Here is a 115,343-nt window from a genome sequence, read left to right on the forward strand (position 1 = left end):
AACTAAACCATGAACCGACTTATCTCTATAGAACTTCAAAAAATCTGGAAAAATAAAGCCAGCAAAATATTGACTTTGGCTTATTTCATTCTGCTTTCTTTTATCGCATTAATTGCTTCAATAAAATTTGATATCGGGCCATTTAAATTTCATTTAGCCGAAATGGGAATTTTCAATTTTCCTTTTATCTGGCATTTCAACACTTATATAGCGGCTATTTTAAAATTGTTTCTTGCTATTGTAATTGTTTCGATGATGGCTAATGAATATAGCTACGGAACATTAAAACAGAATCTAATTGATGGATTAAGCAAAAAAGAATTTATCTGGTCAAAATTCCTGACGGTTGTGCTTCTTGCATTTGCTTCGACTGTTTTCGTTTTTATAATGAGCTTAATTCTCGGATTGTCTTTTTCATCTTACAATGAATTCGGAATTATCTTTTCTGATTTAGAATACCTTTTAGCATTCTTTGTAAAGCTTACAGGATTCTTTTCGTTCTGTTTGTTCTTGGGAATTTTGGTAAAGCGTTCTGCTTTTGCCTTAGGATTTCTTTTGGTTTGGAACATCGTAGAAGGAATTGCAAAAGGTCTTCTGATTTTCAAACTCTTTCCGAATAGTACTGTTGGCTTTACGATTATGAAATTTTTCCCTTTAGAAGCCATGTCAAATTTAATAATTGAACCTTTTACAAGATTATCGGTTATAAAAAGCATCGGGACACAAATTGGAGTTGAAAACACAAAAGATTACGGCGTACACTATTATTCGATTATTATCGTTTTAGTTTGGACATTTTTGTTCATTTACTTCTCGTATAAATTATTAAAAAAGCGAGATTTGTAGTATATTTGTTACGCTATGACTCATTTAAAGGTTTTTCTTTTCGTTATTGTTTTATGTTGCTCATCTATCAAAATGAATGCGCAATATATTACTATTGACGACCAAAGAACACCTAAACAACTGATTGAAAATGTTTTAATAAACAGTTCTTGTCTTTCAGTAAGTAACATTTCTGGTAAAGGAAATCCTGATATTTTCCATTACTCTTATGATTATTTTAATGCAGGAACAAGTGATTTTCCTTTTCCTGAAGGTATTGTATTATCTACATCAACCGCATTTGGAATACCCGGTCCTTATACGTCAACCATGGGAGGAGGAAATCCTCTTTTATGGTTTGGCGACGCAGATCTTGATCAAATTTTGGGAATACATTCAACAAATGCAACTTCCTTAGAATTTGATTTTGTAGCTCTGACAAATTTTATAAATTTTAATTACATATTTGCTTCAAATGAATATCAATTTGATTTTGCATGCAGTTATTCTGATGGCTTTGCTTTTTTGATTAAAGAAGCCGGAGCTAGCGATCCTTATCAAAACATCGCGGTAATTCCCGGCACTAATATACCTGTTTCATCGGTTGATATTCGCCCTACAATTGTTCCGGGAAAAAGCAGAAATGGCGATCCTTATTCTGGATGTCCAGAAAAAAATCCAAAATATTTCGATCGTTTATTAACTCCTGTTACAACCGGCACCCCAACTGCAGGCGCCATAGACTTTGCTGGTCAAACCGTAATAATGAATGCACAAGCAAATGTCACGATAGGAAAAAAATATCATATCAAGTTAGTCATAGGAGACGATAGAAATCAATATTATGACTCAGCTGTATTTTTGCAGGCTGGCAGTTTTACTTCACAAATTAATCTTGGACCTGATCAAACTGCTGCCAATGGCAACCCAGTATGTTTTGGAAGAACCGTTACACTAGATACAAAGCTTTCTTCCTCATATTCATTTAAATGGTTTAAAGACAATGTAGAAATTGTGGGAGCAACTTATCCATCCTACGATGCCACCGAAACTGGAAATTACAAAGTAGAAGTTGTAATGTCACCATCAACTTGTGCGGTTATGGGCCAAATTAAATTAGAATTTGCTCCAGAAATCTTATACACCAATACGCTCCTTTTGCAATGTGATGATAATACCGACGGTATTTCAATTTTCAACTTAAACAAAGCAAACAATCTTGTCAACAACAATGTTGCGACCAGCACTACCGAAGGATATTACTTAACCTTAACTGATGCTCAAAATAAAACCAATAAAATTCAAAACCAAGGCAACTACATCAATACCACAAACAATCAAATTGTTTATGCCCGTATAGAAAATCAATTTGGTTGCTTTAAAGTGGCTGAAGTTACATTGCAAATTACAAATACATCAATTGCAAATCCTAGCCCAATTGCAACTTGTGATCTTGATAATATTCAGGATGGCCTTTACCAATTTGATTTAAATTCAGAAGTTACTCCTAAAATTCTTATCGGACTTCCTGCTGGATTAACAGCAACTTATTATCTTACTTCTAATGATGCGGTGACAGAAACTAATCCTGTACCAAACGTTTTTAAAAATACAACCCCTTATAATCAAACCCTTTATGCGAGAGTTGTAAATGGCCCTGATTGTCATGACATTGTACCCGTTACACTTGTAGTAAACACTTTTGATCCGCCAAATTTTGAAGATGAATCAAAATACATCTGCAAAGATGGCGATGTCACTCTTTCTGTAGCAACTGGATTCAGTGGTTATGCATGGACTCCAGGAAACAGTACCTCAAATTCCATGACGGCAAATGCACCCGGCGATTATTCGGTAACTGTAACAGATGCCAACGGGTGCCAAAAAACGAAAAATTTCAAAGTAATTTCATCAGAACCAGCAACAATAACTGAAGTTGTAGTAAAAGATTTCTCGGGAGTTGACAATTCGGTTTTAATAAAATATACAGGTTCTGGAAACTACGAATTTTCACTAGATGGAACTGTTTTTCAAGATGACCCACAATTCACCGGAGTTGCACCAGGCGCATATTATGCCATAGCTAAAGACAAAAATGGTTGTGGACCATCAAATCGATTTTTATTTTATGTCTTAGATTATCCAAAATTCTTTACCCCAAATGGTGATGGATATAATGATTTATGGACAATCAAAAGCGTAGGTCAAATGCCCGATTATACCATAAGCATTTTTGACCGCTACGGGAAATTTTTAAAACAACTAAATCAAAACAGTCCAGGCTGGAACGGCATCTTTAATGGCGAACAATTGCCATCTGACGATTATTGGTTTACGCTTATTTTTGTGGATGGAAAAAGCGTCAAAGGGCATTTTAGCCTAAAAAGATAAAACTTTTAAAATTCCAATTAAAAAAATCCAAATTCCAAACCAAAAAAAACACTGAAAAAAAGAATCCCAAACTCCATATTGGAATTTGGGATTTTTATATTAAGATTTAAAATTTATTAGATTTTATATCTTTTTCTATCTGTTTCACTTAAGTAAATCTTTCTTAAACGAAGAGATTTTGGAGTAACTTCAACATACTCATCTTTTTGAATGTACTCTAAAGCTTCTTCTAATGAGAATTTGATAGCTGGAATAATTCTAGCTTTATCATCAGCTCCAGAAGAACGTACGTTAGAAAGTTTTTTCGTTTTAGTAACGTTAACAGTCATATCGTCGCTACGAGTGTTTTCTCCAATTACCTGACCTTCATAGATGTCCTCATTTGGATCAACGAAGAATTTACCACGATCTTGTAATTTATCGATAGAGTAAGGAATTGCTTTTCCGTTTTCCATAGAAATTAATGAACCGTTGTTACGTCCCGGAATTTCTCCTTTGTATGGTTCGTATCCAATGAAACGGTGCGCCATAATAGCCTCACCAGCAGTAGCAGTAAGCAATTGATTTCTTAAACCGATAATTCCACGAGATGGAATGTTGAATTTAATAATCATACGCTCACCTTTACCTTCCATAGAAAGCATTTCACCTTTACGGATAGTTACGAATTCAACCGCTCTACCTGAAAGGTTTTCTGGCAAATCGATAGTTAATTCCTCAATTGGCTCACATTTAACACCATCAACTTCTTTGATGATAACTTGTGGCTGACCAATTTGAAGCTCATACCCTTCCCTTCTCATTGTTTCAATAAGAACAGACAAGTGAAGTACACCACGACCAAAAACCATGAATTTATCAGCAGAATCAGTTTCACCAACTTTCATCGCTAAGTTTTTCTCTAACTCTTTTGTTAATCTCTCACGGATGTGTCTAGAAGTAACAAATTTACCTTCTTTACCAAAGAAAGGAGAATCGTTAATAGTAAACAACATACTCATTGTTGGCTCGTCAATAGCAATTGTTTGTAAAGCTTCAGGATTTTCAAAATCAGCGATAGTATCACCAATTTCAAAACCTTCAATACCTACAACAGCACAAATATCTCCAGCAACAACCTCTTCAACTTTTCTACGGCCTAAACCTTCGAAAGTATGCAATTCTTTAATTCTTGACTTGATCACTTTTCCGTCTCTTTTTACCAAAGAAATTGGAGAACCTTCTTTCAAAGTACCTCTTTCAAGACGACCAATAGCGATACGACCTGTAAAAGAAGAGAAATCTAAAGAAGTAATCAACATTTGTGGAGTTCCTTCAGCAACTTTTGGAGCAGGAACATTTTTGATAACCATATCCAATAATGGCTCAATGTTTTGTGTTTGAACTTTCCAGTCATCAGACATCCAGTTGTTTTTTGCCGAACCATAAACAGTTGGGAAATCCAATTGTTCTTCAGTAGCACCTAATTCAAACATTAAGTCAAAAACTTTTTCGTGAACTTCTTCTGGAGTACAGTTTTCTTTATCAACTTTATTGATAACTACACAAGGTTTCAAACCTAAATCAATAGCTTTTTGTAGCACGAAACGCGTTTGTGGCATTGGCCCTTCAAAAGCATCCACTAACAAACATACACCATCGGCCATGTTCAATACACGTTCAACTTCACCTCCAAAATCCGCGTGGCCTGGAGTGTCAATAATATTGATTTTTGTTCCTTTATATTGAACTGATACGTTTTTAGAAGTAATAGTAATACCTCTCTCACGCTCTAAATCATTATTATCTAGAATTAAATCACCTGTGTTTTCGTTTTCACGAAATAACTGACAGTGATACATAATTTTATCAACCAAAGTTGTTTTACCGTGATCGACGTGGGCAATAATTGCAATGTTTCTAATAGATTCCATCTGTGATTTTTAATGGCTGCAAAGGTACACTTTATTTTCTAAAAAAAAACGTTTCTAACATAGTTTGCGTATATACAATCAATTAGTTAATACAAAACATGAAAACACAGCGCTTAAATTGAACTTTACATATTGTTTAATTATAGTTAATTTAACTATATTTGAAGTAATGAAAAGTAAAACTCTCCAAATTACTCTAGTTTACATTCTAGTATCATTATTTATGGCGGTACTCTGTCATAAAATACTTACCACTTATTTTTCAGATGTTAAATATTTTTATCTTTTTTTCCTAAAGGACATTTTCTTCATTTTAACTACTGCATTGTTCTTCAAATACATAGTTTCAAAAAACGAAAAACACAATGTAACCGTTTTTAAGAAATTAAAAGAAACAAACGAAGAAATAAAAGAATCCAACGAAAAATATGACATTGTAGCAAAAGCAACAAGCGACACCATTTGGGATTGGAAAATTCAGGAAGACAGCATCAATTGGAACAAAGGAATTGAAGGGGTTTTTGGTTATAATCCAAATGAAGTTGGCAAAACATCTAAGTGGTGGTTTGACAAAATTCATCCTGAAGACAGCATCAGAATGTCTATAAAATTATATTCTTTTATTGAGCAAAAAACCGAAAAATGGCAAGATCAATACCGCTTTAGATGTGCCGACGGAAGTTACAAATATGTCTTGGACCGAGGTTTTTTATTGAAAGATGAAAATGGAAGAGCCATCAGAATGATCGGGGCCATTCAAGACATCACCAAACAAAAAGAAGAAGAACAGCGATTAAAATTACTAGAAACGGTAATCACGCAATCTAAAGATTCCATTTTAATTACCGAAGCAAATTCGCAGGCACGAAAAATTCCGAAAATTGTTTATGTAAACCCAGCATTTTCTCAAATGTCAGGTTATTTATCCAATGAAATAGTCGGCAAATCTCCAAATATTTTCAAGGGACCAAAATCAGATTCTGAAGAATTAAAAAAATTACTTCGAGCAATCAAAAACGAAGAAGAATGCTTGATCGAAACCATTAGCTACACCAAACAAAAAGAAGAATATTGGGTTCGTTTTTCTATGATTCCAATTTTCAACAACGAAGGATCGATTTCGCATTGGATTTCAATACAAAGAGATATTACCGAAGAAAAAAAGCTCGAAACCGAAAAAGAACATCTTATTCGAGAACTGACACAAAACAATAAGGATTTAAAGCAATTTTCATACATTACTTCGCACAACTTAAGAGCTCCTTTGTCAAATTTAATTGGACTTTTAAATTTAATTGAAGACATTCCGATCGAAAATCCGGAGCTGGAAGAAATTTTGTCTGGCTTTACCAAATCGACTCATTTACTGAACGAAACTATTAACGATCTTGTAAAAGTCATCATTATCAAAGACAATCCTTCTATGCAAAAAGAGGAAGTCTCTTTGAAAGAAGTCTTTGAAAATGTTTTCAGTCAATTATCTTTTCAAATCGAACTGCACAAACCAATAATAAAGCTTAAATTTGATCGCGTTCCGTTATTGAACACAAACAAGGCTTATATTGAAAGCATTTTACTTAATTTGCTCACCAATTCCATAAAATACAAATCGGAAAACAGAAAGCTAAAAATATCTATTATTGCAGAACAAATAGATAATAAAGCAATATTAACATTTAAGGACAACGGAATTGGCATTGATTTAGAAAGAAACCGCGACAAGGTTTTCGGCCTCTATCAAAGATTTCATAATTATCCAGACAGCAAAGGACTTGGCTTATATCTTGTAAAATCTCAAGTGGAAACTATGGGAGGAACAATTAGCATAGAAAGCGAAGTCAACAAAGGGACCACCTTTACAATAACATTTAAAAATTAACATCATGCTCGAGCAGATTTTATGCATTGACGACGACCCAATCACGTTGATGTTATGCAAAAAAGTAATTTCGAAGTCACAAATTTGCCATGAAATTATTACAGCTCAAAATGGCGAAGAAGCGCTTCATCACTTCAACACTTTAAAATACACCAACAACAGAAACAAAGACAATAAAAAACCTGAACTGATCTTTTTAGACCTCAACATGCCAGTCATGGGAGGCTGGGAATTTTTAGACCATTTTACCTCTACTGATTATAAAGAATTCAACACCGCAAATGTAATCGTCTTATCTTCTACAATAGACCCTGAAGATTTAGCCAAAGCAAAAAAATACCCTATAATCATAGATTTTCTTTCAAAGCCAATTACGCAACCAATGCTGGAGTACCTTAAGAAAAAAATAGATTTATAAATTAAATTTCAATATTAAAAATCCAAATTCCAACTTTAAAACTAATGGAGTTTGGATTTTTTATTTTTCAAAAACGAATTTGGAATTTGGAATTTGGTCCCGAAACCTCGGGATGGAATTTGGAATTTGATACAAAACAAAAAAGTCCTCTAAATGAGGACTTTTTTAATATCTATTAAATTGTATTAATTACAATTTAGCAACATGTTTCGTTAATTTAGACTTCAAGTTAGAAGCTTTATTATCGTGAATGATGTTCTTTTTAGCCAATTTATCAATCATAGAGATTACAGTTGATAATTTTGCAGTAGCATCAGATTTATCAGTAGCTAATCTTAATGCTTTGATCGCATTACGAGTAGTTTTATGTTGGTATCTGTTAAGAACTCTTCTTTTTTCGTTGCTTCTGATTCTTTTTAAAGCTGACTTATGATTTGCCATTTCTTTTAATTTTAGATGTAATAATTATTATAAATACTAGTTAAAAAAGAAAAACCTCCCACAATTGCAAAGCAATCACTTTGGTTTTAACTAATAAAACAAAAACCGAGACACCAATTTTTGTTTTACAAAACTTATTTACAACTAATTTTGTAGTCCGTAGGGGAATCGAACCCCTGTTACCAGGATGAAAACCTGGCGTCCTAACCCCTAGACGAACGGACCTAAATTCTCCTAAGTTGGAAATTATTCAATATGTAATATAACTTGTAGTCCGTGGGGGAATCGAACCCCCCTTACCAGGATGAAAACCTGGCGTCCTAACCGATAGACGAACGGACCGCGCTTCTGTATTGCGGATGCAAAGATACATCTATTTTTTATTTGCGCAACACCTAACGCAAAAAAATATATTATTTTTTAATATGCCTTAGCAAAGAGCACTCTTTTAGAAGAAGGATTCCCAGTAAACACGCAGGTTCCTGCCTCTTCAACAGCATCCAAAGGAATGCAACGAATCGTTGCTTTTGTCAAATCTTTTATCTTTTCTTCTGTCGCTGCAGTTCCGTCCCAGTGAGCAGAAATAAAACCTCCTTTTCCTTCTAAAACTTCCTTAAATTCTTCAAAATTATTTACTTGCGTAATATGTGTATTACGATAATCTAGCGCTCTAGTAAATAAGTCATTTTGAATCTGCTCTAACAAATCATTTACATAATCAACAATTTTCTCTGCCGCCACAACTTCTTTTGATAAATTATCACGTCTTGCAACCTCAAAAGTTCCATTTTCTAAATCTTTTGGACCAACTGCAATTCTAACAGGAACTCCTTTCAATTCCCATTCAGCAAATTTGAATCCTGGTTTTTGAGTGGTTCTATCATCGTATTTAACTGAGATTTTTAGTTTTCTCAATTTTGCCGTCAATTCATTTACCGCGGCAGTAATTTGAGCCAATTGCTCATCTGTTTTATGAATTGGCACAATTACAACTTGTATTGGCGCCAAATTTGGAGGCAACACCAATCCTTGATCATCAGAATGCGTCATGATCAAAGCTCCCATTAATCGGGTAGAAACTCCCCAAGATGTTCCCCAAACGTGCTCTTGCTTTCCTTCTGCATTAGCAAACTTAACATCAAATGCTTTTGCAAAGTTCTGCCCTAAAAAGTGAGAAGTCCCAGCTTGTAATGCTTTTCCATCTTGCATTAATGCTTCAATACAATAGGTTTCATCAGCACCTGCAAAACGTTCTGTCTCGGTTTTAAAACCTTTTACAACAGGAATCGCCATAAAGTTTTCTGCAAAATCAGCATAAACGTTCATCATTTTTTCAGACTCTTCGATTGCTTCTGCTTTTGTCGCGTGAGCCGTGTGCCCCTCTTGCCACAAAAACTCTGCAGTTCTTAAAAATAAACGTGTGCGCATTTCCCATCTAACCACGTTTGCCCATTGATTAATCAACAAAGGCAAATCCCTATATGACTGCACCCATCCTTTATATGTAGACCAAATGATCGCCTCACTTGTAGGACGAACAATTAACTCTTCTTCTAACTTTGCGTTTGGGTCAACCATAAGTTTCCCCGGTCTCTCCTCATCATTCTTTAATCTATAATGTGTTACAACAGCACATTCTTTTGCAAATCCTTCCGCATTTGTTTCTTCCGCTTCAAACATGCTCTTAGGCACGAATAAAGGAAAATAAGCATTCTGATGTCCCGTTTCTTTAAACATTCGATCTAGCTCAGCCTGCATTTTTTCCCAAATAGCATATCCGTATGGCTTGATTACCATACATCCTCTAACTCCTGAATTTTCTGCTAGGTCTGCTTTTACAACCAGTTCATTATACCATTTAGAATAATCTTCTGATCTTGTAGTAAGGTTCTTACTCATATTATATAGTTTGGCACAAATTTTGTTTTAATAATTTTAAATAAATAGTTTGACAAAACTAACTATTTTTGTAATGTGCAACAATAAAAAACACCACAGATATGAAAACTTATACTAATCTCCGCCAAAACTCAAGTTACTTTTACTTAATTGGACTACTGAGTTTTCTGCTTGCTTCGTGTGGCTCTTACCAAAACACTTCTTATTATGACAATGATGGAGTTTATGGAAAATCTACAAACACTTATGCACAAACGACCACTACAGGTGTTAACAACCAATATAAAGATTACTTTAAATCGCTTCAAGACGAAAATCAGCCAACTGAAATTTTTACTGATGTAGATAATTATGGCAATTATGCCGTAAACGACAGCACTCAAACAGCATCTGTTGCTTATCCTGCTTGGGGAAGCGGAACTACAGAAACTTCAGTAACTTATTACTCTAGCCCAACATGGTCTTTTGGAATCGGATTTGGATGGGGTTATCCTTATTACGGATACGGATGGGGATATCCATACTATGGCTGGGGTTATTATCCAGGATGGGGATATCCAGGTTGGGGTTACCCAGGTTGGGGATATCCAGGTTACGGATACTACGGCAATTATTCTTACAGCTACGGAAGAAGAGGATCAGCAGCATATTATGGATCTAGAGGATACGCATATAGAAACTCATCATACGCAGGAAGAAATTATGCTGGCAGAAGTTATGCCGGAAATAATTTCACAACAAGAAATTATGCAGGAAGAAGCAGCTACAGCACCAACAATGGCAGAAGCTACTCCGATTATAGAAGAAGTTCATCTGTAAACGGCAGAACATATTCAAGTCCAACTTTCACAGACAGAAGAGGCACTGTTCAAGGCCAAAGCAGTGGTTATGATTATGCCAACAGAAGATCAAGCGCAGGAGCAACCAACAGAAGCTATAGCACGCCAAACAGCAGTTCATCTAGAACTTACTCTCCTAGCCCATCTCGTTCTATGAACAGTGGTGGCGGAAGCATGAGAAGCAGTGGTGGCGGAGGCGGCTACAGTGGCGGTGGCGGCGGAGGAGGAAGATCCTACGGCGGTGGCGGTGGTGGAGGAAGAAGATAAAACCTCTTTCACCAAATCATTCAATCACTTAAATACCAAACCAGATGAAAAAAATATTCTTCCTTTTTACTATAGGACTATCTTTTAGCGCTCTACATTCACAAGAAGTATCTGATGCCGTACGTTATGCTCAAGACAACTTAACCGGAACAGCAAGATTTCGAGCCATGAGCGGCGCATTTGGAGCTGTTGGAGGAGATTTGTCAGCCCTAAATGTCAATCCGGCTGGATCTGCTGTATTCAACAACAATCAAATTGGGGTTTCTTTTAGTAATCAAACCAAGAAAAACAACTCCAATTATTTTGGAACTGAAACCAGCGACAAAGACAATTCATTTATCTTGAATCAAGCTGGAGGTGTTTTTGTTTTCCATGATCATAATCCAAATAATAATTGGAAAAAAATTGCCATCGGAACAACTTATGAAAACACCAACAATTTTAATAACAACATCTTTTCTGCTGGTACAAATCCTAGAAACTCAATTGACCAGTACTTTTTGACCTATGCAAACGGAATACCATTAGATGTAATTACTGGAGTACCATACCGAGATATGTATTATGACGAACAGCAAGCTTATTTCGGATACAAAGGATACATAATAGACCCCGTCAACCCTAATGACGGCAACAACACACAATATGTTTCTGCTGTTCCCGCTGGAGGAAATTATTATCAAGAAAATGAAGTTTACACCACGGGCTACAATAGCAAATTGACTTTCAACATTGCTACTTCATATAAGGACAGAATTTATTTTGGAGCCAACTTAAATGTACACATTACAGACTACAGAAGATCGAGCAGTTTTTATGAAGACAACAGCAATCCACTAGAAGCGCGCGAGACAATATCAAACTTACGTTTCAACAATGATTTATATACTTACGGAAATGGTTTTTCTTTTCAACTGGGAGCTATTGCCAAAGTTACTGACGGCTTAAGACTTGGTGTTGCATACGAATCAAATACTTGGTACGATCTTTATGATGAAGTTTCACAAAGCTTATCAACAACCAGACAAGCTGCAGGCGGTCCAGAAATACGTGAAAACGTTAATCCGAATTTGATTAATGTTTATGATCGATATACTTTGCAAACCCCTGATAAATTTACTTTCAGCGGTGCTTATGTTTTCGGAAAATCAGGCTTAATCAGTGTTGATTATTCTATTAAAAATTATGGAAACACTAAATACAAACCAACAAGCGATCCGGGATTCAGAGGATTGAACGCAGACATGAGCAATCAATTGACATCAAATGGCGAATTAAGAATTGGTGCTGAATACAAAATCCAAAGAGTAAGCCTTCGTGGCGGTTACCGTTTTGAAGGAAGCCCATACAACGACGGAAGAACAATCGGCGACTTAAACAGCTACTCAGGAGGTTTAGGATACAGCTTTGGTGGCACAAAATTAGATTTGGCCTATTCTTATATGGAGCGAAAATCAAATCAAGGATTTTTTGCAACAGGATTCACCGATGGAGCCAACATAACTTCAAAACTAAACAATGTAACGCTAACTTTATTATTTGAATTGTAATTAAAAATCAAAATAAATGATGAAGATTTCCGTCAAGTCCTTTTCTTGGCGGATTTTTTTTGTCTTAACGAAAAGAGTCACGATAGCCCTGGAAATTGCAAAAAAAATAGCAGACAGCAGGATTAGCTTCATAAAAAACACCTAAAAGAAACCGAAACAAGCGGTGATTGAATAAAAAAGTGTAATTTTGCACTCCAATTTATAAAAGTATGAGAACCAAGTCTTTAAAAAAGAACAAAATTAACGTAATCACTCTTGGGTGTTCAAAAAATGTTTATGACAGCGAAGTCCTTATGGGACAACTGCGCGCTAATGGAAAAGAAGTTGAACACGAGGCTCCAGCAGAAAAAGAAGGAAACATTATTGTAATTAACACTTGCGGTTTTATTGATAATGCAAAAGCCGAATCAGTAAACATGATTTTGGAATATGCAGATAAAAAAGACAAAGGCTTAGTTGACAAAGTTTTTGTAACCGGATGTTTATCTGAACGTTACAGACCAGATTTAGAAAAAGAGATCCCGAATGTAGATCAATATTTTGGAACAACTGAGTTGCCTCAATTATTAAAAGCCTTAGGCGCTGACTATAAACATGAATTATTAGGAGAACGTTTAACAACAACTCCAAAGAACTATGCCTACTTAAAAATTGCAGAAGGTTGCGATAGACCTTGTAGTTTTTGCGCTATTCCTTTAATGCGTGGTTCTCACGTTTCTCAGCCAATTGAAAAATTGGTCAAAGAAGCTGAAGGTTTGGCTAAAAATGGTGTTAAAGAATTAATTTTAATTGCTCAAGACTTAACTTATTACGGTGTTGACCTTTATAAAAAGAGAAATCTTGGAGAACTTTTAGAAGCATTGGTCAAAGTGGAAGGAATTGAATGGATTCGTTTGCATTATGCTTTCCCAACTGGCTTCCCAATGGATGTTTTGGAAATAATGAAACGCGAGCCTAAAATCTGTAATTATATTGATATTCCGCTGCAACATATTTCTGATTCTATCTTAAAATCAATGCGCCGTGGTACTACTCAAGCTAAAACAACTCAATTATTGAAAGATTTCCGCGCTTCGGTACCAGGAATGGCGATCAGAACGACTTTGATTGTTGGATATCCAGGTGAAACTCAAGAAGATTTTGAAATCCTTAAAGATTTTGTTCAAGAAATGAAATTTGACAGAATGGGATGTTTTGCTTATTCTCATGAAGAAAACACACATGCTTATTTATTGGAAGATGACATTCCGGATGATGTAAAACAAGCCAGAGCAAATGAAATAATGGAATTACAATCGCAAATTTCTTGGGATTTGAACCAAGAGAAAGTTGGCAAAGTTTTTAAATGCATTATTGACAGAAAAGAAGGAGCCCATTTTGTTGGCCGAACTGAGTTCGACAGCCCAGATGTTGACAACGAAGTCTTAATTGATGCATCTAAACATTATGTAAAAACTGGTGAATTTGTTAATATCAAGATAATTGAAGCAACAGAATTTGATTTATACGGAGAACCTGCTTAAATTTACGCTAACTATTATCAATTTAGATAAAAAACTAATTATGAAACCTACGAACATTTTTTTTCTTTTGATTTTTACTTTGTGTTGTGTTAATGCAGCATCAGCTCAATATGGCGGTTACAACAACGGCTACGGTGGAGGCTATGGAGGTTACGGACGCGGTGGCGGAATGGGAATGGACAGAAGCATGATGGCCGGCCCACAAAGCACTCCTAGCAAGCCAAAAGAAATTCCTGCAGAAGAAACTGCTGCCAAAATCGTTGAACAAATGAGACCTGAACTAAAACTTGATGATCTTCAGGCTATCGCTATAACTAACGCTTTAGCAGACAGCATTAGAGAACAAGGTGTACTTTTGAAAAATGAAAGTAGTAGTCAAGATCAAAAGATAGAACAAATCAATGCACTAAGAGAAAGTACTACCAAAAAGGTAAATGCATTTTTGAGTCCTGAGCAAATTGAAAAGTACAAAGAATTTATGGCTAATTTCAAAGGGGTTCAAAAAGAAAAATCAAAAAAGAAAAAAGATTCTAAAGAGCACAAAGAAGCAACCGAAGAAGAAAAAACAAAAAAAGCTGAAGAACAATAAAAAAACTTCATCTCAAAATGTAAATGACCATGATAAAAAAACATTTATGTTATTTGATTTTAGCAATTATAATAACTTCTTGCTCTACAAATCCATATAAAAGTACTGAGAAGGTTTACGATCAGCAACTTAAAAATTTGGAAAATCAAATTACAAGCAAAGATCCACAATCTATTCCAGCAATTAGCCCCGTTGTAATAGATACTACTTATGCTGCTCAGTTAGGTATTGTAAAAGATACTTTATCAAAAACAGGCTCGACTCATTTGGTAAATGGCATCACAACAGAATGGATTGGAACTGTGAATTTTAACTTAAGAAAACCAAGCTTCATCATCATTCATCACACAGCTCAGGATTCTCTTAAACAAACCATAAATACTTTTACAAAAACAAAAACACAAGTAAGCGCTCATTATATTATTTCGGAAAACGGAAAAGTGGTGCAAATGCTTAATGATTATTTAAGAGCATGGCACGCAGGAGCGTCAACTTGGGGAAAAAATACTGATATCAATTCAAGCTCAATCGGAATTGAATTGGACAATAATGGATTCAAACCTTTTACCGAAAGCCAAATCAGCAGTCTTGTTGCTCTTTTGACAAAATTAAAAAAAGACTACAATATTCCGACGCAAAACATATTAGGCCACTCTGATATTGCTCCAGGAAGAAAACAAGATCCGAGCGCCTTATTCCCATGGAAAACATTGGCAGAAAAAGGTTTCGGAATTTGGCCAGATGAAGTTTTAGAAGAGGCTCCTTTTGATTTCAAAATTGAACCAGCTCTAAGAATCATTGGTTACAATACAAAAAATCTTTCGGCGGCAATTATGGCTTTTAAGTTGCATTATATTCAAACTGATGTTACTCCGACGCTAGATCGAAAAACAATAGATACTATTTACTCGATTTATAAAAAACAAATTCAGTAATAATTAATTCCACACAAAATATAAAGAGGCTGTTTTATAACAAAAAACAGCCTCTTTTTTTATTTCCTTACTGGCTAACTGGCCCACAGATCAAACAAATTAAACAGATTATCACTGTTTTTTTATACCTGTGTAAATCTGTTTAATCTGTGTCATCTGCGTGCTATTTCAATGTATCTTATTCCGAAAACATATTTTACTAAAACGAAAAGACACATTTCAGTACGCTTCCACTCCAACAATAACAATAGTTAACAAGAACAATAGCAATAACAACAGCAAACTTGAAACTTGAAACTTGAAACTTGAAACTTGAAACTTGAAACTTGAAACTTGAAACCTAAAACGTACCCAAATAAAAAAGCTGCCAAAACATTAGTATGTCTCGACAGCTCCAAAAAAAAAAAAAATATCAATCTTTATCTCTAGAAAGAGTATGTTGTAGCAACCAGAGCAAAAATCGAACCGCCTGTTGGCATAGCATCTTTATCTAAAAAGATATCTTCTGATGCAGCATCGTATCTTAACTCAGGAATTATAGTTAGTTTTCCAACTTTGTAATTTAAAGAAACCGTGTTTGCAAAAACATTTGAACCTGTCAATGTCCCTAAACTTGGCGCAGCACTTTTAGCATCAAAATATTCCATTCTGTAAGCCAATAATAAAGACGGAGAGAATGAATAATTTGCGTATCCTACCAATGAGAACCATTCTCCATCATCTGCACTTACAAAATCATTTTTAGTTTTTGCATAAGTTGCATTAAATCCAAGAGCAAAACTGTCGCTTAATGTTTTTGAAGCAACCAAATCAAATTGCGTTTTATTTTCGTCTGATGCTGGATTTGAACTTCCTGATGTAAAATTCAAATAAGCACTTCCTGTTTCACCAATATATCCAACTTGTCCGATATATGTTTTTTGAGATGAACCTGCATCCATAGCCGATTTAAAGTCTGTTGGGTTGGTTATACCAAACATCGCTGTAAACTTTCCTGAAGTATATTGCGCTTTTAAACCTGTATTAAAGAACGGTCCATAAGAAAAGGCATACGACATACTGTAGTTTTTATTATCGACAGCATCTAAAACCTCGTATCCGATGTGAGTACCAAAACTACCCACAACAAATTTGAATTTTTCGGTAACTTGGTAAGTAAAAAATAATTGTTTAATTAAAAATTTCGCATTTATATCTTTATCTGTTGTTTCATTGTATGAAAATTCGCCGGCTCTTTTTCCGAATCCTAAATCTACAAATACAGAAGCTTTTCCGAAAGTATGCCCCGCTTCAACAGACGCCATTCCTAGTTCGAACGAATCCTGAGAGTTGGTAAAGCTCGTTAATCCATTCATTTGTTTCGAAAAATCGTATTTATAGTACGCATCCGCTGATCCGCCCCATGTCGTCGCTGGTGAAGTTGTTGTTTCTGTATCATCTTGAGCAAAGGCAAAAGAACTCGTTAACATCGCGGCAAAAATGTGTAATACTTTTTTCATGTTTTAATTGGTTTTTGGTTATTAATTGATTTTGGTTAGTTAATCTTTATATAGCTGTAATTAATAGTATATGTCAATCCAAAAAATCTTTCATCTTGCTCAAAAAACCTCTTCATTTTCATTAGCGAATTTATTAACTTTTGTATGAGTAGAACAATCCAAAAGTACTTTTTTGACGTTTTAGAAGCAGAATTATGGATTACAAAAATTAAACAAGCAATAATCGTTATTTGATATTTATACGGATTCATTTTTGAAAATTCAACAATGCTATTTTACCTTTTACACGCCTTAAATCGAGCAAAAAATGAAATACAAATAAAAAATACAACTATAATCCGGCAAAAAAATAGGCAAAAAACCAACAACCCCTATTTTTTTAGGGGGTATTTCAAAAATTGAAATAAAAATAGATTTCACCTTAAAAACCATCCCAATCAAAAATATTGATTTCCAAAAAATATAAATTCCTACAAAAACACCCCTACAAAAGCTCCCCTAAACCTTTTGATCTCTTAAGCCATTTTTTTGATTTTAAAACAAAAAAAAGCCTGTTCAAAAAATGAACAGGCCTATAAAGGAAACAGGATAATTATACTATTCCTGACTATTATATTTTCTTAAAAACTCCCTAACCTTGATTCCAGATTGTTTCAAATCTTCATCTTTCCATTTTCCTTCAGACTTTGCCGATTTCTTCAAAATAGAGCACGTTTCATCTTTATCAGAAACGGACCATGTAATCCAGCTAATCTTTCTGGTTTCCATCCAATCAATGTATTCTTGCCAAGCTTTCATATTTAACGGTCCGTCGCCTGAAGCTTCCATTCCGGCAGATTCTGAAACAAAAACAGGCAATCCTTTTTTTATTGCTGCATCAGTTCGATCTCTTAATTCCTTGCCGTGAGTCGCCGCGTAAAAATGCATGGTGTACATTATATTAGAGTATCCTACAATAGGATCATCTGCAGGAAGATTAATGTCTTGATCCCAGCGGGGGCAACCAACCAAAATAACATTATTAGGATCATTTTCCCTAATGATGCGTATGATCTCCTCAGCATAAGTTTTGACTTCCCACCAAGTTTCATAATCCGGCTCATTGAACACCTCATATATTATATTAGGGTATTTCGCATACTTTCTTGACATCTCTTCAAAAAAAACTGAAGCTTCCTTTAAATTAATATTGTGACTGTGCCAATCAATAACTACATAAATATCAGATTTGATCGCACCGTTTATAACTGCTTCTAGTTTTTCTTTTGCAAACTGCGGATCTTTCATATAGGACCACTCACCTAACTCAATTCCTACTGCCGCGCGAACAACATTACAATTGAAATCCTTTTTCAGCCAACTTACTGCTTTTTCATTATAAAATCTAGGCCACATGCTATGCCAGCCAAAACTCAAACCTCGCAAAACAATTGGCTCATTATTTTGATCCACTAACTGAGTTCCTTTCACACTCAACTGGCCATGCTTTTTAACAAACTGAGCCTGCAAATTGCCCATAATTAGCAACAAAACAAGAGTAAGAAGACAAGCTTTTGATTTCATAAATTTAAAATTTTAAGGAGTTAATCGAAGTGTAATTACATCATGTGAAGCAAGATCTGAAATAAAATTCTTTTTAGTTGTTCCGATTTCTTTGTTTTTCCAAAGATCTTTTATTTTATAAGTCACTTTATTAAAGTCGGCTTCATAGCCAAAATCGGCATCCTTAATAATATTCTTTTTAAAATCGAAATTAATCTTTTTAGCAACGTCGCTTCTGTTTAAAAAAGTAATTGCCCAATTTCCATCGGATAAAGGTTTAACCCAAACTTCTAGACCATCTTCTGCTGCATATTTAAATCCTTGAATTCCGAGTTTATCTTGATTCACTGCGATCAAGTTCTTATTCGTCAAAATTGCTAATGTTTCTTTCGACATTTTTCGATAATCGTTTCCTGAAAATAATGGCGATGACAACATGCACCACATCGCAAAATGTGCTTTGTCTTCGGTATCATTCATTTCGTTTCCAACTTCCATCATGTCAAAATCATTCCAATGATCTGGACCCGAATATTTACGGATATCTTTTCGCATTTCGGCAATTTTCATAAATCCCCAAGAGGACCAATTTTCCGGATGTTTGAATTCGCAATCAAAACAAGGATAAATATCCCCCGAAATCCTCCAAAGATTCCCGATAGGTTTCCCCCATTCCCATGGCTGATTGTCGCCCCATTCGCATAAACTAAAAACAATTGGCCTTCCAGCAGTCTTCAGAGCATTGCTCATTGTGGTATAAGCTTCGGGAGCGGTAATTCCTTTTGTATTGCACCAATCGTATTTCAAGAAATCGATTGCTAATTTAGCATAAAATCGAGCATCTTGATATTCATAACCACGAGTTCCTGGATATCCGGCACAAGTTTGAGTTCCGGCGCAATTGTATAAACCAAATTTCAAGCCTTTGCTATGAACATAATCAACAAGCGCTTTCATTCCGCTAGGAAATTTAACTGGATCAGGAACAAGATCACCATTTGCATCGCGCTCATGCGTCATCCAACCGTCATCCAAAACAATATAATTGTAACCAGCGGCAGCCAAACCTGACGAAACCATAATATCGGCCGTTTCTTTTACTAATTTTTCATTAATATCGGTTCCAAAAGTATTCCAAGAATTCCATCCCATTGGAGGCGTCATGGCTAAACCTTCGAATTTTCCTCCTGTTTGATTATGCGTATTTCCTTGTCCGAAACTTAATGTTGAAACAAATAAAACAAGTACTGAAATAATCTTTTTCATTTTAAGACTTTTAATTAATTATTTTAAAAAAAGTATTCCCTAACTGAGAAAATTAGGGAATACTTAAACCAAACTCAAAAGAAATTACTGCTTACTATTTCAAAACAAATCCCATGTCGTCCATAAGGATTGTGTTTCCACCAAAATTTCCTGATTCTTGAAGCGTTAACTGGTCAAAAGTTGTTGGATTTCCGATATCAGAAAACGGAATCTCAATTGTTGTCCATTGCGATGTTATTGTTTTTTTGATTTGATACGCCCATCCTCCAAAAACAAATATTACGCTCGCTCCAGTGTTAGTTGAAACACTCTTCACTTTTACTCTGAAAGCTTTATATTTTGAAACATCTCTCGAATTGAACTTCATATCGGCTCCATTCCATCCTCCAAAAACAAATTTAATTGCAGCTTCACCCTGAACTTTATCATCTTTGAAATTTGTATCAAATGTATCTCCGCCGCTCCACATCCAGTGTCCAGCATCTCCTTGCAAAACATCATCATACAAAGCTGATCCAACAGCTTCTTCAGAAGTTGTAGAACCTGAAATATTTGTTACAGTCACATATTTATCTGTAGCATTGGCTGGCATTTTAAATTTAATTTCTGTCAATGTTGAAGAAATAACTGGCACATCAATTGTTCCAACTTTTACTGTTGGATTCAAGAAATAATCACCATAAACCGTTACAATATCACCAGCTGCCGCATTAATGGAATTATAGCTATTGAATTTTGGCGTTGGTGGTGCCACTACAAAGTCGTATAAAACGGTCCCTTGTTTTGTAACCAATTTTAATTTATTGCTTGAATTTGCATAAGGTGTTTTTTCATCAATCAATACAAATATTGCAGTATCAGTCACTAATGTTGGATTGAAATACGTATCAAAGTCATTAAAATAGATTTTTGAAACAGTTGAAAGCCCAGTTCCTTGAATGATATAGTAATTTTTAGGATCACCCACCGTTACTGGAACCAAAGTCCCTTCTTTAGATAACGAAACACTTGTAATTACTGGCCCACCTCCGCTACTTGAAGCTTCATCATTACTACAAGATGAAAACACTCCCAGTACCATAAATGCCATAACAAAAGGCAAAAGGTATTTTATTTTTATATTTTTCATAGTTGTCAATTTTTTAGTAATTATTTAAAAGTATATGGAACTGGCGCTTGCAATAACTTAGGATTTTTAGCCACCTCATTATCCGGATAATCCATATAAAAATCATTTGTTGCATGATCTTGGCTGTAAACTGGCGTGTAATGACGTTCAGCATATCGGTCTCCTCTATTTTGAGCCGACATAATTGCGATTGCTTTGTTTTTGTCAATACGTCCTAGATCAAACCAATAATCACCTTCAAAACACAATTCTTTTCTTCTTTCTAAAAAGATGTCGTCAAAAGTAATTGATGTTAAATTTGCCAAACCAGCTCTCTTTCTTACAGCATTGATTGAGCTTAAAGCGCTAGCATCTGTAGTACTCGCATTTGTTCCTAAAACTGCTTCTGCATGAATCAGCAATAATTCAGCGTAACGCATTTTATAAGTATTGTTGTCCATCATTGCCCACGCATCGGCTTGACCGGTAGCACTTCCGTTTACAATACCAATACAGTATTTTTTAATTCCACCGCCAGATGCCTGAGCCAAATCTTTACCAGTTGGAACTGTAAAACCAATACCTTGTGTAGTTTTGATATTTGGGTAAGAATCTCCGCCTACCATAACTGTTTCATGCTTTCTCACATCTCCTGCTCCATATAGAGAAAGAAGCACTTCTTGGCTTGGGCCAAAAACTCCTGCATACGAAGCATTTGATGTAGATAATGTTCCGTCTTGAAATCCAAACTGTGTGTTACAGTTGTTTGCAGAACCATACGCTCCGTCACCTTTCCATTGAATGGCAAAAATAGATTCTTCGTTATTATTGTTTGGATAAGTAAACAAATCACCAAAACTCTTCGTTGGCAATTGATCTCCTCCTAACAATTTAAATTCTCCACTACTGATTACAGCTTCTGCCATAGCTTTTGCATTTGCATAATCTTTTTGGTACAAATACACTTTAGCCAACATTGCTCTTGCAGAACCTTTAGAAACGTGTCCATTATTTGCATAATTAGTTCCTCTTGTTTTAGCAGCTAATAATTCAATTGCTTTTAAATAATCCATTGTGATTAATTTATAAATATCAGCAACTGTATTTGTATTCACATAAGGATTACTTGTATAATCCAGCGGGTTTTCAATAATTGGCACCGGCCCCCAAAGCCTTACCAAATCAAAATAAGCCGTAGCTCTCATGAAGTAAGCTTCTCCGATTGTATTGTTCAAAACTGCTTTATCGACGTCTGGACCTACTCTGGCAGCCAAAAAGTTAATAATCATATTAGATTGCTGCACATTTGCCCATAATGACGACCAACCATTTACTAATTCAGGATCACTTCCGTTTAGTGAAAATGTTCTTAATCCGCTTACGTCAGGAGAACCTGAATACATGTTTCCTGAACCCACTTCAAGCGCCCACCAAAACTTGTTATACATTTGGAACCAAGTTCTGCTGTACATACCATTTGTAGCCGATGAAACCTGATCGTTTGTGCTGTAATATGAATCTAAACTTATTCCATCTTCAGAAGGTCTGTCTGTAAAATCATCTGAACATGAAGCAAAAGTCAGAAATGCCGTTGCTATCAAAAGCAAACTATATCGAGTTAAAAAAGATTTCTTTTTCATTTTTTTTTAATTTTTAAAATTCTAAGTTAAGACCAACTAAAAACGTTCTTGCAATTGGATATCTTCCGTTGTCAATTCCTGATAAAAGCACATTTTGATTAAATGAACCAATCTCTGGATCGTAACCTGAATATTTAGTAAACGTGTATAAATTTTGAGCAGATCCGTATAATCTTAATCTTGAAATTTTATATTTTGAAATAACATCCTGTGGCAAAGAATACCCTAACGTAACGTTTTGAATTCTCAAATAAGAACCATCCTCAACATAACGATCCGAAATCAGCAAGTTAGTATTTGAAGCATCAGCAAGTGGTCTTGGATTATTGCTTGCCGTATTTGTAGAAGAATAATAATCCATTGCATCAACTAACTGATTGTCATACAAAGAAGCATTTGTTGTTCCTGCTCTTTTCGTCAAGTTCATAACATCATTTCCGTATGATCCTTGAAGGAAAATAGAAAGATCTACATTTTTATACTTGAAATTATTTGTAAAACCGTAAGTGAATTTTGGATGCGGATTTCCGATGAACGTTTTATCAGCGGCATCAATTTTTCCGTCGCCATTTACATCAACATATTTCACATCTCCAAGTGAAGTTTCTCCAGCTCCAGTTCCAACAGCCTGACCAAATTGAAGCGGTGCTTTATCTAAAACTGCCTGATCTTTAAAAATTCCGTCTGTTTTATATCCGTAGAACAATCCAATTGGATTTCCAACTGTAGTATTAGTAACAACAACTGGCTGATATCCGTTTGTATTTACCTCTTGCGTCAACACAATTCCGTTTGCGATTTCATCCAAATTATTTTTGTAATGAGAAACCACCATTGAAGCATTCCAATTGAAATTTCCTGTAGATCTCAAGTCATAACCAAGAGTCAAATCAAAACCTTTGTTGCTCATTGTACCTAAATTAGAATAAGGTGCCGAAACTCCTCCGTATTGACCTCCACCTCCAGTTAAGTAAAGCGGCAATGGCACTTGGAATAAGAAACCTTCTGATTTTTTGTCATAAACATCAAAACTTGCAGAAAGTTTACTGTCAAACAAAGTAAAGTCGATACCAATATTGGTTTGGTTTAATGATTCCCAAACTAAATTTGGATTTGGATAATTTGACGGTAAAAATCCGCTTCCTAATCCTGAATTTTGAGTTCCTAACATTGCAGAGTAACTGTTGTTTGGAATTTGCTGATTTCCAGTTTCTCCGTAACCAATTCTAAATTTAATATTGTCAATATATTTGCGTGTTCCTTCCATGAAAGATTCATTAGACAATCTCCAAGAACCAGAAATCGCATTGAAAACACCTTTTTGATTGTCTGTAGTTGGGTCAAATTTAGACGAAACGTCCTGTCTGATCGAAGCCGTAATACTGTATTTATCATTGAAATCATAAATAATACGAGCAAAAAGAGACGAAAGTGATGCACTACCTTTATATTGAGTAACTGTATTATTATCTACATCAGCTAAATTTATTGTATGAATTGAATTGGTTTTGAAGCCTTGCGCTGATGCAATCAAACCTTCCCAATGAGAATCGTTAGCTTCCTGACCTGCTAAAACCGTGAATTTATGTTTCCCAATAGTTTTATCGTAAGTCAATAAATTTTTGATGTTTGTAGAATACCAATTTTGTCTTCTTACATCAAGATCTGCTAATAAATTGGTTTGGCTTCCCCATTTATAAGATGGTCTGAAATCGTCATTTTCAGAAAATTCAGTATTTGCAGCTAATTCGATACGGTATTTCAAGCCTTTAACAATTTCAGCCTCAGCATATACATTTCCAAGGAAATTTTTTCTAATCAATTTATTATCTCTAGTTAAAGCTTCAGCAACTGGATTATAATAGGTTACGCTCTGCTCTGATGTTGGTGGTCCGGCAAAAGTTCCATCTACATTTCTAACTGGGATATCAGGCGACTGTAATAAAGTGTTTGAAATCAAACCAGAGAAACTTTGGTTAACTGTAATTCTTTCATTTGTGATACCACCTGTAAGATTTCCTCCAACTCTCAACCAAGACTTGATTTTAGAATCCAAATTCAATCTAACTGTATATCTTTTTAAACCAGAATTGATGATCGTTCCTTCGTTATCTAAATAACTTCCAGACAAATAGTAGCTTGTTCCATCTTTAGCACCAGAAAAAGATAACTGATGGCTGTTTGAAATAGCTGTTCTATAAACCTCATCTTGCCAATTCGTTCCAGGCCCCAATAATTCAGGATGAGAAAATTCCTGACGTGTTTGGAAACCCCATAATTTTGCCAAATTAGTTTTCAAAGTTGCATATTCTGGCAAAGTCAAAACATCTAATTTATTGGCAACAGTTGCGAACGAAGTGTAGTTTTCATAAGATACTTTTCCTGTTCCTTTTTTACCTTGTTTTGTAGTAATAATGATAACACCATTTGCACCTCTAGATCCATAAATTGCTGTTGCAGAAGCATCTTTCAAGATATCCATAGATTCAATATCATTTGGATTGATCATAGAAAGCGGGCTCATCGCGTTGTTTCCGCTTCCTCCCGAAGAAGAAAAACCGTCTTTTCCTGCCAAAGTCTGGCCACTTGTAGATTTTCCAGTTGCGTCTCCAGAAATAGGCACACCATCAATTACATACAAAGGCTCGTTTGTCCCTGTAATAGAAGTAGTTCCACGAACTCTTACAGAAGCTGCACCTCCAGGCTGTCCAGAGTTGTTTGTTACCGAAACCCCAGCCGCTTTACCCTGAAGCATCTGATCGATAGAAACTTGCTTTAAATTTTCAATATCTGATGACTTTACCGAAGATATTGAACCGTTTACGTCTTTCTTTTTCTGAGTTCCGTAACCAATTACAACTACCTCTTTTAAATCTTCTGAGCTAGATTGCAGCGTAACATTGATTTTTGTTCTGCCGCCGACAGCTATTTTTTGAGAATCAAATCCAATAAATGAAACTAATAAAGTTCCGTTTGCAGGAGCATCGATCGTGTATTTACCATCAAAATCAGTTGAGGCAGTAGTTTTTGTGCCAACAACAGAAATGTTGGCTCCCGGAATGGTCAATCCCTTGTCATCAGAAACTACTCCTGATATTTTAACCTGAGCAGTAATAAAATTACTAGTCAGTAACAAGAATAAAATCAAAGGAACCGCTCTGTGGTTAGCATTCCAATGAATAAAGTTAGTCATTAGTTTTTTCATAATAAATGTTTGGTTAGTTTAAATTGTTTTACTCATAATTAAGCAATAAAAAGGGTGTGATTTATTTCCTAAATTATGTAACAAATCTATAACAGAACAAAACATCAAATCGATAGTATTATATCATTTAATGATAATATTTTTACTATATCAGTTAAAAAAAACACATATGAAAATAAAAACAGACTTTAATTACGTTTTTCACAATAACATCTCTTAAATCACCAGTTCTTATAAATAAAAATGAACGAATTTGCCAAAAGCAAACGATTTCGTTAAAAATAATATTTGTTTGTGAAAAAAAAGTATCACTATAAAATACGTTTCAATCCCGAAAATTCTTCGCGATATTGGCTAGGAGTGCAATTTTTGGTCGCTTTAAAACTACGATTAAAGTTGGCAATATTATTGAAACCAGATTTAAAAGCGACTTCAGAAACACTCATATCTTTCTCAACCAGCCAGCGTGCCGCATATCCTATTCGGATATCGTTAATATAGTTGACAAAAGTTTTTCCTGTGCGTTTTTTAATAAATCGATTAAAAGAAATTATAGACATGCTTGCCACATTTGCAGCATCTTCTAAAGTGATTTTATCAGCAAAGTTTTTCTGAACATATTCATAAACCAACTTCATTTTATCATAATCATCAAACGTATCATAATCTACCGTATAAGTAGAAAGCAAACGCTGATTTCTGGAATTTGCCAGATCATATAATAAGGAAGTAATTTCCAAAAAATAATCCATTCCGTCTAATTTAGACAGTCTTACAAGCCTTGGCGTCAATTCTTCGGCTGTTTTTTTTGAAAAAAGAATTCCATGGATCGATCTGTTAAACATATCTCGGATCGGATTCATGATTCGTCTTGAAAGCAACGATTCGTGAAATAAATCATTATGAAACTGTATTGTGATTTCATGAATTTTTTTGCTCGTGCATTTATTCAACTCCCAACCATGATATAAATTTGGCCCAATTAAAACCAATTCAACATTGTCGATTTCCTCAATATTATCTCCAACAACACGCTTCACTCCTTTTCCATTTAAGATAAAATTGATCTCAAACTCTGGATGATAATGAACAGGAAAATCAAAACTATCCTTAACTCTGTCAAAAACCAAAAAACTATCTCCAGCCGATAGCGGTGCGATTTCTCTATAAAAATTTTTAGCGTTGCTCATATCTTAAAAACTATTTCATGAAATAATAGGTCATTTTTTGTTTGCAATAATATGATATATAATTGATAAAATAATATTAATTACAGAATAAACATCCAATTATCTTTGAAAAATAGAATTATCAATTTTATAAAAACTGTATTAATAATAAACATTAATCATTTTTTCTAGAATATCTTTTTATAGTTTTAATAATTTTATCTAGAAAACCATGCTGAATTATCGATTGAAATTTACACTGTAAAAATCACGTGCTCAAGACCTAATTCTGTGCAGATTACATAAAAAAACCAAATGAAAAAAAACATACTTGCTATTTTTATAATCCTATTTATAGGAACTTCATGCTCTTCAAAAAGCATTGTAAGTGATACTAATTTGTCAATTTCAGATAAAAAAGCGACACCTGAAACTGTAGCACTTTATAAAAAACTAAATCAATTAATCCAGAAAGGATATCTTTTCGGGCATCAAGACGACCTTGCTTATGGCGTAAATTGGAAATATGAAAACGGCCGAAGCGATGTCAAAGAAACAGCAGGAGATTATCCAGCAGTTTATGGCTGGGATATCGCGGGTTTGGAAAAAGACGATTATAAAAATATCGACGGAGTTCCTTTTGATAAAATGAAGCAATACATAAAAGAAGCAAATGAACGTGGCGGAATTTCGACAATAAGCTGGCATTTTGACAATCCCGCAACCGGAAAAAATGCTTGGGACAACACCCCAAATACGATCAAAACAATTTTGCCTGGCGGCGAAAATCATAAAAAATTTACTTCTAGGCTTGATAAAGCTTCCGTTTTCTTTCTGTCTTTGAAAGATAAAAAAGGGAAAAACATTCCGATACTTTTCAGACCTTATCACGAACTTACTGGAGGCTGGTTTTGGTGGGGAAAAGGAAATTGTACGCCTGAAGAATTCAAAGCAATATGGAAATTCACCTTTGAATACCTTCAAAAAAAGGGCGTTCACAACCTAATTTATATTTACAATACTAGCAGTTTTGGCACAAAAGAAGATTTTCTCGCGAATTATCCTGGCGATAATTATGCCGATATTTTGAGCTTTGACAGTTATCAAAATAATGACGACAAAGACGGCAAAAAATTCATTGACGAAGTTCAGAAGCAACTTAAAATTATAAACGAAATTGGTTTAGAAAAACACAAATTAATCGCCATTGCCGAAGCAGGTTACGAAGCTGTTCCAGATCCAAAATGGTGGACAGGAACTTTAAACAAAGCGATTGGTGATTACAAAATATCTTATGTTTTGCTTTGGAGAAACCACGGCTGGCAAGAGAAGGAACAAAAAATGCATTATTACGCTCCGTTTTCAGGACAAGTCAGCGAAAAGGATTTTATCGATTTTTACAACCTCGATAAAACGCTCTTTGAAAAAGACATTCAAAAAGTTTTAAAATAACAACCAAATCTAAATTACAACCATTAAAAAGAACTCAATGCACGACAAAATTAATTTAAAAGAAAAAATCGGTTACGGTCTTGGAGACGCTGCATCATCCATGTTTTGGAAAATTTTCAGCATGTATCTTCTCTTTTTCTATACCGATGTTTTCGGATTAGCGCCGGCTGTCGTAGGAACCATGTTTTTAATTACAAGAATCTGGGATTCCTGTTTTGACCCTATCGTAGGAATCATTGCCGACAGAACAAAAACAAAATGGGGGAAATTCAGACCCTATTTGCTGTGGGTTGCCGTGCCTTTTGCCGTAATTGGAGTTTTGACTTTTTATACTCCAGACTTTGATGAAAAAGGAAAAATCATCTACGCATACGTGACTTATTCGCTAATGATGATGATTTATTCCTTAATCAATGTTCCTTATGCTTCACTTTTGGGCGTAATGTCGTCTGACCGAAAAGAAAGAACAACTTTATCTTCATACCGAATGGTTTTTGCTTTTGGAGGAAGTCTTTTGGCACTTTGGCTGATAGAACCTTTGGTGAACTATTTTGGTGGGAGCCTGAACTCTAAAACAGGCTGGTTAATCACAATTGCCGTTTTCGGATTTATTACAACAGCATTTTTCTGGGCTTGTTTTTTCTTTACCAAAGAAAGAGTAAAACCAATTGAAAACGAAGAATCAAATTTAAAAGAAGATCTAAAAGATTTACTTCAAAACCGTCCTTGGTGGATTTTATTAGGCGCAGGAATTGGGACTTTAGTTTTTAACTCTATCCGAGATGGTGCGGCCGTTTATTATTTCAAATATTATGTAAGCAGTTCTATCAACTTTGATTTTTCGCTTTTTGGAACTGATTTCCACATGACGCCAACTTCCATCTATTTGGTTTTGGGTCAAGCGGCAAATATTATCGGAGTGATTTTGGCAACTCCAATTGCGAACAAAATTGGGAAGAAAAAGACCTTTTTCGGAGCAATGGCTCTGGCTTCAATTTTAAGCATGATTTTCTATTTCTTCGGAAAAGAAGATGTTTTCCTAATTATGACTTTCCAACTTTTAATCAGTATTTGTGCGGGTTGTATTTTTCCATTAATCTGGTCAATGTATGCAGACAGCGCCGATTATTCGGAATGGAAACAAGGACGTCGTGCAACTGGATTAATATTTTCAGCTTCATCAATGTCACAAAAATTCGGATGGACAATTGGTGGTGCTGGCGCCGGATGGCTTTTGGGTTATTACGGTTTTCAAGCCAATGTTGAACAAACTGCCACAGCACAACACGGAATTCAGTTAATGTTAAGTATACTTCCTGCAATCGCAGCAGCAATATCAGTCGCTTTTATCTTATTCTATCCTTTATCTGAAGAAAAACTGCAAACGATCGAACAAGATTTAAACGAAAAAAGAGACCAAAAAATTTAAACATAAATCAGATACAGAAATAAAAATATATGACAACAATAGCATCTTCAGTTGGTTTTCAAGATCGAAAAGCAGCATTAGAAAAAGAACATAAAACACTCATTGAGCAAAAAAATGCTCCTGAAGAAAATGCAGGAAACGGAATCTATCAGCGTTATCAAAACCCTGTTGTTACTGCGGCTCACGTGCCTTTGAACTGGCGTTTTGATTTAAACGAAAAAACAAATCCGTTTTTGCAGGAAAGAATCGGGATGAATGCTGCTTTCAACGCTGGCGCAATGAAATGGAACAAGAAATATTTGCTTGCAGTACGTGTTGAAGGAATCGACAGAAAATCTTTTTTTGCTATTGCAGAAAGTCCAAACGGAATTGATAATTTCAAATTTTGGGAAAAACCATGTGTAATTCCGCAAACCGAAGAACCGGATACAAACGTTTATGATATGCGCTTGATTAACCACGAAGACGGCTGGGTTTATGGTATTTTTTGTACCGAAAGAAAAGATCCAAAAGCACCAAAAGGCGATACAAGTTCGGCTGTAGCCAATGCCGGAATCGTGCGTTCTAAGGATTTAGTAAGCTGGGAAAGACTTCCTGATTTGATCTCGAACACAGGACAACAACGAAATGTAGTATTGCATCCTGAATTCGTAAACGGAAAATACGCTTTATACACGCGTCCACAAGATGGTTTTATTGATGTAGGTTCAGGAGGTGGAATCGGTTTAGGATATGTTGACGACATGACAAATCCTATCGTGAAAGACGAAAAAATCATTTTCGGGAAACAATATCATACTATTTATGAACTCAAAAATGGTCTTGGCCCAGCTCCAATCAAAACAGAAAAAGGCTGGTTGCATTTGGCACATGGCGTTCGTAATACTGCGGCAGGTTTGCGTTATACACTTTATATGTTCATGACCGATTTAAATGATATCACAAAAGTAACGCACGTTCCAGCAGGCCATTTTATGGGTCCAGAAGGAATTGAAAGAGTTGGCGACGTATCAAATGTATTGTTTTCAAATGGATGGATCGAAGATACTGACGGAACAGTTTACATTTATTATGCATCATCAGATACGCGAATGCATGTTGCGGTTTCATCAGTTGCAAAACTAATTGATTACGTTACAAATACCCCAGAAGATACTTTTATTTCTGCAGGTTCTGTAAAAACAATCATCAGCCAAATCGATAAAAATAACGCAATATAATTCGTCGTGTCAGCAAAACTAAAGCAATTAAAATCTGAACTTTCAGCAGAACTTGACGCTATTTTAAAATATTGGTCAAAACATACGATCGATAATCAAAATGGCGGTTTTATTGGGCAAATTGATTTCAACGATCACATCCTCGCTAATTCTGAAAAAGGCTCGGTTTTAAATGCCCGAATTTTATGGTCTTTTTCTGCCAGTTATCAGGTAACTAAAAAAGAAGAGCATAAAGAATTGGCTAAAAGGGCTTTTGAATTTCTTTCAAAATATTTTTATGATACCGAATTTGGAGGTTTATTTTGGAGCATAAATGTAGACAAAACTCCGAAAGACACTAAAAATCAAATTTACGCTCTGGCTTTTGCGATTTATGGATTATCTGAATATTATGCTATTTCTAAAGATAATCAAGCTTTAGAAATAGCCATCAATTTATATTTAAAAATCCAGGAACACAGTTACGATTCTGAAAACAAAGGTTATTTTGAAGCCTTTACCCGAGATTGGCAAAATATTGATGATTTGCGTTTAAGCGAAAAAGACGCCAACGAGAAAAAAACAATGAATACGCATTTGCATATTGTAGAAGCTTATGCGAATTTGTTTAAAGTCTGGAAAGACAAAACGCTCCAAAGTGATATTATAGGATTGCTTGAAACTATTCACAAGTATTTCATCAACACTAAAACCGGGCATTTACGTTTGTTTTTTGATGAAAACTGGGTCGAAAAACCAGATGTAATTTCATACGGCCATGATGTTGAGGCCGCTTGGCTTTTATTACAATGCGCCGAAATATCTGAAGACAAAAGCTTGATTTCACGTTATCAAAAACACGCTGTTTTGATGGCCGAAGTTACGAAGGAAGGTTTAGATTCTGATGGTGGTTTGTGGTACGAATTTGATCCAAAAAACAATGAATTAGTTGCCGAAAAACATTGGTGGGTTCAGGCAGAAGCTTTAATTGGCTTTTATAATGCCTACCAATTAACAGATGACGAAACGTATTTAGATATTGTTTTTAAAAATTGGGATTTCATTAAAAAACATATTATTGACAAACAAAACGGCGAGTGGTTTTGGGGAATTTATCGTGATTATTCGTTAATCGAAAAAGACAAAGCAGGTTTCTGGAAATGTCCTTATCACAATAGCCGTGCATGTTTAGAGCTTATCAATCGAATAAAAACGCAAAAATGAAAACAACATTTCTTAAAATAGCATTTCTCAGCTTATCAATTTTAACCATTGTTAGTTGCTCTTCAGATAAAGAAGATTCCGGAGAAGTCATAATCGATCCGCCAACACAGGATGATCCTTTAACGACCACAAACGCACCAACCTATATGGTCGATGCAAATGCTACTAAAGAAACAGTTGCCTTATTTTACAATTTAAAAAGATTAGCGAAAACCAAAACTGCAATTGGTCAACAAGATGCTTTTAATAGTTTTTATCAAGATGTTGGAGGCGATTCAGATATCAAAAAAAACACGGGTTATGATCCTGCAATTTTAGGTTCGGATTTTATGTTTATTACCGATAAAAGCAATGATGGCACAGCAAATAATTGGTTTTATCAACAAGAACAAAAAATTGTTGCTGATGTAAAAGTCGCTTATTCAAAAGGAATGATAAATACATTTTGCTGGCATTTACGAGAACCAAACAAAGAAGAATCTTTTTATGCAGCCGATATGACATCGGACCAAAAAACTACTGCTTACAAAAGTATTTTGCCTGGCGGAACAAATAACGAATGGTACAAGAAAAAACTGGATAAAGTTGCCAGTGTTATCTCAAACTTAAAAGGGACAAACGGCGAATTGATTCCGATAATTTTTAGGCCTTTTCATGAATTTGATGGAAGCTGGTTTTGGTGGGGAGCAAGTTTTTCGACATCTGATGAATACAAAAAAGCCTATCAATTCACGGTTGATTACTTAAAAAACACAAAAGGTGTTCACAACATTTTATATGCTTTTTCTCCTGACAATTCGTACACTATTCTATCTGATTATTTGAGTCGTTATCCGGGTGATAATTATGTTGACATCATCGGGATGGATAATTATGGTGATTTTGATAATCAAGGACAAACGGGAGCTGACAGAGCTAATAGCAAACTGAAAATGCTGTCAGACTATGCAAAAACAAAAGTAAAAATCGCTGCTTTAACTGAAACAGGTTATCGCGTAACAAGTACAACACCTGCCATTACCGATTGGTTTTCGACACTTTTATACAGTGCATTAACTAAAAATGAAATTCAAATCAGTTATGTAATGTTTTGGAACAACAACAAAGACGGATATTATGTTCCAAATGGTTCGGTTTCAAATGCGACTGATTTTAAAACTTTTGCAACAAAATCAAAATCGGCATTAGTGAATTCTTTGCCGAAGATGTATGAAATGCCGAAATAACGCAAAGTTTGTCATTCCGAGGAACGAGGAATCTCCGCGAGTAACTCTTCTCCGAGAATCGCCAATCTTTGTCGCGCTTCTTGTGAAGATTCCTAGTTCCTCGAAATGACAAGATTGTGAGAAATTGAAAAACAAAAACATCTATTGAAACCACAAACCCTAGCCCTGATAGAAGTGGAAATCCTTTTATTTTTTTCTTTAAAAAATAAAAGATTGCAACGGATAGCAGGATTAGCTCCTAAAAAATATAATATGAAAAATATATTTCTCAAAACCCTCGCATTCACTTTATTTTTTGCTGCAATCGCTTGTCAGGCGCAGGAACGAATTACAGTAAAAGGAACGCAATTTTATAAGGGCGATAAACCGTACGCATACATTGGAACAAATTATTGGTACGGAAGTTTGCTGGCTTCTAAAAAAGTGGGTGATCGTAAAAGATTGCTTCAGGAACTCGATTTGATGCAAAAAAACGGAATCGATAATTTGAGAATTTTAGTTGGCGGAGACGGCGGAAAATATGATTTTACTGTTCGTCCGGCTTTACAATATGACCAAGGAAAATATGACGCAGATTTACTCGACGGATTAGATTTCCTGATCAATGAAATGCGCAAACGAAAAATGTATGCTGTTTTGTATTTGACCAATAATTGGGAATGGTCTGGTGGCATGTCGCAATATTTAGAATGGAACGGCAAAGGCCCGATTCCGGTTCCAGGAATTGCACCAAATACTTGGCCTCAATTTATGGCTTATACAGAACAATTTCATAGTTGCGAACCATGCATGAAAGCTTTAGAAAATCATGTAAAGTTTATTATGGGAAGAACAAACGCCTATTCTCACAAAAAATATACTGAAGACAACACAATTATGGCATGGCAAGTTGGGAATGAACCAAGGCTTTTTACGGTTGAAAATGAAGCAAAATTTACAGTTTGGCTTAACAATATTGTAAACTTAATGGACAGTTTAGACAAAAACCATTTGATTTCAACAGGTTCTGAAGGATTGAACAGCTCGAATGACGATATCGGAATTTTTGAAAGAACACATCAAAATCCGAATATTGATTATTTGACTATGCACATTTGGCCAAAAAACTGGGGTTGGTTTAAAGCTGATAATGCTGAAAAAACTTTGCCTCCGACACTGGAAAATGCTGGAAAATATATTGACAAACATGTGGCCGTTGCAAACCATTTAAAGCGACCAATTATTATTGAAGAATTTGGTTTGGGAAGAGAAAACGAAAGTTTGCTACCAACATCATCAGTAGCAAACAGAAACATTTTTTATAATTATATTTTTAGCCGAGTTGCAGAAAGCGTTAAAAACAACGGCGCCTTGCAAGGAGCAAATTTCTGGGGATTTGGTGGAGAAGGAAAAGCCATAAACGAATCTGGAAAATGGAGTCCCGGAGATCCTTTAACCACCGACCCGCCTCAAGAACCACAGGGTTTGAATTCTGTTTTTTCTTCAGATCAATCGACTTTGGGAATTGTGAGAAAATACAATTTACAATTCAAAAAATAAATGAAATCATATCAAATTGTATTCTTTGTTTTTTCTCGATGATTGATTAAAAAAAAATCTCTTAATAACTGGACTGAAGTCCAGCTCTACAATATGGATCGAGCCAAAGGCTCTTTTACGTTCCGAAGGAACAAATTATATTGTAGGGCTGGACTTCAGTCCAGTTTTGTTTAGATTATGTAATGCAAATTAAGCTAATATCTTCTCAATCGTATTCAATTCATCATGCGTAAATTCCGTATTTTGCAGACAATCAATATTATTACACAATTGTTTTACAGAACTTGCTCCAATTAAAACAGAGGTAATTCGTTTATCTTTCTGCAACCAAGCCAAAGCCATTTGTGCTAAAGATTGATTTCTGCTCTCTGCAATTTCATTCAACTGAATTAATTTCTGAATTCTTTCCTGCGTAACTTCATCTTCTCTCAAATGCCCGTTCGGATTATGCGCGCGTGAGTTTTCAGGAATTCCGTTTAAATATTTATCAGTCAAAAGGCCTTGTGCCAAAGGCGAAAACGCAATACAGCCTACTCCTTTTTCTTCTAAAACATCTAATAAACCATCTTCAACCCAACGTTGTAGCATTGAGTATTTAGCTTGGTGAATCAAACAGGGCGTTCCTAATTGTTTCAATACATCAACAGCAACTCGAGTTTGTTCTGCCGAATAATTGCTGATTCCGACATATAGAGCTTTTCCGCTTCTTACAGCGTGATCTAAAGCCAACATAGTTTCTTCGATTGGCGTTTCAGGGTCTGGACGATGTGAGTAGAAAATATCTACATAATCGATATTCATTCGTTTTAAACTCTGATCTAAACTCGAAAGCAAATATTTTCTCGAACCCCAATCTCCGTATGGTCCTTTCCACATTGTATAGCCTGCTTTGGTAGAAATTACGATTTCGTCACGTAGATTTCCTTGAAAATTATGCCATAATATTTTTCCAAAATTCTCTTCGGCAGACCCTGGAACCGGTCCGTAATTATTTGCTAAATCGAAGTGTGTTATTCCTTTATCAAAAGCCTCAATAGCAATACTTTCGGCATTTTCAAAATTATCAACTGAGCCGAAGTTATGCCATAATCCTAAGGAAATTTCAGGCAGTAATAGCCCGCTTTTTCCGCATCTGTTATATTTCATTATTTTAATTTAAGGTTGGTATTTTAATAGATTTTAAAAATACAAAAAAACTCCCGCAGATTTTGCAGATTCAGGAGATAAAAAAATTTGTCAAATTTATGAGCGTAAAATTAAAAATCGCCACGAATTCACGAATTTTCAAATAATTCATTCGTGAATTCGTGGCGAAAAAAAACTTTGCGCCTCTGCGACTTTGCGAGATTAAAACTTTTATTCTTTTATCTCAAAACCACTCTGCAAACCTTTATCAGAACTTCCTCCAACCATTATTTTAAAAGTCCCCGGTTCAACTAAATATTTCCCTTCATTATCATAAAATCCAAGTGCTGCATCTGTTAAAGTAAAATTTACTGTCTTAGTTTCACCTTTTTTCAAGTTTACCAATTCAAAACCTTTCAATTCTTTTATCGGACGAACGATGCTCGCATATTCATCATGAATGTATAATTGCACCACTTCTTTTCCATCATAATTTCCAGTATTTGTAACCTCAACGCTAACTTGAACCCTTTCTCCTTTTGCAAAAGAAGTTTTATTCAATTTCAAGTTTTTATAATCGAAAGTTGTGTAGCTCAAACCAAAACCAAACGGAAATTGAGGGGTTTTCTCCACATCCATATAATGCGACCAAAAAACATTTTTATCACTGTCAGTTGGTCTTCCCGTACTGTATTTATTGTAATAAATTGGCACTTGCCCAACATTTCTAGGGAAAGACATAGGTAATTTTCCGCTTGGGTTGTAATCTCCGTACAAAACCTGAGCCACCGCATTTCCTGTCTGAGTTCCTAATTGCCAAGCTTCCACAATTGCTGGAACATTCTCCGCAGCCCAAGGAATACTCAACGGACGGCCGTTATTTAAAACCAAAACTACATTTGGATTTACTTTATAAACTTCTTCCAATAATTCTTGCTGCAATCCAGGCAAATTCAAATCCGTTCTACTTCTTCCCTCACCACTTTGAAAACCGTATTCACCTAAAACCATTACGACAACATCAGCATTTTTTGCTGCTATTTTCGCCGCTTCGAATCCGCTTTTATCGGCTGTGTTGAAAATTGTTTCGGTTAAAAAAGTAGCTTTTTGTTTTAATAAATCAACACCTTTTTCAAAAGTCAGCTGATTGTCTTTGTATTGCTGCATTCCTTCTAAAACTGAAACCGCTGTATTATCATCAGCCGCAATTCTCCAGCTTCCTAGCGGACTGTTTTTATCATTTGCCAAAGCGCCAATCAAAGCGATTTTTTGTCCCGATTTCTTTAGCGGAAGCAAATTCTTCTCGTTTTTCAATAAAACGATCGATTTCTTCGCCATATCCAAAACACCATCATTATTAGCTTTGCTTCCAACAACTTCTTTTTCGCGTTTTTCATCACAATATCTATACGGATCATCAAATAATCCTAATTCAAACTTCACTCTTAAAATTCGGCGAACAGCATCATCGACCAAAGCTTCTTTTACTTTTCCTGATTTTACCAAATCAACCAATTTGGCCACATACAAATACGATTCCATATCCATATCAGAACCCGCAATCACGGCTTTTGCCGTTGCATCGGCTTCATCTTTTGCGTAACCGTGCGCAATCATTTCGCGAATTGAAGCATAATCCGAAATCACAAATCCGTCAAACTTCCATTTTCCCTTTAAAATATCTCTTTGTAAAAAGGCATTTCCAGTTGCCGGAACACCATTCAGCGTATTAAATGAATTCATAAACGTACGAACTCCAGCCTCAACAGTCGCTTCAAAAGGAGGCAAAACCGAATTGTACAATTTAGAATTACTGATATCCACAATATTATATTCCAATCCCGCTTCAACATAACCGTATGCCGCAAAATGTTTCGCGCAAGCCGCAATCGTATTTACTTTAGCCAAATCGGCAACCGTTTCTCCTTGAAAACCTTTTACTCTTGCATAAGCTACTTTACTTCCCAGATAAGGATCTTCTCCCGCACCTTCCATCACACGTCCCCAACGCGCATCATTCGCAACGTCAACATTTGGTCCAAAAGTCCAATTAATTCCAGATGCCGAAGCTTCATCTGCCGCAATCGCCGCCGACTTTTTAATCGCTTCCAAATCCCAACTCGCTGCTTCTGCAAGTGGAATTGGGCTTAACGTTTTATAGCCATGAATTACATCAAAACCAATAATAAGCGGAATTCCCAATCGCGTCTCCTCAACCGCAATTTTCTGTACGGCGCGAACCTCTTTCACACCGCGAACCGTCAGCATCGAACCAACTAATCCTTTTCTTAAATGCTCGTATTTTAATTCGGCTGTTCCTCCTTTTGGCGCTGGGCCTGTCACATCCCAAAAACCGTTATATTGGTTCATCTGTCCCACTTTTTCCTCCAAAGTCATTAAAGGCAAAAGCAAATCTATACGCTGTTCAACAGTTTTATTTTTATCCAGATATGGCTTTTTTTGTGCATTCATATTTCCAATGGTAAACAGGGACAAAACCCCAATAATAATTATTTTTTTATTTTTCATGGTTAGTTTTTTTTAAGGGGCTAAGGTTCTAAGATGCTGAGATCCTAAGTTTCTTTTTTTGGGCGCGAACTTGTCCCGATAGCTATCGGGAGGCTATCCGCTTCAAGTCCTCGCACTTCCTTCGTCAGGCTGTGGGCTTTACACTGCTATCCCTCACGCGAACGGTTTCATGAGAACTTTTTCGGTTTTTATTTTTCAATACAAAGTTTTGTCAGACTGAGCCGAGTCGAAGTCCACAAACAAAATCGCCAATCTTTGCGGGACTTCGACTCCGCTCAGTCTGACATAAAATGCAGAAAAATCTAAAATCTTTACTCTTTGTTCTTTCCTCTTTCTTCTAAAATCTCAATCTTCAGAACTAAAACAAGAAGCCGGCAAATTCACCTTATTAAACAAATCTGACTGAATTGTATTTCCCCAGGCAAATCTCACTTTTGCTGGTTGAGTGACTTTTTTACTCGTCAAGATCACCTTATTATCTTTTATCGAAGCTTCAGCAGGAAAGAAATTTCCATCGGCGCCAGCCACTTCAAACTGATTCGAAACTTTATCTTTGAAATATAATCCGTCAGCATAATCAAAAGAAACAACAACTTTATTTTTATCTATTTTAAAGTCTTTAAAAAGCGGACCGTTAACCAAATTAGAGTTGGTTTTGTAAACTTCGGCAAGCGCCAAATTAGCCAAACGAATTCCAACCGACTTTTTATTCTTTGGATGAATATCGATTGTATCAGAAATATCAGAAGTCAAAACCATTCCGATTTTAGAAACTTCTTTCAATAATTTTCTTTGAGAATTTCTTACAGTTACGTTTGAGAAATTATTGCTTCCTGTTTTAAAAGGCGCAATCTGTACATAATAAAACGGAAAATCATCGTTCCATTCCTTTCTCCATGAAGTAATCAACGCGCCTAGAGTCTTATCATAAACCAAAGAACCAACATTTGATTCTCCTTGATACCAAAGCGTTCCTGCAATTTTAAATCCAACCAATGGATAAATCATAGCGTTGTAAGCACGTCCAGGTTGTCTTGGGCCGTATTCTTGTTCGTTTAATTTTTTGGCATTTTCTAATAAAAGCGGATCGTTGTTTACGACTTCTTCCGGCATCCAAATTTCTGCAGGAGTTCCTCCCCAATTTGAAGAAATCAATCCAATTGGAACATTTTTCAAATCTTCGCGAAGGCGTTTGGCAAAAAAGTAGCCAATCGCACTGAAATATTTCATGGTTTCTGGAGTCGATTCTGTCCAATTTCCAAGCAAATTATTCTGCGGATTTGTAGCAGTTAATTTCGGAACCGTAAAAAACCGAATATTTGGATTTGTTGCGTTTTTAGCTTCTTCTTCGCCATCATCAATTCCCCAACTCGCAGACATTTCCATATTCGATTGCCCCGAACAAAGCCAAACCTCTCCAATCAAAATATTTTTCAAAATGACTTCATTATAACCTTTTATCGAAATCGTAAAAGGTCCGCCAGCTTCTGGAGTTTTAATCAACAATTCCCATTTTGCCTGATTGTTGGCAACCGTTTTATATTCCTGATTATTCCAGCTAGAAACTAATTTGATTTCTTCTTTCGGATTCGCCCAACCCCAAATTTTCACTTCGGAATTGCGTTGCAAAACCATATTGTCGCTAAAAATATTCGGAAGAGAAACGTTTGCCATCATGGTACTGGAAATCAACAGAAAGAAAGCAAACTTAAAAATATTATTTTTCATTTAACAGCTTTTTTAAAAAAGGACCATATTGATCTGCCATCACTTTTTGATCTGCAACATCCGGATGACCAAGACAGCCATTTGGCTTCATGGGTTTGAATTTGAAAATCAAAATTGGCTTGTGGGCTTTATCATCCGCGAAAGCGTTTTTAACTTTTTTCAGACAATCTTCAAAAACTACTGCTTTTTCACCTCCAACCATCGGACTATTTGTAATTACAATTTGTGCTTTTGGGTTATGCTGATAAAGCATTTTTATGAAATTGATATAATTCGAAACATATTTTTCTGCATTAAAAGGCAAGCGTTCTTTTTTTCCGTCTCCTCCCGAAAAATCATTGGTTCCCAAAGCAATACTGATAATATTGGGCTGAAAAGCAAAATCGTATTTAGGTTTCGAATTGTCTTTTGTCAAATATAAATTCTGATAGACATCTGGCATAATCGCTTCATCTTTGTTCTCATCGTTCCAGTTTCGATACATTCCAATTCCAGAAACAGAACTTGTCAAATAATCAACACCAATAGCTCTTGAAAGCGTTGGCCCATAAGCATAATATCCGTTATGATGATCCATATATTCACCTTTATCGCAATCCACAGCATCACTTGCGGCGGCACAGGTTATAGAATCTCCAATAAATTCGATTTTCTTTTTCTTTTTAAATGAAATTGTAGTCAGTTTTGCGGTTGTTCCTGCAAATAAAATGCCTCCGGTATGTGCTTCGGTATTTTTATAAATTTCCAGTGTATGTTCTTTTTTAGTCGAAGTGACTTTAATTGGGAAGGATTGCACAATGCCTTTTTCAATCCTTATTTTACCAATATATTTCCCATCCAAAACCAAGTCAACATAATTATGATGTTCATACGAATCAACGCTTTGAAGTGAAATCGAACATTCATTTCCAGTAAAATTGAATGAAACCGAAGAAGCTGTTCCAATCAGAACAACATTATCATTTTGAAGTTTTTCAACTCGGCCTTCGTATAAAAAAGTTTTGTTTTGATTTTGGGTTTGCGAAACACAGACGGCAGCAAACTGTAAAAACAAAATTAAAAAAGGTATTTTTTTGAGAAACATAATTTATTTGTTAAAATATAAATACAATTCACAAATATATTTGAAACTCTTGATTTGAAAAGATACTAAAATGTCAAAACGTAATAAAAAAACACCACAAATGTATCAAACTTCAAATTTCGCTGTAAAATCTTATAAATTTGACGTTTCCCTTTGAATTCAGGAAAGAACAATATACTTTTATGGATTAAATGTCATACTAAAAATGAAGTCATCCTTATATCTTTTTTTACTGTTAGTTATCTTATTTTCTTCTTTTAAAAATCACGAAAAAGAAAAACCAACTACTGTTTCTTTCAAAATAACTGAAAATCATGCTGACAGAGACTCACTTGTTGCCTACGCAAAAAAATATTTGGGAACTCCTTATGTATATTCTGGCAATGATCCAAAAAAAGGATTTGACTGCTCTGGTTTTGTGAGTTATGTTTTCAAAAACTATGGTGTGACTTTACCAAGAAGTTCCAGCGAATATAAAAATATCGGAATTAAATTAAATCCAGAAGAATTTAAAGTTGGTGATATTTTGATTTTTTATGGTTACAAAGATAAAACCATTATTGGCCACCTCGGAATTATTTGTGAAGCCAATGGCATGCAGTCAAAATTTATTCACGCCTCGTCAGGAAAGGCACAATGCGTAACAATCACTTCGCTCGATACAGAACATTATACGAACCGTTTTTATAAATGCATTGATGTTTTAAATAGATAATTTTTTGCCACGAATTTCACAAATTTTCACAAATTATTTTTTAGTCTTGAGTATAAAATTTGGGCGAATTTGTGTAATTCGTGGCGAACATAAATTTATTCTTCCGTCAATAATTTAAGCAGACTTTCGTCTCTTTGGTAAACATCTTTATAGAAATTCATCTGACCTTTTCTGTCAACCCACGCGGTGAAATATCCAATATAAACTGGAACTTTCTTTTTTAAGCTAACCCAATTTTCTTTTCCTGCATGCATTGCTTTATCAATTCGAGCTGGAGTCCATTGCGGATCATTTTTTAATAATTCGATCGCCAATTCACGAGGTTTTGCCACGCGCACACAACCGTGGCTGAACGCCCTGCTTTCTCTTTCAAATAAACTTTTTGCTGGCGTATCATGCAAATAGATATTGCTTGAATTTGGAAACAAAAACTTCACTAAACCCAATGAATTGTTTTTTCCCGGAAGCTGACGAACGGCGCCATTATTCCATTCTAGATTCTTCTTTTGCAAATAGTTTTTATCTCTTGCCATTCCCGGTTTGATTTCTGAATTGATAATACTCGTAGGAACATTCCAATACGGACTGAAAACAATATTATTCATCATCCCGCTAAAAATAACTGTTTTCGTCATCGCTTTTCCAACCACGACTGGCGAAATAAAAGCAATTTTTGCGTCTTCAATTATATACAATCTGAATTCAGGAATATTGACTTCGATGTATTTTTTTCCTTTTTCCAATTCAGGATCAATCCATCTGCAACGCTCCATATTGACAATAATGGTTTTGATTCGATCAGAAACCGGAACATTCATTTCTGCAATATGTTCTGGCAGGATTATATTTTTTGGAGTTAATCCGTGATGCAGTTCGTAGTTTTTCAATGCATTAATCAAAACTGTATCGCAAACTGCACTTTTATTATCTTCCTTGATATCTTTGGTAACAAAAAGCCTTTCTCTAATTTGAGCCACTATATTTGATGAATCGCCTAATTTCAAGCTTTTATAATCTTCGCCTGTTTCAATAGTTTTCCAGCCTCCATTTTTTTCAATATCCCGATATTGTTTTAAAACATCTCGAAGCTTATAATATTGACTGAACATTTTGCTTTTGTGGTCATCATTTATAGTCGATTTTTGAAAAATAGAATCGGTCAAGGCTCGGTAATTGAGCTTTTTTCTCGGCAAAAGCCATTCAAGCGAAATACTAGTTTTTTCGTCAACGCCCGAATATACTTTTTCAGCATAATAGAAATACAAATTTGAAATCATTAAATCTGTGCTTTCTTTAGAAAGTTTATTATCAGTATTACTTTCAAAAACAGCATTGATTTCTTTATAAGGAAAATTTGCTTTTAAGCCTTCTTCTTCCAAACCTTTGTATTTATTGAATAAAGTATGCGCAAACTCATCGATGCCCTTATTATCCTGCCATAATTGAGTTGATTTGTTTTTGTTGTATAAGGCAAAAACCTCATCTTGAAATTTGGCCAATTTCGGGTAAGTTGCATAAAAAGACGCAATTTTTGAACTATCAATTGTTAGATGAAGTTCAGGAATTTCAACTTTGGCTTTTATTTGATTTTCTTCTTTTTTATCCCCTTTTGAATTACATGAAACAATAGCAAAAAGGCTAACGGCGGCAATAAACTGATACCAGATTTTCATAATAAAATTTTTAATAAAAATAGAAAAGTTTTCATAAAAATAAACTTTTCCAAAATGATTTTTTTGACAAATCTCCAATCCAGAAACAAACAAAAAAAGCCCCAAATACAGCATGTATTTGAGGCTTACGATATAACCAACCTATTAAAATTCAATTAAATAACAGTTCCTTTTAAAGTCAGAACTTTTGGAGTTGTTTCAGCACTTGTTGTAACCGTCACCGTTTTTGTAAAAGCGCCTTTGTTTGCTGCATTATATGTTGCAGTAACTTTGGCTGTTTTTCCTGGTTGAATTGGCTCTTTTGTATAATCTGTCGCAGTACAACCGCAAGATCCTTGCACATTTGTGATTACAACTGCTGTTTTTCCTGTGTTTTTGAATTCGTAAACAATTGCTTTTGGAGTTCCTTGCGGAATTTGTCCAACATCGATTGTTTCAGCTTTCCAAACAATTGTTGAAGCTGTTTCTACAATTTTAGTTTCTGAAACTAATGATTTTACTGGCGCAACAGCTGAGAAAGACATTAAACCTAATGCCAAAGCTAACATGGAGATTTTGATCATTTTCATAGTTAAATATTTTTAGTGATTTATAGTTCTAAATTTGTATTTCAAAAGTATTTCAGAATAAATCAAATCGCTGTTAACCGCTTTCAAATCTTTGTTAACGACTTGTTAAGGAGTGTTTTTAAGCATAAATTTGATTAATATTACACTTTTAAAATGCCATTTTTCTTGAAAATAAACAGACTCAATAGTATCATCCTTCTCGGATTAATTGCCATTATTAGCATCTTGGTAGCGCAATTGCTTTGGACAAAAGAGGCTTTTACATTGGAACAAAAAAAGCTGAGCCAAAAGGCTCACATTGCCTTGCTTGAAGTTTCCCGCAAATTGTATGAAGGAACAGATCATGAACATTCTTGCCAAAATCCCGTCCAAAAAATTTCGAACGATTATTATATTGTCAACATCGAGAATGATTTTGAACCTGATATTTTAGAATTTTATCTGAAATCCGAATTCAAAAAAATGAACATCACAACCGATTTTGAATATGCGATGTACAATTGCCAGAGCGATGAAATGGTTTATGGCGATTATGTTTCTTTATCCAAAAAAGGAAAACAAAACAAAACCGTATATTTCCCGAAACATAAAAATCTGGTTTATTATTTCGCTGTTCGTTTCCCAAATGAAACGACGTATTTGTTTAGTTCAATGCGTTTTTGGTTTGTACTTTCTACAGCGCTAATTTTGATTTTGCTCATTTATGTGTATTCTATTTTCAAGCTTTTACAGCAAAAAAAATACTCCGAGCTTCAGAGAGATTTCATCAATAATATGACGCATGAATTTAAAACGCCATTGTCATCGATTTTGATTGCTTCGAAATATTTAATTGAGCAAAATCCAATCAAAGAAGATAAAAAACTACACACTTATACCGATATTATTATCAACCAGAGCAATAAACTGAATAGTCATATCGAAAAGATTTTGAATATTGCAAAGTCAGATTATGCGCCTTTGGAAATAAAAAAAGAAACTGTTTTAATTGTTCCGATTATCGAAGAAACGATTGAAAACATTCAATTAAAATATCCCGAAGCTTCTATTAAAATTGAAACGACTTCGGCAGATTATAAAATCGAAACAGACGTTTTCCATTTTAATAACTTGGTTTACAATTTGCTCGATAATGCCGTAAAATACTGTACAGACAAACCAGAAATTTTAGTTCAGATTACACAGCAAAACCAAACCCTAAAATTGGCTTTTATTGATAACGGAATTGGAATTCCTGTTAAAAACATTTCTTTTATCTTTGATAAATTTTATCGCGTAAAAAACGAGAAAAGTAATGAATTAAACGGTTTTGGACTTGGTTTATATTATGTAAAAGAAATCTGCAATCTTTTGAACTGGAAAATTAAAGCCGAAAACAATCAAGAAAAAGGCATCACTATAACTTTATCAATTCCTTATAAAAAATGAAACAATTCAAGATACTTTATACCGAAGATGATGAAACTTTAGCGTTTTTGACCAAAGACAATTTGGAACAAAACAACTATAATGTTGTGCATTGTTCTGACGGGCAATCTGGTTTGCAAAACTTCAAAAAAGAAAAATTCGACATTTGTATTTTTGATATCATGATGCCCAAAATGGACGGTTTTGATTTAGCCACCGAAGTCAGAAAATTAAATACTGATGTTCCGATTATTTTCCTTTCGGCAAAAACACTAAAAGAAGACCGAATCAAAGGCTTGCGTTTGGGCGCCGATGATTATTTGGTAAAGCCTTTCAGCATTGAAGAATTGCTTTTGAAAATTGAAATTTTCTTAAAGCGTTCGCAGAAAAATGTTCCGCTTGAAAAATCGGTTTATGAAATTGGAAAGTATAATTTTGACACCAACAATTTTATTCTTTTTAACGAAGATGAAAAAATAAGTCTGACGCAGCGCGAAGCTGAGTTGCTGAAACTTTTTCTGGACAACAAAAATTTAGTTTTAAAAAGAGAACAAATCTTGACCGCACTTTGGGGAACTGACGATTATTTTATGGGTCGAAGCCTGGATGTTTTTATTTCGCGCCTCCGCAAAATTTTGGTAAACGAAAAAGATATTTCTATTGAAAACCTGCACGGAATAGGGTTTCGTTTTTCTATTGCGTAGTAATCGTATCCTACCAAATTAACACCACAGAACGACAACGTTTTGTCATTCCGACGAAGGAGGAATCTCCGCGACGTTATTCCGCATAGTTTTCGCAATCTTTGGCGAGCTACTTGTGGAGATTCCTCCTTCGTCGGAATGACAATACTAACTGTTGAAACTTGGATAGCTTGAAATATCAAATCTTCCTAATATTCCAAAAAGTCTAAATTTGGATTCATTGTTTTTACCAATGCAATTTTCTTTTCTCTTCTCCATCCTTTTAATTCTTTTTCCCTGGCAATCGCTTCTTGAATCCACGTAAATTTTTCATAGTAAACCAAAAACTCTACATTGTATTTTGAGACAAATGTCTTTTTCTCCAACAAAATATTTTCTTTGTGTGTTAATAATCTTTTTTTAAGATTATTTGTAACATCGATATAAAAAACAGATTTCGCCTTGTTTGTAAGAATATAAATGAAATAAGTATGAAAACCTTCTTGTAAATACATAAACTCAAAAATAACAATTCCATTAAAAATAAAGAAAAATCTGTAAATGGATTTTGAAAAATCTTTGTATTTTTAAGTTCTAATTTTGTCAGATATGAAAATACATCATTTGCGAAATGCGACTTTAGTAATTGAAACAGAAAAACATGTAATTCTGGTTGACCCAATGTTGGGAAAAAGAAAAACAATCCCGCCATTTACCATCTTTCGTTATAAGCCAAAAAGAAATCCGCTGGTTGCATTGCCAAAAAACAGCAGAGAAATTTTGAGCAAAGTAACGCATTGCTTAATTACGCATTTACATCCAGATCATATTGACAAAGCCGGAGAGGTTTTTTTAAGACGAAAAAGCATAGCGGTTATTTGCAGCTCAAAAGACGAAAAAGAACTTTCAAAAAGAGGGCTAAATATTGTACAAACGCTTAATTATTGGGAACCTCAGCATTTTCTTGACGGAAGAATTATAGGAATTCCGGCGCTCCATGGTTACGGATTCATTGCAAAACTTATGGGTAGTGTAATGGGTTTTTATATTGAGCTTGCTGATGAAAAATCGGTTTACATAAGTTCTGACACTATTTTTACCAATGATGTTCAAAAAGCATTAATCGAACTTAAACCAGATATCGCAACCGTTGCCTGCGGAACCGCCAGACTTGATTTTGGACAGCCGTTATTAATGCGAATGAACGATATTTTGAAATTTGCTGCGCTTGCTCCAGGAAAAGTTTTTGCTAATCATCTGGAAGCCTTAAATCATTGCCCTACAACTCGTGAAGAATTAAAGAAAGCACTTTCGGAAAATGATTTGTTATCTAAAACTGCAATTCCAGCCGATGGAACTTTGGTTGAATATTAATTTGAAAATAAAAATCTCATTTTAGATTTCTTTATTTTGAGGATATCATTTTAATACTATATTTGGTTTGCGAACCAAATATAGTATTAAAATGGACGATTTTTTAAGAAAATTACAATTAATTAAAGACATTACGATTCAATTACCCATTTCAAAAATCGATTTTATTCAAAAATTCAGAAATCACGTTGATCAATCTGATTTAGGGTTTAGTCCTTTTGAAGTTTTTGAATCCAGCAGAAATGAATACAAAGGCAATATTTCCAACAACATCTTTGAACTTAAAAAAAGAAGGAAATTGTTTGATACCAATTATTCATTTGCAAAAGTAATTGGCCAGTTTTCTGAAAATAGCAATCATTTGAACATAAACGCCGAGATTCGTGGCTTTAGAAAAAGAATGCTTTTCTTGGTAGGGATGTTGCTGCTATTTTATTCTATTTTTATTATAGCTTCATTCTTTACTCCCAGTGGAGATTCTGGACCTGGAGCCTATTTTTTTCTTCCTTTTATTTTATTCCATATGTCTTTAATGTTAGGAATTCCCTATTTTATTATCAGACGAAGTGTAAAAAGAATGATTTATGATTTAGAAAGAGATCTTCATTATTGGGCAACCAAAAATTAATTGTTGCTTTTAAAGAACAAGCAATCCAAATTCTCTCAGCGTGTTTACAGGTTTTGAATACCAAAACAATTCAAAATCCTCTAATTGCATTTCAAAGTCATTTTTTACTTCCTGGAAAGTATAATTTTTGGAACCTGAAACCGAAATATTTGTCAAAATCGAAAGCAACCATTCGCCTTCATCTTTGCTGGTTTGAATGGTAAAGCTTTCTTTTTTGTCATGAAAAGTCAACGACATCATTTCCCAGCTTCTTCCTTTTTTTGATTTTGTGAAAATTTCTGCAGAAGGTTTTCCTCCCAACCAAACAACTTTTGCGTTTGGTTTTGTATTGAATTCATTCTGCTCTTCTAAAGCATTGAAAATAAAATCGGGATGGATTTTTGTTTTCGGAATTTTAAAATCAAACCAATCTTGGAGTTCATAGTCAAAACAAATTCCGTGCATGAAATTGAAAAGTGATTTCTTTAATCCGAAACTGAATTTGTCGTGATTGATTCCTGTAGAATCATGGTATTCAATATCATTATTAGCAAAAGTTCCAATTGCTTCAGTTTTTTTGGTCACGCCAAATTTCTCTGGATACAATCCAACTGGGCTGTGCGCCGTCAAAGCAAACTGATGCCAAAATCCCGATTGCAAAACGCCAGCTTCAAACAATTGGCGAACCATTTCAAGGCTGTCAACAGTTTCCTGAATCGTTTGTGTAGGATATCCGTACATTAAATACGCATGCACCATAATTCCGGCTTCGGTAAAATTACGCGTCACTTTTGCAACTTGCTCAACCGTAACACCTTTATCAATTAATTTCAAAAGTCTATCTGACGCGACTTCTAAACCTCCGGAAACTGCAATGCATCCGGAAGCTTTCAATAATAAACATAAATCTTTCGAAAAACTTTTTTCAAAACGAATATTCGTCCACCAAGTTACAGCGAGTTTTCGCTTTAAAATTTCGAGAGCTACTGCACGCATTAATGCAGGTGGCGCGGCTTCATCAACAAAATGAAAACCATTTTGACCTGTTTGTGTTATCAATTCTTCCATTCGATCACAAAGCAAACTTGCGGCAACGGGCTCATAAACTTTGATGTAATCTAATGAAATATCGCAAAATGTACATTTCCCCCAGTAACAGCCGTGCGCCATCGTCAGTTTATTCCAGCGTCCGTCGCTCCACATTCTATGCATTGGATTTACAATTTCAATGACCGAAATATATTTGTCTAAAGACAAATCTGAATAATCTGGAGTTCCAACTTGCGATTGTTTGTAATCGTGTTTTAACGAATTGTTTTTGTAAACGACTTCTCCATTTTCTAATAAAAAAGTTCTTTTATAACGCTTCTCGACTTCGCTCGAAGTGGCAGAATTTGGGTTTTCTAAATTGAAAATTAATTCTTCAATTGGTACTTCTCCATCGTCCAGAGTAATAAAGTCAAAAAACTCAAAAACACGTCTATCTGAAAGTGAACGCAATTCGGTATTTGGGAAACCGCCACCCATCGAAATTTTGATTTGAGGATGATGTTGTTTTACCCATTGTGCACATCGAAACGCACTATATAAATTTCCTGGAAACGGAACTGAAATTAAAAATAAGGTTGGTTTTACCGCTTCAATTTTAGTTTTTAAAAGCGAGATTAAAATTGAATCAATATAAGTTGGTTCTTTTTGAAGTTCCAAATATAATTCGTCAAAAGAATTGGCACTTCGGCCTAAACGTTCTGCGTATCGGCTGAAGCCAAAATTCTCATCGACACATTCTACAATAAAATCTGAAATGTCTTCAAGATACAAAGTGGCTAAATGCTTTGCTTTGTCTTGGGTTCCCATTGTTCCAAAAGCCCAATCGAGTTCTTCCAATTGTGCAAAGCGAGAAGCTTCGGGCAAGAAATCTTCCTGACAAATCTGCAAGGCCAAAGTTGGATTTTTCCCTTGCAGAAACTGAATTACAGGATCTATAGTTTTAATGTATTCATCCTGTAAAGCAAAGATTCTTTTGGAGTTATCTGAAATTTCGTTTCCAACAACCTCTAACTTGAAACTTGAAACCTGAAACAAATCTAAAAGTCCTTTTTTCGAAAACAATTCCAAAATCACATCAATACCCAAATCAGCCTGAACTGATTCAATATTTTTGGTATTCAAAAAACCTTTTATATACGCCGTTGCTGGATACGGAGTATTCAGTTGCGTAAAAGGCGGCGTAATGACAAAAAGCTTTGTTTTCAAAGGGAATTATTTTTCTGCAAAAATACGGGTTATTGAGGACTTTTTCAGGAAAAGATTTTCCTGCTAGACGATTTGAGTTTTTAACTTGGTTTTGTAGATATTTAATTACATTTGCGCCAATGCAAATCAGTTTAAATGAATCAAAAACTACTTTTAATTTTCTTTTTAGTTGGTACCCAATTATTTTCTCAAAATAAAAACCAATCTATTGGTTTCAAAGAGAATAAAGGCCAGATTGTGGATCAAAAAGGGAAATCGAATACTTCGGTTTTATACTTGCTAAATTCCAACGGGTTAAATGTCCAATTGAAAAAAAATGGCTTTTCTTATGATATTTATGAAGTAAAAAAGATTCCAGCAACAGAACCTAAAGATCCTAGAAATGAACGAGAACTTTCTTCGCATTATAATGGCACCAAAAAAGAAGAACAAGAAAATTTTAATTTAGAATATACTTTTCATCGAATTGATATTGACTTTGTAAATTCAAATTCTAAAGTTGAATTAATTGCCGAGCAAAAATCAACTGATTTTGACAACTATTATAATGTTCCAAACAAACCCGAAGGAGTTCTCGGTGTTTATCAATTCAAACAAATTACTTATAAAAACATTTATCCAAACATTGATGTTGTTTTTTCAATTCCTGCTGACCCTCAGAAAACCGTTGAGTATAATTTCGTAATTCATCCGAAAGGGAAAATCTCAGATATTCAATTAAAATTCAATGGCGCTGAAACAGATTTGGTTGACAATAAAATCCAAATGAATGTTCGTTTTGGGAAAATGGAAGAAACATTGCCTGCAAGCTGGATTGAGGATGGCGGAAACAAAAAAGAGATTGAAGTTGGATACATCAAGGTCAAAAAAAATGTTTACGGATTTAGTTCTTCTAATGCTGTAAATGGAAAAACTATTGTTATTGATCCGGTTCCAATAAGGCTTTGGGGGACATATTATGGTGGAAATGGTGGTGATTATTCAGCAGGTATTTGTAATGATCTAAACAATAATGTTTACTTTTCAGGATACACAAGAAGCACAATAAACATTGCTACAGTTGGCTCACTTCCAGAATCAACTTACAGCACTTATTATCATGGATACGGATATGTAACAAAATTTGATCAAAATGGAGTTAGAATTTGGGGAACTTATTATCCTGTTATTCCCTCAACCATAAAAGTAGATGCAACTGGAAATTTATATTTTACCGGAACCGAATTAGTAGATGCAAGCAATGTTACAACTCCTTCTTCACACCAACCTTTTACAGAAATGTACGATTATTCAACCGCATATCTTGTAAAATTGAATCCTTCAGGAGTTCGAGAATGGGGTACCTATTATGGGGCAGGAAATTTTGATTATGCAAACGATTTATGCATAGATGCAATGCAAAATGTTTACATTGTAGGAAGAACAGAAAGCTCAAGTAAAATTGCAACCAGTGGCAGTTATCAGCCGACTCATGCTGCAGGTTATCTTGACAGCGATGGTTTTATTGCAAAGTTTAATCCTCAAGGAGCACGAATTTGGGGAACCTACTTTGGCGGAACTGAAAATGATGACATCAAGTCATGCAATATTTCTGATGATGGCTTTTTGTATGTAACGGGACACACTGCGAGCAGTACTGGCATTTCAACACCTGGTTCATACGAACCAACTATGATTGGTTATGGATCCTCAATGATTGCCAAATTCACATTAGATGGCATGAGAGTTTGGGGAAGTTATTGCAATGGAGCAAGATTCTCAACATTAACTAAATCCGTAACAAAAGGAAACTTTTTATATTTAATTGGCACAACGGACTCTCATACTAATCTTATGAGTGCTAATACTTTTAATCCTACTTTTCAAACCTCTTCATTTCGGCTTGGGTACAATTTTAATAGCTATGTTATTAAATTAGACCTTACTACTCAAAAACAAGTATGGGGAACTTACTTTGGTGAAATTATTCAAGATATTGTTGTTAATTCAAAAAACAAAGTCATAATTGAAGGAGTTACTGATTTACGCGACGGAATTGCAACACCAGGTGCATACTCCACAGTCCCTCAATATGACGATGCTTATATGATAAAACTTGACGAAAACGGACAAAGAGAATGGGGAACCTACTATGGCGGGAATTTTAGTGAAGGAATTAACGGTGCCGCAGATGTAAACAACAAAATATCATTAGATCAATTAAACAATATCTATTTAGTAGGAAATACACAAAGTTCAAAGGGAATTTCAACACCAGGAGCCCATCAAGAAAATTACACATTGAATTCAGTGGGTGGTTTATATAATGTTTACCTTGCGAAATTCCAAGACTGTCTTTCTAATCCTCAAGCCTCAAGTAATTCACCAGTTTGTATTGGCAAAACACTGGAACTTAAAGCGTCTGGCGGAACCAATTATTCATGGACTGGACCAAACGGGTTTACATCAACAGATCAAAACCCACCAATCTTGAATGCAACGGCTATTAACAGTGGCGAATACAGCTGTACCATAACGGGAACTGGCGGTTGTGATGATACAAAGAAAATTAAGGTTGTTATAGGCGACATAGAAGCTCCTGTTCCTGGTTTAGCAACGCTTCCAACAATAAGTGGCGATTGTAATACAAAAGTAACAACAATTCCAACGGCTAATGACGTTTGCGCAGGACTAATCAACGCAACGACAACAAGTCCGTTGTCTTATGCTTTACCGGGAACTTATACGATTGTATGGAATTATAACGATGGGAACGGAAATTCATCTACGCAAAACCAAATTGTAACCATAACAAGTCAGCCATTACCAACAGCAAATTCTCCACAAAGTTTTTGTGTGCAGCAAAATGCAAAATTAAGCGACATTATAATTACAGGCCAAAACATAAAATGGTATGATTCCTTGACCGCTGGATTACTATTGCCAAGCACGACACTACTTCAAAATGGAAAAACTTATTATGCTTCACAAACTATTAATGGATGCGAAAGCAATAGAATTCCTGTTACAATTAATATCCAAGTCACTTTAGCTCCAATAGGAAATGCAAATCAGACATTTTGTTCTAGCCAGAACCCAACGATTGCCAATATTCAAATTACTGGAACAGCAATAAAATGGTATGACGCACAAAGTAATGGCTCTTTATTAGCGGAAACGACAAATCTTGTGAACGGAAAAACATATTATGCTTCACAAACTGTAAACAATTGCGAAGGACCGAGATTTGGAATTAGTATTTCGATTGTAAATACTCCGCTCGCTCCTACTGCAAATGCAAATCAGTCCTTCTGTAAAAATGAAAATGCAACTTTAAGCAATATTCAAATTTCTGGACAAAACATAAAATGGTTCGATACTCCAATGTCTGCCTCAACTTTGCCCAATACCACTTTACTGGAAAATAATAGAACGTATTACGCTTCACAAACTATTGGATGCGAAAGCGACAGAACTCCTATTTTAGTTTATATTCATGACACAGCAATGCCTACCGGAAATAGCAGTCAGCTTTTCTGCATTGATGAAAATGCTACAATTGCAAATCTTACTATAATTGGAACAAATATAAAATGGTATGATTCGGCAACAAATGGAATTGTTTTGCCTGAAACCACTTTATTGCAAAACCAAACCTATTATGTAACTCAAACTTTAAATAATTGCGAAAGCCCAAGATTAGCTGTTTCTGTAAAAATTCACGATACGCAAAACCCAATTGTTGATTCACCTCAGATTTTCTGTATTCAGCAAAAAGCAAAAATCAGTGATATCATTATTTCTGGAGAAAATATAAAATGGTTCGAAAGTGCAACTTCAAATATTAGTTTGTCTGAATCAACTTTGCTTGAAAATGGAGTGACCTATTATGCTTCAGAAACTATCAACGGATGTGAAAGCGACAAAATTCCGGTGAAAATCTCGATCCTTGAAGCAACCGCAGGAAATTGCATTAACTTAGTTGATGAACTTCCTTTTCCTAAATTCTTTACGCCAAATGGCGATGGCTATAACGACCACTGGACAATTGATTTTGCCTATTTGGCACCAAATACAGGAATCCGAATATTTGACCGATATGGGAAATTCATTAAAGAACTACATGAAGGCACTGCTTGGGACGGAAATTATCTTGGCCAACAACAACCCGCTTCAGATTACTGGTTTATTGTTACGAGAATAAATGGCAAAGAAATTAAAGGACATTTTAGCTTAAAGAGATAAAAAAATGCCTCGGATCTTTTTTTATTTCCCGAGGCTTCATAATAATTCTATTTAGTTTGTACCAAAAGCCAATTCGAAATTTCTTCTAATGCAATTGGAGAAAAAGTCTGTTCAATGGCTCCATATTCAATTGGAGAACCTGTTTGACATTCTTGAAACAAATGATTTAAATTTGGCAATACTTTTGTCGTCACTTTTTTATTTCCCGATTTCGTCAAAACCCCTTGAATCATCTCTAAATTGATTTCTGCTGGAACTTGCAAATCTTTGCTTCCATTTAATGCCAAAACCGGACATTTGACTTTTTGCAAAAACAAAGCTGGATCAAGTTTTATAAAATTATACATCCAAGGACTTGTAAGTTGAGTCGTCAATGAATTTCTTAAATCATCACTAAAACTAGGATTTGCTTTAAAAGTACTCGTAATATTGCTTTTTAAATTCTCATCATTTGTCGAGCTAGCAACAATTAAATCATATACATCTTTAAAAGCCTTTTGTCCTTTTTGAATTTCGATTTCTGGTATTCCCATTTGTTTTTCTATAGCTTCTTTTTGCAAAAGCAATAATTTATCACCACGTAGTCCAGGTCCAGCCAATAAAACAATACATCTAATATCTTTAGAATTTCCAGCAATAATTGGTGCGATTATTCCTCCTTCGCTATGCCCTATCAAACCAATTTTTTGCTTATTAATTTCTTTTCTAGTTTTTAAATAATCTACTCCAGCTTGAACATCTTTTGCAAAATCGGTTGTTAGCGCACTTTTAAAATCCCCTGTCGACTCACCAGTTCCACGATCATCAAATCGCAAAACAGCGAAACCTTTTTTTGTCAAATAATCGGCTAATACCAGAAAAGGTTTATGCCCAAGAATTTCCTCATCTCTATTTTGTGCGCCACTTCCTGTAATTAAAATTACGGCTGGAAAAATGCCTTCTTTTTTTAGCAAAGACAATGTTCCTGCTAAAGTCACATTATCATTTTTATTCTCAAATTTCACATCTTCTGTATAATACGGATAAGGCTTTTGTGGTTCTTGAGGTCTTACGTTTTGTATATTCCCTTTAGAAAAACTAACATCAAATGATTGTCCATTTTGACTAAATTTTCCAACAATAGTATTATCTGAATTCAATTTTCCTTCATATAAAGCACCCGCAACGGCGATATCTAATTTCAACATTGAATTTTCAAAAGTTGTAGAAGCAACAGGAATTCCCTTAGCCATTTGGTCTGGGCTATCCATAGTCGAAACATAACCTTTATCTGTTTTATTGATATTAATGACAATTCTTAGATTGCCATTTGGGGTTTTTATAGCACCATTCCACTGTCCCGAAATTTCCTGTCCCATAACAAACGAAGAAAATAAAAATGTTAGTATTGCAATTATAATTTTAATCATTGTAAATATTATTAGTTCGAATTTATTCTTTATCATCAAGGCTTTTAAATTTAAAATAGGAATATATCATAGGAATGATTGCTATTGCAACACCAATACCTATAAAAGGTTTAGAGAAAGTAAATCCAGGAAAAATCAAACCTCCCAAAATAATGACAAAACCTGCGGCAAGCCACAACTTTCCAGCAAAAGCATGAGTTGCTTTCCAAACTTGTTGGTTTTCTAAAGTCCAAGGCGTACGAATCCCGATAAAGTAATTAGGTTGTATGACTTTGAAATAATTTCCAAAAATTATTAATAAAATGCCAACCGCTACATAAATCAAATTTGGACTCGAAAAAGATTGATTTTTTGCGATGTAAATAAAAAATGAAGCCATTACCGACATAAACAAGATTAGAAAAAATCGAAGTTGGTAGAATTTTCTCCCCATTAATGAAATTCGTTTTTTAGGATCAATTTTTGAAGCTGCAAGCAACAGGAAATACATTAAAACAGGCAACAGCAAAACCAAAAACAATAAAGCAAACTTGCTTCCCCATTGGTCTATTTCTCCTTTAAAATTCCAATGCACCGGAACTTTTTCAGGAAGACTATTCCATATTAATGCCAGATAAACAAAAGGCGTCAAAACTATTCCAATTATTGGAAGCTCTTTTTTAAATTCTAAATTCATTTTTTATTTCTTAAAGGTTAGTATCCACTGCAAAACATCTTCCATTATGGTGGTATTGATCGAATAAATGATGAATTGCCCGTTTTTTTCGGATGTAATTAAATCGGCTCGTTTTAAAATATCTAAATGATGTGAAATACTAGGTTTAGAAATATTAAACGCATCGGCAATTTCTCCCGCTGTCAAATCTTTCTCTTTCAACAGTTCTAGAATTTCTCTTCGGGTCGCATCATTTAATGCTTTAAAAATCTCGTTCATTATTTATATATTTAGACAAATATCTAAATACTTTTTTAATTAGCAAAAAAAAAAGCGGCAATTTTTGTATTGCCGCTTTTTATATAATTGAAATTAAACTAAAATTTATGCTCGTCTTTACTAATTACTAGTAATGAAATCAATGAAATAAAAGCCGCAATCATTAAATATATACCAACATAACTTACGCTATAAGTTTTAGCCAGCCAAATAGCAATCATTGGCGCAAAAGCCGCACCTAGAATTCCTGCCAAATTAAAAGTCAAAGAAGCACCAGAATAACGAACATTCGTTGGAAACAACTCAGATAAAAAAGTTCCCAGCGGACCATAAGTGAATCCCATTAAAGCCATTCCGATACAAGCAAAAGTGGTTACTAACGTAATATTTCCTGTACTTAAAAAGAATGAAAAGAAAGATCCAAAAACTGCAATCGCAGCTGTCGCCAAAATAAGCATTTTACGACGCCCAATTTTATCAGCAACTAAAGCTGAAACCGGAATGAAAATAGCAAAGAACAATACCGAGAATAATTGTATCAACAATCCATCTCTTTTAACGATTCCTAAGTCTGATGTCGCCCAACTTAACGTAAAAACAGTCATTAAATAGAAAACCAAGAAAGTTGTAATTGCAGCAAAAGTTCCAAAAACCAACTGATTTTTATACGATTTTACCAACTCTAGGAAAGGTACTTTTACTTCTTCTTGTTCTTTTTTAGCACTTTCAAAAGAAGGTGTTTCTGTAATTTTTGTTCGAATGTAAAAACCCACTACAACTAGAAGTGCACTTGCAATAAACGGAATTCTCCAACCATAATTCATAAAATCCTCATTACTCATAGAATCTGTCAGCACCAAAAAAGTGCCACCAGAAAGCAACAAACCAATTGGAGCGCCTAATTGCGGAAACATTCCGTACCAAGCACGTTTATGCGGAGGCGCATTTTCGATCGCGAGCAAAACCGCTCCGCCCCATTCTCCGCCTAAACCAACTCCTTGTCCAAATCGGCACAACATTAATAATAATGGCGCTGCTACACCAATGCTGGCATAACTCGGTAAAAATCCAATTGCAACGGTCGAAATTCCCATCGTCAGTAAAGCAGCAACCAAGGTAAATTTACGCCCAATTTTATCTCCATAATGCCCAAAAAAAGCCGATCCTAATGGGCGAGACAAAAACGCGATTGAAAAAGTTGCCAACGACTGCAAAGTTGCCATCGTAGAATTTGAGCTTGGAAAAAATAATTGAGGAAAAACCAATACCGCTGCATTGGCATAAATATAAAAATCAAAAAATTCAATTGTGGTGCCAATAAGGCTTCCAAAAAGAACATGTTTAAGAGAGTTCTTTTGATTTGGGTTATTTTTCATGTAAAATAGATCTAACTTTTTTTGATTACAAAAGTATAGTTTCATTACTAATAATTCATGTTTAATCAAAATAGTTTTAACACAATAATTACTTTTTAACAAATTTCATGTGTTTTATGTTTTTCAAGTTTTTATTTCGAATAAAATTAAAAACTTGATTTTTAAGGACTTTAATAATCGTTAACAAAAAATCAAATCATAAGCTATCGTTAAAAACATTTTTAACTGTATATTTTCATTAAATTTACAGCTATCAAAAATAAATCTAAAATTATGCCTACCGACTGTATCAGCTATCAAACCTCAGGATATTTCTCTGCCTTGATACAAGATTATTTAGATCAAAAACCAGCATTACAATCTTTATATAACAATTTTCCAACTTTGGAAAATTTCGAAAAACAAATCCAGGAAAAGCAATCCAATTTTGATAATAAAAACCGAATTCCTTTGGTTTCAACTTTAAAAAAGCAATATCAAAATATTGAGATTTCAGATTCAACAAAACAAAATATTGAGCTTTTAGCACTCGAAAATACTTTTACCATTACAACTGGACATCAGCTGAATTTATTTAGCGGACCTTTATATTTCTTGTACAAAATCATTTCGACAATTAACTTGACGAAAGAATTAAAATCAAAATATCCCTCAAATAATTTTGTTCCGATTTATTGGATGGCTACGGAAGATCATGATTTTGAAGAAATTAATTATTTCAATTTTAAAGGGAAAAAATTCAGATGGAACAAAGAAAGCACTGGTCCGGTTGGCCGACTTTCAACTGAAGGTTTAGCTGAATTTTTAGAAATATATTCCCTAGAATTAGGATCAAGCACAAATGCAAATACACTAAAAAAGCTTTTTGAAGACGCTTATTTAAAACATGATAATTTGGCTAACGCAACACGTTTTTTAGCCAACAGTTTATTTGCAAATCACGGACTAGTTATTTTAGATGCTGATGATGCTGACTTGAAAAAAGCATTTATTCCGTTTGCCAAAGAAGAATTAGAGCAAAACACTTCATATAAAGCAGTTCAAAAAACAATTGAATCACTAAAAGATTATACTGTTCAGGTAAATCCGCGCGAAATCAATTTATTTTATATCGAAGATGATTTGCGTGAAAGAATCATTTTTGAAAATGACAAATACCATGCAAACAATACCAAAATTGCTTTTTCAAAAGATGAAATATTCAAATTGCTAGAAAGCAATCCAGAGAAATTCAGCCCAAATGTAATCATGCGTCCATTATACCAGGAAATTATTCTTCCAAATTTATGCTACATTGGCGGAGGCGGAGAAATTGCATATTGGCTGGAATTGAAATCCTTTTTTGATGCCGTAAACATTACTTTCCCAATGCTCTTGGTTCGAAATTCAGTGCTTTTGGCGACCGAAAAACAAACCAAAAAAGCAGATAATTTAAATTTAAGCTGGAAAGATTTATTTACAAAACAAGAGAATTTAGTAAATACGATTACGCATAAAATTTCTGCCTTTCCAATTGATTTAACTCCTCAAAAAGAAGCATTGAAAACACAATTTGAATATCTTTACAACTTAGCCAATCAAACTGACAAGTCTTTTTCGGGAGCTGTAAAAGCCCAGGAAGTAAAGCAAACAAAAGGTTTAGAAAATTTAGAAAAACGCCTATTAAAAGCACAAAAAAGAAAATTAAACGATCAATTACAACGCGTAATCGATTTACAATGCGAACTGTTCCCAAACAACAGCTTGCAAGAGCGCCAAAGCAATTTTTCTGAATTTTATCTTGAGAAAGGCGAACAATTAGTACCGCTTTTATTGCAAAAACTGAAACCTTTAGAAATGAATTTTAATATTATAACAATTTAAAATAGTTTGCCACGAATTACACGAATTGTTTTTTTGCTTTTTTGCGAATAGAAATTAGTGTAAATTCGTGTAATTCGTGGCAAAAAAAATATATAATAATTCTTGAGGACCAAATAACCACCTATCTTCTCAAAATTATTGTTTCATAAACCAAATAGCGATTTTTAAAATTATTAACTAACCTATTTACCCAAAACCAATGGTAAAAGAACGCTTAATTTCGCTAGATGTCTTTCGCGGACTCACAATTTTATTAATGACAATCGTCAACAATCCCGGAGACTGGGGAAATGTTTACCCGCCACTGCTCCACGCCGAATGGAATGGTTGCACGCCAACCGATTTAGTTTTTCCATTTTTTGTTTTCATAATGGGAGTTGCTGTTCCACTGGCAATGTCTGATAAATTTTACGACGGCACTACTTTCAACAAAATCTTGATTCGTTCCCTACGAATGCTTTGTTTGGGAATTTTCTTCAACTTCTTCGGGAAAATTCAGCTGTTTGGACTTGAAGGGATTCCGCTTTTAATTGGGCGTTTGGCAATAACTATTGCCGTTGGATATGCTTTAATGGGAAGTTTTAGCTCAAAAATCAAAAATATTTTAGCCTTTTCGATTCTGTTTATTTACGTGTTTCTTGCTTACAGTGGAATCGAAGCTTATGCAGATGTAAGACTTCCGGGAGTTCTACAAAGAATTGCTGTTGTTTATTTTATCGTTTCCCTTTTGTATTTAATAACTTCGCAGAAAACTCAAATCATTACTGGAGCAATTTTACTATTAGGCTATTGGGCCATTATGACTTTAACTCCTGTTCCCGGAATTGGCGAAGCTAATCTTGACAAAGGAACAAATCTTGCCGCTTGGCTGGATGGCGTTTTATTAAAAGGCCACATGTATCGAGGCACTGTAACTTGGGATCCGGAAGGAATTTTAAGCACAATTCCGTCAATCGTAAACGGAATCATTGGATTATTGGTTGGAAAGCTTTTGCTTTTTGATATAACTAAAATTCAAAAAGCCCAGAAAATGGGAATTGCAGGAACGGTACTTATATTTTTAGGGCTAATTTGGGATCTTGTTTTCCCGATCAACAAATCAATCTGGACCAGCAGTTATGTTTTATACACAACCGGATTAGCAACTGTATTCTTGACGGTATTATACTTAATTATAGATATTGCAGCTTACAAAAAAGGCTTCAAACTGTTTTTGATTTGGGGAGTAAACCCAATGATTGTGTTTTTCACTTCGCAAATTATTCCGCAGGCTTTAATAATGATTGAGTTTCAAAATCCACATAAAACTTCAGAAAAAATCAATTTACTGAATTACCTGTACAGCTTTTGGATTGCACCGTTTTTCAGCAACCCAATGACCGCTTCGCTTGCTGGCGCACTGGTTTACGTGTGTATTTGGACTTTAATTTTGTGGATTTTCTATAGAAATAAATTAATATTCAAAGTGTAATTTTTCAACCAAATATGTAGAGACGCACAGCAGTGCGTCTTTTTTTTATTTCAAAATCAACTTTGTGTTAGATGCACTACTGTGCATCTCTACATAATACGGTTTCACAAAAGGCTTTTATTGGTTAAAACATCATTCTACACTATTTTAATTATGAATTTATTAAAATCAATTCATAAAAAAAGTCTACTTTTGCACAAAATTTAAAAAGCACAATAAAATGGCAACAAATAGAACTTTTACAATGATTAAACCAGATGCTGTTGCAAACGGACACATCGGGAATATCTTAGCAATGATTACTAATGGAGGTTTCAAAATCGTTTCATTAAAATTAACTCAATTAACTGTAGCTGATGCAAAAGCATTTTACGCAGTTCACGCAGAAAGACCTTTCTACGGAGAATTAGTTGAATTTATGTCACGCGGACCAATTGTTGCTGCAATTTTAGAAAAAGACAACGCAGTAGAAGATTTCAGAACTTTAATTGGAGCTACAAATCCAGCTGAAGCTGCTGAAGGAACTATTCGTAAAGCATACGCTACTTCAATCGGAGAAAATGCAGTTCACGGATCTGACAGCGACGAAAACGCTGCTATCGAAAGCGCATTCCACTTTGCAGGAAGAGAGCAATTTTAATAAAATAGTTTTCAGTCGCAGTCACAGTTTTCAGTGATTGCCATTCATAAAAAAAATGCTGTTTGTAAACCAAACAGCATTTTTTTTTATTGATCATACCCAAAACAATTAAACAACTCTAAACTTATCTTATTTAAAATTGTTTTACTCTCCTAAATCAACTAAATTCTCTTTTACTCCCAACTTTAGGTTCTCAAAATTTTTATGATAAAAACTAGAAACACAGCCTATACGTTTTCCTTTTTCCAGAATAAATATAGACTCATAATCAGTTCCTTTTGCAGATTCAAACACCGTAGTAAAACCATCTAATTCGGCATTTACATAAACTAAAGGCTTTCCAATCCCAAAATAATGTCGCAATGTAATCTGCTCTTTATTAATTTTTATGCTACATGCTCTAACTCTTAAAATCTTAAACCAAAAGAAACCGACACCCGATAAAAATAAAACAGGAAGAATTACGCTTACATTTGGAGTAAAAAAATACAACCAAATAGTCAATAGAGGCAAGACACTAAAATAAGAAATTAAAATAATTGGAAAAATCTTGAATTTCGATTTTAAATAGCTCATAATACAATACTCTTTAGCACATCAAATCTTATCTCAAAACAACCTCTTTCACCACATCACGCCCTAATTCTTCATTAATCATTTTAACGATTTTTGACTTTCCGTGGCTTAGTTCTTCTCTCAAAACAGCCGAACCTAATTCAACATAAAGCGTGCTTCCCTTCAAAACAACATTTCTGGTATAAGTGTTTACGCCACTTCCCATCAATTGTTTCCAAGCATCACGAACATCAATTTCATCCATTCCAGACTGAAGCTTGTTCGTCTGAATAATTTGCTTCAAAACAGCCCCAATCGTACTTTCGTTATTTAGTCTCTTTGCCATCGTTTAAAATATTAACTGGTCCTGTTTTTTTATAATGATACTCTTTATTTTGGTCATTTTTCACCACAAACTCTTTATCCGAAATCGAAATCAATTCTTCGCTCCACTTCGCATAAGCCGTTTTATAATCCAAAAAAGTTCCCTTATCTGTAAATCTAACCGAAAAATTCTCAAAAGTATTGGTAGTCAGAAAAGTCCCATCCAATTGCGCCATTACTTTCGTCCTCGTTCCTTTTGTTCCTTTAATCTTAAAAAAATCAAAGTTTTCATTCATTCCGTAAGCCTTCTCCTCGCCTTTATCAAAAACAACTTTTTCAATTTCCCAGTAGCCATTAAGTTTTGCAATATCTGCCGGTTTAATCTCCTGTTTGCAACCCACAAACAAAAGTGATAAAACCAAAATCATAAAAGTGTTTTTCATAATAAATATAATATTAATAAGGAGCTGATTCCTGCTGTCCGCTGTATTCCCGATAAACAAAAACTACGGCTAAAAAGCCTTGTTTTTCTAAATCGGGAGATGCCGCTTCCATCAGGGCTAGGGCATCCGTTTTCAAAAGAAAATTTAGTGAACTACAAAGGTAAACTTATAAATCTCAAAAGAAATAAAAATTTGCAAAACCCATTAAACTATTTTACATATTTTTGGTCAAACCCCAAACCTAAACCAAAAAAAACATGACCAAAACCATTTGTACCATCCTGACACTCTTAGTGTTCAGCGCATGCAGTAAAGACACAACAGAACCAGATACTGCTCCAACAGAAAATATGTATTTTCCGCCATTAACCGGAACAACTTGGGAAACAAAATCAGTCGCTGATTTAAAATGGAATCAAAGTGCTGTTCAGCCACTTTTAGATTATCTAGAGCTTAAAAATTCCAAATCGTTTATGATTTTAGTAAATGGCCGAATCGTTTTAGAAAATTATTTCAACAAACATACCGCAACAACAAACTGGTATTGGGCCAGCGCCGGAAAAACATTGACATCGACTGTAACAGGAATTGCACAACAAGAAAATTTGTTAAATATAAATGACAAAGTTTCAAAATATCTTGGAACAGGCTGGACAAGTGAAACTCCATCAAAAGAAGACCTTATTACTTGCAAACACTTATTGACCATGACATCAGGCCTAGATGACAGTACAGATGATGTCGAACCAGCAAATTTAATCTACAAAGCTGATGCAGGCACACGATGGGCATATCATAATGTATATGTAAAACTGCAAGATGTTGTAGAAAAAGCCAGCGGACAAAAATGGGAAACGTATTTCAACAGCAAATTAAGAGACAAAATCGGGATGAATGGCAATTGGGTTCAGCTTGGCGTAAACAGTGTCTACACCAGCGACACAAGAAGCATGGCGCGTTTTGGATTGTTGATGCTCAATAAAGGAAAATGGGAAAACAACGCTATTTTAAACGAAGCTTATTTTAATGACGCAACAACAACTTCACAAAACATTAATTTAGGATACGGCTATTTATGGTGGCTGAACGGAAAAGCTTCTTATCATTTGCCACAATCGCAACTTACTTTTCAAGGTAGCGTAATTCCAACTGGCCCAAGCGATATGTTTATGGCTTTAGGAAAAAACGATCAGAAGATCTACGTAATTCCAAGCAAGAAAATGGTCATAATCAGAATGGGAGATGCAGCAGATAATGTAAATCTTGCTTTATCTGATTTTGATAAAACATTATGGAAAAAAATCAATGCATTATATCAATAAAAAAAGAGCTTTTAAATAAAAGTAATTAAAAACACTTTTATTTAAAAGCTCAAATATTTTAAGATAGAAAACTAGCGATTAGTTTTTATTCTTTTAAGAACTCCCAAAAAGAACAAAACAACTCCCAAAACCAGTAAAATATAATATACTGAGAGATTCTTATCCTTTAAAACATTTGCCAGAACAAAAGCTATTACGCTCGCAAAATAAAAAGTTAGAGCTGATATATTTTTCATTATATATTATTTAAAGAAACTGTCTACGAATTCATATTTATTAAAGACTTGCAAATCTTCAATTCCCTCGCCAACACCAATATATTTCACCGGAATTTTAAACTGATCTGAAATACCAATCACAACACCACCTTTTGCAGTTCCGTCTAACTTAGTAACTGCTAATGACGTTACTTCCGTCGCAGCAGTAAATTGTTTTGCCTGTTCAAAAGCATTTTGCCCAGTTGAACCGTCTAAAACCAAAAGCACATCATGTGGAGCATCGGCAACTACTTTTTGCATCACTCTTTTTACTTTTGTAAGCTCGTTCATCAGGTTGATTTTGTTATGCAAACGTCCTGCTGTATCAATAATCACAACATCAGCATCTTGAGCAACCGCAGATTGCAAAGTGTCAAAAGCTACCGAAGCCGGATCACTTCCCATTTGCTGTCTTACAATTGGCACTTGAACTCTATCTGCCCAAACTTGCAATTGGTCGATCGCCGCCGCACGAAAAGTATCGGCAGCACCTAAAACCACTTTATGTCCCGCTTTTTTGAATTGATAAGCTAATTTTCCAATCGTTGTAGTTTTTCCAACTCCGTTTACACCAACAACCATTAATACATAAGGTTTTTTAGCTGCAGGAACTTCAAATTCTGTTGCTTCGCCTGTGTTAGTTTCAGCCAATAAAGCTCCTATTTCATCACGAAGAATCTGATTCAATTCGTCAGTTCCAAGATATTTATCTTCCGCAACACGCTTTTCAATTCTTTCTATGATTTTCAAAGTAGTGTTTACGCCAACATCTGAAGCTACAAGAACTTCTTCCAGATTATCTAAAACATCATCATCGACTTTAGATTTTCCAGCAACAGCTTTACTTAACTTCGAGAAAAAAGTAGTTTTTGTTTTTTCAAGACCTTTGTCTAAAGTCTCTTTTTTTTCGGTAGAGAATAATTTTTTAAAAAAACTCATTTTTTGTAGTTTATTTAGATTTACTAGATTTCTTGATTTCCAGACAAGAAACCCAATTTCATTAAAGAAAGCACAATTGTTTTTCAAAAAAAGAGCAATTGTTGCGATTCTTTAAATTTTTAGACAAATATAGGTAATAAAAAAGCTACTTCCTGAAAGAAAGTAGCTTTTCTATATAATGTAATTGTAATTATTTCTTTTTCAAGAATTCATCAACTTCTTCAGGAGCCATAATAGATTCTACGAATGTATATGCACCAGTTTTAGGAGATTTCACCATTTTGATGGCTTTTGATAATCTCTTAGAAGATGTTTGTAACGATGCTACGGTTTTCTTTGCCATGATTCAAATGTTATTGAACTTTTCATAAAACTCGAATGGCCAAACCATTTGAGATTTATAAAAATCTCTAATTATTACTTAATTTCTTTGTGAACAGTTACTCTTTTTAAGATTGGATTAAATTTTTTAATCTCTAATCTGTCTGGAGTATTTTTTTTGTTCTTAGTTGTAATATATCTAGAAGTTCCTGGAACACCAGAAGTCTTGTGCTCAGTACATTCTAAAATTACTTGGATTCTATTACCTTTCTTTGCCATCTTGCTATATATTTATTTAGGAAAAGATTATTTGATAAATCCTTCTGACTGCGCTTTTTTCAAAACTGCAGTGATTCCATTTTTATTAATTGTTTTTATCGTAGATGCTGCTACTCTAAGAGTAATCCATCTATCTTCTTCTGGAAGATAAAAACGCTTTTTAACTAAGTTTACAGAAAACTTTCTCTTAGTTTTGTTCATAGCGTGAGAAACGTTATTTCCTACCATCGCTCTTTTACCTGTAAGGTCACAAACTCTTGACATTATACTTATCTTTTATCGTTATTCAAAATCAGGGTGCAAAGAAAAGAAAAATAAACCATTGTAGCAAAAAATTATTGCACAATTTTTAAAATTTCTTTCTGTAATATTTCCAAACTCTTAATACTCGCTCTATCTATCACTTTTTCACGCGGTTGTCCGAAGTTAAATTCTTCTACAATTACTTCAGTTGGCGTTGCCAAAGCTATAAAAACAGTGCCAATTTCAGCATCAGAGTCGCCTTTTGACGGCCCAGCGTTGCCGGTCGTTGCAATTGCGTAGTCTGTTTTAAGCATCTCTTTCACACTCAAAGCCATAGCTGTTGCAACCTCGGCACTAACTACCGAATATTCATCAATCAAATCTTGCGAAACTCCAAGAACATTGACTTTGGCTTCTGTTGCATACGAAACAACACTTCCTTTAAAATATTTTGAAGCGCCTTGCACAGAAGACAAAAGCGAAGCAATTTTTCCTCCTGTACAACTTTCGGCAGTCGAAATGGTTTTGTTTTGCTTTGTTAGAAACTTGGCAATGACGGTTTCGATCGTTTCATTTTCTTCGTAACCTACTATTATATCATGAATTATCGCATCTAAAGAACGAACATTATCTTCAATTGCTTTTTCCAATTCTTCTTTATCTGTTCCGCGGGCTGTCATGCGCAGGCGCACGCGTCCAGGATTTGGCAAATAGGCTAATTTGATAAACTCTGGGAGATTATTTTCCCAATTTTCAATACGCTCTGCAACTAAACTTTCACCTTGACCGTAAGTCAAAATGGTTTTATGAATAATGTATGGACGCTTGTATTCGCGAACTATTTTTGGAATTATTTCTTCTTCCACTAAATATTTCATTTCATAAGGAACTCCCGGAAGCGAAACAAAAACAGTATTTTCTTTCTTCATCCACATTCCCGGCGCAGTCCCGACTTGATTATGCAAAACCGTGCAAGTCGAAGGAACCAACGCCTGATCTTTATTTAATTGCGAAATCGGTCTTTTGTAAAAACCTTCAATCAATTGTGTCACATGCGCTAGAACTTCTGGATTAACTACAAGTTCATCATCAAAATATTCACAGAATGTCTTTTTAGTAACATCATCTTTTGTTGGGCCCAAACCTCCGGTCACAATTACGATATCAACTTTATTCTGAAGTTGTGCAAACGTATCTAAAATCTGTTTTTTATCATCGCTTATTGAGATCATTTCTGTAACCTCAACTCCAATTCGGTCTAATGCTTTTGCAATAAATCCCGAATTCGTATCAATAATCTGTCCTATTAAAATTTCGTCTCCAATAGTTATAATGGTTGCTTTCATGCAAATTTTATTTTTTGCTTAAATAATCTATAAGCTATTATTAAAGGAAAGTAGGCTGTGGAAGTTTTGATTTATGGGAGGGGCAGAATTGGCTTCTTTCATCTTAATATCATTTCAAGATGCCACTTATTTTATGAAGTATTTTAAATCAAGAAAAACACAAAACCTTGTTTTGTCTTTATAACAATCGAAAAACAAAACAAGATTACGTTATATTATTACAAATCAAAATCTTTTTTGATTTCTTTTATCGCTTCTTTTACCTGTACCCTAATACTTTTAAAAGTCTCAATAATATCTTTTTTCTTGCCTTCAGCCTTTGTCCATGCTTCAACTTGAAGTATTTCTTCAAAAGCTACATTTAAGCCCATCAAATCCAGCGTAGGCTTTATTTTGTGCGCATACGAATAAGCATATTTATGATCCTTTTTCTTAATTCCTTCCTTGATTTGCTTTAAATCTTCAGGAACTTCAGTAACAAATAATTTAAGAATTTCGTTTACAAATTCAGGATCATTGTCTGAAAGCGCATATACTTTCGAAAGGTTGTACTTTAAAGCCATTATTTTACTTGTATTCTGAATAATTTTTTATCTTCCAAAAAGCCTTCTAAAACATCATTTGGTTTCACAGGCGCAACACCTGCCGGCGTTCCTGTAAAAATTATGTCTCCAATTTTTAATGTAAAAAACTGCGAAACATACGCAATAAGCTCATCAATTTTCCAAAGCATTAAGCTTGTATTGCCTTTTTGAACTGTATTAGAATTATTTTTCAATTCAAAAGTAAGATTTTCCATAGAAACGAAATCACTTTTTGGCAAAAAATCTCCAATGACAGCAGAACCGTCAAATGCCTTTGCTTTTTCCCAAGGCAATCCTTTTGCTTTTAGTTTATCTTGTAAATCTCTGGCAGTAAAATCGATACCTACACTAATTTCGTCATAATACTTATTGGCAAATTTAGGCTCGATGTACTTTCCTACTTTATTTATTTTAACAATTATCTCAATTTCGTGATGAATCTCCTCAGAAAATTCTGGAATTACAAAAGGATGCTGCTTCAACAAAACCGCCGAATCAGGTTTCATAAAAATAACCGGCTCGTCTGGGCGTTCGTTTTTTAATTCCTCAATATGATTGGTATAATTTCTACCGATGCAAATGATTTTCATTATTTTTAGTTTTCAGTCACAGTTTTCAGTCGCAGTCATTACAAAACACAAAATCAGTTCCAGTATAAAACTGAATACTGAGACTGCGACTGAAAACTTATTTAGTGTTTAATTTTCTTAATTTAATTCCAGTTAAAACCTTTTTGGTGTATAAAGGAAAATCCGCGTTTTGAATCCAGCTGAAATACCCAGGCTCCGTTTCGAGAATTTTTTCAACTTTTGCTCCTTTATGTTTTCCGAAAGTAAAAATCTCCTCGTCATCTTTATCAAAAGCAATCATTCCTGCAAAATCAGCGATTTTTTTGCGTGTTGTAAACTCAGACAATGCTTTCATGTCATTTTCCAATTCAGGATAACGATCTAGCTGCGCTTTTAAAATTTCGTAAGTCGCCATTGTATCTGCTTCTGCCGAGTGTGCATTATCCAACGTTTTTCCACAATAAAATTTCAAGGCAGCACTCAAAGTACGCTCTTCCATTTTATGGAAAATAGTCTGAACATCTACAGAAACTTTGTTTTTCATATCAAAATCCACTCCTGCACGAAGTAATTCTTCAGCAAGCAACGGAATATCAAAACGATCCGAGTTGAAACCTCCCAAGTCACTATCTTTTATCATATTATATATATGAGGCGCAAGTTCTGCAAAAGTAGGTTCATTTGCTACTTTTTCGTCAGTGATGCCATGCACAGCGGTTGTTTGTGGAGGAATTGGAATAGTAGGATTTACCAACCATGTTTTGCTTTCCTTATTTCCGTTTGGGTAAACTTTGAATATTGAAATTTCTACGATTCGATCTTTACCGATATCTATACCAGTTGTTTCAAGATCAAAAAAGCAAATTGGTTTGTTAAGTTTTAATTCCATTTTAATTTTTATAAGATTACAAATGTAAATTTTAAAGCCGAATTTTCCGCCCCTATTTTTATTTTTTTTGCCTAAAAAAAGGCTATTTATTAGATTTTAACTTAAAATAAGAGCCCCATGCAATGGCGTCAAAACTTAAATTTCTAATTTTCTTGTTAATAAAAAACCCGGAAAATCATTTCATTTTCCGGGTTCTAAATTTATTTGTGAATTGACTAGAAATCGCGATCCACGTCAAATGCTTCTAAATATTCAGCTACTCTTTTTACGAAGCTACCGCCTAAAGCTCCATCTACAACTCTATGATCATAAGAGTGCGACAAGAACATTTTTTGACGAATTCCGATAAAATCACCTTCAGGAGTTTCAATAACTGCCGGCACTTTACGAATTGCTCCAAGAGCTAGAATTCCAACTTGTGGCTGATTGATAATTGGCGTTCCAAAAACACTTCCAAAAGTCCCCACGTTTGTAACTGTATAAGTTCCGCCTTGTGTATCGTCTGGTTTTAATTTTCCAGCTTTTGCACGGTTTCCTAAATCGTTAACCGCTTTTGCCATTCCAACAAGATTTAACTGATCTGCATTTTTAATTACAGGAACAATTAAGTTTCCGTTTGGCAACGCTGCCGCCATTCCTAAGTTTATATTTTTCTTTTTGATAATATATTCACCGTCAACCGAAATATTCATTCCTGGGAAATCTTTCAAAGCTTTTGCAACAGCTTCCATCATAATTGGCGTAAAAGTCAATTTCTCGCCTTCTCTTTTCTCAAAAGCAGCTTTCACTTTGTCTCTCCATTTTACAATGTTTGTTACATCGACCTCAATGAACGACTGAACATGAGCCGAAGTCTGCACAGAAGCCACCATATATCCTGAAATCAGTTTACGCATTCTGTCCATTTCGATGATTTCATCACCTCCATTTACAGAAACCGGAACTGCTTGATGACTTTTTTGAGCTACAGGTTCTACTGCTTTAACCGGCTCAGCAACTTTTACTGGTTCAGCAACTACTTTCACAGGTTCTGTTGCTGCAACAGGAGCTATTACTCCAGATTTGCGGTCTTCAACGTATTTTAAAATATCTTCTTTAGTTACGCGTCCATCTTTTCCTGAACCTTGAATATTGTCAAGTTCAGCAATAGAAACTCCTTCTTCTTTGGCAATATTTTTAACCAATGGAGAAAAGAATTTATCCGATGAAGCAAAATCCTGCGGAGCACTTACTGTTTCTTTTACTGTCTCAATTGTTTTCTCAATTTCTGCAGCAGCTGCCGGGATTACTGTTTCTTCAGCTTTTGTTTCAGCTGGAGCATCACCTTCTGTTTCAATAATTGCAATAGTCTGTCCTACCTGAACTAAATCATCTTTACCAAATAACTGTTCAACTAAAACTCCTGATACCTCGCTTGGCACTTCGCTGTCAACTTTGTCAGTTGCAATTTCCAGTACAGCTTCATCAGCTTCAATTCTGTCTCCAACTTCTTTCAACCAGTTTGTAATAGTTGCTTCAGCGACACTTTCTCCCATTTTAGGAAGTTTTAATTCAAATCTTGCCATATTGTTAACCTCAAGGGTGATTTTGATTTTCAGATTGCGAAATTACCGAATTTTTTAAATATAAATTACATTTAATATAATTTTTTACTCAATTTTTACAATTTGCCCCCTGTCATTTCGAGAATTGCTTCCAATAATAAAATTTGCTTTTTTGGGGAAAATCTTAAAAGTAACCTTCTTATCTTTAAGAGTTTCTATGATTTTGATACATTTTTTGAATGAAACGTACTGATTATCTAAAATAATCTCAACTCTTTTACCCTTAAAAACGTGGCACGAATTTACCATTTTTTCTTTTTTGAAATCCAAAAACTGAACTTTATTTTTTAAAATTGAAGGTAATTTTTCAGACAAAATACTATTTGAAGAATAAAAAATATACTTTTCAGGCTGCGGTTTTTGCTTTGGTTTTCCTTGAAACATTTTTACAAAAGAGAAAAACCAAATTCCTAGTTGAATAAACCAGCTAAAAAACAATGATTTCTTGAAATGCTTATCATAAAAGAAATTCATTGCTTCTTGAAAACGCTTCATATATTTCTCATCTTTTATAGTGCTTTCGCCTTTATAATGCAAAACGGTTGTTTCAGCGAAATAATAATTTGTCTTTTGTTTTTGCAATACGCGATACGATAAATCAATGTCATCAGCATACATAAAGCAGTTTTCGTCAAAACCTTTCAAATCGTTATAAAGCTCTCGTTTCATAAACATAAATGCACCAACAAGAATCTCCACTTTTCCATTTTCATTTTCATTTATATGCTGTGCATAATATTGATTAAAGATTTTCCATTTCGGGAAAAACTTATACAATCCCAAAACCTTTGTAAAAGCGACCCAAGGTGTCGGGATTCCTCGTTTGCTTTCGGGTAAAAAATTTCCTTTTCCGTCAATTAATTTACATCCAATTATTCCCAAATCTTTTTGCTTTTCGGCGAAAGCTAAAATTTTAGTAAAAGTATCTTCGGCAACGACAGTATCAGGATTTAAAATACATATATATTCACCCTGTGCTTCTTGCACTCCAATATTATTGCCTTTTGGGAAACCGAAATTTTCTTTGTTTTGAATAAATTTTACTGACGGAAATCGCTCTTGCATAATCAAACAAGAGTCGTCAGAAGAATTATTATCGACTACAATAATTTCAGCGTCTATTGTTGAAATAGCTTCTTGAACACTCAAAACGCACTGTTCCAGAAAATAACGCACATTGTAATTTAAAATAATAACCGAAAGCTGCATAAAAAACAGAAAATTTATTTTTGGGGAAGTTAGAAATTTTCAGACAAACCTAGTCGTAATGACCAATCGTTTTTACTAATTCCGTAATCCAATACTAAATTACTGTTGTTTTTTTTGTTCCATTTAATACGAAGCCCTGTACCGACAGCGGGATTCCATTTTGAAAAATCATAAGTTTCAAACTTTGAAACCGAAGAAATATTAGTAAAAAATACAGCTCCCCAAAATCCATTTCTTGAAATATCCATTCTATATTCTCCTTCAAAATACAAAAGTGCATTACTTCGAAATCTATTTCGGGTAAAACCTCTTCCTGTTTTTCCTTCGCGGTCCCAGCCAATACTTGGAAGATCTAAATAATGAGGTTTCCCTCCAAAAGTTGACCAATAAAAAGCTCTATAGGCCAAGATACTATGTTTTTTTTTGCTGAAAGAATGATATTTTCTCGCGTCTATATAAATTGAATTCCATTTTTTCCCTTCAACGCCACTAGTATTTATTCTGAAATCGGCTTCAACATACAAACCTTGTTCAGGATTTACGTTGTTTTCGCGAGAATCATAAAGTCCTTGAAGCGCAACTCCAAAAGAAGTTTCGTTAGAAAAATCGCCGTTCATATATTTGTAATAATCCGTCTCGCCATCAATATAAGATTCTTCAGAAATATTCTGGTAATTGTCGTACAACAAACCAAGACCCGCCCTGTAATTCCCAACTATCTTTCGTGTTGCAAATTGATAAAAACGCCATTGCTGGTAATCGAGAGTCGACATTTTATCATCTGTATTATTTCCGCCCAAACCATAAGTGTCTTGCGGATAAATCATAAACCGATAATCTCCAATAAAATTCCAATGATTATCTCTTGTGTAAATATAGGATTGAATAGGAAAAACATATTGATTGGTAAAACTGAAATATGGAGAAAATGTAATTTGCGACATATTGGTCGTTTTTTCATCTCCTAAATAAAAAGACGTTAAAAAGGAAATCACTAATCCCGCACTTTTATCAGCATTAACAGGCACTGGCAATAAGGAAAAAGCAATCTTTTTGTCTAATCCAGTTCGTACGGAATCATTTTTATGGAAAAGTTTATACAAAACATCTAGAATATCTCTTTTATTATTCCGAATAGAATCAGTTTGCGAATAACAAAACGGCATTAAAAAAAAGAAAAACAAGACAATCAGACATTTCGTATTTTTCATCGTATAAGGCTTTCAGAAACAACTTATTACAAATTTAAAATTTTATTCGAAACAGAAGTTTATTTTAGAAAATAATAAAACCCAAGAAAAGAGCTAATTATCATAAAAAATGATATTTTTGATTCTCTTGAAATAATTTATTTCTATGAAAGATCAAAAACAAGCCTCGATTCCGTTATTTCTTTTACTAATTATATCTTGTTGCTTTCTCTTTGATTTTTCATCAAAAGAAAACAACCAAAAATTAGCTTTAGATCTTGTCAAAAATTCTACTTGGTACATCGCCGGGCCTGCAGTTGAAAATCAAGAAACAATAAATAAGCTCAGGCTAAAAAATGGCATTGTAAAAGTTACTGCAAATGAAAGTCCGAAAGGCGAAATTGAATTAAATGTCATGATTACGCCTTCTGATTCAAACGACGGAAAACCTACAAATATATCAGAAGATTCAAAATTTGTCAGCATTACCTATAAATCTTCTCATTTGATAAAAGTTCAGGCGCGAGAAGGAAACGAATACGGAACAGGTTGTGTACATGGTGGTTCGCATCCAAGAGTTAATCTAGATCCGTCTCCCAAAAATTTTATAACGGTAAAAATTCCGTGGACGAACTTTAGGCAAGACGGTCTTCCTGACGGAAAACTTTTGAATATCCATAATCTTTGCAAGTTCAATTTTGTAAATTATAACCCAGTAACGGGCGCATCTTTAGAAATCAAATCTGTTCAAATTCAAAATTAAAATATGAAAACAAGACTTTTATTCATTATTTCCATACTTTTCTTTAATCTTGGCTACAGCCAAGAAAAATCTGTTCCAAAAATTGACATTAATGGAGTTTGGGAAGATATTAATTCAGGCGTTCAAAATACTGTTGCCATCATATCAGAACAAAACGGAAAGATTATTTTCACGCATTATTTAGAATGGAAAGGCCAAAAATTTGTAGAAAGTGGCACAGGAAAAAGAACAGGAAACAAAATTACATACAACGTCAAGGTAACTTTGCCAATTGAAGGCTGGGCGACGGCAGGAACCCACACTTTAGTTTTATCTGAAGACGGAAACAAACTTGAAGGGACTTTTAAAGACAATAAAAACCGAACAGGTTCAATTGCATTTAGAAGAGTTCGATGAGAATTTGTTTTAAGTTTTTAGGTTCCAAGTGACAACGTGAAACGTGAAACCTTCTCACAAATGCAACTGAATTTTATATTTGTTGCAAATTTTCATTACAAACAACATAATGGTTGAGAAAACTAACGACCAAATAATGCCGGGAACTCCAACACGAAAATATCCTGGAATAATATGAAAATTAAGAACTTTACAGAAGTAATAAATAACGCCCGGCAAAATATAAATCAGTAATGGATTCGCAGCGGCTGGCATAAAAAAATCGCTCCATTTAGTCTGTTTTTTAACTTCCATAAGCCAGTACAAAAAATAAAATAGAATTGTACAAATAGCTGCCGAAAACATAGTCCAAGAAGGTGTTCCTTTAATTTTTGAAATTCCAAAATAAGGTCTCAACAAATATCCAACAGTAAAAAACAAAATAGCAAAACCGATAACTGGCCAATTAATTTTGATTGGTGTTTTTCGATCAAAAAATAATAGTGAAATTATTACTCCCGCAGTTACTAAAGATGCATGCGTCAAATGTCCTGCAATAAAGTTAAACCAAGGCAAATGCTGTAAAATTGATCCTTCTGTCAGGTTGATTGAATTGCAAACAACGCATAAAACCAGAAAAGCAATCATAGCAAGCAATCGACCACAAACCAACCAATAATAAACTACAGTAAAAAGATACGCCCAACCAATCAAGCCAAGAATTCCCCACCATTTTGGCGTCATACCTCTTTCGCCTGTGTCTTGAATGTAAAGAAAATAAAGAGCTACTAAAACGAGCATTCCTCCGTACTGAAGCGTATTTTTCAACCAAACTGGCAAGTCTTTAGAATATTTATTCCAAATTGGAATTGGCATTGCGTAAGCCAAAAGTCCCCAAAGGGCAGGAGAAATAAGCATTTTTGAGGCATCATAACCATACTCGGCATTGACCATAAAAACACCAATGATTATCAAAGCTAATGCTCTTTTTAAAGTATGTGCCCAAATCGTTTTTGGGCTATCTCCTTTTAATAATCTAGCATTGAAAGCAAATGGAATCGACATTCCTACAATAAACAAAAAAGCTGGAAACACCACATCTACAAAAGTCATTGCATCGGCATCGGCTGGCATATGCTTCATCCATTGTGGTACATCTTTTATGCTCGCCAACTCATTTACAAAAATCATTACAAAAATCGTAATTCCTCGCAAAGCATCTATAGAAATAATTCTTTGGTTATATAAATTCTCTTTAATTCTCATAAATCACTAAATTATTATCAGAAACAAATATAAAATAATAGTTGAGATAGAAAACCATATCTCAATTCTAAATAGGTCTGTAATAAAAAGTTTACCCGATATGATGTAAAATACAAGGTAGTTTACTTACTTTTGCAGCATGTTATCATTCTTAAAATCAAAACCGTACTTAAAGGACCTTCTTGCTGGAAATTATGTCGACATTCATTCGCATTTATTGCCAGGAATTGATGATGGTGCCAAAACAATAGCTGACACAAGCAAACTTGCAAAGTCTTTTCAGGAAATGGGTGTTGTTCAATTTATTGCTACGCCGCATATTAGTCATTACATTTGGAATAATTCGCCTGAAGCAATTATTGCTAAACAGCAAGAAACTCAAATTTTGCTGGAAGCTGAAAATATTAAAACGCCTTTTAAAGCTGCAGCAGAATATTTCATGGATGATTGGTTTGAAAGCCATTTTCAAAACGAAAAACTTTTGACATTGAAAGACAATTATGTTTTAGTTGAAATGTCGTACATGAATGCACCTGTTCAATTGTACAAAATTCTTTTTGATCTTCAAGTTGCAGGTTATATTCCGGTTTTAGCACACCCTGAGCGCTATTTATTTTATCATAAAAATTTTAATGAATATGATAAATTAAAAAAAGCAGGTTGTCTATTTCAGCTTAATTTATTAGCGACAGTTGGATATTATGGCGCTGAAATCACCAAAGTAGCAGACGAGCTTCTGAAAAAAGGAATGTATGATTTTGTTGGAACAGATGTGCATCATAATAATCATATCGCATCTTTCAATCAAAAGTTAAAAATTGACAATAACAATATTAAAGGCCTAAAGGACATTATTTCAAATAATCAATTCTTCAAGTTTTAATCCAATCTTAAAAATATTGCATAAAAAAACGGCTCAATTACTTGAGCCGTTTTTTTATCGTAATCTTTCTTTATTTTTTAGAGATTAATCTTTTGTACCACGCTTTTTTCTCCACTCTAACTCCATAACCATAGCCATAGCCATAACCTTTTGTAGAGTCGGTATCATTAAGTACGATACACATATTAGGCAATTTCTTTTCTTTATAGAATGTATTGGCAATATTCAGCATACGTTTTTCCAGAACATTCGCACGCATTACATATACAAATGTATCAGCATTTTTAGCGATTAATAATGTATCTGTAACCAAACTAACTGGAGCAGTATCTACAATTATGTAATCGTATTCTTTTTTAAGTTCTTCAAAAAGCTGATCTACTTTATTACTCATCAACAACTCAGCTGGATTTGGCGGAATCACACCAGAAGGCAAAATAAAGAAGTTTTTATATCCTTCATGTTTGATGATATAATCTCGCACATCTTTATCTGTTGATGACAAATAATTAGTCAAACCTACACCTGGCACATTAATATATTCTCCAAATTTTGGATTTCGAATATCAGAACCAACCAATAAAACGCGTCGTCCCGACAAGGCAAAAGTTGCCGCAAGATTAACCGATATAAAAGTTTTTCCTTCAGAAGGGAAAGTTGATGTCACAAAAATTGTTTTCGCAATTCCATCTGGAACTTTTGTAAGCATGAACTCCAAGTTAGTTCTCACAATACGAATTGCTTCAGCTGAACTAGTTCTACTTTCTGATTTGATTAATTCAGCAATATCATCTGAAGTAGGTACATCTCCAATAAATGGAATTTGCGTTTTTCCTTCCAAATCAAGTTTACTTTTGATTTTTGTATCTAATAAGTCATTCCCGTAAATAACTCCAAATGGAACTAATAATCCCAAAAGCATTCCTGCCAAATAAATGATTTTTTTCTTTGGGCTGATTGGATCTTTCTCTGCTTTTGCAGCATCAATCACACGAGCATTAGGTTCAGTTGCAGATAACGAAATTGCCGTTTCTTCTCGTTTTTGAAGCAAATATAGATATAATTCTTCCTTAACTTTTTGCTGTCTGGCGATTACTCTAAATTGACGTTCTTGAACTGGAATTTTACCAATTTTATTGTTTAAAATCCCTTCTTGACTTTTAATATCACGATTTTGAATCTGCAAATTAGCCTGCATACGTCTCAAGCTTGCTGCAACATTTGATTTTAATGATGAAATTTGCTGATCCAATTTTACAACAGAAGGGTTTTCTTCGGTAGCCGATTTTAAAATTCTGTTACGATCTAAAACTAATTGATTGTAAGATGAAATCAAACCACTTGCATCATTATTGTCAGAAATCATGTTCGACGGCAATAAATCAGAATTAGTGCTCTTTTTAATAAAATCTAACAAAGAAGAAACAACATTTAATTGAATTTCAGTTTCAACTCCTTTTTTATCATACTCCGTTGAACCTTCGATAAAAAGTTTCGCTTCAGATTCGATATCTGTTAGTTTGTTTGTCTTTTTGAAACTTTCAACATCCTGCTCAACTCCATCTAATTCTTGAGCAATTAAAGCCAATCTACTAGCAATAAACTTAGATGTATTCTCGGAAATATAATTTTTATCTTCTGCCGCATTCTCATTATAGATCTGAATCATATTGTCTAAAAAATCTTCAGCTTTTTTAGCAACAGGGTCTGAAATTGAAATATTGACAACACTACTGGTTTTGCTTATTGGCTCCACTTTTAGCTTTTTCCTAAAACTTTCTGTCAATTCATCTAACGGATTAATAACAATACGAATAGATTCAAATCTCCCAGTATGATTTTTAGCGTAAAAAGCAGTTTTTTCAATAGTTAATATACCGATTTTAGTAGCAATTTTTTCTCCAAATTTAAATTCATTTTTCGTAGATAAAATAAAATTTTCCTTTTCTTCTGTTTCGTTTTCCAATAAAAAAGTAGTAGAATTTAAAAGTTTGCAATTCAAAACAGCTTTAATTTTGTCAAATAAAATTGTTTTATTTGAAAAATATGCTATAATTGGTTTTTCCGCATATACATCGCGGTCAACAACTTTTCCCTCAACAAAAAAAGCAACATTTAAGTTGAGTTTTTTAATCGTATTTTCAACTAATGTTCTTGATTTTAAAATTTCAATTTCATTATCAACGTTATTTTTCATGCTTCCGCCTAAGCCTAAATCAGCAAAAGCAGATAATTCTGAAAGCATACCGCCTTTTTTTTCATCTTTAACTAAGATAGATGTTGTAGCTTCATAGCTTGGTGTTGTATATCGTAAATATATAAAGGATAAAATCATACCAACAATAACACTTAAAAGAAACCAACGCCAATGAATTAAATATTTATCTAATTGTTCTCTTAAATTAACATCCTCGATTTCATCATCTATAACATCATTATAAAAATCTTGCTTCTGCATTTTTATTTCAATTTTATTTAAAGATTAGGACAGAAAGCGATACTAGAATAGAAATCGCAGAAATAATTACTGAAGTATTAGGACCAACTACAGACGCATTAACTTTTGTCTGATTAGGTTCAACATACACTACATCATTTTGAGCCAAATAATAAAAAGGTGAATTAATAAAATCAGATTTTGTAATATCAACTCTATTATATGATTTTGCGCCATTAATTTCTCTGATAACCAAAATATTATCTCTGCGTCCATAAATTGTCAAATCTTTTGCCATACTAAGCGCTTCAATCAAAGTAATGCGTTCTGAAGCAATAGGATATGTTCCTGGTAATGTTACTTCACCTTGCAACGATACTTTAAAATTCATTATACGTAAATTAATAATTGGATTTTTGATATAAATACTGATTTTGCTCTGTAACAATGTTAGAACTTCTGTACGAGATAGTCCTCCCACTTGTAGTTTTCCAATAACAGGAAAATTAATCATTCCTGCACGGTCGACTAAATAAGACTGAACTGTTTGCTGTCCTGTAGCACTATCTAATCTTCCACTATTTGCAACAGCAACTGTTGTTAAATTAAAAGGAATAGCAACTTCAGGATCTTCAGCAGAAACAATGATCATCAACAAATCATCAGGCTGAATTTTAACTTCATAAGAATTCGCATTTTGCGGCATGCTCATTTTATCAATATTTTGATAATAGACAACATCTTTTTTAGAACCACAAGAAAAACATAAAAATAAAAGCATTAAAAAACTAAACGTTTTTACAAAAAAGGAAGTAATCAATTTCATTAGATCTACAAATTACGGGACAAATATAAGTATTAAAAAAATATTAAAACTAGCGCCTATCACAAAGACAGAATCATAATAAAGACTTAGACATTCAAAAAAACTTAATACGCATTTTCTTCACCACGAAATACATTTAAAATGGTTTTTATTATTATTTTAATATCTAATAATATATTCCAATTTTCGATGTACCAAATATCATATTCAACTCTATTCTCCATATCAATTAACTCTTTAGTTTCACCTCGAAAACCGTTAATTTGGGCCCAACCTGTAATTCCCGGTTTTGCGTACTGTCGTACTAAGTAATTATTAATTAATTCGCTATATTGCTTAGTATGATTAACCATATGAGGTCGTGGTCCAACTACAGACATATCACCAAAAAAAACATTGAAAAATTGAGGAAGCTCATCAATACTTGTTTTTCGCATAAAGGCGCCAAATTTAGTAACACGACTATCTCCCTTTTTTGCCTGTATGCTATCTGCGGCTCGATTGAGTCGCATACTTCGAAATTTTAAGCACGTGAATGATTTGTTGTCCCTGCCAGAACGTTCTTGTTTGAAAAACACTGGCCCAGGAGATTCCATTTTAATAATAAGCATTATAATAGGAAATAACCATGGAAAAATAAACAACAAAACAAATGATGAAAAACATATATCAAATATTTTTTTTAAAAATCGATTCACAGCAAGTTCTAAAGGTTCTGGTCGAAACATTAAAACAGGTGTGTTTTCATAAAATGTTATTTGAACCTTATTTGATTTAGTATATAGTTGAAAATCTGGAATAAATTTAATTCGTACCATATGCTGTTCACAAATCTGCACTAATTGATTGATTACAGAAATGTTATCAATATGTAAAGCAACATACATTTCATCTACTTCTTCATTAATTATAAATTCCTCAATTTGATCAAATCCTCCTAAAATTGGATGAGAAATAAACGCGAAAGGATCTACTTGTTCATCAAAAAAACCCATGAATCGATAACCATAAGTTAGATCTTTTGCCAAAATTTTACGCATTCGCTCTCCTGCATCATTTGCTCCAACAATAATAAAACTTCTAAAGTTATATCCTTTAGCTCTAATATACTTCAAAAGCTTCATTGATAAATATCGCGAAATCATCAACAAGCAAAAGAAAAAGCAATAAAAATAAAGCAATCTTAATCTTGATATATCTCCATATTTTAAAAAAACGACAAAAACGGCAATAATCGCCGCATGGATAATTATCTTTTTTATGGTTCTTTTAAGAATTAACTCAATTGGCTCAACTCTAACTAATCTGAATGAATCCTTATAAAGCAAAAGACCAACCCAAACTAAATTAGACAATAATGACACTGTTTGCACTTCTTTTAAAAATAATTTATCTAACACTCCAAATCGAAGTATTGCAGAAAAAACAATAGCAAAATTTAATAATACAATATCCCATATCACAAACAAAAGTTTGAAATAACGAGAAAAGCGATATTCAGATAAATGTTGTAAAATCTTCATAAAATTAGATCAATATCTATTTTAAAATATTTTCTATTTTTTTTTCAATAACTAGTTTGATAAAAACTGGACCATAGTAAATATATCTTTTCCACATTCTTTTGGGTTCTTTTATTAAACGAACAAACCATTCTAATCCTAATTTTATCCAAAGCTTATTTGGACGGATGACAGTTCCCGCATAAAAATCAAAAACAGCTCCTATAGAACAAATTACTTTTGTGTCAAGCAAATCTTTGTGTACATAGGCCCACTTTTCTTGTTTAGGTGCAGTCATTCCAACAAATAATACATCAGGTCTAAAAAAATTAACCCTTTCTATCATCTCCTGATTATCTAAATCAGAAAATTCATTTTTATATGGTGGCGAAAAAGTTTCAATTTCGATATAAGGAAATTCTTTTTTAATGCGCTCGACAATCTTATTTAATGTACTTTGAGAGGAACCTAAATAAAAGCATTTCCCTTTTTTTTGATTCAAATCATTTAAAAGATGTTGATGGATATCAGCTCCAGCAATTTTTTTTATTTTTTTATTATTTAATAATCTAGAAGCGACAACAATACCAATACCATCAGGCAATAAAATATCTGACTCTAACAAAGCCTTTTTAAAGGCCGCATCTTCCTCAGCAATACAATATGAATATTGATTTATGGTATTTATAAGGGTCTTATTATCTGTAACACATCCCAAAAGATTTCCGCTATAGATTGAATACCCCATTAATGGTACGAAGGAATTAAAATCAGTCATTATCTTAAAAATATAAAAGCTCATAGGATTTTTAATCTGCATCAAAACGCTCAGCAGTCATTCTAAATCCATAAAACTTTTAACACATGTCAAATGTTATTAATTGATCATTTTATTTAATACTCACAAAAAATTCATCATAAAAAACCTGCCAATTATTTGCAGTCTGTGTTCTCCATAATTGGAACTTAATTCTTTTGTTCTGACGATCATAAGTTGGTACAAATGCACTCTTGTAAGTCCCTACTGAATTACAAATTGGTTTATTGTCGAAATTGAAATCTGTTCCATTAAAAGAATACCCTAAAAACAGGCGTCCTGATGAACCATATTGACCATTATCGGTTGTCGTAACAAGCATCAGCCAGACATTACCCATTTTTTGAACATCAATATGCCAAGGCTCTTGTTTTTCCCCCCAAGGTCTGCCCAAAATATTAATCAATTCATAGGCTTTATTTCTATCAATTATAAATTTACGTTCACTCGCACTAGCAGTTCTACGTATTGCATATTGCGTGTAATAACTTCCTGGAGTAGTTTCACCATTACATACTCCATAACAATAATAGGCATCCTGATCTCTCAATATTGAGGGCGCAATTACATCAATTCCAGTAGTTGGCCAACTTGCTACTATTTCTTTGGGCGTCCAATTGACACCATCCGAGCTCTTTTTAAAAAGAAGAGCCCTTCTCGAAGCGCCATTAACAACTATACCATTGTCTCTCCAATAACAGTATAAGTATCCATCTTTAAACATCAAATTCACATCTGAGCTATAAGCTGTTCCAACTGGAGAATATTCTATTGGATTTACACTTCCAGTTGGCTCGCTCCAGTTAATTCCATCGTTAGAACAAAATATATGAGCATTTTCATATTGCGAGTCACTCCCAGGATAAGGAGTAATGGCGCACCAGTAGTGATAACCATTCCATTCTTCAGCGAAATACATGACTGACGGATGTGTCCATCCAGCATTTGTTAGTGAAATCTTATTTCGTTCAGTACTTCCAGTAATTAAATCTCCAAAAGCTGTAGATCCAAAACTTAAAGGTACGTTAGAAGGCTTAAATGATATACTTTGTAAGTCTAATGATTTGATAGAATCAACTGATGGCCCTTGAATAATGGGTTTATTTACTAAAGTATCTGACGGTTTTACAACCACAGGAACCTGTATTAATTTTGAATCATCGGTGCCTGTTTCACAGCTACTTAAAATCAAAAGCACAGAAAACAAGAAAATCATTGATAAAATATTATAAATAATTGATTTGAAAATGTAATTTTTTACCATTCAGTTTTTTTTTAGTAGACAATCATTTTACGTGTTCTTTTTTTACAAGTGGAATATAAATATCTTCAAAATACCCTTTCTGCAATTGAGGCGAATACATGGTTTTATAATTATTTAAAGCATTTAAACTCATTTGACTTTTAACATACTCCGAAAGAGCATCAAATTTTAAAACAACATCTTTTAAAGCCGTTTTATTTCCGGGCTCAAACAAATAACCATTTGATTCATCTGAAATTAAAGAGGTCATTGCTCCTAAATTCGAAGTTACAACTGGAGTTCCAACTGAAAAAGCTTCTAATATTGTCATTGGCATTCCCTCATAACAAATGGATGGGACGATTAGAGCCTGCGCTTCCTTCAATTCATTTACAACTTCTTTTTTAGATAAATTACCTAGATAGATAATATTTGGAAATTGTTGAATTGAACTTAATACTTGCTCTCTTAGTGGGCCGTCTCCCGCAATTTTTAATGTAAATGGCAATTCTTTAAAAGCGCTCAACAATATTTCAATACCTTTTTCTTCAGATAATCTACCAATGAATAAGAAATGGTTTGATCTTTTCACCTCTTCTTGGCAAGAAATAGAAATAAAATTTGGCTTTACTGTAAATTTTTCTCTTGATACTCCAAACTTTGATTGTTGAAAAACATCAATTGCAAAAGATGTTAAACAGACATAAGTATCGATTTTTTCCCAAGTCCTAATTTTTTTATGAAACCAAACAATAAAAGCAAGCCAAAATGTTTGCAACCATGATGAACGATAAACCTTATTTTGAATTGCCTTCCATGGAAATGACCTATACAAACTATCATTAAACAATTTTCCTTTATGCAAAAGAATGGCAGAAGGACATAGTAAACGATAATTATGAACAGTATGCACTATCGGAATCCTTAAATTATGAATTTTTCTAAAAATTAACGGTCCTGTAGCAAAATGCCAGTTATGCACATGAACTACATCTGGCTTAAATTCTTCAATTTTTTGTTTTAATTTTCTACAAGAAAACATGTTCCAAATTGAACCCAAAAATTGCAAAGCACCTTTCCACCCACCATGATTTTGAAAATACAAAACCTCAACTTCATAATAGTTCCTCAACAATTCCAATTCCTGATTTACCACAACATCTTCACCGCCTTGAAGTCGGTATTTTGAATGAAGAATAAGAATTTTCAACTTTTAAATAAAAAATGAATTAATTTATATTTTATTCTAGTTACGATAGAAAATGGTTTAACAAATTGTGAAATTATTTTTGGATTCAAACTAATATCATTTGTAAACTTAAAGTTGGTCTTTTCTCCATCATCTAATATCGTTCTATAACGATTATATTTCTCTTTTGTATTACTTGCATCTTGTGAATTGAATCCAACATTTTCAACTTTCGATACTAATGGGTGGACTGAAAATAAATTATTTTTAAATTGATAATAACACCATCTGATAGCCCAAGAATTTATTTCACCATTCATTTGTCGATCTAACATATTAGCCATGTCGGATCCCATTTTGCTGAATCGTTTTCTATTTTCCTTGTCATGTTTAAATTCATTATAATCCTTAACTTCCCAATCAATATCTGACCATCGATCATTCCATGTCGCCCATCCCCAACTGGAAGAACGCAAAGTAAAATAAATATCTCCTGTTTGAGAATGTTTTTTTATTGGTATACTAAATCCCGTAATTGAAAAAACTTTCTTTTTAGCATTATAAAATTCTAATGCTGCGTTCATATAATTTAAGAAATTGGCGCTACTAACCAAATCATCTTCTAGAACAATAACTTTTTTATGATGAGCTAAAACTTCGCTAACTCCTTCAATTATAGAACATGCTAACCCTTTATTCAATAAAGATTCTTTTATCTTAATTGTTTTAAAACCATTAATTGAACGAATATAGCTTCTTACATTGTCAACCGCCTCTTTATCATTTTCATTTTTTGCTGCATCTGAAAAAACAAATAAATCAGTTTTAATTGCAAGTTTATTTTTTTTTAAAGCTTCTACTGTTTTCTTTAAAGTATCAATTCGCTTATAAGTAAAAAGTACAACAGGTGCTAATTCCGTCATTCCTATGAGATTTTTTTATACAATTTTGGACTAATCATTTTTGCGTATGCTTTAATCGCAAAAACAATCCATCTGATTCCCCAAAATTTATTTCTAAATTTTATATACTCTTTAATATTTAAGCCCCTCGGTGAATGAAATAATTCCCATCGTTTTCTTATCGAAAAAGTCGGATTACACCAACCAGGAATCCCCTCATTAGGTGGACAGGTTGCGATAAAATCATTTGTAGTATAACAGCCGAAGCCCGATTTTAACGCACGTAATCCATAATCAAAATCACCCATTCCATGAGTATAATCATTAGATAAGTTACCCAATTCTTCGTAAACTTTTTTAGGAACAAGTACAGCATTCCCATTTATATATTTACATCTTTGTAAATTTCCGTTGGGTATTACTGGACCGTCATCGGTTCTTCCACCATATGAAAAAATATTTTTATCTGCCGCAATTCTACATGCAGACGTTAATATTACATCTTTCTTTTCGACTTCTACAGCGACTTTATAAGTTTTAATTAAATTTAATAATGCATTTTCATCTAAAATAGTATCATCATTTAACCAAAAATAAAAATCAAATTCTTTTGTTTCAAAAGCAGTTTTCCAAGCCAAACGCATTCCTTGATTCCAATATAAATTACCATTTCCTTCAATAATATTTACAGCAGGGAAGTTGGTTGTTATTGCCAATTTAGTGCCATCTATAGAGCCATCATCAACTAAAAATATATCAAATTTGAAATCAATATTTATGCCTTTTTGGGCATATACATTCTGCAGACAATTAATCGTTTTGTCTTTACGATTATGACACGTAAGAAGAACTGCAATAGTTGGTATATAAAACATTATCTATACAAATAATTTTAATAATAAAAGCTTAGGTGTTTTATAGATACTTAAACTTAGTTATTCTTTGTAAATTAATTAATAGTTGCTTGACAAAAGCAAATTATTTTTATTAAAAAAAATATTTTTTTTAGTTCTTTTTAGCTCATTTGTCCTTAATACTAAAAATGGCAATCCCAAATACAATGGAAAATTCAACCATTGCTCCCCTTGGAGATTTAGTACAACAACTATTAAAACAAGAATAGCAAAAACTTTATTTTGAACTCTAGCCGCTTTCCATATAAAAAACAAATATCCCAGCATATAAAGCATTCCCAAAGAAGCAATAGTACCTGTGAAACCATTTCCACTACCTATGACATCTCCTTTTTCTCCAATAAAAAGGTATGAATGGTTGGCATAACGAGTTGTTTCATCTAATCCATTCCCAATCAAAGGATGTTTTTGAATGTAATACCAATCAAAAATAATCGAACCAAATCGTGAATTCGAAACCTCACCAATCCTTTGATTTTGAGATTCTTCAAATTGAGATTCTATTTTATCACTTAGGAATGATGTTGTTTGATAAAAATAGAAAGCTGCAATTGCAAAAATTGGAATTAAAACAATTGCTTTTCGATTTATCAAAAAGAAAGAAAAAAATAATATAATAAAACCAACTAAATAACCTGTTGTACTCTGTGCTGTTAATAACGCTAATATAATTGCAAATAATCTATTTTTATAATTTGCCCAATAGAATCTTAAGTTATTAAAATTAAGTGCTAAACACAAAGTTAATACTCCTGCATGAGCACCTGGTTCCCAAAACATACCAGCATTCTTTAACATATGAATTTCATAGGAAGTACCGTAAAAAATATAAGATTTTATTTCTTCTCCAAGACTTATGTAAGGTAAATTAACTTCAAATATATTAATAAGCAAGTAAAAAATTAATGACAGAACTGACAAATCAGAAAGTACTTTAAAAAAAATCCAAGTGAATTTGTTTTTCATACTATAGATGATAATTCCTCCTAATAAAAATTTAGCAATTAAATTGATTGTTCCTAAAAAAGAAATTGAATTCAATTCTAAAAATTGAAATAAACTAAGTAAAAAAACACCTAAGACAATTAGTCTAAACAATTTATAAAACTGTTTATCTAATTTAATACTTTTATGAATCAGTAAAAAAGTTAATGCAAGAGCAAAAACCATTGTGAACTTTCCAAAAAGAAATGTCATCAATGGATTACCACTGAAAAAAAGAAGTAATAAAACTAATGAGTATGCCTTTTTTTCTTTCATGACAATTTGCGAATGAAATTTGCCGGATTTCCAGCCCAAATTTCATTTTCAGGAATATTTTTAGTCACAACTGAACACGCGCCAATAATTGAGTTATCACCTATAACAACACCTTTTAATATTGTTGAATGTGCTCCAATAAAAACATTATTACAAATTTTAACAGCTTTTGTTTTAGTTTTGATTACATCCGTCATTGGATCTAGACGGTCTTGCGAATTTAAACTATGAAAATCTGTATCATAGATTACAACATTACCACCCAAATTTACATTGTCACCTATTTCAATTTTTTCATGGCAAACTATTGCTGTAGAACTCATGCCAACATTTTTGCCAATTATAAGTTCAGCTTTTTTTCCAACAAATATACTGCATGGATGAAAACGACCTATAGGATTAGATAATTCATGGTTATTAATCTTAAAATTGGCACCAATAGAACATTTACCTCCAAGGCTAACAACTACTTTTGGCAAACCATGACTTTTAAAATTCTGAAATTTTACACCATTAGAATACAAAATTAGGTAAGTTCGTATTTGATCAAAAGGTCGCAATATTTTTAATCTTGCTCTTCTTAAAATTTTTAATAACCCGATGAAAAATAATTGCATTTTAGTTACAAATTTTAATTACTTGCGAATATGATGAAATCAAACTGGAAACGATATTTTTTTTATCGTGCCTTTTACAGGCTATTTCTTTACTATTTCTTCCAATATTAAAATATACTTCCGGATTCCTATTATAATCTATTATTGCAGATACAATTTCAAATACCCCGTTAGAAGGAACTAAAATCCCAGTTTTATAATTTTCAATTAGTGTTGATAATCCTCCAACATTACAGGCAATCACAGGAATCCCAACTATTTGTGCTTCACAAATACTATTTGGACTATTATCTATATAAGAAGGATGAATAAATAAATCTGTTTTCTCCAAAATTAAAATCAAATCTTTTGGATTTTTTTTTCCGACAAATTCAATATTAAATTCTTCTGGCTTGACATTATTTTCTTTAATAAAATGATTTAACAAGCTATTTTTTCTATCAAGCCCAACAACTTGCCATACAAAATCAATTGAAGTTTGCTCTTTCAATAATTTAGCACATTTTAATATAACATCAATACCTTTGTAGACTGTTTCTGACAGAGTCGAAACAATTTTTATAGTACTATTTAACTTATATTCTTTTTTAAAATTATTATAAAATAATGGGCGCAAAACCTCTTCGATATGAAAGTATTGTGAATCAGGAGAATAAATCTTTGAAATTGAACAATCCCAATCTGTTCGCCCCATAAGATATTTTGCATTCTCTAGATGAGATTTTTCTCGGATTGCTTGATTTTTAAATCTCATATATGAAGCATAAACACCACTTCCTGTTATATTTTTAAAGATAAATTTTTTGCTCAAAATAAAATTCCAATAACTTTGATTGGGAGGAAAATATGCATTAAGATATGGAATTATTAACCCTTGTAAATGTATGACAACAGGTATATCTGTATATTTTTGAATCGATGCAAACACACCTTCTGTTCCAAATACCTGTATGATATCAGGCTTAAAATCTTCAATCACTCTCAATAAAGATGGAATAACTTTATTTTCAGATTCTATTTTACCTTGAAAACCATTAATTATTGTTCTTATCGGCGTTTTTTTACGTGCTTTTTTTAAAATTGGATAATATGTTGTATTACCTTTTTTTTCCTTTTGAAAACCTAAATTATGAAAAAACGATATAGCCAAATCAATATCATTTCGCTCTGATATTAATTCTTCTAGTGATTCAATCCAACCACCACCATTATAAGAATGTTTGCCTTGATCATAGAGTGATGAAGTATTACTAAACCAAAGAACTTTCATTATCTCGCTATTTAATCCACAAACCTGTGGCAGTATTATTAATAATTTTAAAATATTGTAAAGGAGCTAAAATCACACTAGGAATAAAACATACTATTGTTGCAAATATGATACCTGAGGTTCCCATTTCTAAATTTCTAGCAAAATATATTGACAATGGTATATTTATTAAGCAACAAATTATGCTTTGTAAAGCTTGAATTTTCACTTTACCTATACCATTTAAAAAAATAGTATAAGGTGTCACAAAAATTGATGCCATTATAAAGACCCCTATTAATAAACTTAATAAATAATTCACATGCACTTTTGATCCAACCCATAAATCATAAATAACATTAGAGAAAAGTATCATTATTAGAATAAGGACAATAAAAACCATTGCAATTTTATTGAAGTTCTTCATAGAATTTTTAATCCATTCAAAGTCATTCTTGGTATATGCTTCAGTAATACTAGACCAATAAGGGCTTGCTATAATGGCAAAAACCATAGAAGCAATACTAAAATATTTATAAGCAATATTAAATGGAACTACATCAGCTGGAGAAAACAAATTTGAAATAATCATATTATCAGTAGAATACAAAATAATCCCGGAAATTTGCACCAGAAAAAACATAAAACCTAATCCAAATATATCCTTCAAATATTTCTTTTTCCAAAATTTATATGAAGGTCTATAGTCTTTATATGTAGTTGAAAATGCAAATAAATTAATTCCAACTAATAAAAGTCCAGGAAGAGCTGAAAAAATTATTCCAAAATGCAATAAGGAGCTTTCTGCAGTTTCTGTCATAATCCAAATCGCCAACAAAGAGCCCGCTGATGTAAAAAAACTAACCTTTCCTTGCATGGAGTGATGCTGATCAGCTGTATATATCGTAGTTATAAGTTTTGCCACCAATTGTAAACAAAAAAAAGAGAACACGATAGGCATTAAAATCGCAAGCTTTTTTTCTAGGAGTGGATTAGTATTAAGAACTCGAGACCAATCTATAAAAAAATTCAACGTAATAAAAAGCAATATTAATGCAACGCAAACAGCTCCAATAGTATAGTAAGCAGAACTAACATAAGCTTTAGCTGCAATTAAATCCCCCTTTGCTTTCGCTTCTGCAAATTTATTTCGCAAACCATTTCCTAAACCAATATCGAAAAAAGAAAACCATGCAATAAAAGAACTTAATGTAAGCCAAATACCATAATTCTCAGCATCAAGAAAGTTTATAGTAAGTGGGACTAATAGAAAAGAAGATATGATACTTCCTCCCTTATAAAGAAACGACACTATTACATGCTTTGTAATATTTTTGGTTCGTTCAGTTTTTATTCCTACTTTATTGTAAACTTTGTGAATTTTGTTCCTCAATGAAAATATTTTATTTAAAAATTTCTGGAAATAAAAATTGTTATTTTAAACCAACCTCAAATCACTTTCAACCATCTCTTTAACTAAAGCCTTCAAATCATAATTAGGCTTCCAACCTAACTGAGTTTTAGATTTTGTAGGATCACCAATTAAAAGGTCTACTTCAGTAGGACGATAATATTCTGGGTCAACGCGTACAACTACTTTTCCTATTTCTAACTGATATAAAGGATTATTACAAGCTTTAATTCTAGCAACTTCATTTTCATTTTCTCCTTCAAAAGTCAATTCCATTCCTACTTCTGCAAAAGCCATCGTTACAAAATCTCTAATATAAGTTGTGACTCCAGTTGCAATAACATAATCTTCAGGAATTTCTTGCTGTAAAATTCTCCACATTGCTTCAACATAATCTTTAGCATGCCCCCAATCTCTTTGAGAATTCAGATTTCCTAGATAAAGACACTCTTGTTTTCCTTTTGCAATAGCTGCAGTTGCCATAGTAATTTTACGTGTTACAAAAGTTTCACCACGTCTAGGAGATTCGTGATTAAATAAAATACCATTACATGCAAACATATTATAAGCTTCTCTATAGTTTTTTGTTATCCAAAAACCATAAATCTTTGCAGCTCCATATGGCGAACGAGGATAAAATGGAGAGTTTTCATCATAAAAACCTCTTTCATTTTTATTTTCTGACATTCCTCCATAAAGCTCCGAAGTTGATGCTTGATAGATTCTTGTTTTTTTCTCTAAACCTAAAATCCTTACAGCCTCCAAAATTCTTAAAGTACCAATCCCATCAACATTCGCAACATATTCTGGAGAATCAAAAGACACTTTTACATGCGACATCGCTCCTAAATTATAAATCTCATCAGGTTGTACTTCTTGGATAATTCTAATAATATTAGTCGAATCTGTCAAATCACCATAATGCAATTTAAAATGAATATGTGCTTCATGTTGATCTTGATAAAGATGATCTATTCGCTGGGTATTAAAAGAAGAAGCACGTCTTTTAACGCCATGTACTTCATATCCTTTTTCTAATAATAATTCTGCCAAATATGATCCGTCTTGACCTGTTATTCCTGTTATAAGTGCTACTTTCTTAGTGCTCATTGGTTTTGAATTTATATTTATTTTAAGAGGGCAAGAAACTGATTATATTGATCAGCCAGCCTTGTAAAATACTTTATTATAATTTAACTTGCTTAAAATTCTGGATATTTTCTAAAAACCAGTCATACGTTTTTTGAATTCCTTCTTGAAGTTCAATTTGATGTTTCCACCCTAATTCGTGCATTTTCGAAACATCCATAAGTTTTCTTGGAGTACCATCTGGTTTACTTGAATCCCAAATAATCTCTCCTGTATGTCCTGTAATTTTCTGAATAGTTTCAGCTAATTCTTTAATAGTCAAATCCTCTCCCGTCCCGACATTATATAAATAGTCCGGCAATTTATTCTGTAAAGCAAAAACTACGGCTTTTGCCATATCGTCAACAAATAGAAATTCACGCATTGGCGTTCCACTTCCCCATAGTGTTACAGGAGCATTATTGTTTTCTTTTGCCTCATGAAACTTTCGAATCATTGCTGGCAGAACATGCGATGTATTTAAATCAAAATTATCATACGTCCCATACAAATTTGTAGGCATAAGGCTTACATAATCCTTACCGAACTGCTTTCTAATTGCTTGACATGCTTTTACTCCTGTAATTTTTGCAATTGCATACCATTCGTTTGTCGGCTCAAGAGTATCCGTCAATAAATAATCTTCCTTTAAAGGTTGTGGAGCTAATTTTGGATAAATGCAAGAACTACCAAGAAAAATAAATTTCTCAACATTATTCTGCAATGCAGCATCAATTAAATTATTTTGAATTTGCATGTTTTCCATAATAAATTGATATGGATAATCATTATTTGCAAGTATTCCTCCCACTCGTGCTGCTGCATCAATAATTACATCTGGTCTTTCTTTTTCAATAAAATCAGCAACCTTTTGTTGATTTCTAAGATCTAATTCTTTACTAGACATTCCTATTAAATTATTAAATCCTTGAGCTGATAATGTTCTCCAAATAGCACTGCCAACCATTCCGTTATGTCCTGCTATATAGATCTTACTCTTTTTGTCCATCAATGTATTTTTTTTACATTACTCTTTTTAATTCTTTCTCAGCAACAACTTTTCTAAGTCCACTACTAGAAAAACGATGATCTCTCTTGTTAAAATATAACTCGATCCCCTTCTCTTCACAATATGCTCGTCCTGTAAAGTTTTTATCTTTATATTCATCACCCAAAATGCGTACATCAATCTTGAATGAACGGAGAATATCTTCTAAATCCTGTTCTGTAGCATAAGGAACAATTTCATCTACAAATTTGCACCCTTTTAGCTGTATATAACGCTCAACTACTGTTTGTGTTGGCTTATTTTTTTCAGGACGATCTAAAGTAGGATCTGTTTGCAAAGCACAAATCAAATAATCACACTGACGCTTTGCTTCTTCCAACATTGTAATATGCCCTGCGTGCAAAAGATCAAATGCACTGAAAGTGATACCTATTTTCATATTTTTCAAAATAATTATTCGTATTTTTTATCTGACCACAACACACGGCTTCGCCCTTCCAACTCCCAAAATTTGAAAGCAGAAAAATTTACATTAGCGGCAAATATATTGACAAATTTTAAGTTTTTTTTATAAAATGATACTTCCGTAAAGCCGTAAAAAAAATCATTACAAACTATAAAACACTACATATCAACAATATAAAATAAAAAACATAAGAATAGCCCTCTAATATTTTTGCAAAAATACATTTCTAAAATGAATATCGAAACAGACAAAGAAAGAAATGTCTTATTTTAATACTTCTTGGGCTTATTTTTACAATTAGAAATAACAGCTTAATTGTTAAAAAATTGTATCTCTAAAAACATTTTAGTGAATAATTTCAAATCCAATTCTTAATAATTAAAATTACTTTTGCCTATCTCATTGAGAGAAAAGTTTATACATGAAAAATCTAGCTTTCTTTTTATTTTTAATATTTAATTCGGCTTATTCACAATCATTTGGTTGCACTGATTCGCTTGCCAAAAATTACGATCCAAATGCTGTTGAAAATAATGGCAACTGCCAATATGAAAATTTAAAACTCAGACCAAAATATTCAGTAAAGCTTAATGACAGCATTAGAGAAACTTCTGGGTTGATTGCTTTTAAAGAGTTACTTTGGACGCACAATGACGATCATGACAAAACCATTTACGGACTAGACACTTTAGGAAACATCAAAAAAAAAGTCATTATGGACAAAGTCATCAATCACGACTGGGAAGAAATTTCACAAGACAGCTCCCATATTTACATAGGCGATTTTGGAAACAACCTTTCTGGAAATAGAATTGATTTAAACATTTTAAAAATCAATAAAACAGATTTCCTTATTGGAAAACCAACTACAGAAACTATTTCCTTTAAATATTCAGATCAAACTGACTTTTCTCCTCAAAAGCCCAACACAACTAATTTTGACTGTGAAGCTTTTATAGTAACTAAAGACAGCATTTATCTGTTTACTAAGCAATGGAAATTATCTAAAACAAGTATTTATGTTTTACCAAATCAACCCGGAAATCATATTGCGCAATTAAAACAAACAATCGACACCAAAGGCTTGGTCACCGGCGCCACTTATTTGGAATCAAAAAAACTGGTTGCGCTTTGTGGCTATTCCAAACTCGGAAAACCTTTTTTGTATTTGCTCTATGATTTCAAAAACCATGATTTCGATTCGGGAAACAAACGCCGAATCGATATTCAACTTTCTTTTCATCAAATTGAAGGAATTGCAACAAAAGACGGAATTCACTATTATCTGACAAATGAAACATTGACCCGCAAGCCAATCATAAATGTCCGGGCACAAATTCATTATTTTGATTTAAGCTCAATTCTAAATTCCTACATTCATAAATAATTCGCAAATCGGGAGATAATAGTTTACTTTTGCAAAAAATTTTATTCTTGTGAATTACTTATCTGTAGAAAATATATCAAAGTCATTTGGTGAAAGAGTCCTTTTTGACAACATTTCTTTTGGAATCAACAAAGATCAAAAAATTGCTTTTATAGCAAAAAATGGTTCGGGAAAAACCACTATCATGAGTATCATTAATGGTTTGGACGAACCAGATACGGGTCAAGTTGTTTTAAGAAAAGGAATCAGAATGGCATTTCTTTCTCAAGACAACAATCTGCAAGATGAATTGACGATCGAAGAGAGCATTTTCGCTTCAGATAATGAAACGCTAAAAGTTATTGAAGCATACGAAAAAGCATTAGAAAATCCCTCTGACGAAGAAGCTTACCAAAAAGCTTTCGACGCTATGGATCAGCACAATGCATGGGATTTCGAAACACAATACAAACAGATTCTCTTCAAACTAAAACTAGAAGATTTCAAACTTAAAGTAAAAAATCTTTCGGGAGGACAGAAAAAACGTCTTTCTCTGGCTATCATATTAATCAATCGCCCCGATTTATTGATTTTGGATGAGCCAACCAACCATTTAGATCTTGAAATGATCGAATGGCTTGAAAGTTATTTTGCCAAAGAAAATATTACGTTGTTTATGGTAACACACGACCGTTTCTTTTTAGAGCGTGTCTGCAACGAAATTATCGAATTAGACAACGGAAAATTATACCAATACAAAGGAAATTACTCTTATTATTTAGAGAAAAAAGAAGAAAGAATAACTTCTGAAAATTCGAGTATTGACAAAGCTAAAAACTTATTTGTAAAAGAATTAGAATGGATGCGTCGCCAGCCAAAAGCGAGAACGACCAAATCTAAATCACGTCAGGATGATTTTTATGTAATTAAAGAAAAAGCGCAAAGTCGACGTAAAGAAAACAAAGTGGAGCTTGAAATTAATATGGAAAGAATGGGAAGCAAAATTATTGAGCTTCATAAACTTTCTAAAAAATTCAAAGATCGCGTTATTCTGGACAACTTCAGTTTTGATTTTCAACGTGGAGAACGTATTGGGATTATCGGTAAAAACGGAACTGGAAAATCGACTTTCTTAAATCTTTTGACAGGAACAATTCCGCCAGATAGCGGAAGAGTTGTAAAAGGAGACACAATTAAAATTGGATATTATACACAATCCGGAATTAACCCAAAGCCGGGTCAGCGCGTTATTGATATTATTAAGGAATATGGAGAATATATTCCGCTTGCAAAAGGAAAGATTATTTCGGCTTCACAATTGTTGGAGCGTTTTCTTTTTGATGCCAAAAAACAATACGATTATGTTGAAAAATTGAGTGGTGGAGAATTAAAACGTTTGTATTTGTGTACCGTTTTGATTCAGAATCCAAACTTTTTGATTCTCGATGAGCCAACGAATGATTTGGATATCGTGACTTTGAATGTTTTGGAAAGTTTCCTTTTAGATTATCCTGGATGTCTATTGGTAGTTTCGCACGACCGTTATTTCATGGACAAAATTGTCGATCATTTATTTGTTTTTAGAGGACAAGGCGAAATTGAGAATTTCCCAGGAAACTATTCTGATTTCCGCGCTTATGAAGACAGCGCCGATGTTGCTCAAAAAGAAGAAAACAAAGCCGAAAAAAAAGATTGGAAACAAAATAATCCGACAGGAAATTTAAGCTTCAACGAACAAAAAGAATATCAGAAAATAGAACGCGAGATTAAAGATCTTGAAGCTGAAAAAACTAAAATCGAACAATTATTCTCTGACGGAAAAGTTGCCGATGCTGATATCGAGAAAAAAGCAAACGAACTTCAAAATATCATAAATAAAATTGAGGCAAAAGAAGAACGTTGGTTTGAGCTTTCTGCTAAAATTGAAGGATAGATCATAAGTTTTCAGTCTCAGTCGCAGTTTTCAGTTTTTTACATTTTATTTAAGACTTTTCTTTCTTTTTTATTATTCTTGTAGAAAAACAAAAAATGGATTTCAAAGAATTATTAGCTTATAAAAAGTCATTTGAGCTTGCAATGGAAATTTTCGAAATATCAAAAAAAATCCCTAAAGAAGAAAGATATTCTCTAACCGATCAAATTCGTCGATCATAAAGGAGCGTATCTGCAAATATTGCAGAATCATACCGAAAAAGAAGGTATACAAATCACTTTATTAGCAAATTAACAGATAGTGATGCTGAAAACTCTGAAACAAATACATGGCTCGAATTTTCGCTAAAATGCGAATATATTAGTAAGGAAACATTTGAAAAATTAAATGTAAAAAGTATTGAAATTGGAAGATTAATAAACCACATGATCAACAATCCACATAAATTTGGTTGTATTTAGAAAATTTTTTTTTAGCCAACATAAGACTGAAAACTGCGACTGCGACTGAAAACTATAACTAAAACTAATTTCCCTATATTTACGAAGTTTAAAATAAATACCATATGAAAAAATTATTAGCCACATTATTTACATTAACACTTTTTATTTCTTGTACAAGCTCTGATAAAAACATTGACACAACTCCTCCAAAGGATTATTCTGCAGAAAATGATAAAGAAATCACCGATTATCTAACCAAAAATAATTTGACTGCAACAAAAAGCAGCACAGGTTTATACTATATCATCAACGAACCTGGTACTGGTGCGCAACCAACTGCAGCTTCTAAAGTTACTGTGGCTTACAAAGGATATTTTACAAATGGAAATGTCTTTGATCAAAGTAATGCTAGCGGCATTACATTTTCACTTTCTGAAGTAATTAAAGGCTGGACTGAAGGAATTACTTATTTTAAAGAAGGCGGAAGCGGCATTCTACTTATTCCTTCGAATTTAGCGTACGGAAGCTATGCGCGTCCTGGAATACCAGCTGGATCAGTACTCCTTTTTGATGTAAAATTAATTGCAGTAAGTAAATAATTTTCAAGAAAACGACTGAAAAATTCAAGAATGCTTTTTCAAATAAAATCTTATCTCAAATTCCTTTGGAAATCTAAAAACGAACACGCGGTGCATTCGCCATTTGTTTTCAATTTATTGACAAAGTGTTTTTATGATAAAAAGCTAAAACCAGAATATAACATACTTGAAAAGTATAGAAAATCGCTTTTAGAAAATCAAAACTTCATTGAAGTAACAGATTTTGGCGCGGGCTCAAGAGTCTTCAAATCAAACCGAAGACAAATTTCGAAAATTGCAAAAACCGCTGGAATTTCATCAAAACGTGCTGAATTATTGTTTCGTGTTGCGAATTATTTTCAACCAAAAAATGTTCTGGAAATTGGAACTTCGTTAGGATTAGCAACTGCTGCTTTGGCCCTCGGATCCCAAAGCCTCGGAACAAAAGGAAAAGTAATTACAATTGAAGGTTGTCCAAATACAGCAAATATTGCCCAAAATCAATTGAATGAATTCGATTGTAATAATGTCGAAAGTGTAATTTCGGAATTTGAATCTTTTTTAATTTCAGAAAATCTTCAATCTTCTATTTACGATTTAATTTATTTTGATGGAAACCATTCTAAAAATGCAACTTTAGAATATTTTGAGCTTTTGCTCCCAACAATCAACAACGATTCGGTTTGGATTTTTGATGATATTCATTGGTCAGAAGATATGGAAGAAGCTTGGGAAATGATCAAAAATCATCCAAAAGTAAAAGTTACAATTGATACTTTTCAATGGGGATTTGTTTTCTTTAGACACGAACAGCCAAAAGAACATTTTATAATAAGAGCATAAAAAAAAGACAATCAGAAATGATTGTCTTTTTTACTAATTCAAATACTAAAAACCTATTTTTTAGCGTCTCTATTTTCTTCTGCTTTTGCGCCCATTCTGTTTATTTTATACATTGGTGCAAATTTAATTTTCAAGCCAGCAATCTTTCTATTGTCTTCAGCTGTCAAACCTTCTTTTTCAACCGTATTTTTTCGGCTGTCTAAGGCTTCATACAATACCTTAATTTCATCCCAGTCTTCTCTGGAATAACGATCTTTATTGTCTTCAACCGTATGAACAAATTGCTGATATACGCTGTGAATATTTTGGGCATTTACCCAAGCAAAACTCATATCGTCTCCAATTTTCCCTTCTCCAAACAAAGCATTTCGCAATTGCTGTTTCGGGCTTGGAGCTGGCGGTGGTGCCAAAGCAACTGTCATTTCATTTTTAAAATCTTCATATTTGACTTTGCTTGCATTTATTCTTGCAGTTTCAGCAGTATTATCTTTTAAATCTGCCAAAGCTAACTGTGCGTTTTCAGCTCTTCTGTTATATTCGGCATCAACACTTTCCCAGTTTGCTTTCAACTCATCTGATTTGATATTTTTTACCGAATCAACATACACTACATATGACTCAATGGTCCTTTGTGCTTTTTCTTGTTTTTCATCTTTACAAGATGCTAACCCTAATACTAGTAATGTAATTCCTGCGGCTATTTTTATGCTTTTCATAATCTTGATTATTTTAATTAATAGATAATCAAATTTACTACTACTCAGTTCCAAAAATTTTACATTATTAACACATTTTTAAAACAAAAAACATCTTAAAACTATAAAACACATAAAATACTGACAATTATACAACTTTAAACTAAAATAATGTAACGCTTATACGTTTCAAAAACATATTTTTTTCTTTTTTATTTATGAAAACAGTTTTTGTAACAAAATCCAATTCTACACTACTTATCATTTTATTGAAAAGTGTTTTGTACTTTTAAATCCAAAATTGTAAAACAAAATGGCAAATCCATTAATTAAAATAACCGACATAAAACGAAATTTTACGCTTGGCAATGAAATCGTTTATGTTTTAAAAGGAATTGATCTCGAAATAAACAAAGGCGAATATGTTGCTTTAATGGGACCTTCCGGATCTGGAAAATCAACATTGATGAATTTATTAGGTTGTTTAGACACTCCAACTTCTGGACGATATATTTTGAATGAAAAAGATGTCAGCCAAATGCGAGATGATGAATTAGCCGAAATCAGAAACAAAGAAATTGGTTTTGTTTTCCAGACTTTTAATCTTTTGCCTAGAACAACTGCTCTTGATAACGTTGCACTTCCAATGATTTATGCCGGTTACGGAAAATCTGAAAGAATTGCACGCGCTACAGAAGTATTAGCACAAGTTAATCTTGCAGACAGAATGGATCATCAGCCGAATCAGCTTTCTGGAGGACAGCGCCAGCGTGTTGCTGTTGCTCGCGCATTGGTCAACAAACCTTCTATAATTTTAGCCGATGAGCCAACAGGAAACTTAGACAGTAAAACGTCTGTAGAAATCATGAAACTTTTTGGAGATATTCATGCGCAAGGAAACACTGTCATTCTTGTAACGCACGAAGAAGATATTGCGGCTTATGCGCACAGAGTTATTCGTTTAAGAGATGGTTTAATTGAAAGCGACACGAGTAAATAATTTTAGATTTTTCTAATCATACATTCGAATTTGAAAATTTTAATCTGAGTTTTAAAAATGACCCAATTCTTTAGATATTTTTTATTCGCTTTTTTGTTTTTGGCATCTTGTAAGAATAGCCCCGTAAAAAACGATGAGAATTCTAAATTATTACCTCCAAAAATTGAGAGTGAAAAAATACGTTGGGCGACTACAAATCACTTTTTAATCGACATTGATACCCTTTTATCTTACGAGAAAGAATTTGAATGTGATTCTGTTATTGGAGTTAATTATATAGGTTTTGACGGATATGGACATTCATTTTATCCTATAAATAAAAATGGAAAATCCATTAGTACAATAAAAACCCGGCAGAAACTGGAACGCAAACAAATTTTAAAATTAAATGCAATTCTTGGAAACAAAAAAACATTTAAGAATCCAAATTTGTATGCATGTTACAATCCAAGGCTAGGATTTATTTATTTTAAGGATAATAAAATCATTTGTCAAACACAAATTTGTTTAGAATGTTCTCAACTTGAGTCGACCGCAAAAACAGCGGGAATAAAAAGTGGTGCTTTTAACGAAAAAGCTCGTAAAGAATTAAGAAAACTGAGTAATGAACTTGGCTTAAATAAGTAATAAAAAGAAAAAACTTAGCGTCTCAGCATCTCAGGACCTTAGCAACTTAAAAAAAAATGAAAGTATATACAAAAACAGGCGATAAAGGAACAACAGCGCTTTTTGGAGGCACACGCGTTCCTAAAGATCATATCCGAATTGACAGTTACGGAACTGTTGACGAATTGAATTCTTACATCGGATTAATTCGTGATCAGGAAATGAATCCGCATTACAAAACCATTTTAATCGAAATTCAGGATCGTCTTTTTACTGTTGGTGCCATTTTGGCAACACCACAAGAAAAAGAAGTCTTAAAAAATGGCAAACTTCGATTAGAAAATCTTGGAATTATCGATTCAGATATTGAATTGCTCGAAAACGAAATAGATACAATGGAAGAAAGCCTTCCGCCAATGACTCATTTTGTTTTGCCAGGCGGTCATCCAACTGTGTCACATTGTCATATAGCACGTTGTATTTGTCGTAGAGCAGAACGTTTGGCAGTTCATTTAAGCCATAATGAACACGTTCCTGAAATAGCAATCCAGTACTTAAACCGACTTTCTGACTATCTTTTTGTCTTGGCACGGAAGTTGTCGTTTGACTTAAAAGCGGAGGAAGTGAAATGGATACCGCGTAAGTAAACAGTCTCAGTTTTCAGTTTTCATACTGCAAACTAAACACGAAAACTGAATACTTTAAAGTACAGTAATTAGTAGCAAACATCGGTTTTCATACTGCAAACTGCCACTGAAAACTGATTACTAATAGGGACGTTCTTAAATTTTATTAAAATAAATCAAAATTTACTTGTCTTTTTCAGTAAAAAATTTATTTTTGCACAAACTAAACAGATAACAGATGTATTGGACATTAGAATTAGCATCTTATTTAAGTGATGCGCCATGGCCTGCTAACAAAGATGAACTTATTGACTACGCTATTAGAGCTGGTGCTCCATTAGAAGTAGTAGAAAACCTTCAGTCAATCGAGGATGAAGGCGAGATATATGAATCAATGGAAGAAATTTGGCCAGATTATCCAACAGACGAAGATTATCTTTGGAATGAGGATGAATATTAAAAAAATAAACCAAATGAAAAAGTCTCTCATCATAGAGACTTTTTTTTTGGTTCAAATACATATTATATAATAAAAGAAATACAATAAATCATGAGTTTCATAAACAGTATTATTAAAGTCTTTGTAGGTGATAAATCACAGAAAGATGTCAAAGCTTTACAACCTTATTTAAATAAAATCAAAACATTCGAAGCTCCATTAATGAGTCTTTCAAACGACGAATTAAGAGAAAGAACCGTTTATTTTAAAGACAGAATTAAAGAAGCTAGAGCTGATAAAGATGCTAAAATCGCTTCACTAAAAGCTGAAGTAGAAAACATCGAAGACATCGATAAAAGAGAAGATATTTATGATGCTATAGATGCTCTTGAAAAAGAAGCTTATGAAATCTCTGAAAAAACTTTATTGGAAATTCTTCCAGAGGCGTTTTCTGTAGTTAAAGAAACGGCTCGTCGTTTTAAAGAAAACTCACATATCGAGGTAACTGCAACTGCAAAAGACCGCGAATTCTCAGCAGCAAAATCATACATTACTATTGAAGGCGACAAAGCAATTTGGGCCAACAAATGGAATGCTGCGGGAAAAGATATCACTTGGGATATGATTCACTATGATGTTCAGTTGATTGGTGGTATGGTATTGCACGAAGGTAAAGTTGCCGAAATGCAAACGGGAGAAGGTAAAACTTTGGTTGCTACGCTTCCTCTTTACTTAAACGCTTTGACTGGAAACGGAGTTCACTTGGTAACGGTGAACGACTACTTGGCAAAACGTGATAGTACATGGAAAGCGCCTTTATTCGAATTCCACGGTTTATCTGTTGACTGTATCGACAATCACCAGCCAAGTACAGAAGCTAGAAAAAAAGCTTACGACGCTGATATCACTTACGGAACTAACAACGAGTTTGGTTTCGACTACTTAAGAGATAACATGGCACACTCGCCTAGCGATTTAGTTCAAAGAAAACACAATTTTGCCATTGTCGACGAGGTTGACTCTGTATTAATTGATGATGCTAGAACGCCACTTATCATTTCGGGACCAGTTCCTCAAGGAGATCGTCATGAATTCAACGAATTGAAACCAAAAATCGAAAACTTAGTTGCACAACAACGTCAGTTAGCGAATGGTTTCTTGGCGGAAGCTAAAAAATTGATCAAAGAAGGTAATACTAAAGAGGGAGGTTTCCAATTATTAAGAGCCTATAGAAGTTTACCTAAAAATAAAGCATTAATTAAATTTTTAAGTGAAGAAGGAATCAAACAATTGCTTCAAAAAACTGAAAATCAATATATGCAAGACAACAATCGCGAAATGCATAAAGTGGATGAAGCTTTGTATTTTGTGATTGAAGAAAAAAACAATCAAGTAGAATTAACAGACAACGGTATTAAATACCTTTCTGGAGATACTGATGCCGATTTCTTCGTTTTACCAGACATCGGAACTGAAATCGCTGCGATTGAAAAACAAAAATTAGACAAAGACGCTGAAGCTGAAGCTAAAGAAAGATTATTCCAAGATTTTGGTGTAAAAAGCGAGCGTATTCATACGTTAACGCAACTTTTAAAAGCATATGCTTTATTTGAAAAAGATGTTGAGTACGTTATCATGGACAACAAAATTTTAATTGTCGATGAGCAAACAGGTCGTATCATGGATGGACGTCGTTACTCAGACGGTCTTCACCAAGCGATCGAAGCAAAAGAAAATGTAAAAATCGAAGCTGCAACTCAAACTTTTGCAACGGTTACATTACAAAACTATTTCAGAATGTACAGCAAATTGGCAGGTATGACCGGTACTGCTGTTACAGAAGCTGGTGAGTTATGGCAAATTTATAAATTGGATGTTGTTGAAATTCCAACAAACAAAGGAATTGCGAGAATTGACAAAGAAGATTACATCTACAAAACAACTCGTGAGAAATTCAATGCAGTAATCGAAGATGTAACAGAATTATCACAAGCAGGAAGACCGGTATTGATTGGAACAACTTCTGTAGAGATTTCAGAATTATTAAGCCGTATGCTTAAAATGAGAGGAATTCAACACAACGTATTGAATGCCAAAATGCACAAGCAAGAGGCACAAATCGTCGAAGAAGCTGGTAAAGCTGGAGTTGTAACTATTGCAACAAACATGGCTGGTCGTGGTACCGATATTAAATTGTCTCCTGAAGTAAAAGCTGCAGGAGGTTTAGCAATCGTTGGTACTGAACGTCATGATTCTCGTCGTGTTGACAGACAGTTACGTGGTCGTTCTGGTCGTCAAGGAGATCCAGGAAGTTCTCAATTTTATGTTTCTCTTGAAGATAACTTAATGCGTTTATTCGGTTCTGAAAGAGTTGCGAAAGTAATGGACAGAATGGGATTAAAAGAAGGTGAAGTTATTCAGCATTCTATGATGACTAAATCTATCGAACGTGCTCAGAAAAAAGTAGAAGAAAACAACTTTGGTGTTCGTAAACGTTTATTAGAGTATGATGACGTAATGAACTCTCAACGTGAAGTAGTTTACAAACGTCGTCGTCACGCATTGTTTGGTGAGCGTTTGAAATTGGATATCGCGAATATGCTTTATGATACTTGCGAATTAATTGTAAGCAACAATAAAGTAACAAACGATTTCAAAGGATTTGAATTTGATTTAATTCGTTATTTCGGAATCACATCTCCAATTTCTGAAGCCGATTTCACAAAATTAAATGATATTGAAGTTACTGGAAAAGTATACAAAGAAGCTTTAGCATTCTATACTGAAAAAACAGAAAGAAGCGCAAGAGAAGCTTTCCCAATCATTAAAGGTGTTTTTGAAGAACCAAACAATCATTTCGAAAGAATTGTAGTTCCTTTCACTGACGGAATCAAAACTTTGAATGTAGTTACGGATTTGAAAAAAGCATACGAAAGCCAAGGTGCTCAATTGATTGCTGATTTTGAGAAAAACATCACATTATCAATTGTTGATGAAGCTTGGAAAAAACACTTACGCAAAATGGACGAATTGAAACAATCTGTTCAATTGGCTGTTCACGAGCAAAAAGATCCATTGCTTATCTACAAATTAGAAGCTTTCAATTTGTTTAGAGGAATGTTGGACAACGTTAACAAAGAAGTTATTTCATTCTTATTCAAAGGTGATTTACCAGCTCAAAACGTTCCTGAAATTCACGAAGCAAGAGAAGTTCGTCAACAAGAAAACTTGCAATTAAGCAAAGACGAAATTCCAAACAGCGAAAGTATGAACCGTGAGGCTGGAGAAACACAGCAACGTCAAGTTACTGAAACTATCGTTAGAGATATGCCAAAAATCAACAGAAATGATACAGTTACTGTTCAAGAAGTTGCAACTGGAAAAACGGAAGAAATGAAATTCAAAAAAGCAGAAGCTTTATTAGCTTCAGGCACTTGGGTTTTAGTTAAATAATAGTTTACAGTAGTAGTAGCAGTTTTCAGACTAGTACTTAAATTACATATCAAACCCGACAGGTTTTAAAAACCTGTCGGGTTTTTCATATCTATGTCTCGTCCTGAAAAAAGTTGACTATAATTAACTTAATTATGTCACTAACAAGAGAAGTATTTAAAAGAATTGTGCCTGATTGCACTTACAGTGAGGCATTCAAAAAACAGGTTGTAAAAGAATTTGAACTGGGATTATTTTGCAAGGCAGATCTTCGCCGTCGTTACCAAATCAGAAGTCATAGCTGTATCGACAGTTGGTTAAGAAAATATGGTAAATTTACATATCTGGAAAAACTAACACTGGGACGACCTATGAAAGATCCTCAATCTCAACGCATCAAAGAACTCGAAGCTCAATTAGCTAAGAAAGAGCAAGAATTATTGGTCTTTAAAAAGTTTATTGAAATAGCCGAACGCGAGCTAAAAATCGAGATTGTAAAAAAGTCTGGTTCCAAGCAGTCCAAGAAATAAATCGTATATACAGGGTTAGTCCTTGTGAAATATGTCGATTGTTTGGATACAGTAAACAAGCTTATTACAAACGAAAATCACATCTATTAAAGTCAATTCCCGACAAAGTACATCTCAAATCTTTGGTAATGTCGGTTCGTCAAAAGCTGCCAAAAACCGGTGGCAGAAAACTGCATTATATGCTGAAAGATGATTTAAAAAGACATCAAATAAAGATTGGCAGAGATAAATTGTTTGATTTTTTACGTGATGAATATTTATTAGTCCCTAAAGCTAGAAGATATTACAAGACAACAAATTCAAGACATTGGATGCGTAAATATCCAAATTTAATAAAAGAAATCAAGCTCAATGAGCCTGAGCAGGTTTGGGTTGCTGATATTACTTATCTAAGAACTAAAGAACAAACATATTACCTGCATTTGATAACAGATGCATACTCGAAGAAAATTGTAGGTTATAATTTATCGGATAATTTAATGGCTTCTTCTACATTAGAAGCTTTAAAGATGGCTGTCGGTAATAGGAAATACAGCAGAAATCTCATACATCATTCAGATAGAGGTCTTCAATATTGCAGCAAAGAGTACACGGAATATTTATCTCAAAGCAAGATTCTGATAAGTATGACACAAAACTATGATCCATATGAAAATGCAGTTGCAGAAAGAGTAAATGGTATTTTAAAAGAAGAATTTGGATTATCTGAAATCTTTGAAGATTTTGAAAATCTGAAAAAGCAAGCTCTAGAATCTATTTTATTTTATAATCAAATAAGAGTGCATTTATCAATAAATATGCTGACTCCAAATCAAGCACATTTACAAAATCAAATCAAACTCAAAAGATGGAAAAAAACAAATCGGAACAAAAATAATTCTGTTCCGATTTAATTAATTTTATATTACTAATCGAGTCAACCTTTTTCAGGACAACTCACTAAAAATCTCATGTTATTGTTTTTTAACATTAAATGACAGAAATCATTCTTGTAAATAATATTTAAAATGTATTTTTGCCCTCGAAAACAACGAAACATACTTTGAAACGACTTTTCGTCATATTTCTTTCCTGCATGCTATTAGTTCCTTCTTTTGGCAGTTTCTTTGTTTACACCTCATTCAAATTAAATCAGGAAGAAATTTCAAAAACAATCTGTGTGCAGCGCAAAATGGTTTTTAATACCTGTAACGGTCGTTGTGAACTTCAAAAAAGCTTAAAAAAATACGCTGACAACGAAAAAAGAATGCAAAACAATCTGAAAGAAAAAGCAGAAGTAGTTTACATTCAATCTTCAACTTTAAACAACTTTAAATTGACAGGGCCTATCGAATCAAAAGCAAAAATCTTTGCTTCATTCGATAAAAAACCTATTGCAATTGCAAATTCAATTTTTCACCCTCCATCCTATTTTATATAAATTTTAAAAGTCACAACTATAAGACTTACAGTTCATAGCTTATGGCTTATTGCCTATAGCTTATAGCTTAATTTATATAATTTAAAATGAAAAAAATATACTTTACCCTATTGATCATAGGGCAATGTGTTTTTGCGCAAAACAAAACAGCACAAGACACAACAAAATCGCATGAACTTGAAAATGTTTTTGTAACCGCTAATCGTACGGCAACTTTGAGAAAAGAAACTCCAGTTGCAATCAGTAAATTAACCGCCAAAACTATCAACGATGCCAAGGCTACAGCAGTTTACGAAATCATAAATAAAACTCCGGGTGTTTTGATGGTAAATCTAGGAAACGAACAACACATGATGTCTATTCGACAACCTATGACCACAAATGCCTATTATTTATATTTGGAAGACGGATTGCCAATTCGCCCGATGGGAATTTTCAATCACAATGCTTTATTAGAAATAAACCAATATAATTTACAAAGTATTGAAGTTGTAAAAGGTCCTGTTTCTTCATTATACGGGCCAGAAGCTGTTGGCGGAACTATCAATTTAATTTCGATAAAACCTCCTGTTGATCCTGAGTTTAAATTCGGAATTCAGGCTGATAATTATGGATACAGAAGATTCCAGGCGGCCGGCGGTGCAACAATTGGAAAAGTTGGTTTTCATATTGCAGGAATTTCAAGTTTGCAAAAAAATGGCTGGATGACCTATTCTGATTATAACAAAAATAATTTGAATGCGAGAATTGATTACAACATTTCTCCTTCTACCCGATTGATCAGTAATACCATGTACGGAAAATATTATTCAGATATGAGTGGCACGGTCAACGAAGACGATTTTAATAATAGAACTTATAAAAGCACTTCCGATTTCACTTATAGAAAATCTGACGCTTTACGAACTCGTTTAACATTAGAACACGATTGGAACGAAAATTCAAGCAGTTACATCAACGCATATTTGCGCGACAATAAATTAGGCCAAAATCCGTCATACGGAATCAAATGGAGTCCGACAGTAAATCCGACAACAGCCAAAGGTGAAGTAAATTCAAACAACTTCAAAAGTTATGGCGCAATTGGGCAACACACTCAAAAATTTGATTTCTTGAACACTAAAATTGTTGCTGGCGCTTTGTACGATTATTCTCCGGTAACTTATTGGTCGTATGTTATTGATTTAAAAGCCAATTTGAATCCGGGACAACCAGGAAAACAAACTGTAAATTCGTATGAAATCATTGCTGAACACCCTGATTCTAAACTTTCAGATTATACGGCAGATATTTTCAACACGGCCGGTTATGCACAAATCAGTTTTAACCCAATCGAAAAATTAGTTGTTACTGTTGGTGGCCGATATGACAATATGAAAGTGAATTATGACAATGCTATTGACCTTTCTACAGGAAGCAAAGTTTATGACAAATTTACTTTTAAGGCTGGAGCAAATTACAATCCATTTGAATTTGCTGGTTTTTACGGCAATTACTCTCAAGGTTTTGCACCTCCGGGAATTACTTCCATTTTTAGAGCTAAACCGGGAACTGGAGGAACATCGGGCGTTCCTGCCGAGTTTTATTACAACCTTAAACCAGCAGATTTCGACAATTATGAAGTTGGCGGATGGCTATCATTCTTCCAAAACAAATTAAATTTTGATTATGCTTTTTATTATATGGAAGGCAAAAATGAGTTGCTAAACATCAAACTTACAGACAATTCAACCGATTATCGCTCGGCTGGAGAAACCCGTCACAAAGGAATTGAGTTTGGCGCTTCGTACAGACCGTCAAAACAATTCAACATTCGTCTTGGTGGCACTTATGCACAACATACTTATATCGATTTTAAACTTTCGGACAAACCATCAGATCCGATTCAGGATTTAAACGGAAAAGAAATGCCTTCAGCTCCAAAATGGTCAGGGAATTCAGAAGTAAGTTATTATCCAAACTGGCTTCCAAATCTAAGAACTTCAATCGAATGGCAACTCGTAGGAAGTTATTATCAAGATCAAATCAATACGGTAAAATACGATGGCTACAATATTTTCAATGCTAGAATTGGTTACCAATGGAAAAAAATTGAGATTTATGGAAACGTACTAAATCTTACTGACAAATTATACGCTTACAATGTTACAAGAACCAATGTTGCCAATGCTCAGCCTACTTATACTGCTGCCGCACCAAGAACTTTTGTATTCGGAATTCAATATAATTTTTCATTAAAAAAATAATATTTAGCCACAGATTTTAAGGATTAAAAAGATTTCCTAATGATAAAAATCCGTTTAATCCGTGAAATCTGTGGCCAAAAAAAAGCAAGCAATGAGTAAAGAAACAAACAATAAATCTTCTAAAAAGAAAGATTCAAAATTCATCAAAAAAGTCAAACAAAACATGTACAAATGGCATCGTGTTATTGGGTTGATTACAATTATCCCGGTAATTTTCTGGACATTTTCTGGTTTAATGCATCCCTTTATGGCGCATTTTTTCAAACCCGAAATTGCTCACGATAAAATCGAACAGCAAATTATTGACAAAAGCCAATTGCATTATTCTATTCAGGAAGTTTTGCTGAAAAATGAAATATCGCAATTCAAAAATTTCAGAATCGTTACTTTTAATAATGCAACTTATTATCAGGTAAAAACCATTTTTGGCGAGCTTTGGTATTACGATGCTTCCACAGCCAAAAAACTAGAAAATGGAGATCAAAAATATGCCGAATGGCTTTCGCGTTATTTCTTAGACGATCAAAAAAGTCCTTTAAAAAACAGCGAAGTTGTAACCGAATTTACGTCGCAATACAAATATGTGAATCGGTATTTACCGGTTTACAAATTAAGTTTCGACCGTCCAGATACCATGCAAGTTTATGTCGAAACTTCATCGAGCAAATTGGCAACTTACAATCCAATTTCTCGACAAGCTTTCATCTGGTTTTTCGACACTTTCCACAATTGGTCTTTTATCGATGCCATAAGTAACAATAGTGTCCGAATTATTACGATGATTTTCTTACTGTCAATTATTGGATTTTCTGCTTTGAGCGGTATTTTAATTTATGGATTGCTTTGGAAACAATTCAAAAAAACGGATAGTTTAGCGCCAAAAAAAGGTTTGAGAAAATACCATCGCCAAATTGGAATTTGGATTTCACTTTTCACTTTGACTTTCACCTTCAGCGGTGCATACCATGCAACAATAAAATGGGCGCCTTATACTTTGTCGCAAATGGTTTATGAACCAACTTTTGTGACCAAAGAAATCCCTGGCGCAAATAACAATCTAAATTTAGATTGGAATCGTTTTCAAAACATCAGTTTAATTACGCTAAATGACACTACATATTACAGATGTCAATTGCTTGAAAAAGACACTAAAAAATTTAAAATGCCAAAATCAGATTCGAAATGGAATAAAAAAGACGAATCAAAATCTGAGGTGATTTACATAAATGCCACAACAAATAAAATAGCACCAAATCTAGATTTGGAATATGCTCAATTTTTAGCATATTATTTTACAGATGGAGCGCCAAAAGCTTCATGTTGCGAAATGATCGATACATCAGAAGATGATTCTCAACCCTCATTCGAAAATATAAAATTGCTTGAATCAAAAGTTTTAACCGATTTTGATAGTAGAGAATACGGCTTTGTAAACAAAAGACTTCCGGTTGTAAAATTGGCTTATGACACACCTCAAAAAACGACTTATTTTATTGAAACCTCAACCTCAAGATTAGCCGGAGTCGTTACTAATTCAGATCGAGTTGAGGGTTATTCATTTGCCATTTTGCATAAATTTTTGTTTATGGATTGGGCTGGAAAAAACATTCGCGATTTAGCAACAATTTTGGCAACGCTTTCAATTTTAATTGTCAGCATTTTAGGCTTTATTCTTTTCTTGAAAAAATAGTTGAAAGATGCTAAGGTTCTAAGATTATAAGACGCTAAGTTTTTATTTTCTTAGAATCTTTTTCTAAATTTGATTATCAAATAACCTCTTGAAAATAAAATTGAAAAAATACTTAAAGCTTTCGTTCCCATTTTTAATGACATTGTGCTTTAGCTATTTTTTCATATTGATGATTCAAATTACTTGGCAATATGTTCCGTTTAGGAATGATGTCGCTTTTCTTCAAATAAAACAAACTGAGGTTTCAGAAATCCCGTTTTATCTTTTTTTCTTTTATGCTCACGTGTATTCTGCGATTTTTGTTTTGCTTGGCGGATTTACACAATTCAATTCCAATTTATTACAGAAAAGGTCAATTATTCACAGAAACATCGGAAAATTATATGTTTTCACGATTCTTTTTTTAAGCGCTCCGTCAGGATTGTTTATTGGTGTTTTTGCAAACGGTGGTTTTTATTCTAAAATATCTTTTGTGACGTTATCCATTTTATGGTTTTACTTCACTTTGAAAGGTCTTCTGGCTGTAAAAAAGAAAAACATACCGCTTCACAAAGCATTTATGTACCGAAGTTTTGCATTAACATTTTCTGCCGTCACACTCCGCTTTTGGAAGGTTTTTCTTGTATATTTGTTTCAGCCTTCGCCAATGGATGTTTATCAAATAATAGCCTGGATCGGCTGGATTCCGAATTTATTAATTGTTGAATTTTATCTTTATAACCAATCCAAAAAATGAAAAACCTTCTTTATTTAGTAGCAGCCATTTTGCTTTTTTCTTGTAATTCAAAAGAGAAAAAAATGACCCAAAACGAAAACATAAATAATGAAGGAAAAGAATTATATACTCATCTATACGCTTCATGGGTAGGAATTTTTAATATTGAAGAACGAGATACCACAAAACTCTATATTGAAGAACCAACTTTAATTAATATTTTAATCAAAAAAATTACAGAATCAGAAGTTACTGGTCAAAGAATTATAGCGGGAAAAAGCAGGCCTTTAAAAGGATCTGTGAGAAGAACTGGAAATACTTTTTACTTTACACTAAAAGAACCAGGAGATGATAAAAATGATGGTACGTATAATTTTGAAATAAAAAATGACTCTATTTTAGTTGGAACTTGGACAGCTAATGATCCTAAAAAAGAAGTTACTAAAAGAAGTTATACTCTTAGTAAAAAAGTGTTCAAATACGACCCAAACGTAATGTTGCCTGAAGAAATCTATGTCGATTTTCAAAATCCAAAAGAACCACAAACAAAAATTGCTGAAACTGTAAAAGAGGAAAAAGCAGAAAAAGACACGCTATCTGATAATGATGAAGACGAAATGGAAAATGATGGAAAATTGTACAGAACTGCCTCAGATATTGTATATACCATAAATTCTTCAACAACAAAACTAAAAGAAAGCCAACTTAAAAATTTAAAGAAAATTGAATTGGAAATTCTACGAAATACCATTTTTGCGAGACACGGATTTGCATTCAAATCGAAAACCATTCGTCAGTTTTTTGATTATGTAGATTGGTACATCCCTCTTTTCAACAATGTTGACGATAAATTAACCGAAACTGAAAGACAAAACATCACAATATTAAAACGTTTTGAAAAATACGCCGAAGATAATTACGATACTTTTGGGAGATAGTTTTTTTTTAAGTTTCTAAGATACTAAGACGCTAAGATTCTAAGATTTTGCACATTGTTTTATAAAAAAAACTGAGCTAGACACACTTTGGAGTTTTTAGCTCAGTTTTTTTAGATCTAACAACTTAGCATCTTAGAACCTTAGTATCTCAGAAGCTTCAAAAAAATTTATCTCGGATTATCTTGATAATAACGTGCTTCGATTCTTTTAATGTCTCGAATTGAATTTTTAGCCCAATCTAAACGTTTTACCAAAATTTCTTCTTCTGATAATTGCCACTTAACGTCAGATCTTCTAAGTCTGTTGGTCAAATTCTGAATAACAATTGCGGCAGAAACGGAAATATTTAAACTTTCCGTAAAACCAACCATTGGTATTTTTAAGAAACCATCGGCATTGTCCATGATTTCTTGTGACAAACCTTCTTTCTCTGTTCCAAAAAATAAAGCGCTTGGTTTTGAAATATCGAAATCTTCCAACATCGAATCTTTTTCATGTGGTGTTGTAGCAATGATTTGGTATCCTTTGCTTTTTAAATCAGAAAGGCATCCTGAAACCGAATCAAATCGGTTGATATCTACCCATTTTTGTGCACCAAGCGCAATTTCTTTGTCGATTCTTTTTCCGAAACGCTGTTCGATTACGTTTAATTCCTGAATCCCGAAAACTTCGCAGCTTCGCATTACCGCGCTTGTATTATGCATTTGGAAAACATCTTCTACAGCAACTGTAAAATGTTTGGTACGGTTTCCTAATACTTCCAAAAACCTTTCTTTACGGTTGTCTGTTAATATATTTTCAAGGAATGCGAGGTAATCTAAATCAATCATTATTTGTTTTTTTATTGTCAAGTATATTTTTAATCACATTATATAATA

At 33.7% G+C, this 115,343-nt stretch carries 100 protein-coding genes, 2 tRNA genes and 1 pseudogene (2 of these 103 only partly in view); 45 read left to right on the forward strand and 58 right to left on the reverse strand.

What is annotated here, in order from left to right:
- The 3 genes from SCB73_RS01215 to SCB73_RS01225 form a co-directional block, all read left to right on the forward strand.
- Positions 1 to 6, forward strand: partial view of an ABC transporter ATP-binding protein gene (locus tag SCB73_RS01215; protein ID WP_320568377.1) — the 3' end only. Its footprint begins 906 nt before the window's first position; 6 of the gene's 912 nt are visible here — the last part of the coding sequence; its start codon lies beyond the left edge, outside the window; the stop codon is at positions 4 to 6.
- Positions 7 to 9: 3 nt separating this feature from the next.
- Positions 10 to 846, forward strand: a complete 837-nt coding sequence (locus SCB73_RS01220) for an ABC transporter permease (protein ID WP_320568378.1) — start codon at positions 10 to 12, stop codon at positions 844 to 846.
- Positions 847 to 918: 72 nt separating this feature from the next.
- Positions 919 to 3,216 carry a T9SS type B sorting domain-containing protein gene (locus tag SCB73_RS01225; protein WP_320568379.1) on the forward strand — a complete coding sequence of 766 codons (2,298 nt, stop codon included), beginning with the start codon at positions 919 to 921 and terminating at the stop codon, positions 3,214 to 3,216.
- 116 nt (positions 3,217 to 3,332) lie between these two features.
- Here the strand turns inward: SCB73_RS01225 and typA are convergent, their stop codons facing one another.
- Complete coding sequence (gene typA, locus SCB73_RS01230; RefSeq protein ID WP_026728071.1) at positions 3,333 to 5,129, reverse strand: translational GTPase TypA; 1,797 nt, start codon at positions 5,127 to 5,129, stop codon at positions 3,333 to 3,335.
- A 169-nt stretch (positions 5,130 to 5,298) separates the two neighbouring features.
- Between typA and SCB73_RS01235 the strand changes: the two genes are divergently transcribed.
- Together SCB73_RS01235 and SCB73_RS01240 are read left to right on the forward strand one after the other, a co-directional pair.
- Positions 5,299 to 7,008 (forward strand): PAS domain-containing sensor histidine kinase, encoded by a 1,710-nt coding sequence (locus SCB73_RS01235; RefSeq protein WP_320568380.1) that lies wholly within the window; start codon positions 5,299 to 5,301, stop codon positions 7,006 to 7,008.
- Positions 7,009 to 7,012: 4 nt separating this feature from the next.
- Complete coding sequence (locus SCB73_RS01240; protein ID WP_320568381.1) at positions 7,013 to 7,426, forward strand: response regulator; 414 nt, start codon at positions 7,013 to 7,015, stop codon at positions 7,424 to 7,426.
- Between the two features lie 189 nt (positions 7,427 to 7,615).
- Here SCB73_RS01240 and rpsT read toward each other — a convergent pair whose 3' ends face one another.
- The 4 genes from rpsT to proS form a co-directional block, all read right to left on the reverse strand.
- Positions 7,616 to 7,867, reverse strand: a complete 252-nt coding sequence (gene rpsT / locus SCB73_RS01245; RefSeq protein ID WP_089052957.1) for a 30S ribosomal protein S20 — start codon at positions 7,865 to 7,867, stop codon at positions 7,616 to 7,618.
- A 153-nt stretch (positions 7,868 to 8,020) separates the two neighbouring features.
- Positions 8,021 to 8,092: transfer RNA gene (locus SCB73_RS01250), tRNA-Glu, on the reverse strand.
- A 45-nt stretch (positions 8,093 to 8,137) separates the two neighbouring features.
- Positions 8,138 to 8,209: transfer RNA gene (locus SCB73_RS01255), tRNA-Glu, on the reverse strand.
- 78 nt (positions 8,210 to 8,287) lie between these two features.
- Entirely contained in the window at positions 8,288 to 9,766 is a 1,479-nt protein-coding gene (gene proS / locus SCB73_RS01260) for a proline--tRNA ligase (RefSeq protein WP_320568382.1), read from the reverse strand.
- A 101-nt stretch (positions 9,767 to 9,867) separates the two neighbouring features.
- On the opposite strand from proS, the gene SCB73_RS01265 reads away from it, so the two are divergent.
- The 5 genes from SCB73_RS01265 (at position 9,868) to SCB73_RS01285 (ending at position 15,469) form a co-directional block, all read left to right on the forward strand.
- Positions 9,868 to 10,872, forward strand: a complete 1,005-nt coding sequence (locus tag SCB73_RS01265; RefSeq protein ID WP_320568383.1) for a hypothetical protein — start codon at positions 9,868 to 9,870, stop codon at positions 10,870 to 10,872.
- 44 nt (positions 10,873 to 10,916) lie between these two features.
- Positions 10,917 to 12,422, forward strand: coding sequence for an OmpP1/FadL family transporter (locus SCB73_RS01270; protein WP_320568384.1), 1,506 nt, complete (start codon positions 10,917 to 10,919; stop codon positions 12,420 to 12,422).
- Positions 12,423 to 12,631: 209 nt separating this feature from the next.
- Positions 12,632 to 13,945 carry a 30S ribosomal protein S12 methylthiotransferase RimO gene (gene rimO / locus SCB73_RS01275; protein WP_320568385.1) on the forward strand — a complete coding sequence of 438 codons (1,314 nt, stop codon included), beginning with the start codon at positions 12,632 to 12,634 and terminating at the stop codon, positions 13,943 to 13,945.
- 40 nt (positions 13,946 to 13,985) lie between these two features.
- On the forward strand, positions 13,986 to 14,534 hold the full coding sequence (locus SCB73_RS01280) for a hypothetical protein (RefSeq protein ID WP_320568386.1): 549 nt from the start codon (positions 13,986 to 13,988) through the stop codon (positions 14,532 to 14,534).
- Positions 14,535 to 14,563: 29 nt separating this feature from the next.
- Positions 14,564 to 15,469: an N-acetylmuramoyl-L-alanine amidase gene (locus SCB73_RS01285; RefSeq protein WP_320568387.1), complete on the forward strand. Its 906-nt coding sequence runs from the start codon at positions 14,564 to 14,566 to the stop codon at positions 15,467 to 15,469.
- A 425-nt stretch (positions 15,470 to 15,894) separates the two neighbouring features.
- On the opposite strand, the gene SCB73_RS01290 is transcribed toward SCB73_RS01285, so the two are convergent.
- The 7 genes from SCB73_RS01290 to SCB73_RS01320 all read right to left on the reverse strand — a co-directional run bounded on the left by SCB73_RS01290 (position 15,895) and on the right by SCB73_RS01320 (position 26,919).
- Complete coding sequence (locus SCB73_RS01290; RefSeq protein WP_320568388.1) at positions 15,895 to 16,968, reverse strand: outer membrane beta-barrel protein; 1,074 nt, start codon at positions 16,966 to 16,968, stop codon at positions 15,895 to 15,897.
- Positions 16,969 to 17,565: 597 nt separating this feature from the next.
- Positions 17,566 to 18,531, reverse strand: coding sequence for a glycoside hydrolase family 5 protein (locus tag SCB73_RS01295; RefSeq protein WP_320568389.1), 966 nt, complete (start codon positions 18,529 to 18,531; stop codon positions 17,566 to 17,568).
- A gap of 12 nt (positions 18,532 to 18,543) precedes the next feature.
- Complete coding sequence (locus tag SCB73_RS01300) at positions 18,544 to 19,776, reverse strand: glycoside hydrolase family 27 protein (RefSeq protein WP_320568390.1); 1,233 nt, start codon at positions 19,774 to 19,776, stop codon at positions 18,544 to 18,546.
- A gap of 94 nt (positions 19,777 to 19,870) precedes the next feature.
- Positions 19,871 to 20,905: an IPT/TIG domain-containing protein gene (locus SCB73_RS01305; RefSeq protein ID WP_320568391.1), complete on the reverse strand. Its 1,035-nt coding sequence runs from the start codon at positions 20,903 to 20,905 to the stop codon at positions 19,871 to 19,873.
- A 20-nt stretch (positions 20,906 to 20,925) separates the two neighbouring features.
- A complete protein-coding gene (locus SCB73_RS01310) occupies positions 20,926 to 22,524 on the reverse strand; it encodes a RagB/SusD family nutrient uptake outer membrane protein (RefSeq protein WP_320568392.1) in 1,599 nt (532 codons plus the stop codon).
- Positions 22,525 to 22,537: 13 nt separating this feature from the next.
- The gene (locus SCB73_RS01315; protein WP_320568393.1) at positions 22,538 to 25,729 is read right to left on the reverse strand and encodes a SusC/RagA family TonB-linked outer membrane protein; all 3,192 of its coding nucleotides are present in this window, start codon (positions 25,727 to 25,729) and stop codon (positions 22,538 to 22,540) included.
- Positions 25,730 to 26,040: 311 nt separating this feature from the next.
- Positions 26,041 to 26,919, reverse strand: coding sequence for an AraC family transcriptional regulator (locus SCB73_RS01320; RefSeq protein ID WP_026728055.1), 879 nt, complete (start codon positions 26,917 to 26,919; stop codon positions 26,041 to 26,043).
- 294 nt (positions 26,920 to 27,213) lie between these two features.
- Here SCB73_RS01320 and SCB73_RS01325 point away from each other — a divergent pair, with 294 nt between their 5' ends.
- The 6 genes from SCB73_RS01325 to SCB73_RS01350 all read left to right on the forward strand — a co-directional run bounded on the left by SCB73_RS01325 (position 27,214) and on the right by SCB73_RS01350 (position 34,967).
- Positions 27,214 to 28,350, forward strand: a complete 1,137-nt coding sequence (locus SCB73_RS01325; RefSeq protein ID WP_320568394.1) for a glycoside hydrolase family 26 protein — start codon at positions 27,214 to 27,216, stop codon at positions 28,348 to 28,350.
- 37 nt (positions 28,351 to 28,387) lie between these two features.
- Positions 28,388 to 29,779, forward strand: coding sequence for an MFS transporter (locus tag SCB73_RS01330; RefSeq protein WP_320568395.1), 1,392 nt, complete (start codon positions 28,388 to 28,390; stop codon positions 29,777 to 29,779).
- Positions 29,780 to 29,808: 29 nt separating this feature from the next.
- Complete coding sequence (locus SCB73_RS01335) at positions 29,809 to 30,999, forward strand: glycoside hydrolase family 130 protein (protein WP_320568396.1); 1,191 nt, start codon at positions 29,809 to 29,811, stop codon at positions 30,997 to 30,999.
- A gap of 6 nt (positions 31,000 to 31,005) precedes the next feature.
- The gene (locus tag SCB73_RS01340) at positions 31,006 to 32,202 is read left to right on the forward strand and encodes an AGE family epimerase/isomerase (protein ID WP_320568397.1); all 1,197 of its coding nucleotides are present in this window, start codon (positions 31,006 to 31,008) and stop codon (positions 32,200 to 32,202) included.
- On the forward strand, positions 32,199 to 33,428 hold the full coding sequence (locus SCB73_RS01345; protein WP_320568398.1) for a glycoside hydrolase family 26 protein: 1,230 nt from the start codon (positions 32,199 to 32,201) through the stop codon (positions 33,426 to 33,428). The genes SCB73_RS01340 and SCB73_RS01345 overlap by 4 nt, the downstream gene beginning before the upstream one ends.
- A 252-nt stretch (positions 33,429 to 33,680) precedes the next feature.
- Entirely contained in the window at positions 33,681 to 34,967 is a 1,287-nt protein-coding gene (locus tag SCB73_RS01350; protein ID WP_320568399.1) for a glycoside hydrolase 5 family protein, read from the forward strand.
- A 189-nt stretch (positions 34,968 to 35,156) separates the two neighbouring features.
- Here the strand turns inward: SCB73_RS01350 and SCB73_RS01355 are convergent, their stop codons facing one another.
- From SCB73_RS01355 to SCB73_RS01370, 4 genes are all read right to left on the reverse strand, one after another.
- On the reverse strand, positions 35,157 to 36,113 hold the full coding sequence (locus SCB73_RS01355) for an aldo/keto reductase (RefSeq protein WP_320568400.1): 957 nt from the start codon (positions 36,111 to 36,113) through the stop codon (positions 35,157 to 35,159).
- Positions 36,114 to 36,323: 210 nt separating this feature from the next.
- Positions 36,324 to 38,621: a beta-glucosidase BglX gene (gene bglX / locus SCB73_RS01360; RefSeq protein WP_320568401.1), complete on the reverse strand. Its 2,298-nt coding sequence runs from the start codon at positions 38,619 to 38,621 to the stop codon at positions 36,324 to 36,326.
- A 345-nt stretch (positions 38,622 to 38,966) separates the two neighbouring features.
- Entirely contained in the window at positions 38,967 to 40,349 is a 1,383-nt protein-coding gene (locus SCB73_RS01365) for a sialate O-acetylesterase (RefSeq protein WP_320568402.1), read from the reverse strand.
- Complete coding sequence (locus SCB73_RS01370) at positions 40,339 to 41,433, reverse strand: SGNH/GDSL hydrolase family protein (RefSeq protein ID WP_320568403.1); 1,095 nt, start codon at positions 41,431 to 41,433, stop codon at positions 40,339 to 40,341. The genes SCB73_RS01365 and SCB73_RS01370 overlap by 11 nt, the downstream gene beginning before the upstream one ends.
- A gap of 205 nt (positions 41,434 to 41,638) precedes the next feature.
- Between SCB73_RS01370 and SCB73_RS01375 the strand changes: the two genes are divergently transcribed.
- Positions 41,639 to 42,148, forward strand: coding sequence for a C40 family peptidase (locus SCB73_RS01375; protein WP_320568404.1), 510 nt, complete (start codon positions 41,639 to 41,641; stop codon positions 42,146 to 42,148).
- Between the two features lie 95 nt (positions 42,149 to 42,243).
- On the opposite strand, the gene SCB73_RS01380 is transcribed toward SCB73_RS01375, so the two are convergent.
- Both SCB73_RS01380 and SCB73_RS01385 read right to left on the reverse strand, forming a co-directional pair.
- The gene (locus SCB73_RS01380) at positions 42,244 to 43,821 is read right to left on the reverse strand and encodes a L,D-transpeptidase family protein (RefSeq protein ID WP_320568405.1); all 1,578 of its coding nucleotides are present in this window, start codon (positions 43,819 to 43,821) and stop codon (positions 42,244 to 42,246) included.
- Positions 43,822 to 43,976: 155 nt separating this feature from the next.
- Positions 43,977 to 44,390: a DUF1573 domain-containing protein gene (locus SCB73_RS01385; protein ID WP_320568406.1), complete on the reverse strand. Its 414-nt coding sequence runs from the start codon at positions 44,388 to 44,390 to the stop codon at positions 43,977 to 43,979.
- Positions 44,391 to 44,555: 165 nt separating this feature from the next.
- Between SCB73_RS01385 and SCB73_RS01390 the strand changes: the two genes are divergently transcribed.
- Together SCB73_RS01390 and SCB73_RS01395 are read left to right on the forward strand one after the other, a co-directional pair.
- Positions 44,556 to 45,818: a sensor histidine kinase gene (locus SCB73_RS01390; protein WP_320568407.1), complete on the forward strand. Its 1,263-nt coding sequence runs from the start codon at positions 44,556 to 44,558 to the stop codon at positions 45,816 to 45,818.
- Entirely contained in the window at positions 45,815 to 46,501 is a 687-nt protein-coding gene (locus SCB73_RS01395; RefSeq protein ID WP_320568408.1) for a response regulator transcription factor, read from the forward strand. Before SCB73_RS01390 ends, SCB73_RS01395 begins: the two co-directional genes overlap by 4 nt.
- 188 nt (positions 46,502 to 46,689) lie before the next feature.
- On the opposite strand, the gene SCB73_RS01400 is transcribed toward SCB73_RS01395, so the two are convergent.
- The gene (locus SCB73_RS01400; protein ID WP_320568409.1) at positions 46,690 to 46,995 is read right to left on the reverse strand and encodes a GIY-YIG nuclease family protein; all 306 of its coding nucleotides are present in this window, start codon (positions 46,993 to 46,995) and stop codon (positions 46,690 to 46,692) included.
- Positions 46,996 to 47,089: 94 nt separating this feature from the next.
- Between SCB73_RS01400 and SCB73_RS01405 the strand changes: the two genes are divergently transcribed.
- Both SCB73_RS01405 and SCB73_RS01410 read left to right on the forward strand, forming a co-directional pair.
- Positions 47,090 to 47,854: an MBL fold metallo-hydrolase gene (locus SCB73_RS01405; protein ID WP_320568410.1), complete on the forward strand. Its 765-nt coding sequence runs from the start codon at positions 47,090 to 47,092 to the stop codon at positions 47,852 to 47,854.
- Positions 47,855 to 47,945: 91 nt separating this feature from the next.
- A complete protein-coding gene (locus SCB73_RS01410; protein ID WP_320568411.1) occupies positions 47,946 to 48,482 on the forward strand; it encodes a hypothetical protein in 537 nt (178 codons plus the stop codon).
- Between the two features lie 9 nt (positions 48,483 to 48,491).
- Here the strand turns inward: SCB73_RS01410 and SCB73_RS01415 are convergent, their stop codons facing one another.
- Positions 48,492 to 50,717, reverse strand: a complete 2,226-nt coding sequence (locus SCB73_RS01415; protein WP_320568412.1) for a B12-binding domain-containing radical SAM protein — start codon at positions 50,715 to 50,717, stop codon at positions 48,492 to 48,494.
- Between the two features lie 135 nt (positions 50,718 to 50,852).
- Between SCB73_RS01415 and SCB73_RS01420 the strand changes: the two genes are divergently transcribed.
- On the forward strand, positions 50,853 to 54,941 hold the full coding sequence (locus SCB73_RS01420; protein WP_320568413.1) for a DUF7948 domain-containing protein: 4,089 nt from the start codon (positions 50,853 to 50,855) through the stop codon (positions 54,939 to 54,941).
- A 47-nt stretch (positions 54,942 to 54,988) separates the two neighbouring features.
- Here the strand turns inward: SCB73_RS01420 and SCB73_RS01425 are convergent, their stop codons facing one another.
- The 4 genes from SCB73_RS01425 to SCB73_RS01440 all read right to left on the reverse strand — a co-directional run bounded on the left by SCB73_RS01425 (position 54,989) and on the right by SCB73_RS01440 (position 58,660).
- Positions 54,989 to 56,350: an alpha/beta hydrolase family protein gene (locus tag SCB73_RS01425; RefSeq protein ID WP_320568414.1), complete on the reverse strand. Its 1,362-nt coding sequence runs from the start codon at positions 56,348 to 56,350 to the stop codon at positions 54,989 to 54,991.
- A gap of 22 nt (positions 56,351 to 56,372) precedes the next feature.
- A complete protein-coding gene (locus SCB73_RS01430) occupies positions 56,373 to 57,026 on the reverse strand; it encodes an SdpI family protein (protein ID WP_320568415.1) in 654 nt (217 codons plus the stop codon).
- A 3-nt stretch (positions 57,027 to 57,029) separates the two neighbouring features.
- On the reverse strand, positions 57,030 to 57,284 hold the full coding sequence (locus SCB73_RS01435) for an autorepressor SdpR family transcription factor (RefSeq protein WP_132989698.1): 255 nt from the start codon (positions 57,282 to 57,284) through the stop codon (positions 57,030 to 57,032).
- A gap of 98 nt (positions 57,285 to 57,382) precedes the next feature.
- The gene (locus SCB73_RS01440; protein ID WP_320568416.1) at positions 57,383 to 58,660 is read right to left on the reverse strand and encodes an MFS transporter; all 1,278 of its coding nucleotides are present in this window, start codon (positions 58,658 to 58,660) and stop codon (positions 57,383 to 57,385) included.
- A gap of 273 nt (positions 58,661 to 58,933) precedes the next feature.
- On the opposite strand from SCB73_RS01440, the gene bshC reads away from it, so the two are divergent.
- The 3 genes from bshC (at position 58,934) to SCB73_RS01455 (ending at position 62,634) form a co-directional block, all read left to right on the forward strand.
- Complete coding sequence (bshC, locus tag SCB73_RS01445) at positions 58,934 to 60,523, forward strand: bacillithiol biosynthesis cysteine-adding enzyme BshC (protein WP_320568417.1); 1,590 nt, start codon at positions 58,934 to 58,936, stop codon at positions 60,521 to 60,523.
- 199 nt (positions 60,524 to 60,722) lie between these two features.
- The gene (locus SCB73_RS01450; protein WP_320568418.1) at positions 60,723 to 61,994 is read left to right on the forward strand and encodes an acyltransferase family protein; all 1,272 of its coding nucleotides are present in this window, start codon (positions 60,723 to 60,725) and stop codon (positions 61,992 to 61,994) included.
- Positions 61,995 to 62,214: 220 nt separating this feature from the next.
- Positions 62,215 to 62,634 (forward strand): nucleoside-diphosphate kinase, encoded by a 420-nt coding sequence (locus tag SCB73_RS01455; protein ID WP_012026941.1) that lies wholly within the window; start codon positions 62,215 to 62,217, stop codon positions 62,632 to 62,634.
- A gap of 144 nt (positions 62,635 to 62,778) precedes the next feature.
- On the opposite strand, the gene SCB73_RS01460 is transcribed toward SCB73_RS01455, so the two are convergent.
- From SCB73_RS01460 to SCB73_RS01475, 4 genes are read right to left on the reverse strand one after another with little or no spacing between them, the layout of a single operon-like run.
- Positions 62,779 to 63,210, reverse strand: a complete 432-nt coding sequence (locus tag SCB73_RS01460; protein ID WP_320568419.1) for a hypothetical protein — start codon at positions 63,208 to 63,210, stop codon at positions 62,779 to 62,781.
- A 28-nt stretch (positions 63,211 to 63,238) separates the two neighbouring features.
- Positions 63,239 to 63,535 carry a DciA family protein gene (locus tag SCB73_RS01465; RefSeq protein ID WP_320568420.1) on the reverse strand — a complete coding sequence of 99 codons (297 nt, stop codon included), beginning with the start codon at positions 63,533 to 63,535 and terminating at the stop codon, positions 63,239 to 63,241.
- The gene (locus SCB73_RS01470; protein ID WP_320568421.1) at positions 63,516 to 63,956 is read right to left on the reverse strand and encodes a hypothetical protein; all 441 of its coding nucleotides are present in this window, start codon (positions 63,954 to 63,956) and stop codon (positions 63,516 to 63,518) included. The genes SCB73_RS01465 and SCB73_RS01470 overlap by 20 nt, the downstream gene beginning before the upstream one ends.
- 13 nt (positions 63,957 to 63,969) lie before the next feature.
- Positions 63,970 to 64,092: a hypothetical protein gene (locus SCB73_RS01475; RefSeq protein ID WP_320568422.1), complete on the reverse strand. Its 123-nt coding sequence runs from the start codon at positions 64,090 to 64,092 to the stop codon at positions 63,970 to 63,972.
- 121 nt (positions 64,093 to 64,213) lie between these two features.
- Between SCB73_RS01475 and SCB73_RS01480 the strand changes: the two genes are divergently transcribed.
- On the forward strand, positions 64,214 to 65,278 hold the full coding sequence (locus tag SCB73_RS01480) for a serine hydrolase domain-containing protein (protein WP_320568423.1): 1,065 nt from the start codon (positions 64,214 to 64,216) through the stop codon (positions 65,276 to 65,278).
- 242 nt (positions 65,279 to 65,520) lie between these two features.
- Here SCB73_RS01480 and ftsY read toward each other — a convergent pair whose 3' ends face one another.
- From ftsY to SCB73_RS01535, 11 genes are all read right to left on the reverse strand, one after another.
- Positions 65,521 to 66,474, reverse strand: coding sequence for a signal recognition particle-docking protein FtsY (ftsY, locus tag SCB73_RS01485; protein ID WP_320568424.1), 954 nt, complete (start codon positions 66,472 to 66,474; stop codon positions 65,521 to 65,523).
- A 190-nt stretch (positions 66,475 to 66,664) separates the two neighbouring features.
- Positions 66,665 to 66,817, reverse strand: coding sequence for a DUF4295 domain-containing protein (locus tag SCB73_RS01490; protein ID WP_008468081.1), 153 nt, complete (start codon positions 66,815 to 66,817; stop codon positions 66,665 to 66,667).
- A gap of 74 nt (positions 66,818 to 66,891) precedes the next feature.
- The gene (gene rpmG, locus SCB73_RS01495) at positions 66,892 to 67,074 is read right to left on the reverse strand and encodes a 50S ribosomal protein L33 (protein WP_008253902.1); all 183 of its coding nucleotides are present in this window, start codon (positions 67,072 to 67,074) and stop codon (positions 66,892 to 66,894) included.
- A 27-nt stretch (positions 67,075 to 67,101) separates the two neighbouring features.
- A complete protein-coding gene (gene rpmB / locus SCB73_RS01500; protein ID WP_008468080.1) occupies positions 67,102 to 67,338 on the reverse strand; it encodes a 50S ribosomal protein L28 in 237 nt (78 codons plus the stop codon).
- A gap of 71 nt (positions 67,339 to 67,409) precedes the next feature.
- The gene (locus SCB73_RS01505) at positions 67,410 to 68,663 is read right to left on the reverse strand and encodes a CinA family nicotinamide mononucleotide deamidase-related protein (protein WP_320568425.1); all 1,254 of its coding nucleotides are present in this window, start codon (positions 68,661 to 68,663) and stop codon (positions 67,410 to 67,412) included.
- A gap of 218 nt (positions 68,664 to 68,881) precedes the next feature.
- The gene (locus SCB73_RS01510; RefSeq protein ID WP_026728026.1) at positions 68,882 to 69,226 is read right to left on the reverse strand and encodes an Hpt domain-containing protein; all 345 of its coding nucleotides are present in this window, start codon (positions 69,224 to 69,226) and stop codon (positions 68,882 to 68,884) included.
- Positions 69,226 to 69,837: a fumarylacetoacetate hydrolase family protein gene (locus tag SCB73_RS01515; protein WP_132989688.1), complete on the reverse strand. Its 612-nt coding sequence runs from the start codon at positions 69,835 to 69,837 to the stop codon at positions 69,226 to 69,228. The genes SCB73_RS01510 and SCB73_RS01515 overlap by 1 nt, the downstream gene beginning before the upstream one ends.
- A gap of 97 nt (positions 69,838 to 69,934) precedes the next feature.
- Positions 69,935 to 70,705, reverse strand: a complete 771-nt coding sequence (locus tag SCB73_RS01520) for a 3'-5' exonuclease (RefSeq protein ID WP_320568426.1) — start codon at positions 70,703 to 70,705, stop codon at positions 69,935 to 69,937.
- A 215-nt stretch (positions 70,706 to 70,920) separates the two neighbouring features.
- Positions 70,921 to 72,270: a dihydrolipoamide acetyltransferase family protein gene (locus tag SCB73_RS01525; protein WP_320568427.1), complete on the reverse strand. Its 1,350-nt coding sequence runs from the start codon at positions 72,268 to 72,270 to the stop codon at positions 70,921 to 70,923.
- An 84-nt stretch (positions 72,271 to 72,354) separates the two neighbouring features.
- Complete coding sequence (locus SCB73_RS01530) at positions 72,355 to 73,518, reverse strand: glycosyltransferase family 2 protein (protein ID WP_320568428.1); 1,164 nt, start codon at positions 73,516 to 73,518, stop codon at positions 72,355 to 72,357.
- A 29-nt stretch (positions 73,519 to 73,547) separates the two neighbouring features.
- Positions 73,548 to 74,729 (reverse strand): BamA/TamA family outer membrane protein, encoded by a 1,182-nt coding sequence (locus tag SCB73_RS01535; protein WP_320568429.1) that lies wholly within the window; start codon positions 74,727 to 74,729, stop codon positions 73,548 to 73,550.
- Positions 74,730 to 74,874: 145 nt separating this feature from the next.
- Between SCB73_RS01535 and SCB73_RS01540 the strand changes: the two genes are divergently transcribed.
- Together SCB73_RS01540 and SCB73_RS01545 are read left to right on the forward strand one after the other, a co-directional pair.
- Positions 74,875 to 75,471 carry a hypothetical protein gene (locus tag SCB73_RS01540; protein ID WP_320568430.1) on the forward strand — a complete coding sequence of 199 codons (597 nt, stop codon included), beginning with the start codon at positions 74,875 to 74,877 and terminating at the stop codon, positions 75,469 to 75,471.
- 3 nt (positions 75,472 to 75,474) lie between these two features.
- Positions 75,475 to 75,867, forward strand: a complete 393-nt coding sequence (locus SCB73_RS01545) for a hypothetical protein (protein WP_320568431.1) — start codon at positions 75,475 to 75,477, stop codon at positions 75,865 to 75,867.
- A gap of 54 nt (positions 75,868 to 75,921) precedes the next feature.
- Here the strand turns inward: SCB73_RS01545 and SCB73_RS01550 are convergent, their stop codons facing one another.
- Positions 75,922 to 77,112: a DUF5009 domain-containing protein gene (locus SCB73_RS01550; protein ID WP_320568432.1), complete on the reverse strand. Its 1,191-nt coding sequence runs from the start codon at positions 77,110 to 77,112 to the stop codon at positions 75,922 to 75,924.
- 139 nt (positions 77,113 to 77,251) lie between these two features.
- On the opposite strand from SCB73_RS01550, the gene SCB73_RS01555 reads away from it, so the two are divergent.
- A complete protein-coding gene (locus tag SCB73_RS01555) occupies positions 77,252 to 77,995 on the forward strand; it encodes a tyrosine-protein phosphatase (protein ID WP_320568433.1) in 744 nt (247 codons plus the stop codon).
- Positions 77,996 to 78,065: 70 nt separating this feature from the next.
- Here SCB73_RS01555 and SCB73_RS01560 read toward each other — a convergent pair whose 3' ends face one another.
- The 15 genes from SCB73_RS01560 to SCB73_RS01630 all read right to left on the reverse strand — a co-directional run bounded on the left by SCB73_RS01560 (position 78,066) and on the right by SCB73_RS01630 (position 94,938).
- Positions 78,066 to 80,453: a GumC family protein gene (locus SCB73_RS01560; RefSeq protein WP_320568434.1), complete on the reverse strand. Its 2,388-nt coding sequence runs from the start codon at positions 80,451 to 80,453 to the stop codon at positions 78,066 to 78,068.
- 13 nt (positions 80,454 to 80,466) lie between these two features.
- Positions 80,467 to 81,213 (reverse strand): polysaccharide biosynthesis/export family protein, encoded by a 747-nt coding sequence (locus SCB73_RS01565; protein WP_320568435.1) that lies wholly within the window; start codon positions 81,211 to 81,213, stop codon positions 80,467 to 80,469.
- 149 nt (positions 81,214 to 81,362) lie between these two features.
- Positions 81,363 to 82,781, reverse strand: a complete 1,419-nt coding sequence (locus tag SCB73_RS01570) for an undecaprenyl-phosphate glucose phosphotransferase (RefSeq protein ID WP_320568436.1) — start codon at positions 82,779 to 82,781, stop codon at positions 81,363 to 81,365.
- A 16-nt stretch (positions 82,782 to 82,797) separates the two neighbouring features.
- Entirely contained in the window at positions 82,798 to 83,562 is a 765-nt protein-coding gene (locus tag SCB73_RS01575) for a WecB/TagA/CpsF family glycosyltransferase (RefSeq protein ID WP_320568437.1), read from the reverse strand.
- An 88-nt stretch (positions 83,563 to 83,650) separates the two neighbouring features.
- The gene (locus SCB73_RS01580) at positions 83,651 to 84,841 is read right to left on the reverse strand and encodes a hypothetical protein (RefSeq protein WP_320568438.1); all 1,191 of its coding nucleotides are present in this window, start codon (positions 84,839 to 84,841) and stop codon (positions 83,651 to 83,653) included.
- A 22-nt stretch (positions 84,842 to 84,863) separates the two neighbouring features.
- Positions 84,864 to 86,030 carry a glycosyltransferase family 4 protein gene (locus tag SCB73_RS01585; protein ID WP_320568439.1) on the reverse strand — a complete coding sequence of 389 codons (1,167 nt, stop codon included), beginning with the start codon at positions 86,028 to 86,030 and terminating at the stop codon, positions 84,864 to 84,866.
- Positions 86,027 to 86,932, reverse strand: a complete 906-nt coding sequence (locus tag SCB73_RS01590) for a glycosyltransferase family protein (protein WP_320568440.1) — start codon at positions 86,930 to 86,932, stop codon at positions 86,027 to 86,029. Before SCB73_RS01590 ends, SCB73_RS01585 begins: the two co-directional genes overlap by 4 nt.
- 2 nt (positions 86,933 to 86,934) lie before the next feature.
- A complete protein-coding gene (locus tag SCB73_RS01595; RefSeq protein ID WP_320568441.1) occupies positions 86,935 to 87,786 on the reverse strand; it encodes a glycosyltransferase family 2 protein in 852 nt (283 codons plus the stop codon).
- Between the two features lie 78 nt (positions 87,787 to 87,864).
- On the reverse strand, positions 87,865 to 89,085 hold the full coding sequence (locus SCB73_RS01600; RefSeq protein ID WP_320568442.1) for a hypothetical protein: 1,221 nt from the start codon (positions 89,083 to 89,085) through the stop codon (positions 87,865 to 87,867).
- On the reverse strand, positions 89,082 to 89,702 hold the full coding sequence (locus SCB73_RS01605) for an acyltransferase (RefSeq protein WP_320568443.1): 621 nt from the start codon (positions 89,700 to 89,702) through the stop codon (positions 89,082 to 89,084). Before SCB73_RS01605 ends, SCB73_RS01600 begins: the two co-directional genes overlap by 4 nt.
- Position 89,703: 1 nt before the next feature.
- Positions 89,704 to 90,972, reverse strand: coding sequence for a glycosyltransferase family 4 protein (locus SCB73_RS01610; RefSeq protein WP_320568444.1), 1,269 nt, complete (start codon positions 90,970 to 90,972; stop codon positions 89,704 to 89,706).
- A gap of 7 nt (positions 90,973 to 90,979) precedes the next feature.
- Entirely contained in the window at positions 90,980 to 92,344 is a 1,365-nt protein-coding gene (locus tag SCB73_RS01615) for a lipopolysaccharide biosynthesis protein (protein WP_320568445.1), read from the reverse strand.
- A gap of 45 nt (positions 92,345 to 92,389) precedes the next feature.
- Positions 92,390 to 93,472 carry a GDP-mannose 4,6-dehydratase gene (gmd, locus tag SCB73_RS01620; RefSeq protein ID WP_320568446.1) on the reverse strand — a complete coding sequence of 361 codons (1,083 nt, stop codon included), beginning with the start codon at positions 93,470 to 93,472 and terminating at the stop codon, positions 92,390 to 92,392.
- Positions 93,473 to 93,548: 76 nt separating this feature from the next.
- Entirely contained in the window at positions 93,549 to 94,499 is a 951-nt protein-coding gene (locus SCB73_RS01625) for a GDP-L-fucose synthase family protein (RefSeq protein ID WP_320568447.1), read from the reverse strand.
- A 13-nt stretch (positions 94,500 to 94,512) separates the two neighbouring features.
- Complete coding sequence (locus SCB73_RS01630) at positions 94,513 to 94,938, reverse strand: adenylyltransferase/cytidyltransferase family protein (RefSeq protein ID WP_320568448.1); 426 nt, start codon at positions 94,936 to 94,938, stop codon at positions 94,513 to 94,515.
- 448 nt (positions 94,939 to 95,386) lie between these two features.
- On the opposite strand from SCB73_RS01630, the gene SCB73_RS01635 reads away from it, so the two are divergent.
- From SCB73_RS01635 to SCB73_RS01655, 5 genes and pseudogenes are all read left to right on the forward strand, one after another.
- Positions 95,387 to 96,352, forward strand: a complete 966-nt coding sequence (locus SCB73_RS01635) for a T9SS C-terminal target domain-containing protein (RefSeq protein ID WP_320568449.1) — start codon at positions 95,387 to 95,389, stop codon at positions 96,350 to 96,352.
- Between the two features lie 49 nt (positions 96,353 to 96,401).
- Positions 96,402 to 98,264 (forward strand): ABC-F family ATP-binding cassette domain-containing protein, encoded by a 1,863-nt coding sequence (locus SCB73_RS01640; RefSeq protein ID WP_320568450.1) that lies wholly within the window; start codon positions 96,402 to 96,404, stop codon positions 98,262 to 98,264.
- Positions 98,265 to 98,359: 95 nt separating this feature from the next.
- Positions 98,360 to 98,725: pseudogene (locus SCB73_RS01645) on the forward strand (four helix bundle protein).
- Between the two features lie 104 nt (positions 98,726 to 98,829).
- On the forward strand, positions 98,830 to 99,306 hold the full coding sequence (locus SCB73_RS01650; RefSeq protein WP_320568451.1) for an FKBP-type peptidyl-prolyl cis-trans isomerase: 477 nt from the start codon (positions 98,830 to 98,832) through the stop codon (positions 99,304 to 99,306).
- Positions 99,307 to 99,336: 30 nt separating this feature from the next.
- Positions 99,337 to 100,128 carry an O-methyltransferase gene (locus SCB73_RS01655; protein ID WP_320568452.1) on the forward strand — a complete coding sequence of 264 codons (792 nt, stop codon included), beginning with the start codon at positions 99,337 to 99,339 and terminating at the stop codon, positions 100,126 to 100,128.
- Between the two features lie 53 nt (positions 100,129 to 100,181).
- Here SCB73_RS01655 and SCB73_RS01660 read toward each other — a convergent pair whose 3' ends face one another.
- Positions 100,182 to 100,844 carry a DUF6565 domain-containing protein gene (locus SCB73_RS01660; protein ID WP_320568453.1) on the reverse strand — a complete coding sequence of 221 codons (663 nt, stop codon included), beginning with the start codon at positions 100,842 to 100,844 and terminating at the stop codon, positions 100,182 to 100,184.
- A 292-nt stretch (positions 100,845 to 101,136) separates the two neighbouring features.
- Between SCB73_RS01660 and SCB73_RS01665 the strand changes: the two genes are divergently transcribed.
- The 11 genes from SCB73_RS01665 to SCB73_RS01715 all read left to right on the forward strand — a co-directional run bounded on the left by SCB73_RS01665 (position 101,137) and on the right by SCB73_RS01715 (position 114,465).
- Positions 101,137 to 101,823 carry an ABC transporter ATP-binding protein gene (locus SCB73_RS01665; RefSeq protein ID WP_320568454.1) on the forward strand — a complete coding sequence of 229 codons (687 nt, stop codon included), beginning with the start codon at positions 101,137 to 101,139 and terminating at the stop codon, positions 101,821 to 101,823.
- A 93-nt stretch (positions 101,824 to 101,916) separates the two neighbouring features.
- Positions 101,917 to 102,450 (forward strand): hypothetical protein, encoded by a 534-nt coding sequence (locus SCB73_RS01670; protein ID WP_320568455.1) that lies wholly within the window; start codon positions 101,917 to 101,919, stop codon positions 102,448 to 102,450.
- Positions 102,451 to 102,506: 56 nt separating this feature from the next.
- Complete coding sequence (locus SCB73_RS01675; protein ID WP_320568456.1) at positions 102,507 to 103,076, forward strand: cob(I)yrinic acid a,c-diamide adenosyltransferase; 570 nt, start codon at positions 102,507 to 102,509, stop codon at positions 103,074 to 103,076.
- A gap of 217 nt (positions 103,077 to 103,293) precedes the next feature.
- Positions 103,294 to 103,515 (forward strand): DUF2795 domain-containing protein, encoded by a 222-nt coding sequence (locus tag SCB73_RS01680; RefSeq protein ID WP_007138072.1) that lies wholly within the window; start codon positions 103,294 to 103,296, stop codon positions 103,513 to 103,515.
- A 90-nt stretch (positions 103,516 to 103,605) separates the two neighbouring features.
- Entirely contained in the window at positions 103,606 to 106,947 is a 3,342-nt protein-coding gene (gene secA / locus SCB73_RS01685; protein ID WP_320568457.1) for a preprotein translocase subunit SecA, read from the forward strand.
- Positions 106,948 to 107,081: 134 nt separating this feature from the next.
- Positions 107,082 to 108,349, forward strand: a protein-coding gene (locus tag SCB73_RS01690) for an IS3 family transposase (protein WP_320566433.1) whose coding sequence is annotated in 2 segments (ribosomal slippage) — positions 107,082 to 107,421 and positions 107,421 to 108,349 — 1,269 coding nt in all. Because the reading frame shifts where the segments join, the coding sequence is not laid out codon by codon here.
- Positions 108,350 to 108,498: 149 nt separating this feature from the next.
- Positions 108,499 to 108,876: a hypothetical protein gene (locus SCB73_RS01695; RefSeq protein WP_320568458.1), complete on the forward strand. Its 378-nt coding sequence runs from the start codon at positions 108,499 to 108,501 to the stop codon at positions 108,874 to 108,876.
- 86 nt (positions 108,877 to 108,962) lie between these two features.
- Positions 108,963 to 111,122, forward strand: coding sequence for a TonB-dependent receptor (locus SCB73_RS01700; protein ID WP_320568459.1), 2,160 nt, complete (start codon positions 108,963 to 108,965; stop codon positions 111,120 to 111,122).
- Positions 111,123 to 111,213: 91 nt separating this feature from the next.
- The gene (locus SCB73_RS01705; protein WP_320568460.1) at positions 111,214 to 112,812 is read left to right on the forward strand and encodes a PepSY-associated TM helix domain-containing protein; all 1,599 of its coding nucleotides are present in this window, start codon (positions 111,214 to 111,216) and stop codon (positions 112,810 to 112,812) included.
- A 100-nt stretch (positions 112,813 to 112,912) separates the two neighbouring features.
- Complete coding sequence (locus SCB73_RS01710) at positions 112,913 to 113,548, forward strand: DUF2306 domain-containing protein (RefSeq protein WP_320568461.1); 636 nt, start codon at positions 112,913 to 112,915, stop codon at positions 113,546 to 113,548.
- Positions 113,545 to 114,465 (forward strand): YARHG domain-containing protein, encoded by a 921-nt coding sequence (locus SCB73_RS01715; RefSeq protein WP_320568462.1) that lies wholly within the window; start codon positions 113,545 to 113,547, stop codon positions 114,463 to 114,465. Before SCB73_RS01710 ends, SCB73_RS01715 begins: the two co-directional genes overlap by 4 nt.
- 167 nt (positions 114,466 to 114,632) lie before the next feature.
- Here the strand turns inward: SCB73_RS01715 and SCB73_RS01720 are convergent, their stop codons facing one another.
- Positions 114,633 to 115,295 carry a TrmH family RNA methyltransferase gene (locus tag SCB73_RS01720; RefSeq protein ID WP_132989655.1) on the reverse strand — a complete coding sequence of 221 codons (663 nt, stop codon included), beginning with the start codon at positions 115,293 to 115,295 and terminating at the stop codon, positions 114,633 to 114,635.
- Positions 115,288 to 115,343, reverse strand: the end of a protein-coding gene (locus SCB73_RS01725) for a hypothetical protein (protein WP_320568463.1). The gene runs 580 nt beyond the window's last position; the window shows 56 of its 636 coding nt (coding positions 581-636); its start codon lies off the right edge, out of view; it ends in the stop codon at positions 115,288 to 115,290. Before SCB73_RS01725 ends, SCB73_RS01720 begins: the two co-directional genes overlap by 8 nt.

Source organism: Flavobacterium sp. KACC 22761 (assembly GCF_034058155.1).
In the GTDB taxonomy this organism is placed as follows: Bacteria; Bacteroidota; Bacteroidia; order Flavobacteriales; family Flavobacteriaceae; genus Flavobacterium.

Excerpts from the sequence above, each read along its gene's own strand:
- SCB73_RS01240 (WP_320568381.1), top strand. The coding sequence starts at position 7,013 with ATGCTCGAGCAGATTTTATGCATTGACGACGACCCAATCACGTTGATG.
- SCB73_RS01330 (WP_320568395.1), top strand. The coding sequence starts at position 28,388 with ATGCACGACAAAATTAATTTAAAAGAAAAAATCGGTTACGGTCTTGGA.
- SCB73_RS01565 (WP_320568435.1), bottom strand. The coding sequence starts at position 81,213 with ATGCTTTTATTTTTATGTTTTTCTTGTGGTTCTAAAAAAGATGTTGTC.
- SCB73_RS01265 (WP_320568383.1), top strand. The coding sequence starts at position 9,868 with ATGAAAACTTATACTAATCTCCGCCAAAACTCAAGTTACTTTTACTTA.
- SCB73_RS01335 (WP_320568396.1), top strand. The coding sequence starts at position 29,809 with ATGACAACAATAGCATCTTCAGTTGGTTTTCAAGATCGAAAAGCAGCA.
- SCB73_RS01635 (WP_320568449.1), top strand. The coding sequence starts at position 95,387 with ATGAAAAATCTAGCTTTCTTTTTATTTTTAATATTTAATTCGGCTTAT.
- SCB73_RS01225 (WP_320568379.1), top strand. The coding sequence starts at position 919 with ATGAATGCGCAATATATTACTATTGACGACCAAAGAACACCTAAACAA.
- SCB73_RS01410 (WP_320568411.1), top strand. The coding sequence starts at position 47,946 with ATGGACGATTTTTTAAGAAAATTACAATTAATTAAAGACATTACGATT.
- SCB73_RS01365 (WP_320568402.1), bottom strand. The coding sequence starts at position 40,349 with ATGAAAAATAATATTTTTAAGTTTGCTTTCTTTCTGTTGATTTCCAGT.
- SCB73_RS01510 (WP_026728026.1), bottom strand. The coding sequence starts at position 69,226 with ATGGCTTTAAAGTACAACCTTTCGAAAGTATATGCGCTTTCAGACAAT.
- SCB73_RS01450 (WP_320568418.1), top strand. The coding sequence starts at position 60,723 with ATGGTAAAAGAACGCTTAATTTCGCTAGATGTCTTTCGCGGACTCACA.
- SCB73_RS01290 (WP_320568388.1), bottom strand. The coding sequence starts at position 16,968 with ATGAAAAAAGTATTACACATTTTTGCCGCGATGTTAACGAGTTCTTTT.
- SCB73_RS01505 (WP_320568425.1), bottom strand. The coding sequence starts at position 68,663 with ATGAAAGCAACCATTATAACTATTGGAGACGAAATTTTAATAGGACAG.
- SCB73_RS01370 (WP_320568403.1), bottom strand. The coding sequence starts at position 41,433 with ATGTTTCTCAAAAAAATACCTTTTTTAATTTTGTTTTTACAGTTTGCT.
- SCB73_RS01700 (WP_320568459.1), top strand. The coding sequence starts at position 108,963 with ATGAAAAAAATATACTTTACCCTATTGATCATAGGGCAATGTGTTTTT.
- bglX (WP_320568401.1), bottom strand. The coding sequence starts at position 38,621 with ATGAAAAATAAAAAAATAATTATTATTGGGGTTTTGTCCCTGTTTACC.
- SCB73_RS01460 (WP_320568419.1), bottom strand. The coding sequence starts at position 63,210 with ATGAGCTATTTAAAATCGAAATTCAAGATTTTTCCAATTATTTTAATT.
- SCB73_RS01650 (WP_320568451.1), top strand. The coding sequence starts at position 98,830 with ATGAAAAAATTATTAGCCACATTATTTACATTAACACTTTTTATTTCT.
- SCB73_RS01630 (WP_320568448.1), bottom strand. The coding sequence starts at position 94,938 with ATGAAAATAGGTATCACTTTCAGTGCATTTGATCTTTTGCACGCAGGG.
- SCB73_RS01560 (WP_320568434.1), bottom strand. The coding sequence starts at position 80,453 with ATGCAGAAGCAAGATTTTTATAATGATGTTATAGATGATGAAATCGAG.
- SCB73_RS01605 (WP_320568443.1), bottom strand. The coding sequence starts at position 89,702 with ATGCAATTATTTTTCATCGGGTTATTAAAAATTTTAAGAAGAGCAAGA.
- SCB73_RS01715 (WP_320568462.1), top strand. The coding sequence starts at position 113,545 with ATGAAAAACCTTCTTTATTTAGTAGCAGCCATTTTGCTTTTTTCTTGT.
- SCB73_RS01285 (WP_320568387.1), top strand. The coding sequence starts at position 14,564 with ATGATAAAAAAACATTTATGTTATTTGATTTTAGCAATTATAATAACT.
- SCB73_RS01540 (WP_320568430.1), top strand. The coding sequence starts at position 74,875 with ATGAAAGATCAAAAACAAGCCTCGATTCCGTTATTTCTTTTACTAATT.
- SCB73_RS01610 (WP_320568444.1), bottom strand. The coding sequence starts at position 90,972 with ATGAAAGTTCTTTGGTTTAGTAATACTTCATCACTCTATGATCAAGGC.
- SCB73_RS01570 (WP_320568436.1), bottom strand. The coding sequence starts at position 82,781 with ATGAAGATTTTACAACATTTATCTGAATATCGCTTTTCTCGTTATTTC.
- SCB73_RS01595 (WP_320568441.1), bottom strand. The coding sequence starts at position 87,786 with ATGTTTTATATACCAACTATTGCAGTTCTTCTTACGTGTCATAATCGT.
- SCB73_RS01590 (WP_320568440.1), bottom strand. The coding sequence starts at position 86,932 with ATGACGGAATTAGCACCTGTTGTACTTTTTACTTATAAGCGAATTGAT.
- SCB73_RS01520 (WP_320568426.1), bottom strand. The coding sequence starts at position 70,705 with ATGGAATTAAAACTTAACAAACCAATTTGCTTTTTTGATCTTGAAACA.
- typA (WP_026728071.1), bottom strand. The coding sequence starts at position 5,129 with ATGGAATCTATTAGAAACATTGCAATTATTGCCCACGTCGATCACGGT.
- rpmB (WP_008468080.1), bottom strand. The coding sequence starts at position 67,338 with ATGTCAAGAGTTTGTGACCTTACAGGTAAAAGAGCGATGGTAGGAAAT.
- SCB73_RS01280 (WP_320568386.1), top strand. The coding sequence starts at position 13,986 with ATGAAACCTACGAACATTTTTTTTCTTTTGATTTTTACTTTGTGTTGT.
- SCB73_RS01555 (WP_320568433.1), top strand. The coding sequence starts at position 77,252 with ATGTTATCATTCTTAAAATCAAAACCGTACTTAAAGGACCTTCTTGCT.
- SCB73_RS01315 (WP_320568393.1), bottom strand. The coding sequence starts at position 25,729 with ATGAAAAAACTAATGACTAACTTTATTCATTGGAATGCTAACCACAGA.
- SCB73_RS01310 (WP_320568392.1), bottom strand. The coding sequence starts at position 22,524 with ATGAAAAAGAAATCTTTTTTAACTCGATATAGTTTGCTTTTGATAGCA.
- SCB73_RS01490 (WP_008468081.1), bottom strand. The coding sequence starts at position 66,817 with ATGGCAAAGAAAACCGTAGCATCGTTACAAACATCTTCTAAGAGATTA.
- SCB73_RS01400 (WP_320568409.1), bottom strand. The coding sequence starts at position 46,995 with ATGTATTTACAAGAAGGTTTTCATACTTATTTCATTTATATTCTTACA.
- SCB73_RS01680 (WP_007138072.1), top strand. The coding sequence starts at position 103,294 with ATGTATTGGACATTAGAATTAGCATCTTATTTAAGTGATGCGCCATGG.
- SCB73_RS01235 (WP_320568380.1), top strand. The coding sequence starts at position 5,299 with ATGAAAAGTAAAACTCTCCAAATTACTCTAGTTTACATTCTAGTATCA.
- SCB73_RS01705 (WP_320568460.1), top strand. The coding sequence starts at position 111,214 with ATGAGTAAAGAAACAAACAATAAATCTTCTAAAAAGAAAGATTCAAAA.
- SCB73_RS01675 (WP_320568456.1), top strand. The coding sequence starts at position 102,507 with ATGAAAGTATATACAAAAACAGGCGATAAAGGAACAACAGCGCTTTTT.
- gmd (WP_320568446.1), bottom strand. The coding sequence starts at position 93,472 with ATGAGCACTAAGAAAGTAGCACTTATAACAGGAATAACAGGTCAAGAC.
- ftsY (WP_320568424.1), bottom strand. The coding sequence starts at position 66,474 with ATGAGTTTTTTTAAAAAATTATTCTCTACCGAAAAAAAAGAGACTTTA.
- SCB73_RS01625 (WP_320568447.1), bottom strand. The coding sequence starts at position 94,499 with ATGGACAAAAAGAGTAAGATCTATATAGCAGGACATAACGGAATGGTT.
- SCB73_RS01660 (WP_320568453.1), bottom strand. The coding sequence starts at position 100,844 with ATGAAAAGCATAAAAATAGCCGCAGGAATTACATTACTAGTATTAGGG.
- SCB73_RS01655 (WP_320568452.1), top strand. The coding sequence starts at position 99,337 with ATGCTTTTTCAAATAAAATCTTATCTCAAATTCCTTTGGAAATCTAAA.
- SCB73_RS01550 (WP_320568432.1), bottom strand. The coding sequence starts at position 77,112 with ATGAGAATTAAAGAGAATTTATATAACCAAAGAATTATTTCTATAGAT.
- SCB73_RS01535 (WP_320568429.1), bottom strand. The coding sequence starts at position 74,729 with ATGAAAAATACGAAATGTCTGATTGTCTTGTTTTTCTTTTTTTTAATG.
- bshC (WP_320568417.1), top strand. The coding sequence starts at position 58,934 with ATGCCTACCGACTGTATCAGCTATCAAACCTCAGGATATTTCTCTGCC.
- SCB73_RS01440 (WP_320568416.1), bottom strand. The coding sequence starts at position 58,660 with ATGAAAAATAACCCAAATCAAAAGAACTCTCTTAAACATGTTCTTTTT.
- rimO (WP_320568385.1), top strand. The coding sequence starts at position 12,632 with ATGAGAACCAAGTCTTTAAAAAAGAACAAAATTAACGTAATCACTCTT.
- SCB73_RS01300 (WP_320568390.1), bottom strand. The coding sequence starts at position 19,776 with ATGAAAAAGATTATTTCAGTACTTGTTTTATTTGTTTCAACATTAAGT.
- SCB73_RS01395 (WP_320568408.1), top strand. The coding sequence starts at position 45,815 with ATGAAACAATTCAAGATACTTTATACCGAAGATGATGAAACTTTAGCG.
- proS (WP_320568382.1), bottom strand. The coding sequence starts at position 9,766 with ATGAGTAAGAACCTTACTACAAGATCAGAAGATTATTCTAAATGGTAT.
- SCB73_RS01270 (WP_320568384.1), top strand. The coding sequence starts at position 10,917 with ATGAAAAAAATATTCTTCCTTTTTACTATAGGACTATCTTTTAGCGCT.
- SCB73_RS01720 (WP_132989655.1), bottom strand. The coding sequence starts at position 115,295 with ATGATTGATTTAGATTACCTCGCATTCCTTGAAAATATATTAACAGAC.
- SCB73_RS01320 (WP_026728055.1), bottom strand. The coding sequence starts at position 26,919 with ATGAGCAACGCTAAAAATTTTTATAGAGAAATCGCACCGCTATCGGCT.
- SCB73_RS01385 (WP_320568406.1), bottom strand. The coding sequence starts at position 44,390 with ATGAAAATGATCAAAATCTCCATGTTAGCTTTGGCATTAGGTTTAATG.
- rpsT (WP_089052957.1), bottom strand. The coding sequence starts at position 7,867 with ATGGCAAATCATAAGTCAGCTTTAAAAAGAATCAGAAGCAACGAAAAA.
- SCB73_RS01405 (WP_320568410.1), top strand. The coding sequence starts at position 47,090 with ATGAAAATACATCATTTGCGAAATGCGACTTTAGTAATTGAAACAGAA.
- SCB73_RS01430 (WP_320568415.1), bottom strand. The coding sequence starts at position 57,026 with ATGAATTTAGAATTTAAAAAAGAGCTTCCAATAATTGGAATAGTTTTG.
- SCB73_RS01580 (WP_320568438.1), bottom strand. The coding sequence starts at position 84,841 with ATGGTAAAAAATTACATTTTCAAATCAATTATTTATAATATTTTATCA.
- SCB73_RS01600 (WP_320568442.1), bottom strand. The coding sequence starts at position 89,085 with ATGAAAGAAAAAAAGGCATACTCATTAGTTTTATTACTTCTTTTTTTC.
- SCB73_RS01355 (WP_320568400.1), bottom strand. The coding sequence starts at position 36,113 with ATGAAATATAACAGATGCGGAAAAAGCGGGCTATTACTGCCTGAAATT.
- SCB73_RS01425 (WP_320568414.1), bottom strand. The coding sequence starts at position 56,350 with ATGATTAAAATTATAATTGCAATACTAACATTTTTATTTTCTTCGTTT.
- SCB73_RS01350 (WP_320568399.1), top strand. The coding sequence starts at position 33,681 with ATGAAAAATATATTTCTCAAAACCCTCGCATTCACTTTATTTTTTGCT.
- SCB73_RS01665 (WP_320568454.1), top strand. The coding sequence starts at position 101,137 with ATGGCAAATCCATTAATTAAAATAACCGACATAAAACGAAATTTTACG.
- SCB73_RS01375 (WP_320568404.1), top strand. The coding sequence starts at position 41,639 with ATGAAGTCATCCTTATATCTTTTTTTACTGTTAGTTATCTTATTTTCT.
- SCB73_RS01305 (WP_320568391.1), bottom strand. The coding sequence starts at position 20,905 with ATGAAAAATATAAAAATAAAATACCTTTTGCCTTTTGTTATGGCATTT.
- SCB73_RS01480 (WP_320568423.1), top strand. The coding sequence starts at position 64,214 with ATGACCAAAACCATTTGTACCATCCTGACACTCTTAGTGTTCAGCGCA.
- SCB73_RS01455 (WP_012026941.1), top strand. The coding sequence starts at position 62,215 with ATGGCAACAAATAGAACTTTTACAATGATTAAACCAGATGCTGTTGCA.
- SCB73_RS01345 (WP_320568398.1), top strand. The coding sequence starts at position 32,199 with ATGAAAACAACATTTCTTAAAATAGCATTTCTCAGCTTATCAATTTTA.
- SCB73_RS01575 (WP_320568437.1), bottom strand. The coding sequence starts at position 83,562 with ATGAGCTTTTATATTTTTAAGATAATGACTGATTTTAATTCCTTCGTA.
- SCB73_RS01380 (WP_320568405.1), bottom strand. The coding sequence starts at position 43,821 with ATGAAAATCTGGTATCAGTTTATTGCCGCCGTTAGCCTTTTTGCTATT.
- rpmG (WP_008253902.1), bottom strand. The coding sequence starts at position 67,074 with ATGGCAAAGAAAGGTAATAGAATCCAAGTAATTTTAGAATGTACTGAG.
- SCB73_RS01325 (WP_320568394.1), top strand. The coding sequence starts at position 27,214 with ATGAAAAAAAACATACTTGCTATTTTTATAATCCTATTTATAGGAACT.
- SCB73_RS01545 (WP_320568431.1), top strand. The coding sequence starts at position 75,475 with ATGAAAACAAGACTTTTATTCATTATTTCCATACTTTTCTTTAATCTT.
- SCB73_RS01470 (WP_320568421.1), bottom strand. The coding sequence starts at position 63,956 with ATGAAAAACACTTTTATGATTTTGGTTTTATCACTTTTGTTTGTGGGT.
- SCB73_RS01420 (WP_320568413.1), top strand. The coding sequence starts at position 50,853 with ATGAATCAAAAACTACTTTTAATTTTCTTTTTAGTTGGTACCCAATTA.
- SCB73_RS01525 (WP_320568427.1), bottom strand. The coding sequence starts at position 72,270 with ATGGCAAGATTTGAATTAAAACTTCCTAAAATGGGAGAAAGTGTCGCT.
- SCB73_RS01530 (WP_320568428.1), bottom strand. The coding sequence starts at position 73,518 with ATGCAGCTTTCGGTTATTATTTTAAATTACAATGTGCGTTATTTTCTG.
- SCB73_RS01220 (WP_320568378.1), top strand. The coding sequence starts at position 10 with ATGAACCGACTTATCTCTATAGAACTTCAAAAAATCTGGAAAAATAAA.
- SCB73_RS01465 (WP_320568420.1), bottom strand. The coding sequence starts at position 63,535 with ATGGCAAAGAGACTAAATAACGAAAGTACGATTGGGGCTGTTTTGAAG.
- secA (WP_320568457.1), top strand. The coding sequence starts at position 103,606 with ATGAGTTTCATAAACAGTATTATTAAAGTCTTTGTAGGTGATAAATCA.
- SCB73_RS01435 (WP_132989698.1), bottom strand. The coding sequence starts at position 57,284 with ATGAACGAGATTTTTAAAGCATTAAATGATGCGACCCGAAGAGAAATT.
- SCB73_RS01295 (WP_320568389.1), bottom strand. The coding sequence starts at position 18,531 with ATGAAATCAAAAGCTTGTCTTCTTACTCTTGTTTTGTTGCTAATTATG.
- SCB73_RS01515 (WP_132989688.1), bottom strand. The coding sequence starts at position 69,837 with ATGAAAATCATTTGCATCGGTAGAAATTATACCAATCATATTGAGGAA.